The organism is Streptomyces caniscabiei, assembly GCF_014930365.1.
GTDB lineage: Bacteria > Actinomycetota > Actinomycetes > Streptomycetales > Streptomycetaceae > Streptomyces > Streptomyces caniscabiei.
The window spans coordinates 402,562-517,904 of record NZ_JABXWI010000002.1 but is presented as its reverse complement, the minus strand read 5'-3'; the positions used below and the strand labels follow the sequence as shown (position 1 = coordinate 517,904).

The 115,343-nt window shown below is 71.9% G+C and carries 99 protein-coding genes, 1 tRNA gene and 1 riboswitch (2 of these 101 only partly in view); of the genes, 66 read left to right on the top strand and 34 right to left on the bottom strand.

Annotated elements, in window-relative coordinates:
* The 3 genes from ddaH to ssgD all read right to left on the bottom strand — a co-directional run.
* A protein-coding gene (gene ddaH / locus HW837_RS06795) for a dimethylargininase (protein ID WP_045556784.1) crosses the window boundary here: on the bottom strand, positions 1-662 show its 5' portion. Its footprint begins 115 nt before the window's first position; only the first 662 of its 777 coding nucleotides appear in the window; the start codon lies at positions 660-662; its stop codon lies beyond the left edge, outside the window.
* A gap of 171 nt (positions 663-833) precedes the next feature.
* Positions 834-2,465: an ABC-F family ATP-binding cassette domain-containing protein gene (locus HW837_RS06790; protein WP_045556785.1), complete on the bottom strand. Its 1,632-nt coding sequence runs from the start codon at positions 2,463-2,465 to the stop codon at positions 834-836.
* 325 nt (positions 2,466-2,790) lie between these two features.
* Positions 2,791-3,207 carry a spore wall synthesis regulator SsgD gene (ssgD, locus tag HW837_RS06785; RefSeq protein WP_045556786.1) on the bottom strand — a complete coding sequence of 139 codons (417 nt, stop codon included), beginning with the start codon at positions 3,205-3,207 and terminating at the stop codon, positions 2,791-2,793.
* A gap of 295 nt (positions 3,208-3,502) precedes the next feature.
* Between ssgD and HW837_RS06780 the strand changes: the two genes are divergently transcribed.
* The 4 genes from HW837_RS06780 to mmpA all read left to right on the top strand — a co-directional run bounded on the left by HW837_RS06780 (position 3,503) and on the right by mmpA (position 5,977).
* Positions 3,503-4,549, top strand: coding sequence for a WD40/YVTN/BNR-like repeat-containing protein (locus HW837_RS06780; protein ID WP_045556787.1), 1,047 nt, complete (start codon positions 3,503-3,505; stop codon positions 4,547-4,549).
* A gap of 109 nt (positions 4,550-4,658) precedes the next feature.
* Positions 4,659-4,985: a plasmid stabilization protein gene (locus HW837_RS06775; RefSeq protein ID WP_093788736.1), complete on the top strand. Its 327-nt coding sequence runs from the start codon at positions 4,659-4,661 to the stop codon at positions 4,983-4,985.
* A gap of 47 nt (positions 4,986-5,032) precedes the next feature.
* Positions 5,033-5,722 carry an endonuclease V gene (locus HW837_RS06770; protein ID WP_177261705.1) on the top strand — a complete coding sequence of 230 codons (690 nt, stop codon included), beginning with the start codon at positions 5,033-5,035 and terminating at the stop codon, positions 5,720-5,722.
* 108 nt (positions 5,723-5,830) lie between these two features.
* Positions 5,831-5,977 (top strand): morphogenic membrane protein MmpA, encoded by a 147-nt coding sequence (mmpA, locus tag HW837_RS06765; protein ID WP_177261690.1) that lies wholly within the window; start codon positions 5,831-5,833, stop codon positions 5,975-5,977.
* 21 nt (positions 5,978-5,998) lie between these two features.
* On the opposite strand, the gene HW837_RS06760 is transcribed toward mmpA, so the two are convergent.
* The gene (locus HW837_RS06760) at positions 5,999-7,180 is read right to left on the bottom strand and encodes a saccharopine dehydrogenase family protein (RefSeq protein ID WP_045556790.1); all 1,182 of its coding nucleotides are present in this window, start codon (positions 7,178-7,180) and stop codon (positions 5,999-6,001) included.
* A gap of 103 nt (positions 7,181-7,283) precedes the next feature.
* On the opposite strand from HW837_RS06760, the gene HW837_RS06755 reads away from it, so the two are divergent.
* From HW837_RS06755 to HW837_RS06735, 5 genes are all read left to right on the top strand, one after another.
* Positions 7,284-7,664: an MmcQ/YjbR family DNA-binding protein gene (locus tag HW837_RS06755; protein ID WP_086805182.1), complete on the top strand. Its 381-nt coding sequence runs from the start codon at positions 7,284-7,286 to the stop codon at positions 7,662-7,664.
* 147 nt (positions 7,665-7,811) lie between these two features.
* Positions 7,812-8,993: a CaiB/BaiF CoA transferase family protein gene (locus HW837_RS06750; protein WP_177261704.1), complete on the top strand. Its 1,182-nt coding sequence runs from the start codon at positions 7,812-7,814 to the stop codon at positions 8,991-8,993.
* Between the two features lie 47 nt (positions 8,994-9,040).
* Positions 9,041-10,255, top strand: a complete 1,215-nt coding sequence (locus tag HW837_RS06745) for an acetyl-CoA C-acetyltransferase (protein WP_045556792.1) — start codon at positions 9,041-9,043, stop codon at positions 10,253-10,255.
* Between the two features lie 41 nt (positions 10,256-10,296).
* Positions 10,297-12,471, top strand: coding sequence for a 3-hydroxyacyl-CoA dehydrogenase NAD-binding domain-containing protein (locus tag HW837_RS06740; protein WP_193379934.1), 2,175 nt, complete (start codon positions 10,297-10,299; stop codon positions 12,469-12,471).
* Between the two features lie 224 nt (positions 12,472-12,695).
* Complete coding sequence (locus HW837_RS06735; protein WP_196789230.1) at positions 12,696-13,457, top strand: DUF5995 family protein; 762 nt, start codon at positions 12,696-12,698, stop codon at positions 13,455-13,457.
* A 36-nt stretch (positions 13,458-13,493) separates the two neighbouring features.
* Here HW837_RS06735 and HW837_RS06730 read toward each other — a convergent pair whose 3' ends face one another.
* On the bottom strand, positions 13,494-14,243 hold the full coding sequence (locus tag HW837_RS06730) for a MerR family transcriptional regulator (RefSeq protein WP_193379935.1): 750 nt from the start codon (positions 14,241-14,243) through the stop codon (positions 13,494-13,496).
* Between the two features lie 81 nt (positions 14,244-14,324).
* Between HW837_RS06730 and HW837_RS06725 the strand changes: the two genes are divergently transcribed.
* The 5 genes from HW837_RS06725 (at position 14,325) to HW837_RS06705 (ending at position 20,637) form a co-directional block, all read left to right on the top strand.
* A complete protein-coding gene (locus HW837_RS06725; RefSeq protein ID WP_093788726.1) occupies positions 14,325-14,804 on the top strand; it encodes a macro domain-containing protein in 480 nt (159 codons plus the stop codon).
* Between the two features lie 51 nt (positions 14,805-14,855).
* Positions 14,856-15,332, top strand: a complete 477-nt coding sequence (locus tag HW837_RS06720; protein WP_093788724.1) for a F0F1 ATP synthase subunit B family protein — start codon at positions 14,856-14,858, stop codon at positions 15,330-15,332.
* 257 nt (positions 15,333-15,589) lie between these two features.
* Positions 15,590-17,554, top strand: coding sequence for a Xaa-Pro dipeptidyl-peptidase (locus HW837_RS06715; RefSeq protein ID WP_193379936.1), 1,965 nt, complete (start codon positions 15,590-15,592; stop codon positions 17,552-17,554).
* A complete protein-coding gene (locus HW837_RS06710) occupies positions 17,551-18,828 on the top strand; it encodes a M14 family metallopeptidase (RefSeq protein WP_045556798.1) in 1,278 nt (425 codons plus the stop codon). The genes HW837_RS06715 and HW837_RS06710 overlap by 4 nt, the downstream gene beginning before the upstream one ends.
* Before the next feature lie 84 nt (positions 18,829-18,912).
* Positions 18,913-20,637, top strand: coding sequence for a BCCT family transporter (locus tag HW837_RS06705; RefSeq protein WP_045556799.1), 1,725 nt, complete (start codon positions 18,913-18,915; stop codon positions 20,635-20,637).
* A 178-nt stretch (positions 20,638-20,815) separates the two neighbouring features.
* Here the strand turns inward: HW837_RS06705 and HW837_RS06700 are convergent, their stop codons facing one another.
* Positions 20,816-21,766 carry an FAD-dependent oxidoreductase gene (locus HW837_RS06700; protein WP_193379937.1) on the bottom strand — a complete coding sequence of 317 codons (951 nt, stop codon included), beginning with the start codon at positions 21,764-21,766 and terminating at the stop codon, positions 20,816-20,818.
* Positions 21,767-21,832: 66 nt separating this feature from the next.
* Here HW837_RS06700 and HW837_RS06695 point away from each other — a divergent pair, with 66 nt between their 5' ends.
* Together HW837_RS06695 and HW837_RS06690 are read left to right on the top strand one after the other, a co-directional pair.
* Positions 21,833-22,861, top strand: coding sequence for a hypothetical protein (locus HW837_RS06695; RefSeq protein ID WP_045556801.1), 1,029 nt, complete (start codon positions 21,833-21,835; stop codon positions 22,859-22,861).
* Between the two features lie 59 nt (positions 22,862-22,920).
* Entirely contained in the window at positions 22,921-24,561 is a 1,641-nt protein-coding gene (locus tag HW837_RS06690; RefSeq protein WP_193379938.1) for an ABC-F family ATP-binding cassette domain-containing protein, read from the top strand.
* 199 nt (positions 24,562-24,760) lie between these two features.
* On the opposite strand, the gene HW837_RS06685 is transcribed toward HW837_RS06690, so the two are convergent.
* The 3 genes from HW837_RS06685 to HW837_RS06675 all read right to left on the bottom strand — a co-directional run bounded on the left by HW837_RS06685 (position 24,761) and on the right by HW837_RS06675 (position 28,406).
* On the bottom strand, positions 24,761-27,151 hold the full coding sequence (locus HW837_RS06685) for a Tex family protein (protein WP_193379939.1): 2,391 nt from the start codon (positions 27,149-27,151) through the stop codon (positions 24,761-24,763).
* Positions 27,152-27,307: 156 nt separating this feature from the next.
* Complete coding sequence (locus tag HW837_RS06680) at positions 27,308-27,451, bottom strand: LPFR motif small protein (RefSeq protein ID WP_169797823.1); 144 nt, start codon at positions 27,449-27,451, stop codon at positions 27,308-27,310.
* 88 nt (positions 27,452-27,539) lie between these two features.
* Positions 27,540-28,406, bottom strand: a complete 867-nt coding sequence (locus HW837_RS06675; protein WP_193379940.1) for an SCO6745 family protein — start codon at positions 28,404-28,406, stop codon at positions 27,540-27,542.
* 124 nt (positions 28,407-28,530) lie between these two features.
* On the opposite strand from HW837_RS06675, the gene HW837_RS06670 reads away from it, so the two are divergent.
* On the top strand, positions 28,531-29,490 hold the full coding sequence (locus tag HW837_RS06670) for a GlxA family transcriptional regulator (protein ID WP_193379941.1): 960 nt from the start codon (positions 28,531-28,533) through the stop codon (positions 29,488-29,490).
* Positions 29,491-29,501: 11 nt separating this feature from the next.
* The gene (locus HW837_RS06665; protein ID WP_045556806.1) at positions 29,502-30,137 is read left to right on the top strand and encodes a DJ-1/PfpI family protein; all 636 of its coding nucleotides are present in this window, start codon (positions 29,502-29,504) and stop codon (positions 30,135-30,137) included.
* A gap of 17 nt (positions 30,138-30,154) precedes the next feature.
* Here HW837_RS06665 and HW837_RS06660 read toward each other — a convergent pair whose 3' ends face one another.
* Positions 30,155-30,898: an enoyl-CoA hydratase/isomerase family protein gene (locus tag HW837_RS06660; protein WP_045556807.1), complete on the bottom strand. Its 744-nt coding sequence runs from the start codon at positions 30,896-30,898 to the stop codon at positions 30,155-30,157.
* Positions 30,899-31,174: 276 nt separating this feature from the next.
* Between HW837_RS06660 and HW837_RS06655 the strand changes: the two genes are divergently transcribed.
* Positions 31,175-31,690 (top strand): ATP-binding protein, encoded by a 516-nt coding sequence (locus HW837_RS06655; RefSeq protein ID WP_045556922.1) that lies wholly within the window; start codon positions 31,175-31,177, stop codon positions 31,688-31,690.
* Positions 31,691-31,720: 30 nt separating this feature from the next.
* Here HW837_RS06655 and idi read toward each other — a convergent pair whose 3' ends face one another.
* From idi to galE, 4 genes are all read right to left on the bottom strand, one after another.
* Positions 31,721-32,314: an isopentenyl-diphosphate Delta-isomerase gene (idi, locus tag HW837_RS06650; RefSeq protein WP_045556923.1), complete on the bottom strand. Its 594-nt coding sequence runs from the start codon at positions 32,312-32,314 to the stop codon at positions 31,721-31,723.
* A gap of 123 nt (positions 32,315-32,437) precedes the next feature.
* Positions 32,438-32,956, bottom strand: coding sequence for a GNAT family N-acetyltransferase (locus HW837_RS06645; protein ID WP_045556808.1), 519 nt, complete (start codon positions 32,954-32,956; stop codon positions 32,438-32,440).
* Positions 32,947-33,885 carry a cation diffusion facilitator family transporter gene (locus tag HW837_RS06640; protein ID WP_045556809.1) on the bottom strand — a complete coding sequence of 313 codons (939 nt, stop codon included), beginning with the start codon at positions 33,883-33,885 and terminating at the stop codon, positions 32,947-32,949. The genes HW837_RS06645 and HW837_RS06640 overlap by 10 nt, the downstream gene beginning before the upstream one ends.
* Before the next feature lie 179 nt (positions 33,886-34,064).
* Positions 34,065-35,036 (bottom strand): UDP-glucose 4-epimerase GalE, encoded by a 972-nt coding sequence (galE, locus tag HW837_RS06635; protein WP_093788712.1) that lies wholly within the window; start codon positions 35,034-35,036, stop codon positions 34,065-34,067.
* Between the two features lie 402 nt (positions 35,037-35,438).
* Between galE and HW837_RS06630 the strand changes: the two genes are divergently transcribed.
* The 20 genes from HW837_RS06630 (at position 35,439) to HW837_RS06540 (ending at position 56,790) form a co-directional block, all read left to right on the top strand.
* Positions 35,439-37,244 carry a DUF5941 domain-containing protein gene (locus HW837_RS06630; RefSeq protein ID WP_093788710.1) on the top strand — a complete coding sequence of 602 codons (1,806 nt, stop codon included), beginning with the start codon at positions 35,439-35,441 and terminating at the stop codon, positions 37,242-37,244.
* Complete coding sequence (locus HW837_RS06625; protein WP_045556812.1) at positions 37,241-38,005, top strand: phosphocholine cytidylyltransferase family protein; 765 nt, start codon at positions 37,241-37,243, stop codon at positions 38,003-38,005. The genes HW837_RS06630 and HW837_RS06625 overlap by 4 nt, the downstream gene beginning before the upstream one ends.
* The gene (locus HW837_RS06620) at positions 37,993-39,057 is read left to right on the top strand and encodes an iron-containing alcohol dehydrogenase family protein (RefSeq protein WP_193379943.1); all 1,065 of its coding nucleotides are present in this window, start codon (positions 37,993-37,995) and stop codon (positions 39,055-39,057) included. The genes HW837_RS06625 and HW837_RS06620 overlap by 13 nt, the downstream gene beginning before the upstream one ends.
* A 28-nt stretch (positions 39,058-39,085) precedes the next feature.
* Positions 39,086-39,814 carry a CDP-alcohol phosphatidyltransferase family protein gene (locus tag HW837_RS06615; RefSeq protein ID WP_045556814.1) on the top strand — a complete coding sequence of 243 codons (729 nt, stop codon included), beginning with the start codon at positions 39,086-39,088 and terminating at the stop codon, positions 39,812-39,814.
* An 8-nt stretch (positions 39,815-39,822) separates the two neighbouring features.
* Positions 39,823-40,695, top strand: a complete 873-nt coding sequence (locus tag HW837_RS06610) for a glycosyltransferase family 2 protein (protein WP_196789246.1) — start codon at positions 39,823-39,825, stop codon at positions 40,693-40,695.
* A gap of 95 nt (positions 40,696-40,790) precedes the next feature.
* Positions 40,791-41,720 (top strand): ABC transporter permease, encoded by a 930-nt coding sequence (locus HW837_RS06605; protein WP_045556816.1) that lies wholly within the window; start codon positions 40,791-40,793, stop codon positions 41,718-41,720.
* Entirely contained in the window at positions 41,713-42,480 is a 768-nt protein-coding gene (locus HW837_RS06600; RefSeq protein WP_045556817.1) for an ABC transporter ATP-binding protein, read from the top strand. The genes HW837_RS06605 and HW837_RS06600 overlap by 8 nt, the downstream gene beginning before the upstream one ends.
* 430 nt (positions 42,481-42,910) lie before the next feature.
* Complete coding sequence (gene hpnC, locus HW837_RS06595) at positions 42,911-43,813, top strand: squalene synthase HpnC (protein ID WP_193379944.1); 903 nt, start codon at positions 42,911-42,913, stop codon at positions 43,811-43,813.
* Entirely contained in the window at positions 43,810-44,760 is a 951-nt protein-coding gene (hpnD, locus tag HW837_RS06590) for a presqualene diphosphate synthase HpnD (protein WP_045556819.1), read from the top strand. The genes hpnC and hpnD overlap by 4 nt, the downstream gene beginning before the upstream one ends.
* Complete coding sequence (locus HW837_RS50290; RefSeq protein WP_390623590.1) at positions 44,760-44,900, top strand: DUF6380 family protein; 141 nt, start codon at positions 44,760-44,762, stop codon at positions 44,898-44,900. The genes hpnD and HW837_RS50290 overlap by 1 nt, the downstream gene beginning before the upstream one ends.
* On the top strand, positions 44,897-46,324 hold the full coding sequence (gene hpnE, locus HW837_RS06585) for a hydroxysqualene dehydroxylase HpnE (protein WP_045556820.1): 1,428 nt from the start codon (positions 44,897-44,899) through the stop codon (positions 46,322-46,324). The genes HW837_RS50290 and hpnE overlap by 4 nt, the downstream gene beginning before the upstream one ends.
* On the top strand, positions 46,321-47,466 hold the full coding sequence (locus tag HW837_RS06580) for a polyprenyl synthetase family protein (protein ID WP_093788708.1): 1,146 nt from the start codon (positions 46,321-46,323) through the stop codon (positions 47,464-47,466). Before hpnE ends, HW837_RS06580 begins: the two co-directional genes overlap by 4 nt.
* 137 nt (positions 47,467-47,603) lie before the next feature.
* Positions 47,604-49,598 carry a squalene--hopene cyclase gene (shc, locus tag HW837_RS06575; RefSeq protein WP_045556822.1) on the top strand — a complete coding sequence of 665 codons (1,995 nt, stop codon included), beginning with the start codon at positions 47,604-47,606 and terminating at the stop codon, positions 49,596-49,598.
* On the top strand, positions 49,598-50,242 hold the full coding sequence (locus HW837_RS06570; RefSeq protein WP_045556823.1) for a phosphorylase family protein: 645 nt from the start codon (positions 49,598-49,600) through the stop codon (positions 50,240-50,242). The genes shc and HW837_RS06570 overlap by 1 nt, the downstream gene beginning before the upstream one ends.
* Before the next feature lie 5 nt (positions 50,243-50,247).
* On the top strand, positions 50,248-51,306 hold the full coding sequence (gene hpnH / locus HW837_RS06565) for an adenosyl-hopene transferase HpnH (RefSeq protein WP_045556824.1): 1,059 nt from the start codon (positions 50,248-50,250) through the stop codon (positions 51,304-51,306).
* A 4-nt stretch (positions 51,307-51,310) separates the two neighbouring features.
* Positions 51,311-52,468, top strand: a complete 1,158-nt coding sequence (ispG, locus tag HW837_RS06560; RefSeq protein WP_045556924.1) for a flavodoxin-dependent (E)-4-hydroxy-3-methylbut-2-enyl-diphosphate synthase — start codon at positions 51,311-51,313, stop codon at positions 52,466-52,468.
* Between the two features lie 40 nt (positions 52,469-52,508).
* Complete coding sequence (gene dxs / locus HW837_RS06555; RefSeq protein WP_045556825.1) at positions 52,509-54,491, top strand: 1-deoxy-D-xylulose-5-phosphate synthase; 1,983 nt, start codon at positions 52,509-52,511, stop codon at positions 54,489-54,491.
* Complete coding sequence (locus tag HW837_RS06550; protein ID WP_045556826.1) at positions 54,488-55,897, top strand: aspartate aminotransferase family protein; 1,410 nt, start codon at positions 54,488-54,490, stop codon at positions 55,895-55,897. Before dxs ends, HW837_RS06550 begins: the two co-directional genes overlap by 4 nt.
* Positions 55,898-56,038: 141 nt before the next feature.
* Complete coding sequence (locus tag HW837_RS06545; protein WP_045556925.1) at positions 56,039-56,671, top strand: helix-turn-helix domain-containing protein; 633 nt, start codon at positions 56,039-56,041, stop codon at positions 56,669-56,671.
* Positions 56,668-56,790 (top strand): DUF6126 family protein, encoded by a 123-nt coding sequence (locus HW837_RS06540; RefSeq protein ID WP_045556827.1) that lies wholly within the window; start codon positions 56,668-56,670, stop codon positions 56,788-56,790. The genes HW837_RS06545 and HW837_RS06540 overlap by 4 nt, the downstream gene beginning before the upstream one ends.
* Before the next feature lie 39 nt (positions 56,791-56,829).
* Here HW837_RS06540 and HW837_RS06535 read toward each other — a convergent pair whose 3' ends face one another.
* Positions 56,830-57,627, bottom strand: a complete 798-nt coding sequence (locus HW837_RS06535) for a tyrosine-protein phosphatase (protein WP_045556828.1) — start codon at positions 57,625-57,627, stop codon at positions 56,830-56,832.
* 256 nt (positions 57,628-57,883) lie between these two features.
* On the opposite strand from HW837_RS06535, the gene HW837_RS06530 reads away from it, so the two are divergent.
* The 5 genes from HW837_RS06530 to HW837_RS06510 all read left to right on the top strand — a co-directional run bounded on the left by HW837_RS06530 (position 57,884) and on the right by HW837_RS06510 (position 65,278).
* Positions 57,884-59,959 (top strand): alpha-galactosidase, encoded by a 2,076-nt coding sequence (locus HW837_RS06530; protein WP_045556926.1) that lies wholly within the window; start codon positions 57,884-57,886, stop codon positions 59,957-59,959.
* Positions 59,960-60,261: 302 nt separating this feature from the next.
* A riboswitch (cyclic di-AMP (ydaO/yuaA leader) is annotated at positions 60,262-60,420 on the top strand.
* A gap of 4 nt (positions 60,421-60,424) precedes the next feature.
* The gene (locus HW837_RS06525) at positions 60,425-61,432 is read left to right on the top strand and encodes a M23 family metallopeptidase (protein ID WP_045556829.1); all 1,008 of its coding nucleotides are present in this window, start codon (positions 60,425-60,427) and stop codon (positions 61,430-61,432) included.
* Between the two features lie 296 nt (positions 61,433-61,728).
* Positions 61,729-63,594: a rhamnogalacturonan lyase family protein gene (locus tag HW837_RS06520; RefSeq protein ID WP_313895596.1), complete on the top strand. Its 1,866-nt coding sequence runs from the start codon at positions 61,729-61,731 to the stop codon at positions 63,592-63,594.
* 47 nt (positions 63,595-63,641) lie between these two features.
* On the top strand, positions 63,642-64,349 hold the full coding sequence (locus tag HW837_RS06515; protein WP_045556831.1) for a DUF6250 domain-containing protein: 708 nt from the start codon (positions 63,642-63,644) through the stop codon (positions 64,347-64,349).
* A gap of 143 nt (positions 64,350-64,492) precedes the next feature.
* Positions 64,493-65,278 carry an SGNH/GDSL hydrolase family protein gene (locus HW837_RS06510; protein WP_045556832.1) on the top strand — a complete coding sequence of 262 codons (786 nt, stop codon included), beginning with the start codon at positions 64,493-64,495 and terminating at the stop codon, positions 65,276-65,278.
* Between the two features lie 117 nt (positions 65,279-65,395).
* Here the strand turns inward: HW837_RS06510 and HW837_RS06505 are convergent, their stop codons facing one another.
* Both HW837_RS06505 and HW837_RS06500 read right to left on the bottom strand, forming a co-directional pair.
* The gene (locus HW837_RS06505) at positions 65,396-66,016 is read right to left on the bottom strand and encodes a TetR/AcrR family transcriptional regulator (RefSeq protein WP_177261701.1); all 621 of its coding nucleotides are present in this window, start codon (positions 66,014-66,016) and stop codon (positions 65,396-65,398) included.
* A 68-nt stretch (positions 66,017-66,084) separates the two neighbouring features.
* A complete protein-coding gene (locus HW837_RS06500; protein ID WP_045556834.1) occupies positions 66,085-67,266 on the bottom strand; it encodes a Glu/Leu/Phe/Val dehydrogenase dimerization domain-containing protein in 1,182 nt (393 codons plus the stop codon).
* 131 nt (positions 67,267-67,397) lie between these two features.
* Between HW837_RS06500 and HW837_RS06495 the strand changes: the two genes are divergently transcribed.
* From HW837_RS06495 to HW837_RS06450, 10 genes are all read left to right on the top strand, one after another.
* Positions 67,398-68,576, top strand: a complete 1,179-nt coding sequence (locus tag HW837_RS06495; RefSeq protein ID WP_193379946.1) for an MBL fold metallo-hydrolase — start codon at positions 67,398-67,400, stop codon at positions 68,574-68,576.
* 387 nt (positions 68,577-68,963) lie between these two features.
* The gene (locus HW837_RS06490) at positions 68,964-71,165 is read left to right on the top strand and encodes a sensor histidine kinase (RefSeq protein ID WP_177261699.1); all 2,202 of its coding nucleotides are present in this window, start codon (positions 68,964-68,966) and stop codon (positions 71,163-71,165) included.
* 80 nt (positions 71,166-71,245) lie between these two features.
* Positions 71,246-71,677 (top strand): roadblock/LC7 domain-containing protein, encoded by a 432-nt coding sequence (locus tag HW837_RS06485; protein WP_045556836.1) that lies wholly within the window; start codon positions 71,246-71,248, stop codon positions 71,675-71,677.
* Positions 71,678-71,679: 2 nt separating this feature from the next.
* Positions 71,680-72,051, top strand: coding sequence for a DUF742 domain-containing protein (locus tag HW837_RS06480; protein ID WP_045556837.1), 372 nt, complete (start codon positions 71,680-71,682; stop codon positions 72,049-72,051).
* Entirely contained in the window at positions 72,029-72,628 is a 600-nt protein-coding gene (locus tag HW837_RS06475) for a GTP-binding protein (protein WP_045556838.1), read from the top strand. Before HW837_RS06480 ends, HW837_RS06475 begins: the two co-directional genes overlap by 23 nt.
* Positions 72,625-73,182, top strand: coding sequence for a GAF domain-containing protein (locus tag HW837_RS06470; protein WP_045556839.1), 558 nt, complete (start codon positions 72,625-72,627; stop codon positions 73,180-73,182). Before HW837_RS06475 ends, HW837_RS06470 begins: the two co-directional genes overlap by 4 nt.
* 238 nt (positions 73,183-73,420) lie before the next feature.
* Entirely contained in the window at positions 73,421-74,449 is a 1,029-nt protein-coding gene (tdh, locus tag HW837_RS06465; protein ID WP_060882615.1) for an L-threonine 3-dehydrogenase, read from the top strand.
* 51 nt (positions 74,450-74,500) lie between these two features.
* A complete protein-coding gene (locus tag HW837_RS06460) occupies positions 74,501-75,700 on the top strand; it encodes a glycine C-acetyltransferase (RefSeq protein WP_193379947.1) in 1,200 nt (399 codons plus the stop codon).
* Positions 75,701-75,784: 84 nt separating this feature from the next.
* Positions 75,785-76,684, top strand: a complete 900-nt coding sequence (locus HW837_RS06455; RefSeq protein WP_045556842.1) for a LysR family transcriptional regulator — start codon at positions 75,785-75,787, stop codon at positions 76,682-76,684.
* A 154-nt stretch (positions 76,685-76,838) separates the two neighbouring features.
* Positions 76,839-77,198, top strand: a complete 360-nt coding sequence (locus HW837_RS06450; protein WP_045556928.1) for an MmcQ/YjbR family DNA-binding protein — start codon at positions 76,839-76,841, stop codon at positions 77,196-77,198.
* Between the two features lie 23 nt (positions 77,199-77,221).
* Here HW837_RS06450 and HW837_RS06445 read toward each other — a convergent pair whose 3' ends face one another.
* Together HW837_RS06445 and HW837_RS06440 are read right to left on the bottom strand one after the other, a co-directional pair.
* The gene (locus HW837_RS06445) at positions 77,222-78,127 is read right to left on the bottom strand and encodes a transketolase family protein (RefSeq protein WP_045556843.1); all 906 of its coding nucleotides are present in this window, start codon (positions 78,125-78,127) and stop codon (positions 77,222-77,224) included.
* Between the two features lie 44 nt (positions 78,128-78,171).
* A complete protein-coding gene (locus HW837_RS06440; RefSeq protein ID WP_193379948.1) occupies positions 78,172-78,864 on the bottom strand; it encodes a thiamine pyrophosphate-dependent enzyme in 693 nt (230 codons plus the stop codon).
* Between the two features lie 160 nt (positions 78,865-79,024).
* On the opposite strand from HW837_RS06440, the gene HW837_RS06435 reads away from it, so the two are divergent.
* From HW837_RS06435 to HW837_RS06415, 5 genes are all read left to right on the top strand, one after another.
* Positions 79,025-79,098 (top strand) — tRNA-Pro (locus HW837_RS06435).
* 307 nt (positions 79,099-79,405) lie between these two features.
* Complete coding sequence (locus HW837_RS06430) at positions 79,406-80,659, top strand: ABC transporter substrate-binding protein (protein WP_234442482.1); 1,254 nt, start codon at positions 79,406-79,408, stop codon at positions 80,657-80,659.
* A gap of 70 nt (positions 80,660-80,729) precedes the next feature.
* On the top strand, positions 80,730-81,689 hold the full coding sequence (locus HW837_RS06425) for a carbohydrate ABC transporter permease (RefSeq protein WP_193379949.1): 960 nt from the start codon (positions 80,730-80,732) through the stop codon (positions 81,687-81,689).
* Positions 81,689-82,522, top strand: a complete 834-nt coding sequence (locus HW837_RS06420; RefSeq protein ID WP_045556846.1) for a carbohydrate ABC transporter permease — start codon at positions 81,689-81,691, stop codon at positions 82,520-82,522. Before HW837_RS06425 ends, HW837_RS06420 begins: the two co-directional genes overlap by 1 nt.
* Before the next feature lie 26 nt (positions 82,523-82,548).
* The gene (locus HW837_RS06415; protein ID WP_045556847.1) at positions 82,549-83,736 is read left to right on the top strand and encodes an ABC transporter ATP-binding protein; all 1,188 of its coding nucleotides are present in this window, start codon (positions 82,549-82,551) and stop codon (positions 83,734-83,736) included.
* 105 nt (positions 83,737-83,841) lie between these two features.
* Here the strand turns inward: HW837_RS06415 and HW837_RS06410 are convergent, their stop codons facing one another.
* Positions 83,842-84,942 (bottom strand): endonuclease/exonuclease/phosphatase family protein, encoded by a 1,101-nt coding sequence (locus HW837_RS06410; protein WP_237270026.1) that lies wholly within the window; start codon positions 84,940-84,942, stop codon positions 83,842-83,844.
* A gap of 146 nt (positions 84,943-85,088) precedes the next feature.
* Here HW837_RS06410 and HW837_RS06405 point away from each other — a divergent pair, with 146 nt between their 5' ends.
* The gene (locus tag HW837_RS06405) at positions 85,089-85,784 is read left to right on the top strand and encodes a response regulator transcription factor (protein ID WP_193379950.1); all 696 of its coding nucleotides are present in this window, start codon (positions 85,089-85,091) and stop codon (positions 85,782-85,784) included.
* A complete protein-coding gene (locus HW837_RS06400) occupies positions 85,777-86,901 on the top strand; it encodes a sensor histidine kinase (protein WP_193379951.1) in 1,125 nt (374 codons plus the stop codon). The genes HW837_RS06405 and HW837_RS06400 overlap by 8 nt, the downstream gene beginning before the upstream one ends.
* Positions 86,902-86,962: 61 nt before the next feature.
* Here the strand turns inward: HW837_RS06400 and HW837_RS06395 are convergent, their stop codons facing one another.
* The 5 genes from HW837_RS06395 to HW837_RS06375 all read right to left on the bottom strand — a co-directional run bounded on the left by HW837_RS06395 (position 86,963) and on the right by HW837_RS06375 (position 102,108).
* Positions 86,963-88,021, bottom strand: coding sequence for an MDR family NADP-dependent oxidoreductase (locus HW837_RS06395; RefSeq protein ID WP_193379952.1), 1,059 nt, complete (start codon positions 88,019-88,021; stop codon positions 86,963-86,965).
* Positions 88,018-89,685 carry a phytoene desaturase family protein gene (locus HW837_RS06390; protein WP_193379974.1) on the bottom strand — a complete coding sequence of 556 codons (1,668 nt, stop codon included), beginning with the start codon at positions 89,683-89,685 and terminating at the stop codon, positions 88,018-88,020. The genes HW837_RS06395 and HW837_RS06390 overlap by 4 nt, the downstream gene beginning before the upstream one ends.
* 86 nt (positions 89,686-89,771) lie before the next feature.
* Positions 89,772-90,959, bottom strand: a complete 1,188-nt coding sequence (locus HW837_RS06385) for a cytochrome P450 (RefSeq protein WP_193379953.1) — start codon at positions 90,957-90,959, stop codon at positions 89,772-89,774.
* Positions 90,949-100,794: a non-ribosomal peptide synthetase/type I polyketide synthase gene (locus HW837_RS06380; RefSeq protein WP_237270025.1), complete on the bottom strand. Its 9,846-nt coding sequence runs from the start codon at positions 100,792-100,794 to the stop codon at positions 90,949-90,951. Before HW837_RS06380 ends, HW837_RS06385 begins: the two co-directional genes overlap by 11 nt.
* 420 nt (positions 100,795-101,214) lie before the next feature.
* Positions 101,215-102,108: a LysR family transcriptional regulator gene (locus HW837_RS06375; RefSeq protein WP_193379954.1), complete on the bottom strand. Its 894-nt coding sequence runs from the start codon at positions 102,106-102,108 to the stop codon at positions 101,215-101,217.
* A 213-nt stretch (positions 102,109-102,321) separates the two neighbouring features.
* Here HW837_RS06375 and HW837_RS06370 point away from each other — a divergent pair, with 213 nt between their 5' ends.
* Both HW837_RS06370 and HW837_RS06365 read left to right on the top strand, forming a co-directional pair.
* The gene (locus HW837_RS06370) at positions 102,322-103,221 is read left to right on the top strand and encodes an MBL fold metallo-hydrolase (RefSeq protein WP_045556855.1); all 900 of its coding nucleotides are present in this window, start codon (positions 102,322-102,324) and stop codon (positions 103,219-103,221) included.
* A 344-nt stretch (positions 103,222-103,565) separates the two neighbouring features.
* Entirely contained in the window at positions 103,566-105,026 is a 1,461-nt protein-coding gene (locus tag HW837_RS06365) for a tetratricopeptide repeat protein (RefSeq protein ID WP_193379955.1), read from the top strand.
* A gap of 57 nt (positions 105,027-105,083) precedes the next feature.
* Here HW837_RS06365 and HW837_RS06360 read toward each other — a convergent pair whose 3' ends face one another.
* From HW837_RS06360 to HW837_RS06330, 7 genes are all read right to left on the bottom strand, one after another.
* Entirely contained in the window at positions 105,084-105,611 is a 528-nt protein-coding gene (locus HW837_RS06360; RefSeq protein ID WP_045556857.1) for an NUDIX hydrolase family protein, read from the bottom strand.
* Positions 105,612-105,720: 109 nt separating this feature from the next.
* Complete coding sequence (locus tag HW837_RS06355) at positions 105,721-106,449, bottom strand: GntR family transcriptional regulator (protein ID WP_093788688.1); 729 nt, start codon at positions 106,447-106,449, stop codon at positions 105,721-105,723.
* 83 nt (positions 106,450-106,532) lie between these two features.
* Positions 106,533-107,534: a proline racemase family protein gene (locus HW837_RS06350; RefSeq protein WP_193379956.1), complete on the bottom strand. Its 1,002-nt coding sequence runs from the start codon at positions 107,532-107,534 to the stop codon at positions 106,533-106,535.
* A gap of 26 nt (positions 107,535-107,560) precedes the next feature.
* Positions 107,561-108,457, bottom strand: coding sequence for a dihydrodipicolinate synthase family protein (locus HW837_RS06345; protein WP_093788684.1), 897 nt, complete (start codon positions 108,455-108,457; stop codon positions 107,561-107,563).
* Between the two features lie 90 nt (positions 108,458-108,547).
* Positions 108,548-110,044, bottom strand: a complete 1,497-nt coding sequence (locus tag HW837_RS06340; protein ID WP_193379957.1) for an FAD/NAD(P)-dependent oxidoreductase — start codon at positions 110,042-110,044, stop codon at positions 108,548-108,550.
* Positions 110,034-110,333 carry a (2Fe-2S)-binding protein gene (locus tag HW837_RS06335; protein WP_045556861.1) on the bottom strand — a complete coding sequence of 100 codons (300 nt, stop codon included), beginning with the start codon at positions 110,331-110,333 and terminating at the stop codon, positions 110,034-110,036. The genes HW837_RS06340 and HW837_RS06335 overlap by 11 nt, the downstream gene beginning before the upstream one ends.
* Positions 110,330-111,496: an NAD(P)/FAD-dependent oxidoreductase gene (locus HW837_RS06330; protein WP_193379958.1), complete on the bottom strand. Its 1,167-nt coding sequence runs from the start codon at positions 111,494-111,496 to the stop codon at positions 110,330-110,332. The genes HW837_RS06335 and HW837_RS06330 overlap by 4 nt, the downstream gene beginning before the upstream one ends.
* A gap of 278 nt (positions 111,497-111,774) precedes the next feature.
* Here HW837_RS06330 and HW837_RS06325 point away from each other — a divergent pair, with 278 nt between their 5' ends.
* Positions 111,775-111,966, top strand: a complete 192-nt coding sequence (locus HW837_RS06325) for a hypothetical protein (RefSeq protein ID WP_045556863.1) — start codon at positions 111,775-111,777, stop codon at positions 111,964-111,966.
* Between the two features lie 175 nt (positions 111,967-112,141).
* On the opposite strand, the gene HW837_RS06320 is transcribed toward HW837_RS06325, so the two are convergent.
* Positions 112,142-112,579: an MFS transporter gene (locus tag HW837_RS06320; protein ID WP_193379976.1), complete on the bottom strand. Its 438-nt coding sequence runs from the start codon at positions 112,577-112,579 to the stop codon at positions 112,142-112,144.
* A 91-nt stretch (positions 112,580-112,670) separates the two neighbouring features.
* Complete coding sequence (locus HW837_RS06315; RefSeq protein WP_193379959.1) at positions 112,671-113,474, bottom strand: IclR family transcriptional regulator; 804 nt, start codon at positions 113,472-113,474, stop codon at positions 112,671-112,673.
* Between the two features lie 219 nt (positions 113,475-113,693).
* Here HW837_RS06315 and HW837_RS06310 point away from each other — a divergent pair, with 219 nt between their 5' ends.
* On the top strand, positions 113,694-114,779 hold the full coding sequence (locus tag HW837_RS06310) for a maleylacetate reductase (protein WP_196790399.1): 1,086 nt from the start codon (positions 113,694-113,696) through the stop codon (positions 114,777-114,779).
* On the top strand, positions 114,776-115,343 hold the 5' portion of the coding sequence (locus HW837_RS06305) for an intradiol ring-cleavage dioxygenase (protein ID WP_093788678.1). It continues 365 nt past the right edge of the window; only the first 568 of its 933 coding nucleotides appear in the window; its start codon is at positions 114,776-114,778; its stop codon lies off the right edge, out of view. The genes HW837_RS06310 and HW837_RS06305 overlap by 4 nt, the downstream gene beginning before the upstream one ends.

Sequence of the window (115,343 nt, the reverse complement as noted above, 5' to 3'; positions counted from 1 at the left end):
GCCGTCTTCGGCGCGCTCGCCGCCATCAGCAGCTTGTCGCCGCCGAGGAGCACCACATGTGCCCCGGCCTCCTCCGGCACCGGCAGGAAGCGCCCGAACAGCGACGGGGTGTCCATCTTCGGGATGTGCCCGACGACCGTGCCGTCGGGCAGCGCCGTCACCGCCGACTTCAGATGGAGCACCTTGCTCACCGGCGCGGAGACCACCCGCGCCCCGAGCGGCTCGAACGCGGCCCGCAGCTGCTGGACCCCGGCCGCGTTGGTGCGCCCGCCCCGGCCCACGAACACGGTGTCGCCGACCTTCAGGACGTCGCCGCCCTCCAGCGTGCCCGGGTCCCAGACCCAGTTCACCGAGCAGCCGAGCGCGGCCACGGCCTCCTCGATCCCCTCGGTCTCGTCCCGCCGGGACTCGGCGCCGGGGCGCGCGATCAGCGCCACGTTCTTGTACATGACCACGGTGTCCTCGACGAAGACCGAGTCCGGGCAGTCGTCGGCCGGCTCCACCTCGATCGTCTCCCAGCCGTGGTCGCGCAGGGCCTCGCCGTAGGCCTCCCACTGCTCGACCGCCAGGTCGACGTCCACCTCCGTGCGTTCGACGTGCGTGACGAGGCCTTCGGCCAGGCGGGGGCTGGGGCGGCGGACGAGGGCCTTCTTGCTGGGCACGTGGGTGACTCCGAATCGAACGACGGTTTTCCGGCGCCCGTGAAGCGACGCCGGTCCGCCATCATGCAGTCCCGGCCCACCAGGACAAAACCCCCGGGAGCAGGCTGTGGCCCTCCTGAGATACTCGGCGGTAGCCACGTGCCCGGCCACCGCCCCCGCCGACCGCCCGGGTCACTCGGCCGCCGCGATCTCCTCCGGGGTGGTCGCCCGCAGTTCTCCCTCCTCCATCAGCAGCCACCGGGTGATCCCGATCGACTCCAGGAACGGCAGGTCGTGGCCGGCCACGATCAGCGCGCCCTCGTACCCCTCCAGCGCGGTCGTCAGCTGCCGCACGCTCGCCATGTCGAGGTTGTTCGTCGGCTCGTCCAGCATCAGCAGCTGCGGGGCGGGCTCGGCGAGCATCAGGGCGGCGAGGGCGGCCCGGAAGCGTTCCCCGCCGGAGAGCGTGGCCGCCTGCTGGTCGGCCCGGGCGCCCCGGAACAGGAAGCGGGCGAGGCGCGCCCGGATCCGGTTGTTGGTGGCGTCGGGCGCGAACCGGGCCACGTTCTCGGCGACCGTCAGCTCGTCGTCGAGGACGTCGAGACGCTGCGGCAGGAACCGCATCGGCACATGCGTCCGCGTCTCACCGGCCACCGGCTCCAGCTCACCGGCGATCGTCCGCAGCAGCGTGGTCTTGCCCGAGCCGTTGCGCCCGATCAGCGCGATCCGCTCCGGCCCGCGCAGATCCAGTCCGCCCTTCACCCGGGCGCCGTACCTGAGTTCCAGGTCCAGCAGGGTGAGGACGGTGCGGCCCGGCGGTACGGCCGTGTACGGCAGCTCGACGCGGATCTCGTCCTCGTCCCGTACGGCCTCCACCGCCTCGTCCAGGCGCTCCTTCGCCCCGGCGAGCCGCTCCTCGTGCAGGATGCGGTGTTTGCCGGCGGACTCCTGGGCGGCCCGCTTGCGTGCGTGCGCGATGATCTTCGGCACCCGCTTCTGGTCCTGCATCTTCTGCCCGAACCGCTTGCGCCGGGCCAACTTGACCTGGGCGTCGACGAGTTCGCGCTTCTGTTTCTTCAGATCGGACTCGGCGACCCGCACCATCCGTTCGGCAGCCTCCTGTTCGGTGGCGAGCGCCTCCTCGTACGCGGTGAAGTTGCCGCCGTACCAGGTGACCTCGCCGGAGTGCAGATCGGCGATCTGGTCGACCAGGTCCAGGAGTTCACGGTCGTGGCTGACCACGACCATCACTCCGGACCATGCCTCCACCGCGTCGTACAGCCGGCGTCGCGCGTAGAGGTCGAGGTTGTTGGTCGGCTCGTCCAGGAGGAGCACGTCCGGGCGGCGCAGCAGCAGCGCCGCCAGCCGCAGCAGCACGGACTCGCCGCCCGAGACCTCGCCGATGGTGCGGTCCAGGTCGATGTGGCCCAGGCCGAGTTGGCCGAGGGTCGCGAGGGCGCGCTCCTCGACGTCCCAGTCGTCGCCGACCGCCGCGAAGTGCTCCTCGGCCACGTCGCCCGCCTCGATGGCGTGCAGGGCGGCGCGGGCGGTGGCGATACCGAGTGCCTCGTCGACCCGCAGGCGGGTGTCGAGCGTGACGTTCTGCGGGAGGTAGCCGACCTCGCCCGCCACCCGGACGGTGCCCTCGGACGCGGTGAGTTCACCCGCGATCAGCTTCAACAGGGTTGATTTCCCTGAGCCGTTGACGCCGACGAGTCCGGTCCGGCCGGGGCCGAACGCGATCTGGAGATCGTCGAAGACGGGGGTGCCGTCGGGCCAGGCGAAGGACAGGGAGGTGCAGGTGAGGGAAAGGGGAGTAGACATGAGGAACCTCGCGGGTGCGGGAAGCGGCCAGGGGCGACGCGTTCGAAACACCGCGAGGGCGACACACGAAGGGGCAAGGAAGAAGCCCGCTGCCGAAAGGGACGGCTCGTACGCCGAGGTCGCACGCTACGCACACAGGGGCGCCGGATACGGCGGGGTGTGTGACGCGGTGTCTCAGGACCTCAGACGAGCAACGTCCTTCTCCAATCGACGGCAACAGGACCGTGTAACAACGTACGGAGGGGCCGGAAGGGTGTCAACGCAATTAACGGCCGCACCCGCACCCGCACCGGCACCCGGACGCGCACTCTGGAAGCGGGGGGCCTCAGCAGGCGTCGCGCATCAGCTCCGCCAGGTCGTGGTCCAGGTCGACCTGGTGGTGCTCCAGACCGAGCGGCACCAGATCCATCGAGCGCTCGAGGAAGCGGCGCACCTCGTCGGCGTGGACGTGCACCACGGCCGTGCCCTCGGGGGCGTGGAACTCCAGGACCAGCCGGTCGTAGCCGTAGGGGCGGACCCGTACGTCCCCGTAGCCGACCGAGTCCTCCATGCCGGTGACGAGCAGCTCGCGGGCGAAGGTCCAGCAGACCTCCACACCCTCCAGCGTGGCCGGGGCGGGGAAGGTCATACGGACGGCGAAGGGATCGCGGCGGTCGTAGTGGAGCGTTGCGGGAATGCTCGGCATCCGCGGCGCGGCGGCGACGAGACGGGCCTCTACGGGCTGCTCGATGACGGTGGACAACGCCTTGCTCCCTTGTGACGGGTGGACGGATTCCGGTTGACTGCGGCCGGGCATTTGCAAAGACGCCGGATCGGGCCGATCCGTGCACATGAGGGTCGAGTGACCTCTGTCACCGGGCCCAATCACTGTGGTGATCCATTTCTCATCCCGCGTTCCGGGATATGGGAGAGGACACCGGACGACGCCCGGTGGTTCCCGGCCGAGGCCATCTGGACGACACCTCGGCGGTGCACTAGCTTCGCCCGCCATGAGGGGCTTGGGGCAGTCGAGACGGATGAGTCGGACGAGTCGGACGATGACGACGGGCCTGGCCGCGGCGGCGCTCGCCGCCGCCCTGGCGGTGCCCGCACAGGCACACGGGGAGGGCCGTCCCCCGCACTGGGAACTGAAGGAAACCGGTACTGACGTGCGCTTTCGCGGTCTGGCGGCGGTCAGCCGGAACAGCGCGTGGCTGGCGGGTTCCGCCGGTACGGTGCTCCGCACCGGCGACGGGGGCAGGACGTGGCGCAATGTCTCACCGCCCGGCGCACAGGATCTGCAGTTCCGGGACATCGAGGCATTCGACGCACGCAGGGCGGTCGTCCTGGCCATCGGCGAGGGCGAGGCCTCCCGCGTGTACCGCACGGACGACGGCGGCGCGACGTGGTCCGAGTCCTTCCGCAACACCGATCCGCGCGCCTTCTACGACTGCCTCACCTTCTTCGACACCCGCCGCGGTCTCGCCATGAGCGACCCGGTGGACGGGAGATTCCGCATCCTGTCCACCGAGGACGGCGGCCGCTCCTGGAACGTCCTGCCGAACGAGGGCATGCCCCCGGCGCTGGAGGGCGAGGCGGGCTTCGCGGCGAGCGGGCAGTGCCTGGTCGCCTCGGGGCCGCGCGACGTGTGGCTCGCGACCGGCGGGGCGGCCCGCGCGCGGGTGCTGCACTCCGCCGACCGGGGCCGCACCTGGAAGGCCGCCGACACGCCCGTGCCGGCCGGCGACCCGGCCCGGGGCGTCTTCGCGCTGGCCTTCCGCGACCGGGCGCACGGCATCGCCGTCGGCGGCGACTACCGCGCCGACCAGCCGTCCCCGCGGGCCGCGGCCACCACCGGCGACGGGGGACGCGCCTGGACGACGGCCGCGCAGCCGCCGCCCGCCTACCGGTCGGGCGTCGCCTGGCTCCCGTACGGGCGCGACGCCGCCCTCGCCGTCGGCCCCACCGGCACCGATCTGACCACCGACGGCGGCCGCACCTGGCGCACGGTCGACACCGGGTCCTACGACACGGTCGACTGCACACCGGACCGGGGCTGCTGGGCGGCGGGGGAGCGCGGGCGGGTGGCCCGGCTGGAGAGCTGACCAGGACGGCGGCGTTCCGGTGGGCGGGCGGGTGCGGGTTGTTCCGGCCGAGAGGGGTACTTGTGGCGTGTTCGAATCACGATTCGAATCACGAGAGGAGTGATCGGCCATGCCACGCGGTTCGAGCCCGAAGAGGGAACGCCAGTACGAGCACATCAAGGAGAGCGCCGAGGACCGCGGTGAGAGCGAGTCGCGGGCCAAGGAGATCGCCGCCAGGACCGTCAACAAGGAACGCGCCCGCTCCGGCGAGTCGAGGACCGCGAGCCGCAGCTCCACCCAGGACATGTCGTCCAGCAAGCGCGGTGGGCAGCGTTCGCACTCGGGATCCGAGGGGCCCACGTACGACCAGCTCTACGCCGAGGCCAAGCGACGCAACATCCAGGGCCGTTCGGACATGAACAAGAGCCAGCTCAAGCGCGCCCTCGGCGACAAGTAGCCCGGGGCCGCGCGCCCGTCGAGGGATTGCGTACGCTCGTCGGCACCATGACGACCGTACGCATCCCGGCGGGCTGGCCCGCCACCGAAGAGCAGGCCCTCGCCGTGCAGGACGAGTTGCGGGGCCGGGTGATCCTCGACGAGAGCGGACCGCCGCCGGGCACCGGACACGTCACCGGCGTGGACGTGGCGTACGACGACGAACGGGACGTGGTCGTGGCGGCGGCCGTGGTGCTGGACGCGGCGACCCTCGACACGGTGGCGGAGGCCACGGCGGTCGGGCAGGTCTCCTTCCCCTACGTCCCCGGCCTGCTCGCGTTCCGGGAGATCCCGACGGTGCTGGCCGCGCTCGACGCGCTGCCGTGCGACCCCGGACTCGTCGTCTGCGACGGCTACGGCCTCGCGCATCCGCGCCGCTTCGGGCTCGCCGCGCACCTCGGTGTCCTCACCGGACTGCCCACGATCGGCGTCGCCAAGAACCCCTTCACGTTCACCTACGACGACCCCGGCACCGCGCGCGGCGACACGTCCCCGCTCCTCGCCGGCACCGAGGAGGTGGGCCGCGCCCTGCGCACCCGCGACGGCGTGAAGCCGGTGTTCGTCTCCGTCGGCCACCGCGTCGACCTGGACACCGCCTGCGCCCACACCCTCGCCCTCACCCCGGCCTACCGCCTCCCGGAGACCACCCGCAGGGCCGACACCCTGTGCCGCCGGGCCCTGCGCACCACGACCGCCTGACGCCGGCCCGGCCGGGGCGCGCGCGGGGCGGGTGCCTGAGTCACCTGAGTACGGACTGAGTATCCGTACGGATACCGGCGCGGCGTCATGATCGGCAGGCTGTGCCGTATGACGACGCACCGAGCTCCGAAGCCCGCCGCCGCCCCCACCCAGTCCGTCGAGCGTGCCGTGACGACCGGCCTGATCCTCGCCCTGCTCGCCGGACTGGCCTGGATCGCCGGGATGGTCTACACGCTGACCGGGTGGGCGCAGTAGGACGGGCGCCGCCTCACCGGGTCAGCGGGTCGCCGCCACCCGGAACGTGATCCCCGCCGCGCGCAGCCGCTCGATCAGCGCGTCGCCCATCGCGACGGCCGTCGTGACCTGCCCCGCCGTGGCCGGGAGGTCGTCGAGGGCCAGGCACAGGGCCGACTCGGCGAACATCTTCGCCGTCTCGCCGTAGCCGGGGTCGCCGCCCGCGACCTCCGTGAAGACGCGGCGTCCACCGCCCTCGCCGACGAACCGCACCGAGAACCAGCTCTTCGCCCGCTTCTCCGCACTCGGACCCTCGCCCGGCTTGAGCCGGTCGCCCAGCCAGCGCCGTACCGGCGGCACCTGGGCGGCGGCGACGAGCGCGCCGACGAACGCGACCCCGCCCACCGCGAAGGGCAGCGTGCGGACGGCCGCGTAGTGGCGGTAGCGGAAGTCCGGGCCGTAGCGCCCGAGGGCGCGCGCCGAGCGCTGCACCACCTGCGCGTCGATGGTCGGCAGCGGCAGCGCCCACGCCCCGACCTCCTTGGCGAACCGGGGCGCGCTCACCGGCGCGTACGCCCGGCGGCCCACGAGGCGCGGTTCGTGCCGCTTGCGGTCCTGCGCGGCGGCCATCGTCTCCCGGCCGCGGGAGAACCCGGTGAGCGCGGAGTTGAACGTGCCGCCCGAGAACATGCCCTCGGCGCGCACGAAACCGTCCACGGTGATCGGCACGTCCTCGGGGAGCTGGCGCACCGTGAAGTACGCGCCGAGGTCGTGCGGGATCGAGTCGAAGCCGGCCGCGTGCACGAGGCGGGCGCCGGTCTCCCGCGCGCGGGCGTCGTGCCGGACGAACGTCAGGTCGACGAACTCGGGTTCACCGGTGAGGTCCAGATAGTCGGTGCCCTCGTCCGCGCAGGCGGCCACCAACTCCTCGCCGTGGGTGATGTACGGGCCGACGGTCGTGGCCACCACCCGTGCCTGGCGGGCGAGTTCGCGCACGGCGTCCGGATCGGACCCGTCCGCGCGGAGCACCCCGATGTCCGCGCCGCCGGGCAGCCGCTCGCGCAGCGCGGCGAGTTTCTCCGCGTTGCGCCCGGCGATCGCCCAGCGCAGTCCGTCGGGCGCGTTCTCGGCGAGATACTCCGCGGTCAGCTCCCCGACGAACCCCGTGGCCCCGTAGAGCACGATGTCGTACGTCCGCTCCGCCCTGCCCTGCCCGTTGCTCATGGAACCCCTCAGCGCTCGCCCACGGCCCGCCCACGCGCCGTTGTCGGTGGCTGAGGCTAGCGTGAGGGACGAGCAGCCGAGTGCGCGGGATCCGGAGGTGGCCGTGACCGTACCGAAGAACGCCCTGAAAAAATGGGAGAAGGTGCGCGAGTTCGCCCTCGGGATGCCCGGCGCGGTCGAGGAGTTCCCCTGGGGCGAGAGCGTCGCGAAGGTCAACAAGAAGGTGTTCGTGTTCCTCGGGACGGACGACGGCAGCTATCCGCTGGGCGTCACCGTGAAGCTCAGGGACGACGAGACGCACGCCCACGCCCTCACCTGCCCCGGAGCCGAACCCGCGGGATACGGCCTGGGCAGGTCCGGCTGGGTGCGGGTCCCGCTGGAGGAGAAGGGCGCCCCGGGCGCGGAGCTGCTCTGCGACTGGGTGGAGGAGAGCTACCGCGTGATCGCCCCGAAGCGGCTGATAGCGGAGCTGGAGGCCCGCTGAGCGCGGACCCGGCGGGGGCGGGCTGACACCTGGCGCGACTGCGGGCACAATGACTAAGCGTTTGCTCATTCAGGGCTTGTGCGGAGTGGAACGCGTTCCTAGCATCACTGGTGTTACATCGTTTGTGTCACAGAGCTGGGGGCCAAGATGTCAGTGGCGAAGACGCCCGGGCACGGTCCGCTCGCCGGTGTGCGCGTGGTCGAACTCGCGGGCATCGGCCCGGGACCGTTCGCCGCCATGCTCCTCGGCGACCTCGGCGCCGACGTCGTCCGCGTCGACCGACCCGGCGGCGCGGGCCTCGCGGTGAACCCGCTGTACGACGTCACCAACCGCAACAAGCGGTCGGTGATCGTCGACCTGAAGTCCCCCGACGGCCCGGACACCGTCCTCGACCTGGCCGAACGCGCCGACATCCTGATCGAGGGCTACCGCCCCGGCGTCGCCGAACGCCTCGGCGTCGGCCCCGAGACCTGCCACGCCCGCAACGCCCGGCTGGTCTACGGCCGGATGACCGGCTGGGGCCAGCAGGGCCCGCTCGCACAGCGCGCCGGCCACGACATCGCGTACATCGCCCTGACCGGCACCCTCGGCATGACCGGAGCCCCGGACACCCCGCCCGTCGCCCCCGCCAACCTCCTCGGCGACTACGCGGGCGGCTCCCTCTACCTCGTCGTCGGCGTCCTCGCCGCCCTCCACCACGCCCGCGCCACCGGCACCGGACAGGTCGTGGACGCGGCCATCGTCGACGGCACCTCGCACCTGTCCGCCATGCTCCACGGCATGCTCGCCGCCGGCGGCTGGCAGGACCGCCGCGCCGCCAACCTCCTCGACGGCGGCTGCCCTTTCTACGGCACCTACGAGACCGCCGACGGCCGGTACGTCGCCGTGGGCGCCCTCGAGCAGCAGTTCTACGAGGAGTTCGTCGACCTCCTGGGCATCGGGGACCGGGCCCCGGCCCGCAAGGACACGGCTGCCTGGGGCGAGCTGCGCGAGACGGTCGCGGCCCGCTTCAGGACCCGTACGCGGGACGAGTGGACGGCCGTCTTCGAGGGCTCCGACGCCTGTGTGGCCCCCGTGCTGTCGCTGCGCGAGGCCCCGCACCACCCGCATCTCGCGGCCCGGGGCACCTTCACCGACTTCGGCGGCATCACCCAGCCCGCCCCCGCGCCCCGCTTCTCCGCCACCCACACCTCGGTCCGCACCGGACCCGCCCAGCCGGGCGCCGACACGGCGGACGTGGCCCACGACTGGGGCATAGCCGGCCTCCTGCCCGACGCACGGGCCGAGGACGTCCCCGCCGAGGGCGCCGCCCTGAAGGACAGCGACTGACACCGGCCCCCGGGCCGCACCCTCCCGCCACTGGAAAGGCCAGACTCGTGAGCACCGAAGCGTATGTGTACGACGCGATCCGCACCCCGCGCGGTCGCGGCAAGGCGAACGGCTCCCTGCACGGCACCAAGCCCATCGACCTCGTCGTCGGACTGATCCACGAGGTCCAGGGCCGCCTCCCCGGCCTCGACCCGGCCGCCGTCGACGACGTCGTGCTCGGTGTCGTGGGCCCGGTCGGCGACCAGGGTTCCGACATCGCCCGGACCGCCGCGATCGCCGCCGGACTGCCCGACACCGTGGCCGGCGTCCAGGAGAACCGCTTCTGTGCCTCGGGCCTGGAGGCCGTCAATATGGCCGCCGCGAAGATCCGGTCGGGCTGGGAGGACCTGGTGCTCGCGGGCGGGGTCGAGTCGATGTCCCGGGTGCCGATGGCGTCGGACGGCGGCGCCTGGTTCAACGACCCGATGACCAACCTGGAGGTCAACTTCGTACCGCAGGGCATCGGCGCCGACCTCATCGCCACGATCGAGGGATTCTCCCGGCGCGATGTCGACGAGTACGCGGCACTGTCCCAGGAGCGGGCGGCCGCCGCCTGGAAGGACGGCCGGTTCGACCGGTCCGTCGTCCCCGTCAAGGACCGCTCCGGACTCGTCGTCCTCGACCACGACGAGTATCTGCGCCCCGGCACCACCGCCGACTCGCTCGCCAAGCTGAAGCCGTCCTTCGCGGACATCGGCGAGCTGGGCGGTTTCGACGCGGTGGCGCTCCAGGAGTACCACTGGGTCGAGGAGATCGACCACGTCCACCACGCGGGCAACTCCTCCGGCATCGTGGACGGCGCGGCCCTCGTCGCCATCGGCACCCGGGAGATCGGCGAGCGGTACGGGCTGCGCCCGCGCGCCCGTATCGTCTCCGCCGCCGTCTCCGGCTCCGAGCCCACCATCATGCTCACCGGCCCCGCGCCCGCGACCCGCAAGGCCCTCGCCCGCGCCGGGCTGACCATCGACGACATCGACCTCGTCGAGATCAACGAGGCGTTCGCCGCCGTCGTCCTCCGCTTCGTCAAGGACATGGGCCTCTCGCTCGACAAGGTCAACGTCAACGGCGGCGCGATCGCGCTCGGCCACCCGCTCGGCGCGACGGGGGCGATGATCCTCGGCACGCTCGTCGACGAACTGGAGCGCCAGGACAAGCGGTACGGGCTGGCCACGCTCTGCGTGGGCGGCGGCATGGGCATCGCGACGATCGTCGAACGCGTCTGACACCCCGGCGGAACCAAGAGACTTCAACGGAGACCCCCGCTATGACCGAGAGCACCACCATCCGCTGGGAACAGGACCGCACGGGCCTCGTCACCCTCGTCATCGACGACCCCGACCAGTCCGCCAACACCATGAACCAGGCGTTCCGCGACTCCCTCGCGGTGATCACCGACCGCCTGGAGGCCGAGAAGGACACGATCCGCGGCGTCATCATCACCTCCGCCAAGAAGACCTTCTTCGCCGGCGGCGACCTCCGCGACCTCATCAAGGTCACCCCCGACACCGCACAGCAGCTCTTCGACGGCGGCATGGAGATCAAGCGCCATCTGCGCCGCATCGAGACCCTCGGCAAGCCGGTCGTCGCGGCGATCAACGGCGCCGCCCTCGGCGGCGGTTACGAGCTGGCCCTCGCCTGCCACCACCGCGTCGCCCTCGACGCCCCCGGCTCCAAGATCGGCTGCCCCGAGGTCACGCTCGGCCTGCTCCCCGGGGGCGGCGGAGTCGTCCGCACCGTCCGGCTGCTCGGCATCACCGACGCCCTGCTGAAGGTGCTCCTCCAGGGCACCCAGTACTCCCCGCAGCGCGCCCTGGAGAACGGCCTGATCCATGAAGTGGCCGCCACCCCGGGCGAGTTGATGGACAAGGCCCGCGCGTTCATCGACGCCAACCCCGAGTCGCAGCAGCCCTGGGACAAGCCCGGCCACCGCATCCCCGGCGGCACGCCCGCCCACCCGAAGTTCGCCGCGAACCTGCCCGCCTTCCCCGCCACCCTGCGCAAGCAGACCAACGGCGCGCCCTACCCGGCGCCGCGCCGCATCCTCGCCGCCGCCGTCGAGGGAGCCCAGGTCGACTTCGAGACCGCCCAGGTCATCGAGGCCCGCTACTTCGTGGAGCTGGCCGCCGGGCAGACCTCGAAGAACATGATCCAGGCCTTCTTCTTCGACCTCCAGGCCGTCAACTCCGGCGCCAACCGCCCCCGGGGCATCGAGCCCCGCCAGGTCCGCCGGGTCGCCGTCCTCGGCGCCGGGATGATGGGCGCCGGCATCGCGTACTCCTGCGCCCGCGCGGGCATCGAGGTCGTCCTGAAGGACGTGACGCCCGAAGCGGCCGCGAAGGGCAAGGGGTACTCGGAGAAGCTCTGCGCCAAGGCGGTCGCCAAGGGCCGCACCACCCAGGAGAAGGCCGACGCCCTCCTCGCCCGGATCACCCCCACCGCCGACCCGGCCGACCTCGCGGCCTGCGACGCCGTCATCGAGGCCGTGTTCGAGAACACCGAGCTCAAGCACAAGGTGTTCGAGGAGATCGAGGGGGTCGTGGCACCGGACGCGCTGCTCTGCTCCAACACCTCGACGCTCCCCATCACCGAGCTGGCCGAGGGCGTCGTCCGCCGGTCCGACTTCATCGGGCTGCACTTCTTCTCGCCCGTCGACAAGATGCCGCTCGTCGAGATCATCAAGGGCGAGCAGACCGGTGACGAGGCCCTCGCCCGCGCCTTCGACCTGGTCCGTCAGATCAAGAAGACCCCGATCGTCGTCAACGACTCCCGCGGCTTCTTCACCTCCCGGGTCATCGGCCACTTCATCGACGAGGGCGTCGCGATGGTCGGCGAGGGCATCGAGCCCGCCTCCGTCGAACAGGCGGCCGCCCAGGCGGGCTATCCCGCCAAGGTCCTCTCCCTGATGGACGAGCTGACCCTCACCCTGCCCCGCAAGATCCGCGCGGAGTCCCGGCGGGCCGTGGAGGAGGCGGGCGGGACGTGGACCGTCCATCCCGCCGAGGCCGTGATCGACCGCATGGTCGACGAGTTCGACCGCCCCGGCCGCAGCGGTGGGGCCGGGTTCTACGACTACGGCCCCGACGGCCGCCGCGCCAAGCTCTGGCCCGGGCTGCGCGAGCACTTCACGAAGCCGGGGTACCGGATCCCGTTCCGGGACATGCAGGAGCGGATGCTCTTCTCGGAGGCGCTGGACACCGTGCGGCTGCTGGAGGAGGGCGTGCTCACGTCCGTCGCCGACGCCAACATCGGGTCGATCTTCGGGATCGGGTTCCCGGGGTGGACCGGTGGGGTATTGCAGTACATCAACGGGTACGAGGGTGGGCTCCCGGGGTTCGTGGCGCGAGCGCGGGAGTTGGCCGGGCTCTACGGGGAGCGGTTCGAGCCGCCGGCGCTGTTGGTGGAGAAGGCGGAGATGGGGGAGCGGTTCGGGGACGTGTGAGGTTGCGTGGGGCGGCTCGGGGTTTTCTCGCCCCCCGCCGCCCCTACCCGTCCCTCCCCCACTCTCGGCTTCGCTCGAGCGGGAGGTGCCCCCATCCAGGGGCTGCGCCCCTTCGACCCCCATTTCCCGGTGCGTTCTTTGTCTGCGGGCGGGTGGGGCTTCTCGCGCAGTTCCCCGCGCCCCTGACGGGGCGCGGGTTCGTAGGCCAGGGGAGGGAGTCGGGCATGGTGGTGGCCGGGAACATCGACGAGGTGGTGGACGGGCTCGCCGGGGTCGTGCGGGAGGCGCGGCGTGGCGGTGACCGGGTGGGGTATTTCGCGGCGCTGTACCGACAGGTGACCGTCGAGGTCCGCAGGGCCATCCACGAGGGGCTGTTCGACGACGGCGCCCGGATGGACCGCTTCGACACCCTCTTCGGCAACCGCTACTTCGAGGCGTATGACGCCTGGCGCCGGGACCGGAGCGGGCCGCGCTGCTGGCGCGAGACGTTCGGGCTGCTCGACGACACCGGCACCGTCATCGTCCAGCACCTGCTGCTCGGCGTGAACGCGCACATCAACCTGGACCTGGCCGTCGCCGCCGCGCGGACGTGCCCCGGCGAGGACATCCACGCCCTGCGGCGCGACTTCCTGTTGATCAACGACATCCTCGGTCGGGTCGTGCTCTCCGTGCAGGACTCGCTCGGCGCCCTGTCGCCCCTGATGTCACTGCTGGACCAGGTGGGGGCCCGCACCGACGAGCGGATCCTCGACTTCAGCGTCCGGCGGTCGAGGGAGGAGGCCTGGTTCAACGCGGTGCTGCTCGCCGGCCAGAGCGAGGGGGAACGCGCGGCCACCGTCGAGCGCCTCGACATCCGGGCCGCTGTCCTCGCCCGGCTGATCGCCCGCCCCGGCGGCCTCGTCCGCCCGGCCCTCCAGCTGATCCGGAGCACCGAGAGCGACGACGTGCCCGCCGTCATCGCCCACCTGGACCGCGCCGTGCGGTGACGCAGGTCCGTCCGCCGCGCCGACGGGAGGCGTGGTTCAGGACTCGGCCGCCCACCGGCTCAACTCGTCCTTCAACGACCGCTGAAAGGTCGTCAGCAGCGCCTGCACGACCAGCGGTTGCATATGCGCCGACAGAGACTTCACGGCCTGCGGATCGCGTTCCGCCACCGCGTCGCGGAACAGCCGCGACAACGCCTGGGCCGCCGCGCGCGAGTGCTCGATCAGTACGGCCCGCGCCGCGCGGATCGACTCCTCCGACAGGGGTACGTCGAGCAGCTCCACGCCCAGCCGCAGCAGCCCGGGGTCCACCCGGAGACCGTCACCGTCACCGTCGCCGACCCGTTCGACGACGCCCATCGCCACGAGCCGTTCCACGTCCTCCTCGCCCAGGGACCGCCCGGCCCGCCGGTCCAGCTCCTCCCGCGTGACCGTCGCCACCGCGTCCGGCGCCCAGGAGGCCACCACCGCGCGCTGGAGCGCGAGGTCGCGCGGGGTGAGGCCCGGCGGCAGCCGGCGCAGGTACCCCTCGATGGCCGCCAGGGTCATGCCCTGCCGCTGCAACTCCTCGATCAGCGCGAGCCGAGCGAGATGGTCCCGCCCGTAGTGCCCGACCCGGCGGGGCCCGATCTCCGGCGGCGGCAACAGGCCCCGGGTGCCGTAGAAGCGGACCGTACGCACCGTGACACCCGCCCGCGCGGCCAGCTCGTCCACGGTGAGAACGATCTCCTCGGAGCCGGAGCCGGAGCCGGAGCCGGAGCCGGAGCTCTCCCCGATGTCGGTCGTCATGCACAGCAGTATCGCTGTCCCACCACTGCTGTGACACCTCGGCCGACACCGACTGTCAGTACCGCCCCGTACGGTGGCGTCATGTCGGGGATCACATACGTCCGGGGCGACGCGACCGTGCCGCTGGGCAAGGGCGTCAAGGTCATCGCCCATGTCTGCAACGACCTGGGCGGCTGGGGCAAGGGCTTCGTCCTCGCCGTGTCCCGCCGCTGGCCGGAGCCGGAGGCCGCCTACCGGGCCTGGCACCGCGACCGCGCGACCAACGACTTCGGACTCGGCGCCGCTCAGTTCGTCCAGGTCGGCCCCTACACCTGGGTCGCCAACCTGATAGGCCAGCGCGGCATCCGCACCGGAAGCAAGGGGGTGCCCGTGCGGTACGAGGCCATCGACACGGCCCTCGGGCTGCTCGCCGACAAGGCCCTGGAGCTGGACGCGTCGGTCCACATGCCCCGCATCGGCTGCGGACTGGCGGGCGGCAAGTGGTCCCGGGTCGAGCCCCTGATCGTCGACCGGCTGGTCCGGCGCGGGACAGCGGTGACGGTGTACGACCACGGGGACTGATCCCGGGACGCGGTGCGGTACCGCACGCGGGCGAACGGGTAGGGCACCGGTATGGATCTCCTCCCGATGGACATCGGCCCGTTGAACCCCGCCGTCGCGGAACTCGTCGTCGCGGCGGTCCTGTTCGCGCTCGTGTTCCTCTTCTTCGTCCGGTTCGTGCCCCGGATCCAGCGCGCCCTGGACGCACGGGAGGCCGCGACGAAGGGCACCGAGGCGGAGGCCGAAGCCCTGCGGGAGCAGGCCCGCATCAAGCGGGAGGAGGTGGCGGCGGCCCTCGCCGACGCCCGGCACGAGGCCGCGCGCATCCGACAGCGTGCCCACGAGGAGGGCGCGGCCCTGATCGCCGAGGCCCGCGCCGACGGCCGACGCGAGTACACCGCCCTCCTCGCCACCGGCCACACCCGCCTGACCGAGGACCGCGCCACGGCCGAGGCCGAACTCCGCGCCCACGTGGCGGAATTGGCCTCGGACCTGGCGAGCAGAATCATCGGGGAACAGATCGAGGCAAAGGTCCACCCGCGCCCCTGAAGAGGGGGCGAAGCCCACCCTCCAGGGGCGCGGGGAACTGCGCGACAAGCCACGACGAACCCGCAGCCAAGCCCCGTCCGCACCCCCCGAGCTCTTAGTTGCCCGTGCCCATGCCCGCGCCCATGCCCATGCCCATGCTCCCGCTCACCACCGCCTCAGCGGCCCCACGCTCCTTTCCGGCCACACCATGGCCGAAGTCCCGCGCGTCCCCGAAAGTCCCTCTGTCGCACGGGAGTTGACCGCAGTACCGTCCGCGCATGCCGATACCTGTGCGACGCACACGCCTCACGACCTGGAGAACGCTCGCGACGACAGCCGCGGCCGCCGCCCTCACGGCCACGTTCCTCACCCCGGCCGCCGCCGGCACCCCCACGCCCCGCAAGAGCCAGCCGGTCTACTCGTACGACGACGCCGTCCGCGAATCCGTCTGGGTGGACACCGGGCTCGACGGCGACCGCGACGGGAAGCCGGACCGGGTGGCCGTCGACATCGTCCGCCCGAGTGAACCCGCCGCGCGGGGCCGCGAAGTCCCGGTGATCATGGACGCCAGCCCGTACTACTCCTGCTGTGGTCGCGGCAACGAGAGCCAGCGCAAGACGTACGACGCGAACGGGAACGTCGTCCAGATGCCGCTGTTCTACGACAACTACTTCGTGCCCCGCGGCTACGCGTTCGTCGCCGTCGACCTCGCGGGAACCAACCGCTCCGACGGCTGTGTGGACGTCGGCGGGCGCTCCGACATCCAGTCCGCCAAGGCCGTCGTCGACTGGCTCAACGGCCGGGGCCGGGCCTACACCACCCGCACGGGCACCACGAAGGCCCGGGCCGGCTGGACCAACGGCAGGACCGGCATGATCGGCAAGAGCTACGACGGCACGATCGCCAACGGCGTGGCCGCCACCGGAGTCGAGGGCCTGGAGACCATCGTCCCGATCGGCGCGATCTCCTCCTGGTACGACTACTACTTCGCCGAGGGCGCCCCCCTCTACAACTCGGGCCCCGAATGGCTGTCCGACTACGTCGAGAGCCCCGACGCCCGCGCCAAGTGCGGCCACGTCCAGCGGGAACTCGTCGACGGCGCCCCGCGCACCGGGGACTGGACACCCCTGTGGACGCAGCGCGACTACGTCAAGGACGTGCGGAAGATCGACGCCAGCGTCTTCGTCGTCCACGGTCAGCAGGACCTCAACGTCCGCGCCAAGCACTTCGGCCAGTGGTGGGACGCGCTCGCGAAGCACGGCGTCCAGCGCAAGATCTGGCTCTCCGAGGTCGGCCACGTCGACCCCTTCGACTTCCGCCGCGCCGCCTGGGTCGACACCCTGCACCGCTGGTTCGACCACGAACTCCTCGGCTACGACAACGGCATCGACGACGAGCCGATGGCCGACATCGAACGCCACCCGGACCAGTGGGAGACGTCGACGGTCTGGCCGCCGCGCGGCACCAGGGTCACGACTCTCCGACCGGCCGAGGGCGACGCGCCCGGCGTCGGCGCCCTCGGTCTGCGCAAGCGGTCCGGCACCGAGACCTTCACCGACGACCCCGCGCTGAACGAGACCGACTGGGCCGCCCACGTCGACCGGTCCACCCCGGAGAAGGCGGGCTTCGTCACCGCGCCCCTCACCAGGGACGTGCGCCTGTCCGGCTCCTCCCGGGTGACCGTCACGGCCACGCCCACCACCTCCACCGCCCATCTCTCGGCGGTCATCGTGGACCTCGGCCCGGACACCATCCGCGACTACGCCGCCGCCGGCGAGGGCATCACCACCCTCACCGAGCGCACCTGCTGGGGCCCGAGCACCACCGGTGACAGTTCCTGCTTCCGTGAGACGAAGGCCAGGACCGCCGACGTCGACTACACGATCTTCAGCCGCGGCTGGGCCGACCTCGGCAACCACTCCTCCGCCACGGGAACCCCGCTCACCCCCGGCACCCCGTACACGATCACCCTCGACCTGCACGCGAGCGATCACGTCGTCCCGGCGGGACACCGCCTCGCGCTGATCATCGCGGGCACCGACGAGGACCTCATCGACCCGCCGTCGAGCACGCCCACCCTGACCATCGACCTCGGGCGCACCTCCGCCCAGGTCCCGCTGGTGGGCGGGCGCACGGCCTTCGAGAACGCCACCTCGGGCGCCACCGCCAGGCCTGAGGGCGCGGTCCTCGACGGCGTACGCGACCCGAGCCGGGCCGCCCGCGTCCCGGGCGGTGGCGCATGAGGGCCCGCATCGCGGCGCTGATCGCCACGGCGCTCACCGTGCCCCTGCTGTCGACGCCCGCGCACGCCACGGACACCGCCCCGCCGCGCACGGGCTTCGAACGGTCGGGCGGCGCCCGCTGGACCGGCCAGCCAGAGGAGCAGGCGTTCCTGGCCGCCGTCGACCGGGGGAGCGACCGGGTGTCGACGACCCGGATCGGCACCACCGCGCAGGGCCGCCCGCTCCAGCTCGTCCGGATCGGCACCCGGCCCACCTCGCGCACGGTCCTGCTCATCTGCAGTCAGCACGGCGACGAGCCCTCCGGTCGCGAGGCCTGCCTCACCACCCTGCGCGACCTCGCCTTCGCCAGGGACGCTCGGACCGAACGGCTGCTGCGATCCACCACCGTGCTCGTCGTCCCCACCGCCAACCCCGACGGACGGGCCGCCGACACCCGGGGCAACGGCGACGGCGTCGACATCAACCGCGACCACCTCGCCCTGCGGACCGCCGAGGCCCGGGCCCTCGCCGCCGTCCTGCGTGACCGCAAGCCCGACATCGTCTACGACCTGCACGAATACGGTGCCACCCCGCAGTACTACGACAAGGACCTCTTCGACCTCTGGCCGCGCAACCTCAACACCGACCCGGCCGTCCACGACGAGGCGCGCAAGCTCTCCCTCGACCACGTCCGCCCCGCCGCCGGGGCCGCCGGCCACTCCACCGGCACCTACGGCATCTGGACCGACCCGGTCACCGGCGACCCGATCCGCCAGGTCGCCGGCGACGGTCAGGAACGCATCCTGCGCAACATGTCCGGCATCAAGCACTCCGTCGGGCTGCTGATCGAGAGCCGGGTGGAACCCCTGACGGCCGACACCCCGGAGACGGTCAACAACCTGCGCCGGGTGAACTCCCAACTCGCCGCGCTCAAAGGCCTGTTCGGCTTCGCCGTCGAACGCGGCCGGCAGGTCGACCGGGTGACCGGCGCGGCGCGCCTCGCCGGCCTGCGCGACACAGGGCCGGTGTACGTCGGCGGCGCCGACAACGACCCCGCCGAACCCGCCGAGGTGATCCAGGACCCGCCCTGCGGCTACCGGCTCACCGCACAGCAGTACGCGGAGTCGGCGGACGAGCTGGCGCTGCACGGCGTCCGGGTCCGGCCGGAAAGCGACGGTGACGGCGACGGCGTCCTCGTACCGCTGCGTCAGCCGCTGCGCGCGCTGGTCCCGCTGCTGCTGGACGAGCGGGCGCCGTACCGCCTGACAGCGGGGGTGCCCGACACCGCCTGTTGAACGAGAAAGGATCGAGGTCACATGTGGTAGGGGTTCCTGGGCAGGAGAAGGTCAGTTCCAGCCACTCGCGGAAAGGTTCCACCTGTGACGCACGATCATCGCACCACCCACCACGGGGGAGGCGCGCTTCCAGGTTCGGAGGCGGGTCTCCCCGGCGGCGGGCGGCCCCGGACGGACCGCGTCGTGTTCGGTGTGACGGCGGCGCTCACCCTGGCCTTCGTGCTCTGGGGCGCCATCTGGACCGACGCGCTCGAAACCGTCTCCGGCAAGATGCTGAACGGCCTGATCCACAACGGTGGCTGGGCGTTCATGCTGGCCGCCTCCTGCTTCGTCGTCTTCGCCCTGTGGCTCGCGGTCAGCCGCTACGGCCGCATCCACCTCGGTGTCGAGGGCGAGAAACCCGAGTTCCGCACGGTCTCCTGGGTCGCCATGATGTTCAGCGCCGGCATGGGCATCGGCCTGATGTTCTACGGCGTCAGTGAGCCCCTCGCCCACTACTCCGCGCCCCCGCCGGGCACGAGTCCCACGGGCTCCGGGGAACGCATGGAGACGGCGATGGCGACCACCCTCTTCCACTGGACGCTGCACCCCTGGGCGATCTACGCGGTGGTCGGCCTCGGCATCGCCTACAGCACCTTCCGCAAGCAGCGCCGCCAGACCATCAGCGCCGTCTTCACCCCGCTGATCGGCGAGAAGCACGCGAACGGCACCGCCGGCCGGGCCATCGACATCCTGGCGATCATCGCCACGATCTTCGGCTCGGCGGCCTCCCTCGGCCTCGGCGCCCTCCAGATCGGTTCCGGCTTCCGCGAACTGGGCTGGATGAACAAGGTGAGCACGGGGCTGCTCGTCGCCATCATCGCCGTTCTGACCCTGGCCTTCGTCGCCTCCGCCGTCTCCGGAGTGGAGAAGGGCATCCAGTGGCTGTCCAACACCAACATGGTGCTGGCCCTGGTGCTCGCGATCTTCGTGTTCGTCGTGGGCCCGACGATCCTCGTCCTCGACCTCCTGCCCACCTCGGTCTTCGCCTACCTCGGCGACCTGCCCCAGCTCGCGGGCCGCACCGAGGCCTCCGGCGGCGAGGGCGTCGCCGACTGGCTCGGCAGCTGGACCGTCTTCTACTGGGCGTGGTGGATCTCCTGGACGCCCTTCGTCGGCATGTTCATCGCCCGGATCAGCCGGGGTCGCACCATCCGCCAGTTCGTCGGCGGTGTCATCCTCGTGCCCAGCACGGTCAGCCTCATCTGGTTCGCGGTCTTCGGCGGCACGGCGATGAAGCTCCAGGAGCAGGGCCGGCTCGGTGACGAGGCCACGCCCGAGGGCCAGCTCTTCGCCGTCCTGCACGAGTTCCCCCTCGCCACGGTCTCCAGCCTGCTCGTGATGATCCTCGTCGGCATCTTCTTCGTCTCCGGCGCCGACGCCGCGTCCATCGTCATGGGCACGCTCTCCCAGCGGGGCGCCCTCGAACCCGGCCGCTTCGTCGTCGTGTTCTGGGGCATCGTCACCGGGGCCGTCGCCGCGATCATGCTCCTCGTCGGCAGCGGTCAGGGCGACGCCCTGACCGGCCTGCAGAACCTCACGATCCTGGCCGCCGCGCCGTTCGTCCTGGTGATGATCGGCATGTGTGTCGCGATGATGCGCGACCTGCGCCGGGACCCCGTGATGGTCCGAGAGGAGATGGCCTCCGAGGCGGTCGAACTCGCCGTCATCGAGGGCCACAAGCGCTACGACGGCGAGTTCGAGATCCGGGTCGGACCCGGCCAGGGCACAGAGATCGAGGGGGACCCGATCGGCCACCGCACGGAGTAGGCACGCGCCGGGGCCGGCGTGCCGGGCGCCCTTCAGGGGCGCGCGGGGAACTGCGCGACCGGCCCCACGACCCGCGCCCGACCGCCCGACCGCCCGACCGCCCGTCCTGCCCGGAGCCGCGCCCGGACGGCGGTCGGCCTGGAACCGAGCCCGGACGGCGGTCGGCCCGCAGCCGCGCTCACACGGCGGTGAGCCGAGCGGCCTCCCGCGCGCATCCCCACGCCACCGTGACCCCCGCCCCGCCGTGCCCGTAGTTGTGCACCAACGCCCTACCGCCCGGCAGGAGTTCCCGCTCCAGGCGGACCGCCGGGCGCGCGGGCCGCAGCCCGACCCGGTGCCCGATGATCCGGGCCCCCGCGATCTCCGGCCGGAGCGCCGCGCACCGCGCCACGATCTCGTCCGCGACCACCGGGTCCGGCGTCAGGGACCAGGCGTCCTCCTCCGCCGTACCGCCCAGGATCAGCCCGCCCGGCTGCGGCATGAAGTACGTGCTCTTGGCCCCTTCCTGGTCCACCGACGTGAGCCAGGTGTCGATCCCCGGGTTCTCCACCACGACCAACTGCCCCCGCACCGGCCGTACGGAGGGATCCGGCACCAGCTCCCGGGCGCCCAGCCCCGTGCAGTTGACGACCACGGGCGCGTCGACGGCCGCGAGGTCGGTCACCGTGCGCTCCTCCACCGCACCGCCCGCCGCGACGAACCGCTCGCGCAGCCACCGCAGCTGGACCGGCATGTCGATCAGCGGCAGCCGCGCCCACAGCCCGGCACCCGGGTACTCCCCGGCCGTCGCCGCCCGCAGCCCGGCCACGCGCGAGGCCCACGCACCGAGCCCGTCCAGCGACGTCCCGCCATGTACGCCCTCGACCATACGTACGCCCGTCTCGTCCGGCCGGGCCGCCAACTCCTCGTACACGGCGAGGCTGTCGAGCGCCCACGCGCCGACCCGCTCCTCCGGTTCGATCCGATACGGCCACCACAGTCCACCCGCGACGCCGGACGTCGCACGCTCCCCGGGCTCCCGCGCCCACACCCGAACCCGGCTGCCGCTCTCCGCCAGCACGACGGCGGTCGTAAGACCGACGACTCCGCCACCGACCACGATCACATCACTGTTCGATTCACTGGTCACCCAGGGACGTTAACGGAATATGACATGCAGTGCTCACAAGTCTGCCTTTGTGGGGATACTCACACCATGTCTGCCGAGTACGCGACCTTCGGCCTGGCACCGGCGATGCGAGCCGGTGGCGTCCTCGCCGACGGTGGTTACCAAGTGCACCGGGACTTCGTGGACTTCATCGTCGACGGACGCCCGCTGCTGTTCCAGCTCTCCGACCTCGACGCCGTCTCCCCCCTCGCCTCCGACGTCCCGCCCTCGATCTTCACCGCCCAGGTGCGCAGTCTGCTCCTGGAGGCCGAAGCACCCCTGACCAGCGGCCGTTACGTCATCTACGGCTGCCCCGAATGCGCCGACCTCGCCTGCGGGGCGGTGACCGCGGTGATAGAGCGGGACGGCGACGACTTCGTCTGGCGGGACTTCGCCTGGCAGACGGAGGAGGAGGCCGACCTCAAGCTCAACGGCTACACCGGCATCGGCCCCTTCCGCTTCCACGGCTCCGAGTACCGCGACGCCCTGCAGTCCCTGTTGCGCGAGTCGGACGCCGAGCCGTCGGCCCGGCGCCGGGTCCTCCTCATCGGCGCCCGCGTCTCCGTGCTCGCCCGACTCGCCGCCGCCCTGCGCGCCATCGGGATCGGCGCCGACATAGCGCAGGACGCCACCGGCGTGCCACCGGAGGAACTGCGCGGCTACGGCGCCGTGGCCTTCGGACGGGCCGTCGGCGCGGCGGACCGCGACGCCGTGCGGCGGACCTTCGACCGCGCGGGCGTCCAGGTCGCCTACGTCGACGGGCTCGCCCCGATCATCCCGCTCCTCGTCGCCCAGATCGAGCACGCCCTCGACCGCAGCCCGGCCGAACAGCGCCGCCTCACCCGTCTCGTCGCCGCCGACGGGCAGGCCGGCATCGAGATCACCTCCACCTGCCGGGTGGAGCTGACCGCCTACCGCCTCGACCGTCTCTACCGCCCCCACACCTACCGCTTCTTCGACGGCATCCTCCCGGCGGGCCGGCACCGCATCGGCCTGGACCCCAAGGCGGTGAAGGGAGAATCGTTCATCGTGGCGCGCACCTCGGGGACGGTGCTGGTGGAACCGATGGGCCGCTGAGCGCGCTCCGCCCGGTGCGACGCGCCCCGGGCGCCGCCCTGTCGTTAGGATCGCCCCCTGTGACCGCCACCCTCGTCGTCAAGAACCTCGCCGCCGGACACGGCGACCGCTCGCTCTTCACCGGACTGGACCTCGTCGTCGCCCCCGGTGATGTGATCGGGCTGGTCGGCGCAAACGGCGCCGGCAAATCCACGCTGCTGCGCCTGCTCGCCGGTCTGCTCCCACCGGAGGAGGGCGAGCTGCGGCTGTCCCCGCCGACCGCGACCGTCGGGCACCTGCCGCAGGAACCGGAGCGGCGGGAGGGCGAGACCGTACGGGAGTTCCTGGCCCGGCGCACGGGGGTCGCCGAGGCCCAGCGGGTGATGGACGAGGCGACCCAGGCGCTGGTGGAGGGCGCGCCGGGCTCCGACGACGCGTACTCGGTGAGCCTGGAGCGCTGGCTCGACCTCGGCGGCGCCGACCTCGACGAGCGGGCGGAGGAGGTCGCCGACTCCCTCGGCCTCGGCGTCGACCTGGACCAGCCGATGACCGGCCTCTCCGGCGGCCAGGCCGCCCGCGCCGGGCTCGCCTCCCTGCTGCTGTCCCGCTACGACGTCTTCCTCCTCGACGAACCCACCAACGACCTCGACCTGGACGGCCTGGAACGGCTCGAACGCTTCGTCTCCGGCCTGCGCGCGGGCACGGTCGTCGTCAGCCACGACCGCGAGTTCCTCACCCGCACGGTCACCAAGGTCCTCGAACTCGACCTCGCCCAGAACCAGATCAACCTCTACGGCGGCGGGTACGAGGCCTACCTGGAGGAGCGCGAGACCGCCCGCCGGCACGCCCGCGACGACTACGAGGAGTACGCCGACAAGAAGTCCGCCCTCCAGGACCGCGCCCAGATGCAGCGTTCCTGGATGGACAAGGGCGTCAAGAACGCGCGGCGCAAGGCGAACAACGACAACGACAAGATCGGCCGCAAGTTCCGCAGCGAGGCGAGCGAGAAGCAGGCCGCGAAGGCCCGGCAGACCCAGCGCATGATCGAACGGCTGGACGTGGTGGAGGAGCCGCGCAAGGAGTGGGAGCTGCGCATGGAGATCGCGGCGAGCCCGCGCTCCGGCGCCGTGGTCGCCACGATGCGTGACGCGGAGGTGCGGCGCGGCGACTTCGCCTTCGGCCCGGTCTCGCTGCAGATCGACTGGGCGGACCGCGTCGCCATCACCGGCGCGAACGGGGCCGGCAAGTCCACGCTCCTGGGCGCACTTCTCGGCCGGGTCCCGCTGGACTCGGGCCACGCCGCCCTGGGCTCCGGTGTCCTGGTCGGCGAGGTCGACCAGGCCCGCGCCCTCTTCCACGGCCCCGAGGCCCTCCTCGACGCCTTCGCCAAGGCCGTCCCCGACACCGAGCCCGCCGAGGTCCGCACCCTGCTCGCCAAGTTCGGCCTCAAGGCGGCCCACGTCCTACGGCCGGCGGTGACCCTCTCCCCGGGCGAACGCACCCGCGCGGCGCTGGCGCTGCTCCAGGGCCGAGGGGTCAACCTCCTGATCCTCGACGAGCCCACCAACCACCTGGACCTCCCGGCCATCGAGCAACTCGAATCCGCCCTCGACACGTACGAGGGCACGCTGCTCCTGGTGACCCACGACCGCCGCATGCTGGACGCGGTGAGGGTGACGAGACGCTTCGCGGTGGAGGCGGGCAAGGTGACGGAGAGCTGAGGGCGCGTCCCCGGCTGCGGCTGAGTGGGGCTTCTCGCGCAGTTCCCCGCGCCCCTGAGAGACCAGGCCCCCGTGGCCCTGAAAGGCGACCGGCGACGGGCCTGAAAAGCACGGGGCGCAGCCCCTGCTTTTCAGGGGCGCGGGGAACTGCGCGACCAGCCCCCACCGGGCCCGCACTCACCCACCCACCCCGAACCACTCACCCCCGCTTCTTGTTCACCAACCCCGCCCGCCGCAACGCATCAGCCATCGCACTGTTCGCCGGCGGCGGCGCCGCCGCACCACCCTGCCGCGAACCCCCACGCCCCTGCTGCCGAGGCGGCTGCCCCCCACGCGCCCCGCGCTGAGACCGAGCCCCTCCACCGGCCTGCCCGGCGGCGGCCCCCTTCGGCGCCGCCTCGTCGTCCAACCGCAGCGTCAGCGAGATCCGCTTCCGCGGAATGTCGACGTCGAGCACCTTCACCTTCACGATGTCCCCGGGCTTGACCACGTCACGCGGATCCTTGACGAACGTCCGGGACAGCGCGGAGACGTGCGCCAGCCCGTCCTGGTGGACACCGACGTCGATGAACGCCCCGAAGGCCGCGACGTTCGTCACGACGCCCTCCAGGACCATCCCGGCCTCCAGGTCGGAGATCTTCTCGACGCCCTCCTTGAAGGTGGCCGTCTTGAAGGCCGGCCGGGGGTCCCGCCCCGGCTTCTCCAGCTCCTTCAGGATGTCCGTCACCGTCGGCAGACCGAACGTCTCGTCCACGAAGTCGCGGGGCTTCAGCGACCGCAGCACACTCGTGTTGCCGATCAGCGCCGCGACCTCGCTGCCCGCCGTCTTCACCATCCGCCGCACCACCGGGTACGCCTCCGGGTGCACGCTGGACGCGTCCAGCGGGTCGGCGCCGCCCCGGATCCGCAGGAAGCCCGCGCACTGCTCGTACGCCTTGGGGCCGAGCCGCGCCACGCCCTTCAGCTCGGCACGCGAGGTGAAGGGGCCGTTGGTGTCGCGGTGGGCCACGATGTTCTCGGCGAGCCCGGAGGAGATGCCGGAGACCCGGGCGAGCAGCGGCGCGGAGGCGGTGTTGACGTCGACGCCCACACCGTTCACACAGTCCTCGACCACCGCGTCCAGGGAACGCGACAGCTTCACCTCGGACAGGTCGTGCTGGTACTGACCGACACCGATCGACCTGGGGTCGATCTTGACCAGCTCGGCGAGCGGGTCCTGGAGGCGGCGCGCGATGGAGACGGCGCCCCGCAGCGAGACGTCCATCCCGGGCAGCTCCTGCGAGGCGAACGCCGACGCCGAGTACACGGACGCGCCCGCCTCGGACACCATCACCTTGGTGAGCTGCAACTCCGGGTGCCGGGTGATCAGTTCACCGGCGAGCTTGTCGGTCTCGCGGGACGCCGTGCCGTTGCCGATGGCGATCAGTTCGACCGCGTGCTCCTTGGCCAGCCGCGCCAGCTTGGCGATGGCCTCGTCCCACTTGTTGGCCGGGACGTGCGGGTAGATGACGTCGGTGGCGACGACCTTGCCGGTGGCGTCCACCACGGCGACCTTCACCCCCGTACGGAAACCGGGGTCCAGGCCCAGCGTCGCCCGGGTCCCGGCGGGGGCGGCGAGGAGCAGGTCGCGCAGGTTCGCCGCGAACACGTTCACCGCCTCGTCCTCGGCGGCCGTCCGCAGCCGCAGCCGCAGATCGATGCCGAGGTGGACGAGGATCCGGGTCCGCCAGGCCCAGCGGACGGTGTCCGTCAGCCATTTGTCGCCGGGGCGCCCCCGGTCGGCGATCTGGAAGCGATGGGCGACGATTCCCTCGTACGACGAGGGGCCGGGCTGCTCGGAGGGCTCCTCCGGCTCCAGGACGAGATCGAGGACGTCCTCCTTCTCGCCGCGCAGCATCGCCAGGATGCGGTGCGAGGGCAGGTCGGTGAACGGCTCGGCGAAGTCGAAGTAGTCGGCGAACTTGGCGCCCGCCTCCTCCTTGCCCTCCTTCACCTTGGCGGCGAGGCGGCCCCGTACCCACATGCGCTCGCGCAGCTCGCCGATCAGGTCGGCGTCCTCCGAGAACCGCTCGGTGAGGATCGCCCGCGCGCCGTCGAGGGCGGCCTGCGGGTCCGCGACGCCCTTGTCGGCGTCCACGAACGCCGCGGCGGCGGCCAGCGGCTCGACGGTCGGGTCGCCGAGCAGGCCCTCGGCCAGCGGTTCGAGGCCGGCCTCGCGGGCGATCTGCGCCTTGGTGCGCCGCTTCGGCTTGAAGGGGAGGTAGATGTCCTCCAGGCGGGCCTTGGTCTCGGCGCCGCGGATCCGCTCCTCGACCTCGGGCGTCAACTTGCCCTGCTCGCGCACCGATTCGAGGATCGCGGCGCGCCGCTCCTCCAGCTCCCGCAGGTAGCGCAGCCGCTCCTCGAGCGTGCGCAGCTGCGCGTCGTCGAGCATCTCGGTCGCTTCCTTGCGGTACCGGGCGATGAAGGGCACGGTCGAACCGCCGTCGAGCAGCTCCACCGCGGCCCTGACCTGCCGCTCCCGTACGCCGAGCTCCTCGGCGATCCTGCCTTCGATGGACCGTACTTCGATGGACCCGGGTGTCGTCACGTTCCCGTACCGCCTTCTCCACTGAGGTTGCGCGGCAATTGTGGCAGGTGGCACCGACAGCGGGGGCTCAGGGAGGGAAACGCGCGGGTCCCGGACAGCGCGGGAGCCGGACGCGACCACGCGTCCGGCTCCCATGACTCACGGCCTGGAGCGTCCTCAGGCCCGGCGGGCCCGCCCGGTGCGGCGCGTCGAACTCGACGCGCCCCCGAAGAGCCGGGCCACGGCCCGGAACGGCAGCGTGACCACCGTCGCGATGGCCCCACCGATCTGCCGCAACACGTCTGCGATCGCACGGAACACGTACTTCCCCTTTCGTCTCCCGGCTGGCTGGGCCAGGAACGACCGGGTACCGCGTCCGGCTCCGTTCATGCCTGTGTCGTCCGAGCTCTCAGCCCTTGCCGATCATCCCCGCCGGGAACGCCCCCGCGCCGAGCATCGTCGTCACCAGGCCGGTCATCAGCTCGGTGAGCCGTTCCACCCCGGCCGCGCCCAGGCGCTCGTACGGGGCCAGGTCCAGGCGGTCCGTCGCGTCCTCGATGTCCCTGCGGAGAGCCGTGCCCGCCTGCGTCAGCCCGCCCTCGGCGTCGAGAAGCCCGCGCTCGCGGAGCCGGGCGCACGCCGCGTCCCAGTCGTCCCGCGTCCAGCCGCGCGTGGCGGTGGCCCACTTCGGCGACATGCCCTTCCCGGTCGCGGCATGGCTGGCCAGGGCCTCCACCGGGTCGAGACCGGCGTGCAGGAGCACCGCGAGATGTCCGTCGCCCCGGTGCTCCCGCAGCAGGGTGGCCGCGTGCCAGAGCGCGAGATGAGGGCGCTCGGGTACGGGGAGATCGGCGTGCGCGGCGTACAGGGGGCGCGCGGTCCGCGTGCACGCCTCCGTGGCGCGCAGCGCCAGCTCCGCCGCCTCGGCGATCTCCCCGGAGGCGATCAGCTCCTCGCCGAGGAGTCGGCGCAGCGTGGCGTCGACGGCACGCTCACGGGCGCCCAGCACGACAGTCGGCGACGCCGTCCCCCACACGGCGGGCACGTGCTCCGCCACCAGCTCGTGACGGAAGTTGAAGAACGTCGCCGTCACGGCGCCCGCGCCGACGGCGCCCAGGGCGGCGGCCCGTACGGCGAAGTACGCCGCCCTCGGGTCCTCGACCCCCACGGCGGCCAGCTCCCGCCCGAGGTCCGGCGAGAAGTAGTGCGCGGAGTGGAACGGATTGAGGAGGCTGTGGCAGCGCCGCCCGGCGCGCTCCGGCAGAGAAGAGGTCATGCCGGGCAGGTTACCGACTGGTTGGTACGTCGTCGGGGGCGCCCCCGCCCCGCCTCCGGCCATGGCAGGAAAGGTGGGGTGCTCGTCATTGCGGTCATGCTCCGGCGGCCCAAGAATCGAAGGCATGCGAACTGTCCTGGTCGTCCTCTTCGACGGCGTGCAGAGCCTCGACGTCACCGGCCCGCTGGAGGTCTTCGCCGGCGCGGAACAGCACACACCGGGGACCTACCGCATCCACACGGCCTCCCTGGACGGCGTACCCGTACGCACATCCAGCGGCCTCACCCTCGTCCCGGACCACACCCTCGACGCCGCCCCCGCCCCGCACACCCTGCTCGTCCCGGGCGGCCAGGGCACACGGAACCCGGCCGCCGGCGTCGTCGAGTGGCTGCGCGAGCACGGCTCGCGCGCGGAACGCCTGGTCTCGGTCTGCACCGGGGCCATCCTGCTCGCCGAGGCGGGCTTCCTGGACGGCCGCCGGGCGACCACCCACTGGGCGTACTGCGACACCCTGGCCCGCCGGCACCCGGCGGTCGAGGTCGACCCCGACCCCATCTTCGTCCGCGACGGGCACATCGCCACCTCCGCCGGCGTCACCGCCGGCATCGACCTCGCCCTCGCGCTCGTCGAGGAGGACATCGGCCGCGAGGCCGCCCTCGCCATCGCCCGTCATCTCGTCGTCTTTCTGCGCCGCCCGGGCAATCAGGCCCAGTTCAGCGCCCAGCTCGCCGCCCAGACCGCGCGACGGGAACCGCTGCGCGAGGTCCAGCGGTGGATCACCGAGCACCCCGGCGACGACCTGAGCGTCGAACACCTGGCCGCCCGAGCCCGGCTCTCGCCCCGCCACTTCGCCCGCGCCTTCCGCACCGAGACGGGCATGACCCCCGGCCGGTACGTCGACCGGGTCCGCCTCGAACACGCCCGCCGCCTCCTGGAGGACACCTCCGACGGAGTGGAGGAGGTCTCCCGCGCCTGCGGCTACGGCACCGCCGAGGCGATGCGCCGCGCCTTCGTCAAGGCGCTCGCCATCTCCCCGGCCGAGTACCGCCGCCGCTTCCGCCCGGCCGCCTCGCCCGCCCACTGAAAGGGAACCCCATGCAGATCGCCATCGTCCTCTTCGACCGCTTCACCGCCCTCGACGCCGTGGGCCCCTACGAGACGCTCGGCCGTCTCCCCGACGCCGAGCTCGTCTTCGTCGCCGAGGAGGCGGGCCCGGTCCGCTCCGACACCGGCGCACTCGCGCTCGTCGCCGACAGGACGCTCGCCGACGTCCCGAGTCCCGATGTCGTCGTGGTGCCGGGCGGCCCCGGCCAGTTCGAGCAGATGGAGAACGAGACCCTCTTCGACTGGCTGCGCACGGCCGACCGCACGAGCACCTGGACGACCTCCGTGTGCACCGGCTCCCTGATCCTGGCCGGCGCCGGGCTCCTCGAAGGCCGCCGGGCCACCTCGCACTGGCTGGCGCTGGACTTCCTGAAGCAGTACGGCGCCGAGCCGACGGGCGAGCGGGTCGTCCTCGACGGCAAGTACGTCACCGCGGCCGGGGTGTCCTCCGGCATCGACATGGGCCTGACCCTGGTGGGCCGGATCGCGGGCGACGACCACGCCATGGCCGTACAGCTGATGACCGAGTACGACCCGCAGCCGCCCTACGACGCCGGCGCCCCGCACAAGGCCCCCGCCCATCTGGTGGAGGAGTTCCGCACCAACAGCCGCTTCGCCCTCATGTGACCGGTGCCGGCCGCCCCTCACACCGTCCAGGTGAACCGGGGCTGCCGGCGCTCCAGGAACGCGGCGACGCCCTCCGCGGTGTCGCCGCTGCCGCGCGCCTGCTCGGACCAGTGGGCGTCACGGTCGGTGCGGCCGTTCGCGAACTCCTTGGCCGCCGCCTGCGTCAGCCGTGAGCGCGAGACCAGGGTCCGGGTGAACTCCGCGACCCGGCCCATGAGTTCGTCCTCGCGCAGCACCTCGTCCACCAGCCCCGTGCGCAGCGCCCGCTCCGTGTCGATCAGCTCGCCCGAGAACAGCAGGTACTTGGCCGTGCTCGGCCCGACCAGCGACACCAGCCTGCGGGTGGAGGAGGCGGGATAGACGAGCCCCAGTTTCGCCGGGGTGATCCCGAACAGCGCTCCCTCCTGCGCGAACCGCAGATCGCAGGCCGCCGCCAGCTGCGCCCCGCCGCCCACGCAGTGCCCCCGGATCGCCGCGAGGGTCGGCTTCGGGAAGGCGGCGAGGGCCTCCTCGGCGAGGCCGGCCAGCCCCTGGGCCTCGTCCGGTGACCCCCGCAGCGTGGAGATGTCGGCCCCCGCGCAGAACGTCCCGCCCTCCCCGGTGAGCACCAGGGCCCGTACCTCCGCGTCGTCGGCCAGGCGGTCGAGCAGTGGTGGCAGTGCCCGCCACATCCCGGCTGTCATGGCGTTGCGCTTGGCGGGGTGGTGGATCACGACGGTCGCGATCCCGTCGGCGACGGTGTCGCGCAGCTGAGGCTCCATGTCCCGGATGCTAGCCAGTCGCCCTCCGGGCGATCGGAGGCGGTGGGTGGGGTCGGGGGAGGAAGCGGGCGAGACCGGCGTCAAACGCGTACAACCCGAATAGTTCCGAAAGCGACGCATATCGAAACGGTGCTGTCATGTGCCCGACCGACTCGCTCACGAGTGATCCGAAAGTCGCCGATACACGCTGACTTCTGTTCAGTTCTCCGTGTGCGGTGCCGAGTTGCGAACACTCGACATGTGGTGACAATCGAGCGCAAGGGTGGCGACCGGACCATGGACGACCAAGGGCGCGGGAGCGACCCACGCCCTGACGGCGGCGGGCACGGACCCGACGACCGGAGGCCACCGGAGCCACTGCCTTACGAAGGGGTCTGGCGGTTCACCGCTGCCGCCGTCGACGCCTCGGTGCCGCAGGCGCGGCGCGCCGTCCGGGAACTGCTGGCCCGCCAGGGCGTGCCGATCTCGGACGACCTCGTCCAGGGGCTCCTGCTGATCGTCTCCGAGCTGGTGACCAACGCCGTGAAACACGCGGCGCTCCTGTCGCCCACGCTCGCCGTCGAGGTCGCCGTCGGAGCCGAGTGGGTGCGGGTCTCGGTGGAGGACAACCACCCCTACCGCCCGACCGCCCTGGAGACCGACCACGGCCGGCTGGGCGGCCGTGGACTGCTCCTGGTGCGGGAGATCACGCTGGAGGCGGGCGGGGCCTGCGACGTGGAGCACACCGCGAGCGGCGGCAAGGTGATCTGGGTCGCCCTGCCGCTCGAACCCGCACATCTGATCCAGGGGTGAGGCCGCCGGCCCCGGGCCGGCGGCCGCCGGTCACCAGCCCGCGGCCGGCCCCGTCAGCTCCCTGACCGCCGGACGCGCCGCGTCCAGGACCGTCATGAACCACGCCGAGAACGGGTCCTTGGCATGCCGCTCCGCCAGCTCCGCCGGGGTGACGAACGCGGTGTCCCCGACCTCCTCCGGGTCCGGCCGGAGCGGGGACTGGAGCAGCCCGACGAAGAGATGGTTGTACTCCTGCTCCACCAGACCCGAGTCCGGGTCCGGGTGGTTGTAGCGGACTGTGCCCGCCTCGCCGAGCAGCGCGGGGGAGACCCCCAGCTCCTCGTGGGTACGCCGCGCGGCCGCCGCGAAGGGGGACTCGCCCGGGTAGGGGTGACCGCAGCAGGTGTTCGACCAGACACCGGGGGAGTGGTACTTGCCGAGGGCCCGCTGCTGGAGCAGCAGCCGCCCGCGCTCGTCGAAGAGGAAGACGGAGAACGCCCGGTGCAGTTGACCGGGCGGCTGATGAGCGGCCAGCTTCTCCGCGGTGCCGATCGTGGTGCCGTCCTCGTCGACCAGCTCCAGCAGGATCGCTTCCGTGGTGCCGCTCTCGGGACTGTGCATCGCGGTGGCAGGTGTGATCGGCATGCCCATCCTTCGCCTCGTTCTTCGAGCCTCAAGTCTGCCGCACGCAACCGGTGCTTCCGGCACTTCGCGGTCGACCCGCATGTCCTACCCGCACACCCCGGGCGGAGACACATGGGCCGTGGATCAGACCCCGAAAGCGGCCGCGTACCTGATGGTGCCGGGTGCCACCGCGGCGGATCCGTCCAGGACCAGCGCCATCATCGCCTCGTCCGGCACCTCGAACCCGGGCCGGACGCCGTACTCGGACGCCCGTACGAAGCCGAAGCGCGGGTAGTACGCGGGATGCCCCAGGACGAGGACGAGCCGCTCCCCACGCGCGCGTGCCGCCTCCAGCACCGCGCGTACGACGGCCGCGCCCGCCCCCTGCCGCTGGTGCTCCGGCAGCACCGCGACGGGGGCCAGCGCCAGCGCGGGCACCTCGTCGACATGGCAGCGGGTGATCAGCGCGTACGCCGCGACCGTGCCGTCCGGGGCCTCGGCGACGTAGGACAGGTCGGGCAGCCACGCGCCGGGATCCTCGCGCAGCGCGTCGACCAGCCGCGCCTCCGCGTCGGTCTCGAAGGCGGCGGCATTGACGCCGTACACCCCCGCGCGGTCGGCGGACGTCTCCGGTCGCGTGGTCCAGCCGGTGGTCAGTGGCACAGCTTCGCCTCGTGTTCCGCGTGGCCGCCCGGCTCCAGCTGGAAGGTGCAGTGCTCGACGTCGAAGTGGTCGCCGATGCAGCCCTGGAGGTCGTGCAGCATCTTCTCGTGGCCGATGGAGTCCAGCGTGTCCGAGCTGACCACCACATGGGCGGAGAGCACCGGCATGCCGGAGGTGATGGTCCAGGCGTGCAGATCGTGGACGTCCTCCACGCCGGGCAGCGCCAGGATATGGGCCCGCACCTCGGCCATGTCGACGTTCTTCGGCGCCGCTTCCAGCAGGACGTCGAGGGTCTCGCGCAGCAGCTTCACCGTTCGCGGGATGATCATCACACCGATGGCGAGCGAGGCGATCGGGTCGGCGGCCTGCCAGCCGGTGAGCAGGATGACCGTCGCGGAGATGATCACTGCCAATGAACCGAGCGCGTCCGCGGCCACCTCCAGGAAGGCGCCCCGGACGTTGAGGCTCTCCTTCTGGCCCCGCATCAGCAGCGACAGCGAGATCATGTTCGCCACCAGACCGATCGCGCCGAAGACGACGGTCAGCCCGCCCTGGGTCCCGACCGGGGTGATGAACCGCTGGATCGCCTCGTACAGCACATAGCCGCCGACGCCGAGCAGCAGCAGACAGTTGGCGAGCGCCGCGAGTATCTCGGCGCGGGCGTAGCCGAAGGTGCGGTTGCCGCTCGGCGGACGGTTCGCGAAGTGGATCGCGAGGAGCGCCATGCCGAGGCCCACCGCGTCCGTCGCCATGTGCGCCGCGTCGGCGATGAGCGCCAGTGAATCGGCGAGCACGCCGCCGACGATCTCGACCACCATGACGGTGAGCGTGATCGACAGCGCGATCCGCAGCCGCCCGCGGTAGGCCGCTGCCGCCGTACCGCTGGTCGGCGCGTGCTGCGCGTGCCCGTGATCGTGACCGGCCCCCATGGGATCCGCCTCTCTCATGCGTCCGTGTGTTCGGCTCCGGATCACAGTCAACTACGGGTGGGGGGTATCCGGCAACGCGGCACTGAACACCGTTGTCATGTGCCCTGACCTGCGGAAACGAGTACGCAGGTCAGAGCGCCGCATGATCGGGGACGGTGGTCGGGAACGGCCGGAAAAGGTCAGAGACCGCGGTGCAGCCGCCACCCCGCCCACGCCGACTCGACCATCTCGCGCACCCCTCGCCGGGCCGTCCAGCCGAGCTCGCGCCGCGCCCGCTCGGCCGAGGCGACCGCGCGCGGCGCGTCACCGGGGCGGCGGGGCTCGACGAGCGCGGGACGGCGGTCCCCGGTCACCTCGCCGATGAGGTCGACGAGTTCGCGGACCGAAACGCCTTCGCCCCGGCCGATGTTCACGGTCAGGTCGCCCGAGACGTCCCCGGCGGTCAGGCGCCGGGCCGCCGCGAGGTGCGCGTCGGCGAGATCGGCGACATGGATGTAGTCCCGGATGCAGGTGCCGTCCGGGGTCGGGTAGTCGTCGCCGAAGATCCGCGGGGCCTCGTCACGGGTGAGGCGGTCGAAGACCATCGGGATGACGTTGAAGATGCCGGTGTCGGCCAGGGCGGGCTCCGCGGCGCCGGCCACGTTGAAGTAGCGCAGACACACGGTCGCGATGCCGTGGGCCCGCCCCGCCGCCCGGACCAGCCACTCCCCGGCCAGCTTGGTCTCGCCGTACGGGCTCATCGGGGCGCACGGCGTGTCCTCCGTGATGAGGTCCGCGTCCGGGTTGCCGTAGACGGCCGCGGAGGAGGAGAAGAGGAAGCGCTCGACCCCGGCGGCGGCCGACGCCTCCAGGAGCGTGGCGAGGCCGCCGACGTTCTCCTGGTAGTAACGGGTGGGCTGGGCGACCGACTCGCCCACCTGCTTGCGCGCCGCGAGGTGGACCACACCGGTCACGGCGTGCTCGGTGAGCACCCGCTTGAGCAGGTCGCCGTCGAGGGCGGAGCCGTGGATCAGGGGGATGTCCTCGGGGAGGCGGCCGCGGACCCCCGCGGAGAGGTCGTCGAGGGCGACGACGCGTTCACCGGCCCCGGTCATGACCTTCGCCACGTGTGCGCCGATGTAGCCCGCCCCGCCTGTGATCAGCCATGTCATGCGGTCACTTTATGCGGGGGGTGTGGTGTGCCTATTCGCCGTAGGGGGTGTGGAGGAGTGGCGGGTGCCCGTGCGGTCGTGGCTGGTCGCGCAGTTCCCCGCGCCCCTTCAAGGGCGCGGAACCCGGCCTCTCGTGGAGGAGCGAGCCCGTTCTTTCGTCCCCTATTTCCCGATATCCGCACCGGAGTTTGTGGCGCAACCCCCACATCCCCGATGATGATCGCGGCGGAGGGCCGACGGCTTGAGCAGGCCGAACTGATCCGGCCGTGAACGGGCGGTGAACGCCTCCTTCTCTTCATCCGATAACCTCTGCCGACACGCCGCCGGGTCGCAGCGGGCCGGGGCGCCTCCACCACGTACATGTCCGGCGCGGTCGCGTCGGCACCCAGGGAGTGAGTTCGTCTGTCGACCGCCATCCTCACCGGTCAGCCGGTCCCCGGATCGTCGCTGGAGGGCGATCTGCGGTCGCTCGGCTTCGACGTACGGACCGCCTCCGACGCCGGTGACGCCGAGACGCTCCTGGCGACGGTGCCCGCGGACCAGCGGGTCGCGATCGTCGACGCCCGTTTCGTGGGCCATGTGCACGCCCTGCGCCTGGGACTCACCGACCCCCGCTTCGAGGCCGCCGCCCTCCCGGGCGCCGTGACCGTGCGGCCCGCCGCCCGTCAGGCGCTCACCCGGGCGCTGGCCCGCGAGAGCTCGGACGCGGGCGGCACCACGGCCGTCGCCGTGGACAGCGTCGCCGACCGGGTCGTCGCCGCCCTCGACGCCGACGGCGTCGGTCTGTACCGCCCGGAGCTGGGCACCCTGGTCGCCGCCGTCCCCGCCGACCCGCAGGCCCGCAACGAGGCCCGCCAGGCGGTCACCGCCGTCGACGACGAGGCCGTACGGCTGCGTACGGCGGTGAAGTCCCGCGACGGCTTCTTCACCACGTACTTCATCAGCCCGTACTCCCGCTACATCGCCCGCTGGTGCGCCCGCCGGGGCCTGACCCCGAACCAGGTCACGACGGCCTCGCTGATCACCGCGCTGATCGCGGCCGGCTGCGCGGCCACCGGCACCCGCGGCGGCTTCGTCGCGGCCGGTCTCCTGCTGATCTTCTCCTTCGTCCTCGACTGCACCGACGGCCAGCTGGCCCGCTACTCGTTGCAGTACTCGACCCTCGGCGCCTGGCTCGACGCCACCTTCGACCGCGCCAAGGAGTACGCCTACTACGCGGGCCTCGCCCTCGGCGCCGCGCGTGGCGGTGACGACGTATGGGCCCTGGCCCTCGGCGCGATGGTCCTGCAGACCTGCCGCCACGTCGTCGACTTCTCCTTCAACGAGGCGAACCACGACGCCACCGCCAACACCAGCCCCACCGCCGCCCTCTCCGGCAAACTCGACAGCGTCGGCTGGACGGTGTGGGTACGGCGCATGATCGTGCTGCCGATCGGCGAACGCTGGGCCATGATCGCCGTCCTCACGGCTCTCACCACGCCGCGCATCACCTTCTACGCGCTGCTCATCGGGTGCGCCTTCGCCGCGACGTACACCACGGCGGGCCGTGTGCTGCGCTCGCTGACCCGCAAGGCGCAGCGCACGGACCGGGCGGCCCAGGCGCTCGCGGACCTCGCGGACACCGGCCCGCTCGCCGAAGCGCTGGCGCGGTTCCTGCCGGGCCCGCCGCGCAAGACGGCACTCCTCAGCGCGGCCTTCGGAGCCGTGGCCGTGGTGACCGCCGCCTGGCTCTGGGGCCCTGCCTGGCAGCTCGTCGCCCTGGCCGCCCTGTACGTCGGGCTGTCGGCCGAAGCCGTCGAGCGCTCCCTCAAGGGCCCTCTCGACTGGCTGATCCCGCCCCTCTTCCGCGCCGCCGAATACGGCACCATCCTGCTGCTGGCGGCCAAGGCCGAGGTGAACGGCGCCCTCCCCGCGGCTTTCGGGCTGGTGGCGGCCGTCGCCTACCATCACTACGACACGGTGTACCGCATCCGCGGCGACGCAGGCGCGCCGCCGCGGTGGCTGGTGCGGGCGATCGGCGGTCACGACGGCAGGACCCTGCTGGTCACCGTCCTGGCCGCGCTGCTCGCGCCCACAGAGTTCACAGTCGCGCTCACGGCTCTCGCCGTGGCCGTGGCCCTGCTGGTGCTCCTCGAGAGCATCCGCTTCTGGGTGATCGCCCACAAGACCGGCGCACCCGCCGTACACGATGAAGGAGAACCCGCATGATCGGCCTCGTGCTGGCGGCCGGCGCCGGACGGCGTCTGCGCCCCTACACCGACACCCTCCCCAAGGCACTCGTGCCGGTCGGGCCCGAAGGGTCCGTGGAGGGAGACGCGGAGCACCTCACGGTTCTCGACCTCACCCTCGGCAACTTCGCCGAGATCGGCCTGACCGAGGTCGCGATCATCGTCGGGTACCGCAAGGAGGCCGTCTACGAGCGCCGCGAGGCGCTGGAGCAGAAGTACGGCGTCAAGATCACCCTGATCGACAACGACAAGGCCGAGGAGTGGAACAACGCCTACTCCCTGTGGTGCGGCCGTGACGCCATCAAGCACTCGGTGATCCTCGCCAACGGCGACACCGTGCACCCGGTCTCCGTCGAGAAGACCCTGCTCGCCGCCCGCGGCGACGGCAAGAAGATCATCCTCGCCCTCGACACGGTGAAGTCCCTCGCCGACGAGGAGATGAAGGTCGTCGTCGGCCCCGAGGGCGGCATGACCAAGATCACCAAGCTGATGGACCCGGCCGAGGCGACCGGCGAGTACATCGGCGTCACCCTCATCGAGGGCGAGGCCGCCGACGAGCTGGCCGACGCCCTGAAGACGGTCTTCGAGACGGACCCGCAGCAGTTCTACGAGCACGGCTACCAGGAGCTCGTGAACCGGGGCTTCCGTATCGACGTCGCGCCCATCGGTGACGTCAAGTGGGTCGAGATCGACAACCACGACGACCTCGCCAAGGGACGTGAGATCGCGTGCCAGTACTGACGAGGCTCATCCCCTCGCCGGTCGTCGTGGACATCCGTCCCGGCGCGCTCGATGATCTGGCGACGATCCTGTCGGACCAGCGCATCGCGCCGTCGGGCCGGCTGGCCTTCGCGATCAGCTCGCGCTCCGGCGCCGCGCTGCGCGACCGGTTCGCCCCGGCCCTGCCGGAGGCGGACTGGTTCAGCGACGCCGACGGCACCATCGACGGAGCGGTACGGCTGGCCGACTCGATCAAGAAGGGCGGTCACTACGACGCCGTGGTCGGGCTCGGCGGCGGCAAGGTCATCGACTGCGCCAAGTACGCGGCCGCCCGGGTGGGCCTGCCGCTGGTCGCCGTCGCCACCAACCTCGCCAACGACGGTCTGTGCTCCCCGGTGGCGACCCTCGACAACGACGCGGGCCGCGGCTCCTACGGGGTGCCGAACCCGATCGGCATCGTCATCGACCTCGACGTCATCCGCGAGGCCCCGGTGCGCTTCGTGCGGGCCGGCATCGGCGACGTGATCTGCAAGATCTCCGCCGTGGCCGACTGGGAGCTGTCCAGCCGGGAGACCGGCGAGAAGGTCGACGGACTGGCCGCCGCCATGGCCCGCCAGGCCGCCGAGGCCGTGCTGCGCCACCCCGGCGGGGTCGGCGACGACGAGTTCCTGACCACGCTCTCCGAGTCCCTCGTGCTGTGCGGGATCTCCATGTCCGTGGCCGGCGACAGCCGTCCCGCCTCGGGCGCCTGCCACGAGATCAGCCACGCGTTCGACCTGACCTTCCCCAAGCGCAACGCCCTGCACGGCGAACAGTGCGGTCTCGGGGGCGCGTTCGCCACGTTCCTGCGGGGCAACCACGAGGTCGCGGGCCAGATGGTCGAGGTCCTGCGCCACCACGGCCTGCCCGTCCTCCCGGACGAGATCGGCTTCACCGTGGACGAGTTCGTCCAGGTCGTGGAGTTCGCCCCGCAGACCCGGCCGGGCCGCTACACCATCCTGGAACACCTCGAACTGAGCACCGAACAGATCAAGGACGCCTACGCCGACTATGCCAAAGCCATCAGTAGCTGAGCTGCGCCCGGTCGTTCACCCCCCGGGTGTGAAGGACCGCCGCAGCGGTGAGCACTGGGCCGGCCGGCTCTACATGCGCGAGATCTCGCTGCGGATAGACCGGCACCTGGTGAACACCCGGGTCACGCCCAACCAGCTGACCTACCTGATGACCGTCTTCGGCGTCCTCGCCGCCCCGGCCCTGCTCGTGCCGGGCATCCCGGGCGCCGTCCTCGGTGTGCTGATGGTCCAGCTGTACCTGCTGTTCGACTGCGTCGACGGCGAGCTCGCCCGCTGGCGCAAGCAGTACTCGATGACCGGCGTCTACGTCGACCGGGTCGGTGCCTACCTGTGCGACGCGGCCGTCCTCGTCGGCTTCGGCCTGCGCGCGGCCGACCTGTGGGGCACCGGCCGGATCGACTGGCTGTGGGCCTTCCTCGGCACGCTCGCCGCGCTCGGCGCCATCCTGATCAAGGCCGAGACGGACCTCGTCGGGGTCGCCCGGCACCAGACCGGCAAGCCGCCGGTCCAGGAGTCGGCCGCCGAGCCGCGCTCCTCCGGCATGGCGCTGGCCCGCAGGGCCGCCGCCGCCCTGAAGTTCCACCGGCTGATCCTCGGCGTCGAGGCCTCCCTGCTGATCCTGGCCCTCGCGGTCGTGGACCAGATCCGGGGCGACCTCTTCTTCTCCCGGGTGGGCGTCGCCGTCCTGGCCGGCATCGCGCTGCTCCAGACCCTGCTGCACCTGGTGTCGATCCTCGTCTCCAGCAGGCTGAAGTGAGCGGCGGCATGAAGGTCGGCGCGGTGATCATCACCATGGGCAACCGCCCGGACGAACTCCGCGCCCTCCTCGACTCGGTCGCCAAGCAGGAGGGCGACCGGGTCGAGGCGGTCGTCGTCGGCAACGGCTCGCCCGTCCCGGACGTCCCCGAGGGCGTCCGGACGGTCGAGCTGCCCGAGAACCTCGGCATCCCCGGCGGGCGCAACATCGGCATAGAGGCGTTCGGCCCCAGCGGCCGCGACGTCGACGTGCTGCTCTTCCTCGACGACGACGGCCTGCTCGCCCACCACGACACCGCCGAACTCTGCCGCCGGGCCTTCGAGGCCGACCCGAGGCTCGGCATCGTCAGCTTCCGGATCGCCGACCCGGAGACCGGCGAGACCCAGCGGCGCCATGTGCCCCGGCTGCGGGCGGCCGACCCGATGCGCTCCTCCCGGGTCACCACCTTCCTCGGCGGCGCCAACGCCGTACGCACCCAGGTGTTCGCCGAAGTCGGCGGCCTCCCGGACGAATTCTTCTACGCGCACGAGGAAACCGACCTGGCATGGCGGGCCCTCGACGCGGGCTGGATGATCGACTACCGGTCCGACATGGTGCTGTACCACCCCACGACCGCGCCCTCCCGGCACGCGGTCTACCACCGCATGGTCGCGCGCAACCGCGTCTGGCTCGCCCGCCGTAACCTCCCGGCCCCGCTCGTCCCGGTCTACCTGGGCGTCTGGCTGCTGCTGACCCTGCTCCGCAAGCCCTCCGGACCGGCCCTGAAGGCCTGGTTCGGCGGCTTCAAGGAGGGCTGGAGCAGCCCCTGCGGTCCCCGCCGGCCCATGAAGTGGCGTACGGTGTGGCGGCTGACCCGGCTGGGACGCCCTCCCGTCATCTGACACGCTCGAAATCTGAGAGCATGCGGCCGTACCCGGTCCAGGTTTCCGCCTCGGCCCGACCAGGCCGCGCACTTTGAGGACGAAAGTTTCCATTTGTGAGTGAGACAACGCATGACGGCAGGGTTGTGGTGAGCGACCGTCCGTCGCCCGACGACGGGCTCTCCGCGACGGAACTGGCCGCCAAGTACGGGCTCGCCGTGAGCGGCGCCCGGCCCGGACTCGTGGAGTACGTCCGCCAGATGTGGGGGCGGCGCCATTTCATCCTGGCCTTCTCGCAGGCGAAGCTCACCGCGCAGTACAGCCAGGCCAAGCTCGGTCAGCTGTGGCAGGTGGCCACCCCGCTGCTCAACGCGCTGGTGTACTTCCTGATCTTCGGCCTGATCCTCGGCGCGGACCGCGGCATGCCCCGCGAGGTCTACATCCCGTTCCTGGTCACGGGTGTGTTCGTGTTCACCTTCACGCAGAGCTCGGTGATGGCGGGCGTCCGCGCGATCTCCGGCAACCTGGGCCTCGTGCGCGCGCTGCACTTCCCGCGCGCCTCGCTGCCGATCTCCTTCGCGCTCCAGCAGCTCCAGCAACTGCTGTTCTCGATGATCGTGCTGTTCTGCGTGGCGGTCGGCTTCGGCAGCTATCCGAAGCCGTCCTGGCTGCTGATCCTCCCCGTGCTCGCGCTGCAGTTCCTCTTCAACACCGGCCTCGCGCTGATCATGGCCCGCATGGGGTCCAAGACCCCGGACCTCGCGCAGCTGATGCCGTTCGTGATGCGGACCTGGATGTACGCCTCCGGCGTCATGTTCTCCATCCCGGTGATGCTGGAGGACCACCCGAAGTGGATCGCCGACGTCCTCCAGTGGAACCCGGCGGCGATCTACATGGACCTGATGCGCTTCGCGCTGATCGACGGCTACGGCTCCGAGAACCTGCCCCCGCACGTGTGGGCGGTCGCCGGCGGCTGGGCCGTGCTGATCGCGCTCGGCGGTTTCGTGTACTTCTGGAAGGCGGAGGAGAGGTACGGCCGTGGCTGAGTCACTCATCCCCACCGTCATCGCGGACGAGCTGCACATCGTCTACCGCGTCAACGGCGCCAAGACCGGCAAGGGCAGCGCCACCGCCGCCCTCAGCCGCATCCTCAAGCGCGGCGAGGAGCGGGGCGTGCGCAAGGTGCATGCCGTCAAGGGCGTCTCCTTCGTCGCCTACCGGGGCGAGGCCATCGGTCTCATCGGCTCCAACGGCTCGGGCAAGTCGACCCTGCTGCGGGCCATCGCCGGTCTGCTCCCGGCGGAGAAGGGCAAGGTCTACACCGACGGCCAGCCCTCGCTGCTCGGTGTCAACGCCGCCCTGATGAACGACCTCACGGGCGAGCGCAACGTCATATTGGGCGGCCTGGCGATGGGCATGTCCCGCGACCAGATCAAGGAGCGCTACCAGGGCATCGTCGACTTCTCCGGCATCAACGAGAAGGGCGACTTCATCACCCTGCCGATGCGCACCTACTCCTCCGGCATGGCGGCCCGCCTGCGTTTCTCCATCGCGGCCGCCAAGGACCACGACGTGCTGATGATCGACGAGGCCCTCGCCACCGGTGACCGCGCCTTCCAGAAGCGCTCCGAGGCCCGCATCCGCGAGCTGCGCAAGGAGGCCGGCACGGTCTTCCTGGTCAGCCACAACAACAAGTCCATCCGCGACACCTGCGACCGCGTCCTGTGGCTGGAGCGCGGGGAGCTGCGCATGGACGGCCCGACCGACGAGGTGCTCAAGGAGTACGAGAAGTTCACGGGCAAGTAGTCCCGCACGACCCGGGCCCCGCCGGAACTGCTCCGGCGGGGCCCGGCGTCTGCAAGGGACACAGGGGCGGGGCGCTCGTCCGGCCGACCGGGGACGGCATCCGCAAAGGAATCGCCAACTTCGGCAAGGATGTGTCAACTCCGGCCGCTCATAGGAATCTTGGGGGCAATCGGTGCGTTCTTGTGATGCGCCGGACACCCCTACGGAGCATGGTGCGTTGTACAACGTAAGCTGTACCGGTGCCGAATCGCGGCAAGTGGGTCCATAATGCGCGACACCCGGCATCAGCCGCAGACGCCGCCCACTGGGCGGCGTGTCCGAAATAGTGCGTATTGGGTCGGCAGTGTAGAACGGGAGATGTGACGGCCATGGCTATGGAGACTCCCCAGCGCAACCACGCTTCTGCCGTTCCCGCGCCGGGTGACGAGCGGTGACCGAAACCGGGACGGCGCGCGCCGCGGACCCGGAGCGCGACACCCTCGACAAGGCCCGGGCCGAGAACTTTCCCGTCGCCCCGTTCTTCCTGCCCAGGGCCTGGCGAGACGACCTCATGGCCGTCTACGGTTTCGCCCGCCTCGTCGACGACATCGGTGACGGCGACCTCGCCCCCGGCGGCGCCGACGCCCGCCTCCTGGGCCTCGCCCCGCAGGACGCAGACGACCGGCTGCTCCTGCTGGACGCCTTCGAGGCCGACCTCGGCAAGGTCTTCGACGGCACCCCCAGTCACCCCCTGCTGCGCAGGCTCCGGCACACCGTCCGCCGGCGATCCCTCACCCCCGAGCCGTTCCTCGCGCTGATCGCCGCCAACCGCCAGGACCAGCTGGTCAAGCGGTACGAGACCTACGACGACCTGCTCGCCTACTGCGCGCTGTCCGCCAACCCGGTCGGTCACCTGGTCCTCGCCGTCACCGGCGCCACCACCCCCGAGCGGGTCCGGCACTCGGACGCGATCTGCACCGCACTGCAGATCGTCGAACACCTCCAGGACGTCGCGGAGGACCTGCGCCGCGACCGGATCTACCTCCCCGCCGCGGACCTGAAGCGCTTCCACGTCCCCGAAGCGGACCTCGCCGCGCCCTCAGCGGGCGCGTCGGTGCGCGCCCTCGTCGCCTGCCAGGCCGAGCGCGCCCGCGACCTCCTGGACGAGGGCGCCCCCCTCGTGGACAGCGTCCACGGCAGGCTGAGGCTGCTCCTCGCGGGGTTCGTGGCGGGGGGCAGGGCGGCCGTCCGCGCCATCGCCGCCGCCGAGTTCGACGTACTTCCCGGCCCGCCCAAGCCCGGCAAGCTCCGGCTGCTGCGCGAGGTGGGCGCGACCCTGCGAGGAGAGGGGTGATCCGGACCGTGGAGTCGGAACCACACGTGTCCGCGCCGGTACTCGCCGCCTACAGCTACTGCGAGGCCGTCACCGGACAGCAGGCCCGCAACTTCGCCTACGGCATCAGGCTGCTGCCGACCCCCAAGCGCCGCGCGATGTCCGCGCTGTACGCGTTCTCCCGGCGGGTCGACGACATCGGTGACGGCGCCCTCGCGATCGAGGCCAAGGCGACCCGGCTGGAGGAGACCAGAGCGCTGCTGACCCGGGTCAGGGCCGGCGCGGTCGACGACGACGACACCGATCCCGTCGTGGTCGCCCTCGCCCACGCGGCGGCCGCCTTCCCGATCCCGCTGGACGCCCTCGACGAACTCATCGACGGCGTCCTCATGGACGTGCGCGGCGAGCACTACGAGACCTGGGACGACCTGAAGGTCTACTGCCGCTGCGTCGCCGGCGCCATCGGCCGGCTCTCGCTCGGTGTCTTCGGCACGGAACCCGGCGCGCGCGGTGCGGAACGCGCCCCGGAGTACGCCGACACCCTCGGACTCGCACTCCAACTCACCAACATCCTCAGGGACGTTCGCGAGGACGCGGAGGGCGGACGCACCTATCTGCCCGCCGACGACCTCGCGAAGTTCGGCTGCTCGGCGGGGTTCGCCGGGCCTCTGCCACCCGCCGACTCCGACTTCGCGGGTCTGGTGCACTTCGAGGTGCGCCGGGCCCGCGCCCTGTTCGCCGAGGGGTACCGGCTGCTGCCGATGCTCGACCGCCGCAGCGGCGCCTGCGTCGCCGCCATGGCCGGCATCTACCGCAGGCTGCTCGACCGCATCGAGCGCGAGCCGGAGGCCGTGCTGCGTGGACGCGTCTCGCTGCCCGGCCGGGAGAAGGCCTACGTCGCCGTGCGCGGCCTCTCGGGTCTGGACGCCCGCCATGTCTCACGCCGTACCGTCAGGAGGCGCGTCTGATGGACAATCCGGTCCAAGGCGAACCCATCGGCGAAAAGTGGTACGCAACCCTCCGCACCCATGACGCGTCCCAGACTGCGACGGTCCGCCGCGAACCGCTCCGGCACCCCGGCGGACCGGCAGGGGAGGGTGCACGATGACCGACGGAGCACAGTCGGAGGCACTGCTTGACGCGGATCGCGAGGGCCGGCGCCCGCGCACGGCCGTGGTGGTCGGCGGCGGGCTGGCGGGCATCACCGCCGCGCTCTCGCTCGCGGACGCGGGCGTCCGGGTCACCCTGCTGGAAGGACGGCCCCGCCTCGGCGGACTCGCCTTCTCCTTCCAGCGCGGCGACCTCACCGTCGACAACGGACAGCATGTGTACCTGCGGTGCTGCACCGCCTACCGCTGGTTCCTCGACCGGGTCGACGCCGCCGCGCTCGCCCCCTTGCAGGATCGTCTCGACGTGCCGGTTCTCGACGCCGAGGGCCGGCCCGGCAGACGGCTCGGCAGGCTGCGGCGCGACGCGCTGCCGGTACCGCTGCACCTGGGGCGCAGCCTCGCCACGTACACCCATCTCTCGCTCGCCGAGCGCGCCCGGGTGGGGCGGGCCGCGCTGGCGCTCAAGGCGCTCGACCTCGACGATCCCGTGCTGGACGAGCGGGACTTCGGTAGCTGGCTGGCCGCCCAGGGACAGTCGGCGCGGGCCGTCGAGGCACTGTGGGACCTCGTCGGGGTCGCCACCCTCAACGCGGTGGCCGGCGACGCCTCCCTCGCGCTCGCCGCGATGGTGTTCAAGACGGGCCTGCTCTCCGAGCCGGGCGCCGCCGACATCGGCTGGGCCCACGTCCCGCTCGGCGAACTGCACGACCGGCGGGCCCGCAAGGCGCTCGACTCGGCGGGCGTCCGTACCGTGCTCCGCGCCCGAGCCGGCTCCGTCTCCCGTGCGGAGAACGGGAGTTGGCGGGTCGAGGTGCCCGGCGAGACCCTCGACGCGGACGCGGTCGTGCTCGCCGTACCCCAGCGCGAGACGCACGACCTGCTGCCCGGGGGCGCCCTCGACGAGCCCGGACGGCTGCTGGAGATCGGCACCGCGCCGATCCTCAACGTCCATGTGGTGTACGACCGCAAGGTGCTCAGCAGGCCCTTCTTCGCGGCGCTCGGCTCACCCGTCCAGTGGGTCTTCGACCGGACCGAGGCCTCGGGCCTGCGCGACGGCCAGTACCTGGCGCTGTCGCAGTCGGCGGCGCGGAGCGAGATCGACGCACCGGTCTCCGTCCTGCGCGAGCGGTATCTGCCCGAGCTGGAGCGGCTGTTGCCCGGCGCGCGCGGCGCCGGGGTGAAGGACTTCTTCGTGACCCGGGAGCGCACCGCGACCTTCGCTCCCACCCCCGGCGTCGGACGGCTCAGGCCCGGCGCCCGCACCAAGGCACCCGGCCTGTACCTGGCCGGAGCGTGGACCGCCACCGGGTGGCCCGCGACCATGGAGAGCGCGGTCCGCAGCGGCATCGCGGCGGCGGACGCCGCCCTCGCCGCCGCGGGCCGGCCCCGGAACCGCCTCGTCGACCACGAGGAGGCGGCATGACGCCGCAGGCGCACCGGACCGGCTCCCGCACTCCCGGTACCGCGAACACATCGACATCTGGAGAGACTGTGCCCACTGTGCCCCCGGCCGTGACGGCCGCCGCGAGGACCGCGGTGGACGTGACCGCGCTCCTGGAGCGCGGGCGGACCCTGGCCACACCCGTGCTGCGGGCGGCCGTCGACCGGCTGGCGCCCCCGATGGACACCGTCGCCGCCTACCACTTCGGCTGGATCGACGCCCACGGCAACCCGGCGGACGGCGACGGCGGCAAGGCCGTACGCCCCGCGCTCGCCGTCATGTCCGCCGAGGTCACCGGCGCCGCGCCCGAGACCGGCATCCCCGGCGCGGTCGCCGTGGAGCTGGTGCACAACTTCTCGCTGCTGCACGACGACCTGATGGACGGCGACGAACAGCGCCGCCACCGCGACACCGTGTGGAAGGTGCACGGCCCCGCCCAGGCCATCCTCGTCGGCGACGCCCTGATGGTCCTCGCCAACGAGATCCTCCTCGAACTCGGCACCGCCGAGGCGGCGCGCGCCACCCGCCGCGTCACCACGGCGACCCGTGCCCTCATCGACGGACAGGCCCAGGACATCTCCTACGAGCACCGCGAGCGGGTCACCGTCGAGGAGTGCCTGGAGATGGAGGGCAACAAGACCGGCGCCCTGCTCGCCTGCGCCTGCTCCATCGGTGCGGTCCTCGGCGGCGCCGACGACCGCACCGCCGACACGCTGGAGACGTACGGCTACCACCTCGGCCTCGCCTTCCAGGCCGTGGACGACCTGCTGGGCATCTGGGGCGACCCGGTCTCCACCGGCAAGCAGACCTGGAGCGACCTGCGCCAGCGCAAGAAGTCCCTGCCCGTCGTGGCCGCCCTCGCGGCCGGCGGCCCGGCCTCCGAGCAACTGGGCGAACTCCTCGCCGCCGACGCCAAGGCGAGCGACTTCGAGAACTTCTCCGAGGCGGAGTTCGCCGCGCGCGCCGCCCTCATCGAGGAGGCGGGCGGCCGCGAATGGGCCGTCGAGGAGGCGCGCCGCCAGCACCGGATCGCCATCGACGCGCTGGACTCGATCCGGATGCCCGAGCGGGTCCGGGAGGAGTTCGCGGCGCTCGCGGACTTCGTCGTCGTACGGAAGAGATGAGCACCATCCCCCAGGAGCCGACCGTCATCGGTCGAATAGCCCTCGCGTAGTCGCCGGCCGGTGCCCGTCACCGGACACGCACCGGCCGACGGCTGACCCACCGCAGAGAGATCCGTCCACTGCACGAAGGGGAAGCCATGACAGCGACGACCGACGGAAGCACCGGGGCACTGCCGCCCCGCGCCCCCTCGGCCAGCGACACCGACCACGACACCCCGCAGGCGGCCGGGGTCCAGGACGCCGCCGCGCGCGCCGTACGGCGCTCCACCGACTTCCTCCTCTCCCGGCAGGACGACCAGGGCTGGTGGAAGGGCGACCTGGAGACCAACGTCACCATGGACGCCGAGGACCTGCTGCTCCGTCAGTTCCTCGGCATCCGCGACGAGGGGACCACCCGGGCCGCCGCTCTGTTCATCAGGGGCGAGCAGCGCCCTGACGGCACCTGGGCCACCTTCTACGGCGGCCCGCCCGACCTCTCCGCCACGGTCGAGGCGTACGTCGCGCTGCGACTGGCCGGGGACGAACCCGACGCCCCGCACATGGCGCGGGCGTCCGCGTGGATCCGGGAGCGGGGCGGGATCGCCGCCGCCCGGGTCTTCACCCGGATCTGGCTGGCCCTGTTCGGCTGGTGGAAGTGGGACGACCTGCCGGAGATGCCGCCGGAGATCATCTGGTTCCCGAAGTGGATGCCGCTCAACATCTACGACTTCGGATGCTGGGCCCGGCAGACGATCGTGCCGCTGACGGTGGTCTCGGCGAAGCGTCCGGTGCGGCCCGCCCCGTTCCCGCTGGACGAGCTGCACACCGACCCGGGGCGGCCGAACCCGCCCAGACCCCTTGATCCGCCGGTCAGTTGGGAGGGCGCCTTCCAGCGGCTCGACAAGGTCCTGCACGGCTACCACAAGGTCGCGCTGAAGCGGCTGCGCAAGGCCGCGATGAACAGCGCCGCCCGCTGGATCGTCGAGCGCCAGGAGAACGACGGCTGCTGGGGCGGCATCCAGCCGCCGGCCGTGTACTCGCTCATCGCGTTGCATCTGCTCGGCTACGACCTCCAGCACCCCGTGATGCGGGCCGGGCTGGAGTCTCTCGACCGGTTCGCCGTGTGGCGCGAGGACGGGGCCCGGATGATCGAGGCCTGCCAGTCGCCGGTGTGGGACACCTGCCTCGCCACCATCGCGCTCGCCGACGCGGGCTTGCCCGCCGACCACCCCCAACTCGTCAAGGCCGCCGACTGGATGCTCGGCGAGGAGATCGTCCGCCCCGGCGACTGGGCGGTGAAGCGGCCCCAACTCCCGCCCGGCGGCTGGGCCTTCGAGTTCCACAACGACAACTACCCCGACATCGACGACACTGCCGAGGTCGTCCTCGCGCTGCGCCGGGTGGCCCACCACGACCCGGAGCGCGTGGAGCGGGCCGTCCGGCGAGGGGTGCGCTGGACCGTCGGCATGCAGTCGAGGAACGGGGCGTGGGCCGCCTTCGACGTCGACAACACCAGCCCCTTCCCCAACCGGCTGCCGTTCTGCGACTTCGGCGAGGTCATCGACCCGCCGTCCGCCGATGTCACCGCGCACGTGGTGGAGATGCTCGCGGTCGAGGGCCTGTCCCACGATCCGCGCACCCGGCGCGGCATCGAGTGGCTGCTCGCCGAACAGGAGCCCAGCGGCGCGTGGTTCGGGCGCTGGGGCGTCAACTACGTGTACGGCACCGGCTCGGTGCTCCCCGCGCTGGTGGCCGCCGGGCTGCCCGCCTCGCACCCCGCGATCCGCCGGGCCGTGGCCTGGCTGGAGACCGTGCAGAACGACGACGGCGGCTGGGGCGAGGACCTGCGTTCCTACCCTGACCCCGCCGAGTGGGGCGGCAAGGGCGCCTCCACCGCCTCCCAGACCGCGTGGGCGCTGCTCGCCCTGCTGGCGGCGGGGGAGCGGGACACCAAGGCCACCGAACGCGGTGTCGAGTGGCTGGCCCGGACCCAGCGGGAGGACGGCTCCTGGGACGAGCCGTACTTCACCGGCACCGGGTTCCCCTGGGACTTCTCGATCAACTACCACCTCTACCGGCAGGTCTTCCCGCTCACCGCGCTCGGCCGGTACGTCCACGGCGAACCGGCCGTCCTGACAGCCCAGGGGCGCTGATGAACACGCCCGCCGCCCCGGCCCCGCTGCTGATCGCCTGCGCGCTCGGCATCGAGCAGCTCGCCCTGCGCAGCGGCGACCGGGGCGGCGCCGGGGGCCCGGTCACCGTCGTGCGCACCGGCATGGGCCCCCGGGCCGCCGAGCGGTCCGTCGCCCGGCTGCTCGCGGGCCCGGAGCTGCGCGACGCGGCGGTCCTGGCCACCGGGTTCTGCGCCGGACTCGCCCCGGGCATGCACCCCGGCGACCTCGTCGTCGCCGAGGAGACCCGGGGCCCCGACGGCGCCGTCACGCCCTGTGTGGGCGCCGAACTGCTGGTCAAGGAGCTGGCGAAGGCCGTACCGGGGCGCACGATCCACACGGGCCCGCTCACCGGATCGGACCACGTCGTACGCGGTCACGAGCGGGCGGATCTGTTCGCGACCGGCGCGATCGCGGTCGACATGGAGTCCGCGGTCACGCTCCACCGCGCCGTGCGATCGGGCGCACGCCCCGTTGCGGCCGTCCGGGTGGTCGTGGACGCTCCAGAACATGAACTGGTCCGGATCGGCACGGTACGCGGTGGAATATCAGCCTTCCGCGTCCTTCGTGCCGTCCTTCCCGCTTACTACGAATGGCACCGTTCCCTGCTGCTCCCCCGGAGGTGAGCCAGATGGCCATGCCGCTCCGCCAGTCCATCAAGGTGGCGACGTATCTCGCCGAACAGAAGCTCCGCAAGCGGGACAAGTTCCCGCTGATCGTCGAGCTGGAGCCGCTCTACGCCTGCAATCTGAAGTGCGAGGGCTGCGGCAAGATCCAGCATCCGGCGGGCGTGCTGAAGCAGCGCATGCCGGTGGCGCAGGCCGTGGGCGCCGTCCTGGAGTCCGGAGCGCCGATGGTCTCCATCGCCGGCGGCGAGCCCCTGATGCACCCGCAGATCGACGAGATCGTGAGGCAGCTGGTGGCCAGGAGGAAGTACGTCTTCCTGTGCACCAACGCCCTGCTGCTGCGCAAGAAGATGGAGAAGTTCAAGCCCTCGCCGTACTTCGCGTTCGCGGTGCACATCGACGGGCTGCGGGAGCGGCACGACGAGTCCGTGGCCAAGGAAGGGGTGTTCGACGAGGCCGTGGCCGCCATCAAGGAGGCCAAGCGGCGCGGCTTCCGGGTGACCACCAACTCGACGTTCTTCAACACCGACACCCCGCAGACCATCATCGAGGTCCTCAACTTCCTCAACGACGACCTCCAGGTCGACGAGATGATGATCTCGCCCGCCTACGCCTACGAGAAGGCGCCCGACCAGGAGCACTTCCTCGGCGTCGAGCAGACCCGCGAACTGTTCAAGAAGGCGTTCTCCGGCGGCAACCGCCGGCGCTGGCGGCTCAACCACTCGCCCCTCTTCCTCGACTTCCTGGAGGGGAAGGTCGACTTCCCGTGCACGGCGTGGGCGATCCCCAACTACTCGCTCTTCGGCTGGCAGAAGCCCTGCTACCTGATGAGCGACGGGTACGTCACCACGTACCGGGAGCTGATCGAGGACACCGACTGGGACGCGTACGGCCGGGGCAAGGACCCGCGCTGCGCCAACTGCATGGCGCACTGCGGCTACGAACCGACCGCCGTCCTCGCCACCATGGGCTCGCTCAAGGAGTCCCTGCGCGCCCTGCGCGAGACCGTCTCCGGGAACCAGGCGAACCACGGAAGCCAGGCGAACCACGGGAACCAGGGGTGATGTGATGACCGCCGTGTCGCTGGGCGTCCCCGAGCTGCCCGCCCGACCGATCGCGGAGCGCCGCCCTTCGCGGCGGATCCAGGTCGGGCCGGTGGCCGTGGGGGGCGGGGCCCCGGTGTCGGTGCAGTCGATGACGACGACCCGTACGTCGGACGTCGGCGCCACCCTCCAGCAGATCGCGGAACTCACCGCGTCCGGCTGCCAGATCGTCCGGGTCGCCTGTCCCACGCAGGACGACGCGGACGCCCTCGCCACCATCGCCCGCAAGTCGCAGATCCCCGTGATCGCGGACATCCACTTCCAGCCGAAGTACGTCTTCGCGGCGATCGAGGCCGGCTGCGCGGCGGTACGGGTCAACCCCGGCAACATCAAGCAGTTCGACGACAAGGTCAAGGAGATCGCGCGGGCGGCGAAGGACCACGACACCCCCATCCGGATCGGGGTCAACGCCGGCTCGCTCGACCGGCGGCTGCTGCAGAAGTACGGGAAAGCGACGCCCGAGGCGCTGGTGGAGTCCGCGCTGTGGGAGGCGTCGCTGTTCGAGGAGCACGACTTCCGGGACATCAAGATCTCGGTCAAGCACAACGACCCCGTCGTGATGATCGAGGCGTACCGGCAGTTGGCGGCCCAGTGCGACTACCCGTTGCATCTGGGGGTGACCGAGGCCGGTCCGGCGTTCCAGGGCACGATCAAGTCCGCCGTCGCCTTCGGGGCGCTGCTCAGCGAGGGGATCGGCGACACGATCCGGGTCTCGCTGAGCGCCCCGCCGGTCGAGGAGATCAAGGTCGGCATCCAGATCCTCGAGTCGCTGAACCTGCGGCAGCGGCGGCTGGAGATCGTCTCGTGTCCCTCGTGCGGGCGGGCACAGGTCGACGTGTACCGGCTGGCGGACGAGGTCACCGCCGGTCTGGAGGGCATGGAGGTCCCGTTGCGGGTCGCGGTCATGGGCTGCGTCGTCAACGGGCCCGGGGAGGCGCGGGAGGCGGACCTGGGGGTCGCCTCCGGCAACGGCAAGGGGCAGATCTTCGTGAAGGGCGAGGTCATCAGGACCGTGCCCGAGTCGAAGATCGTGGAGACCCTCATCGACGAGGCGATGAAGATCGCCGAGCAGATGGAGAAGGACGGCGTCGCGTCGGGGGAACCGGCGGTCACCGTGAGCTGACGACACGGGCTGAAGAGCACGGATCGAGAGGGGGCCCGACGTGACGATTCTGGAGAACATCCGGCAACCGCGCGACCTGAAGGCGCTGACCGAGGCGGAACTCGGTGAACTGGCCGAGGAGATCCGGGAGTTCCTGGTGCACGCGGTCGCCAGGACCGGCGGTCACCTGGGGCCCAATCTGGGGGTGGTGGAACTCACCGTCGCCCTCCACCGGGTCTTCGAGTCACCCGTCGACCGCATCGTCTGGGACACCGGACACCAGAGCTATGTGCACAAGCTGCTGACGGGACGTCAGGACTTCTCCAAGCTGCGCGGCAAGGGCGGACTGTCCGGCTATCCCTCGCGCGAGGAGTCCGCGCACGACATCGTCGAGAACAGTCACGCCTCCACGGCCCTCGGCTGGGCGGACGGCCTCGCCAAGGCGCGCCAGGTGCTGGGGGAGCGGGGCCACGTGGTCGCGGTCATCGGCGACGGCGCGCTGACCGGCGGCATGGCCTGGGAGGCGCTCAACAACATCGCCGCCGCCAAGGACCGGCCGCTGATCATCGTCGTCAACGACAACGAACGCTCCTACTCGCCGACCATCGGCGGCCTCGCCAACCACCTCGCGACCCTGCGGACCACCGACGGCTACGAGCAGTTCCTCGCCTGGGGCAAGGACGTCCTGCTGCGCACCCCGATCGTCGGCAAGGAGGTCTACGAGGCCCTGCACGGCGCGAAGAAGGGCTTCAAGGACGCCTTCGCCCCGCAGGGCATGTTCGAGGACCTGGGCCTGAAGTACGTCGGACCGATCGACGGCCACGACACCAAGGCCGTCGAGTCGGCGCTGCGGCGCGCCAAGCGCTTCCACGGCCCCGTCCTCGTGCACTGCCTGACCCAGAAGGGCCGCGGCTACGAGCCCGCCCTCGCCGACGAGGAGGACCACTTCCACACCGTCGGCGTGATGGACCCGCTGACCTGCGAGCCGCTCACCCCCGCCGGCGGCCCCTCCTGGACGTCGGTCTTCGGCGACGAGATCGTGCGGATCGGCGACGAACGCGAGGACGTCGTCGCGATCACTGCCGCGATGCTGCACCCGGTGGGACTCGGCAGATTCGCGGAGAAGTTCCCCGACCGGGTGTGGGACGTCGGGATCGCCGAGCAGCACGCCGCCGTCTCCGCCGCAGGACTGGCCACCGGCGGACTCCATCCGGTCGTCGCGGTCTACGCGACCTTCCTCAACCGGGCCTTCGACCAACTGCTGATGGACGTGGCCCTGCACCGGTGCGGCGTCACCTTCGTCCTGGACCGGGCCGGCGTGACGGGCGTCGACGGCCCCTCGCACAACGGCATGTGGGACCTGTCCGTCCTCCAGGTCGTACCGGGGCTGCGGATCGCCGCGCCCCGCGACGCCGAACAGCTGCGCACGCAGCTGCGGGAAGCGGTCGCCGTGGACGACGCCCCCACCCTGATCCGGTTCCCGAAGGAGTCGGTGGGGCCGGAGATCCCGTCGCTGGAGCGGGTCGGCGGCATGGACGTGCTGTACCGCTCCCCGTCCGCGGGGACCACGGCGTCCTCGGACCGCCCGCCCGGGGAGACCATGGCGTCCTCGGACCGCCCGCAGGTGCTGCTCGTCGCCGTCGGCGTGATGGCGTCGGTGTGCCTCCAGACCGCCGAACTGCTCGGCACCCGGGGCATCGGCTGCACCGTCGTCGACCCGCGCTGGGTCAAGCCGGTCGATCCGGCGCTGCCGTGGCTCGCCGACGAACACCGGCTGGTGGCCGTCGTGGAGGACAACAGCCGGGCCGCCGGGGTCGGTTCGGCCGTCTGCCTGGCCCTGGCGGACGCCGAGGTCGACGTACCCGTACGGCGGTTCGGCATCCCGGAGCAGTTCCTCGCGCACGCCAAACGCGCGGAGGTGCTGGCCGACATAGGGCTGACACCGGTCGAGATCGCCGGGCGGATCGCCGCGTCGCTGGCCGCCCGGGACGAGGCCGAGCAGAACCCGACGAAGGCCGAGCCCGCCGAGGAGAAACAGCGATGACCACCCTGGAACCAGCGGCCGGCACCGAGGAGTTCGACCTCGGCGGACTCCTCGCCGAGCGCGGTGCCGAGCGCTACGAACTCCACGCCCGCTACCTCAACCACCAACTCCCGCGCATGCTGCACACCATCGGCTTCGACAAGGTCTACGAGCGGGCCGAGGGCGCGTACTTCTGGGACGCGGACGGTGCCGACCACCTGGACATGCTCGCCGGGTTCGGGGTGATGGGACTCGGCCGCCACCACCCCGTGGTCCGCAAGGCCCTGCACGACGTGCTCGACGCGCAGCTCGCCGACCTCACCCGCTTCGACTGCCAGCCGCTGCCCGGGCTGCTCGCCGAGAAACTGCTCAGCCACAGCCCGCACCTGGACCGGGTGTTCTTCGGCAACAGCGGCACGGAGGCCGTCGAGACCGCGCTGAAGTTCGCCCGGTACGCCACCGGCAGACCCCGCGTCCTCTACTGCGACCACGCCTTCCACGGGCTCACCACCGGCTCGCTCTCCGTGAACGGCGAGGACGGCTTCCGGGACGGCTTCGCGCCGCTGCTCCCCGACACGGCCGTCCCGCTCGGCGATCTCGACGCGCTGGCCGCGGAGTTGCGCAAGGGGGACGTCGCCGCCCTCGTCGTCGAACCCATCCAGGGCAAGGGCGTGCACGAGGCCCCGCCCGGCTATCTGCTCGCCGCCCAGGAACTGCTGCACCGGCACAAGGCGCTGCTGATCGTCGACGAGGTGCAGACCGGGCTCGGCCGCACCGGGGACTTCTACGCCTACCAGCACGAGGACGGCGTCGAACCGGACCTGGTCTGTGTGGCCAAGGCGCTCTCCGGCGGCTATGTCCCGGTCGGCGCGACCCTCGGCAGGGACTGGATCTTCAAGAAGGTCTACTCGTCGATGGACCGGGTCCTCGTCCACTCGGCGAGCTTCGGCTCCAACGCCCAGGCCATGGCCGCCGGGCTCGCCGTCCTCTCCGTCATGGAGAACGAGCAGATCGTGGCCCATGCCCGGGCGACGGGCGAGCTGCTGAAGAACAGGCTCACGGCCCTTGTCGACAAGTACGAGCTGCTCAGCGACGTACGCGGCCGGGGCCTCATGATCGGCATCGAGTTCGGCAGGCCCAAGTCGCTTGGGCTGCGCAGCCGTTGGACCATGCTCCAGGCCGCCCGCAAGGGACTCTTCGCCCAGATGGTCGTCGTGCCGCTGCTGCGACGGCACCGCATCCTCACCCAGGTCTCGGGCGACCACCTCGAGGTGATCAAGCTGATCCCGCCGCTGATCATCGGGGAGCGCGAGGTGGACCGGTTCGTCGCCGCGTTCACGGAGGTGATGGACGACGCGCACGGCGGGGGCGGGCTGATGTGGGACTTCGGCAGGACGCTGATGAAGCAGGCGGTCGCCGGCCGCTAGCGAGGTCCGGCCGCTAGCTACGTCCGGCCAGTGGCGACGTTCGTCCGCTGGCGACGTCCGTCCGCCGGCGGTGTCCCGAGGGACTTTGCCTCTGAGGCAAGGAATTTGCCGCAGAGGCAAAGCTGCGGCTGAATGGAGGGCATGAGCCCCTCCGAGGGTACGCACCCTCCCGAGCCTCCGGTCGACACGGCACTGCCCGCCGTCGCCCCGCAACTGCGGGGCCTGCGCCGCCGGGCCGCCCTCACCCTGGAGGCCGCCGCCCGAGCCGCCGGCCTGTCGCCCGCCCATCTCTCCCGGCTGGAGACCGGACAGCGCCAGCCGTCGCTGCCGATGCTGCTCGCGCTGGCCCGCGTCTACGGTACGACCGTCTCCGAACTACTCGGCGAGACCGTCGTCGAACGGGACGCCGTGCTCCGGGCGCCCGACATGGAGCCCACCCGGGCCGGCGGCTGGACGTACTGGCAGGCGGGCGCGTCCGGGCGCGGGATGCAGGCGCTGCGCGTCCATGTGCCGCACGGCTCGCAGGGCGACATCGTGCGTGTGCACCCCGGCGAGGAGTGGCTGTACGTCCTCAAGGGGAGGCTGCGGCTGCGCCTCGGGGACACCACGCATCTGCTGGCCCCCGGGGACAGCGCGCACTTCGACTCGCTGACCCCGCACCGCATCGCCGCCGCCGACCACGACGGCGCCGACCTCCTGTTCGTCCACACCCTTCTGCAGAGCCCGACGGCCGCGCTGTGCCTCGGGCCGACCCCGTCCGGAGAGACGCCATGACCGACCTGGAAGACAAGTTCCCCCGCGCCCTGTGGGTGCGGCTCATCATCTACATCGCGGTCGGCCACGTCTTCGCGGCCTTCATCTATCTGCTGTTCGAGGTGGGCGCCAAGCAGTAGCGGCAGGTCCCGGTCGGGCGGGTCCCGGTTCGAGCAGGGCTAGTCGAGCAGACGCTCGCGCAGTCGCTCCCGGGTCTCCGGGGTGAGCTTCAGGCCCTGCTCCAGGTAGGTGTCCACGTCGCCCCAGGTCTCCTCGACGGTGTCGAAGGCGGCCTGGAGGTATTCGGCGCGGGCGTCGAAGAGAGGACTCAGGAGCTCCATGACCTCGGGGGAGTAGGCGTTCGCCGCGCTGCTGCTGCGGTGCACCTTGTACCGGCGGTGCTTGGCGTTCGACTCCAGGTAGTCGGCGACGATGGCCTCGCGCTCCACGCCCAGGGCGAGCAGGGTGATGGCGACGGAGAGGCCCGCGCGGTCCTTGCCCGCCGCGCAGTGCATCAGCGCGGGCACGCTGTCCTCGGCCAGCGCGTGCAGCACCCGGGAATGTTCCGCCGTGCGGTGCTTGATGATCGTCCGGTAGGAGGCGATCATCCGGCCGGCCCCCTTGCCGTCGTCCAGCAGGGCGCGCAGCTGGTCCAGGTCGCCGTCGCGGACCATCTTCCAGAACTCGGCGCCGTCCGCCGGGTCGCTCAGCGGCAGGTTCACATTGAGGACGCCGGGCAGCTCGACGTCCGGGCCCTCCAGCTTCTGGTCGGCCGCGTTGCGGAAGTCGAAGACCGTGTGCAGGCCCAGGGAGGCCAGGAACGCGGCGTCCTCGTCGGTCGCGTGCGCCAGGTGGCCGCTGCGGAACAGCACTCCGTGACGCACCCGGCGGCCGTCCACGGTCGGCAGACCGCCCACATCCCGGAAATTGCGCACTCCGGCCAGCTCGGGTTCGGTCGACGGGATCTGCTGCGTCACTGGGGCTCCCTCCCATCCGTCCGTCCGCGCCGGGCGCCGACGGGCGCCCACTCGACATCGAGGCGCGCACTCGACGATACGACATGGGTGCGTACGCCAATGAGTTGTCCACAGCCGGGTACGTGAGCCCGGAGCGGTTGTCCACAGGCCGCTCGGCGGACACGGCGGCGGTTGTCCACAGGCGCCGTCGACCGCCCACGGCGACCTGCGATGATGTTGAAGCCCGATCGCACCTGTTCGAATCTGTGGGGGCTTGATGTTGGAAATCGGCGCAGACGGCCGGACCTGGATTCTCACCGGGCCCAGGAGCAGCTATGCCCTGCGGCTCACCGAGAACGACGAGCTGCTGCATCTGCACTGGGGCCCCCGGATCGCCCTCGCGGACGCCGAGGAGCTGGCGGTGCGGCAGCAGCTGCCGTACTGGCCGTTCGAGGCCCCGGTCGACGGACACGAGGAGTACCCCGTCGAGGGCGGCCCCCGCTTCACCCGCCCAGCGCTCTCCGTGCGCACGGACGAGCGGCGCGGCACCGAGTGGACCTACCGGGAGTACGAGGCCGATGGCGACGAGCTGCGGCTGCGGTTCACCGACGACGGACTCGGGATCACCCTGCACTACCGGATGCGCGACGACGTGGTCGAGCGCTGGGTCACCCTGGTCAACGAGGGTCCGGCGGTGGAGCTGCTGCGGGCCGACTCGGCGACCTGGACCCTGCCGCGGCGCGAGGAGGAGCCCTGGCGCCTCTCCCAGCTGCACGGGCGGTGGGCGGCCGAGTCCCGCCTCGTGCGCGCCGACCTCACCTACGGCGAGAAGGTCATCGGCAGCCGCCGCGGGCACACCGGGCACCAGCACCTGCCCTGGGTCGCGCTCGACACCGACGCCACCGAGGAGCGCGGCGAGGTCTACGGCTGCGCCCTGGGCTGGTCGGGTTCCTGGCGGATCGCGGTGGCCCAACTCCCGGACGCGCGCGTGCAGATCACCGGCGGCGCCGGATACGACGAATCGGGACTGCTGCGGCTGGAGACGGGCGGGACCTTCACCACACCCGTCTTCGCCGGCCTGTGGAGCGACGCCGGCTTCGGCGGGGCGAGCCGCGCCTGGCACGCCTACCAGCGGGCGTACGTCATCCCGGACGCCGACCAGGACCGGCCGGTGCTCTTCAACTCCTGGGAGGCCACCGAGTTCGACATCTCCGAGGAGCAGCAGGGAGCCCTCGCGCGGCGGGCGGCGGCCATCGGGGTCGAGCTGTTCGTGGTGGACGACGGCTGGTTCGGGGCGCGGACCAGCGACCGGGCGGGCCTCGGCGACTGGACGCCCAATCCCGACCGCTTCCCGAAGGGGCTGCGGCCGCTCGCCGACTATGTGCACGCCCTCGGGATGCAGTTCGGCATCTGGGTCGAGCCGGAGATGGTCAATCCGGACAGCGAGCTGTACCGGGCGCACCCCGAATGGGCACAGTTCCAACCGGGTCGAAAGCGGACGGAACTGCGCAATCAGCTCGTCCTCAATCTCGCGCGTGAGGACGTGCGGGAATACCTGTGGGAACGGCTCGACACCCTTCTGTCCAGCGCGCCGATCGACTATGTGAAGTGGGATTTCAACCGCTGCTTCACCGACGCGGGCTGGCCGGGGGAGCCCTATCCGCAGAAGCTCTGGGTCGAGCACGTGCACGCCTTCTACGCCCTGCTGGACCGGCTGCGGGCCGCGCACCCGGGGGTCGCGTTCGAGTCGTGCTCGGGCGGCGGCGGCCGGATCGACCTCGGGGTCATGGCGCGGACGGACCAGGTGTGGACCTCCGACAACACCGACCCGCTCGACCGGCTCGCCGTCCAGCACGGCTTCAGCCAGATCCATCCGGCCCGGGCCATGGCCGCGTGGGTCACCGACAGCCCGAACAACCAGCTCAACGGGCGGGTCAGCTCGCTGCGGTTCCGGTTCGTCAGCGCCATGGCGGGTGTGCTCGGCGTGGGTGGCGACCTCACCGAGTGGAGCGAGGAGGAGCTGGCCGAGGCCCGGGAGTGGGTCGAGCTGTACAAGGAGATCCGGCCGGTCGTGCAGCGCGGTGACCTGTACCGGCTGCGGCCGCCGACGGGCGGGCTGAGCGCCGTGCAGTACGTCCACGGGGACGAGGTCGTCGTCCTCGCCTGGCTCCAGGCGCAGCACTACGGCGAGCCGCTCGCCCCGCTGCGGCTGCGCGGGCTGGACCCGACGCGGACGTACGAGTGCCGCGAATCGGGCGAAAGGTACCGGGGTGCCGTGCTGGCGCATCACGGATTGCCGACCGGGTTGCGCGGCGACTTCGATGCGACAGTTATCCGCCTCCGTCGCACTTGAGCCTTCTGTCCGAAATGATGCTGTAAATCCAACAAGACCTGGAATAAAGCCTACTGGGCCGTAGGTGAGTGAGCAGCGTCATATCCGTGACGTTCCGTTGCTGCCATGTCCACGTAATTCGGGCGGATTTCCAGGGAGGTTGGAATGGCCCCTAGATCGGTCTATTACGGAGCGTGATGGTGAATTGAAGTAAGGATCAGGGGCGAAGACGCACAGGAAGTCCCCACGGTTGTCTCTGTGGCCACAAGTCGCTTACGTTCGGCGTCAATCCGGACGGACGCCCAATCCTGCCGCCGACCGGAGCCGCGTACCGACCCGATCCACGGCAGGAGCGGGGGACCCACAGGAATCACCGCCTGTTCCGGTCTCCGGAACGGCTAGGGGTAAAGCCGTGCGCAAGCACGGCCGGACATCTCCAGTCCGCACCCGACAGCTCACCTCGCAGGCGCCGGAGAGGAATTCGCCATGCCCGCGAAGGGTAAGCACCGCCGTCCGAAGCCCCAGCGCTTCACCCGCTCGATCGCCGCCGCCGGGACCGGTGGCGCGGCGCTCGCGCTGCCGCTGATCGGAGCCGCCGGCGCCCACGCCGCGACCCCGTCCACCGTTGCCTCGGATGTTTCCGAGAAGCCGACCACGATCGCCGCCGAGAAGACCGCGGCCGAGGCGGGCGCACGGATCGAGCAGGCCGAGAAGGCCGCGCAGGCGGAGAAGGGCACCACCAAGAAGGCGGCGCCCAAGACCTATTCGGTAAAGGTCGGCGACTACCTCGCGAAGATCGCGGACGAGCAGAACGTCGAGGGTGGCTGGAAGCGGCTGTATTCGGACAACCGGGAGGCGGTCGGCTCCGACCCCTCGCTGATCCACCCGGGGCTGAAGCTGTCGATCGGTGAGCGGGCCGCGTCGAGCGAGACGTCGCGCTCGTCGTCGAAGCCGCAGCTGTCGCAGTCCTCGAAGCCCACCGAGCCCGCCAAGACGCCCAAGCCCTCCGCTCCCGCGAAGCAGGAGTCCAAGGACACCCAGGCGTCGACCTCCACGGCGAGCGGCCAGTCCTCCTCGTCCAACGCCTCCGGCTTCAGCAGGCCCATCACGGGCGCGACCGTCGGCACCGCGTACAAGACCGCCGGCAGCATGTGGTCCAGCGGCTACCACACGGGCGTCGACTTCGTGGCCCCGACCGGGACCAGCCTCAAGGCCGTGGGCGCGGGCACCGTCGTCTCCGCCGGCTGGGGCGGCGCGTACGGCAACCAGGTCGTGATCAGGCTCGCCGACGGCTACTACGCCCAGTACGCCCACCTGTCCTCGATCTCCGTCTCCGCGGGTCAGGCGGTCAGCGGCGGTCAGCAGATCGGCCTCTCCGGTGCCACCGGCAACGTCACCGGGCCGCACCTGCACTTCGAGATCCGCACCTCCCCGAACTACGGCTCGGACATCGACCCGCTGGCCTACCTCCGCTCGAAGGGCGTCGGCGTCTGACGACACCGGTTCCCGGCGGCTGACGTCACTGCCACCAAAGGCGGCTGACGTCACCTCCACCCGGCGTCTGACGTCACCGCTCCCCAGCGGCTGACGTCACCTTCACTCGGCGGCTGATGTCGCCCCCCGGCGCCCACATGCCGAAGGCCGGTCCCTGTCATCAGGGGCCGGCCTTCGGCGTTTCATGATCACCGTGTTGCGGTCGTATGGCATGGCCGATCGAAGCCTCGACAGTGCCGCGAGGGGCGGGGACAGTGATCCGCGTAAGCGCTTTCTGTCTCTGTGAAGGAGTGTCGGTGCGTACTGCCCGACGTCGAAGAACCGTCTTCCTGACCGCGGCCGCCCTGTTCGCCGGTCTCTTCTCCGCACCCGGCGGCCATGCCGCGGAGAGACCTCGCCGGGTCGTGGAGAACCTGGACCGGGGCCTGGTCGCCGTACCGTCCGACGGCGGGACCTTCCTCAGCTGGCGGCTGCTCGGCACGGAGTACGCGCGCCACGGCGACGCGATCGGCTTCAACGTCTACAAGGGCCGCAAACGGCTGACCCGGGCGCCGATCACCCGCTCGACGACCTACCGCGACACCAGCCCCGGCACGGGCGCGTACAGCGTGCGGGCCGTCGTCGACGGGCGGGAGGGAAAGCCGGCTTCGGCGCTGGCGCTCGGTCAGGGGTACGCCGAGATCCCGCTCGCCGCGGCGGACGGCTACACCGTGCAGCACGCCTGGCCCGGCGACCTCGACGGGGACGGGCGGTACGAGCTGGTGGTGAGCAGGCTCGCGCAGACCAGGGACCGGCCCGACCTGCTGGAGGCGTACACGCTGACCGGCGAGCGGCTGTGGCGCGTCGACCTCGGACCCGGCTCGTACACCCAGGTCGGCGGGAACGGCGCCAACGACCCTGCGCCCGCCGCGATCAGCGGATCGACGCCGATCGGCGGGTACCGCAACGACGACAACGTGACCGTGTTCGACCTGGACGGCGACGGCCGGGCCGAGGTGCTGGCGCACACGGCCTCCGGCACGACCTTCGCGGACGGCACGCGGGTCACCGCCGACTCGCCCGCCCGGCAGTTCGTCTCCGTCGTCGACGGCGCGACCGGCACCGAGCGCGACCGGCAGCCCGTGCCGGACGACTTCGCCGCCGACGGCCCGTCCGGCGGCCACTTCGGCGTCGCCTACCTCGACGGGGTCCACCCGAGCCTCGTCACCAAGCTCGTCACCCGCGTCGGCGCCCGGCGCGGCGCCTTCCGCGTCCTCTTCCAGACCTGGGACTTCGACGGCACGGACCTGACCCTCCGCTGGAAGTACGTGGTGCCCGCAGACAGCGGCGCGACCAGCTTCCACCAGATCCGCACCGTCGACGTCGACCTCGACGGCAAGGACGAGATCGCCGACGGCAACTACGTGGTGAACGGCGACGGCACCCTCCGGTACGTCGTCGACGGTGCCGGACACGGCGACCGCTTCCACATCGCCGACCTCGACCCCGGCCGCCCCGGCCTGGAGGGATTCGCCATCCAGCAGGCGGAGCTCGGCGTCGTCCCGAACTTCCCCTGGTACTACTACGACACCGGCGAGCGCCTGGTGACCGGGCAGCACCCGGCCGACTGGGAGAACGACACCGACATCGACGTCGGCCGGGGCAGCACCGGCGACATCGACCCGGGCCATCGCGGCTACGAGTACTGGACGTCCACCGCCGACGTCACGGCGCCCGGGGCCGGCGTCCGCAACGTCCGGGACGGCAAGGTCTCCGCGACCACGCCCAGCGTCAACTTCCGTATCTGGTGGGACGGCGACAAGGGCTCGGAGCTGCTGGACTTCACCCATGTCTCCGACTGGGACCCGGCGACCGAGACCAGTACGAGGATCTTCGACCCGGCCGGGGTCGTCTCCGGAGCGCGCAACGCGACCCCCTACTACGGCGACATCCTCGGCGACTGGCGCGAGGAGATCCTCACCGAGACCGCCGACCACACCGCCCTCCGCCTCCACACCACGACGGAGCCGACCGGAACCCGTCTCTACACGCTCGCCCACAACCCCGCGTACCGGCTGGGATGGACCGTCCGGGGCTACCTCCAGTCGACGTACACGGACTACTACCTCGGCACCGAGACCCGCCGGGTGCCGAGGCCCGCGATCTCGGTCCGGTCCCGTTGAACATCCCGGAACGTCACCCATCGAGCGAAGGACAGAAGGAGCGTCGTATGACCACCCGTAGAGCTTTCGGAGCGCTCGCCGCCGGTGCCGCCCTCGCGGCCGTCGCCCCGGCGGCCACCGCCTCCGCCCGCACCTCCCGGCGCCGCGGCAGGCTGATCGCCGCCGACGACTTCCGGCACGGACTGGGGCGCTGGGCCGTGGAGTTGGAGCGCGGCGGCACGGTCACGGCCTCGCGCGGTGTGCTGGAGGTCGACGTACCGGCCGGGGCCACGCTCTGGTTCAAGCGGAAGCTGGAGGGGCCGTACGTCGTCTCGTACACGGCCACGCCGGTCTCCGCGGGCGGGGTCAACGACCGGGTGTCCGACCTGAACAACTTCTGGAACGCCGTCGACGCGCGCTCGCCCGACGATCTCTTCGCCACCCCGCGCGGGGGCGCGCTCGCCGAGTACGACCACCTGAAGACGTACTACGTCGGGTACGGGGCCAACACCAATACGACGACACGGATGCGGCGCTACGTCGGTGAGGCGGGGGTGCGGCCGCTGCTCTACGACTACACCGAGCCGCTGCTCGTCGCGAACGCGCCGCACCGGGTGCTGATCGTCTCGGACGGGTCGAAGGTCCAGTGGTGGAACAACGGACGGCTCGTGTTCGACCACCGCGACCCCGAGCCGTACACGCGCGGGCATTTCGCCTTCCGGACCACCTGGAGCCACTTCCGGATCGAGGACTTCCGGGTGTGGGGACTCCACTGACACGACGGGTGTATTCCGGGTTGACCAACACTTGACACGTGGTCTATCTCACCGCCCGTCAACCCCTTATTACGGTCGCGTAGGCCACATCCGAAGGGGAATCATGGCCCGACGTGACAGACGATTCGAATGGCAGCAGAGCAATGATCGGGTCGTACGTGGCGCTGGGGGACAGCTTCACCGAGGGTGTCGGCGACCCCGGGCCCGACGGGCGGTTCGTCGGCTGGGCCGACCGGTTCGCGGTGCTTCTCGCGGACCGGTTGCCCGAGGGCGACTTCGATTACACCAACCTGGCCGTGCGGGGGAAGCTCCTCGACCAGATCGTGGAGGACCAGGTGCCGAGGGCGCTGGAACTGGCCCCCGATCTGATCTCCTTCTGCGCGGGCGGCAACGACATCATCCGGCCGGGCACCGACCCCGACGAGGTCGCCGAGCGGTTCGAGCGGGCGGTCGTCAGGCTCACCTCGGCCGTCGGCACGGTCATGGTGACCACCGGGTTCGACACGCGTGACGTGCCGGTGCTGAAGCACCTACGGGGCAAGATCGCCACGTACAACCTGCATGTGCGGGCCATCGCCGACCGGTACGGGTGCCCCGTGCTGGACCTGTGGTCGCTGAAGACCGTGCAGGACCGGCGGGCCTGGGACCTGGACCGGCTGCACCTGTCACCGGAGGGGCACACCCGGGTCGCCCTGCGGGCCGGGCAGGTGCTGGGGGTGGACGTCCCGGCCGACCCCGACCAGCCGTGGCCGCCGCTGCCGCCGCGCGGGACGCTGGAGATGCGGCGCGACAACATCCAGTGGGCGCGGGAGTACCTGGTGCCGTGGATCGGGCGGCGGCTGCGGGGGGAGTCCTCCGGGGACCATGTGTCGGCGAAGGGGCAGCTGTCGCCGGACGACATCAGGTTGCGGATCGAGTCCGTGGCCTGAGATTCGAGAAGGGGCGCCACCTCGCAGTGGGAACGCCGCTCCGTGGGCGGCGTTCCGTCCGTCGTGGTCGCCCGCGCAGTTCCCCGCACCCCTGTCGGGGCGCGGGTCTCGTCTCGGTCAGCGGGTCGACGCCGTCAACGAAGCCGGGTCCAGGCCCAGTTCATGGGCCAGGGCCCGGTCGGCCCACTCCTGGGCACGGGTGCGGGAGACGGCTCCGTCGTAGGCCGTGAGCTGCACGGCCAGGCCGTCCAGGAGGGCGGTGAGGCGCAGGGCCGTCGCCGCGGGGTCCGGGCAGTGGAACTCGTCGGCGGCCACGCCCGCTTCGATGACCTCGGTGAGGGCGGCCTTCCACTGGCGGTCCAGATCGCGTGTGACATCGCGCAGGGCCGGATCGCGCAGGGACGCGGCCCAGCCCTCGATCCACAGGCGCCAGCCCTTGGCCTGGCCGGTGGGGGCGTACCAACGCACGGCCGCCCGGAGCCGGCGCAGGGCCGTGGTGCGGCGGCCCAGGAGTTTGCGCAGATGGGCCAGGTCGTCCTCGGCGGCATGGCGGAACGCCTCGGCCACCAGTCGCTCCTTGGTGGAGAAGTGGTAGAGCACCAGGGCGTTGCTCACCCCGAGGACAGCGGCCACGTCGGCGATCCGTACCGCCGCGACGCCCCGCTCCTCGATCTGCTCGATGGCGGCCCGCAGCAGCTCCGCACGCCGCTCGGCCACGCTCAACCGCACCCTGCCCACACGGCAACCCTACCCAGGCCCCCGCGCGGTGCCGCAGGCTTCGAGCCACCGCGACGAGGACCGGGCCGTCAGCGGTGCCAGCCGAAGCGGTCCGTGATCTCCGGGAGGCGGTCGGCGGCGATGGCGTGCGCGGCGGCGCGGGGCGTGCTGCCGTCGGCCTCGGCCCGGGTGAGCATCAGGTCGACGAGGGCGCGCATGGAACGGCGCGTGTGGGTGAACGCCTCGTCGGCGGTGGGGCCGATGTCACCGAACAGGGTCCACCACCACCAGGCGTTCGTACCGGAGTTGACGACGACGTCCGGCAGGACGGTCACGCCCCGCGCGGTGAGCATCTCCTCGGCCTCCGGGAGGACCGGCATGTTGGCCGCCTCGACGATCAGCCGGGCGGTGACGAGGTGGTGGTTGGTGGTGTCGATCGCGTAGGAGACGGCCGCGGGGACCAGCACCTCGGCCCCGGTGGCCAGCCAGGCGTCGGCAGGACGTTCCTGGTCGGTGGGCCGGAGCGCCGAGCGGTCGATCGTGCCGTGCGCGTCGCGCGCGGCGAGCAGGGCCTCCACGTCCAGGCCCGCGGGGTTGGCGACGGTGCCCTTGATGTCGGCGACGGCGACGACCGTGAGCCCGGCGCGGGCGAGGAAGCGGGCGGTGGCGCCGCCCATGGTACCCAGGCCCTGTACGGCGACCCGGGTCCCGGCGTACGGCGTGCCCGTCCGGTCCAGGGCGGTGAGCACGGACTCGGCGACACCACAGCCGCCGACCAGTTCGTCGAGACCGATGCCGTCCACCTGGACGGCGAAGGCGTCCGCGAGGCGTCGGCGGGCCGCGGCCTCGTCGTCCAGGAGGGGGTACACCGCCTGGATCGTCGAGACCAGGCCCGCCTCGGCGGCCGCGCGGTCCACCAGGTCCTGGGCGAGCCCGAGGTCCTCGCCGGTGGTCCAGAAGCTCTCGATGTACGGGCGCATCGCGCGCAGGTAGCGCACCAGGACGCCGTAGGCCTCCGGGTGCCGGGGGTCGCAGTCGATGCCGCCCTTGGCGCCGCCGAGCGGGACGTACCGGCCCTCGGGGGCGTAGTGCAGCGCCTCCTTCATGGTCATGCCGCGCGCGAGTCCGGCGACCTCGTCCGGCGTGCAGCCGGGACGCATCCGCAGGCCGCCGCTGCAGACCCCGCGCACCAGCCGGTCCACGACGAGAAAGCCCCGGCGGCCCGTGACGTGGTCGGTCCAGGTGAGCGACATGAAAGGGGTGAAGGTCATAGGGCTCCCCGGGAACAAAAGGATCTACTGAATAGTTGGTCAGTATTGCATCGTGCGGGGACAGTCGGACCCGGCGCTGTCGGAGGGGCGGCCCATAATGGGATGCCTGAGCGAATCCACCTGGAGGTGCCGTGTCCGGTTCCGGATCCCGTTCTCTGAGCTCGGCGCTGCGCGCAGCGCGGCCCGCCGCCTTCGGCGCGGATCCGAGCGGTGCCCGATTGGAGCGGATCCGCAGATCCCCGCATTTCGCGAACGGGGTCTTCGTGAACCCCGAGGCCGCCCAGGTCCGCCCCTCCGGGGGCGCCGCCGTGGAGATGGCGAAGAGCTACTTCCGCAAGGACGAGCGGGTCCGGCGGGCCCCGGCGGGCCTGATCCCCGTGCACTCCACGACCCTCGCCGACCTGGCCCGGCCCCCGGCGAGCGGGCTGCGCACCACCTGGATGGGACACTCCAGCGTGCTCGCCGAGATCGACGGCCACCGGGTGCTCTTCGACCCGGTCTGGGGGGAGCGCTGCTCCCCGTTCGCCTTCGCCGGACCCAAGCGGCTGCACCCCGTGCCGGTGCCCCTCGCCGCGCTCGGCCCGGTCGACGTCGTCGTCATCTCCCACGACCACTACGACCACCTCGACATGCCCTCGATCAAGGAGCTGGCGGGCACGGACACCCTCTTCGCCGTGCCCCTCGGCGTGGGTGCCCATCTGGAGCACTGGGGCGTCTCCGCGGACCGGATCCGTGAGCTGGACTGGCACGAGGCCACGAAGGTCGGCGGCCTCACCCTGACCGCGACCCCCGCCCGGCACTTCTGTGGCCGGGGCCTGCGCAACACCCAGCACACGCTCTGGGCCTCCTGGGTCGTCGCCGGTGACGAGCACCGGATCTACCACAGCGGCGACACCGGGTACTTCGAGGGCTTCAAGGACATCGGCGCGGCGCACGGCCCGTTCGACCTCACCATGATCCAGGTGGGTGCCTATTCGGAGTACTGGCCCGACATCCACATGACGCCCGACGAGGGGCTGCGGACCCATCTCGATCTGCAGGGCGGCGAGCCCGGCGGGGTGATGATGCCGATCCACTGGGCGACGTTCAACCTGGCGATGCACGCCTGGGCGGAGCCGGGCGAGCGCATGATGTGGGCCACCCACGGCGCGGGGGTCACGATGGCCGCGCCGCTGCCGGGAGAGCCGTTCGAGCCGGAGAACACCCCGCCGGTGCGTCCGTGGTGGCGCGCGGTCTCCCAGCAGCCGGTCGGCGGCTGGACCGCCTGGCCCCCGGTGGGGGAGCGGCTGGACCTGGTGGCGGAGAGCTGAGAAACAGGTAGGGAATTCTCCCGACAGGGTGATTTTTCGATGGACGGCGAGGGCCGGGGAGCCATGTGCTCCCCGGCCCTCGCCGTCTATTGGTGACCTTTTCTGAACAACTCTGATCGAAATTCGGGCGCAAAGAGAATGCGGCAGGAACAAGCGTCCGAGGAATTATCGGACTGTCGCACGAAGCCTCATACCAGAGCGGGACGCATTACGGCGGTCTTTGTCAACTGCGCACCGCACATGACGCGTTGGCGACTACTGTGAGTTGCCGTCGGACGACGCTGTGCCGAATTCTTCGACTCTCGCGACCGACACGCGAGGGCGTATGCCCAAGTCGCCCGGACGCGGCACCCCCCACACGCCAGACGGACCAGTACGAGGACGCTGATGTCTCACCTTCGCGCACCGGCCGCCCGCGCAGACCGCCGTGAGGGCGGGCGGCACGGGCGGTCGGCCACCCGCGCCGCCGTCCCCTCGCTGCCCGAGATCCACATACGGCCACAGCTGGTGCGCCTCGCGGTCCTGCCACCCACCGCGGTCGCCCTCAGCGCCTGCGCCGCCGTCCTGTTCACCTTCCGCGCCGGCGGCGCCCGACCCAGCCTCACCCTGTGGGCGGTCCTCGCCGGAGCCGCCGCCGTGGCCCTCGCCGGCATCGCGATCGGCGTCGTGGCCGCCGGGCGCACCGCCAGGTCCGTCCGCGAACGGCTGAGCACCCTGCGCCAGGTCAGCAGCAGGAGCGAGGACGACCTGCGCTCCCTGGTCGACGCGCTGCGCCGCGGCGACCAGCCGCCCGCGCGCGGACCCCGCCTCAGGACCACCGCCGGCGCCGACGACTTCGAGCCGCTCGCCGCCGACCTCGCCCGCGCCCACGACAGCGCCGTCACCGCCGTCGTCCAGGCCTCCCAGCTCTCCAGCCACGCCGGCAGCGAACAGAAGCTCGAAGTCTTCGTGAACCTGGCCCGCCGGCTCCAGTCCCTCGTCCAGCGCGAGATCTCCATCCTCGACGACCTGGAGAACGAGATCGAGGACCCGGACCTGCTCAAGGGCCTCTTCCACGTCGACCACCTCGCCACCCGCATCCGCCGCCACGCCGAGAACCTCGCCGTCCTCGGCGGGGCCGTCTCCCGCCGTCAGTGGAGCAACCCCGTCTCCATGACCGAGGTGCTGCGCTCCGCGATCGCCGAGGTCGAGCAGTACTCCCGGGTCAAACTGGTGCCCCCGGTCGACGGCACCCTGCGCGGACACGCCGTCGCCGACGTCATCCACCTCCTCGCCGAACTCGTCGAGAACGCCACGGTGTTCTCCGCCCCGCACACCCAGGTCCTGCTCCGCGCCAACCTCGTCACCTCCGGGCTCGCCGTCGAGGTCGAGGACCGCGGCCTCGGCATGCCCGTCACCGAGCAGAACAAGATGAACGCCCTGCTCGCCGACCCCGACCAGGTCAACGTCGCCAGCCTCCTCCAGGACGGGCGCATCGGCCTCTTCGTCGTCTCCCAGCTCGCCCGCCGCCACGGCATCCAGGTCCGCCTCCAGAGCAACATCTACGGCGGGGTCCAGGCCGCGTTCGTCGTCCCCCAGGGCCTCCTCGGCGGCGAGCCCGGCGACCTGCCGCAGACCCTGCCGCACACCCACGCCGTCCCCGAGCAGAACACCGGCACCCGCCGTCCCGCCGGGCCGCACCAGGCACCGGCCGCCCCGCCCCAGCGGGCGTCCGCACCCGGCTCCGCCGACCGCCCCACGACCGGCGGACCCGCCCGTGCCGCGAACGCGAACGACCGGTCCGGCCGTCCGGCTCCCGGGCAGCCCGCGCGCCCCGAGCCCGGCCCCCGCGGCGTCCCGAGTCCCGCGCGCGCCACCGTCCCGCGGCAACAGGGACCCGGCCGGGGCAGCGGCCAGCAGAGCCCCGGCCGAGGCGGCACCGGCCCGACGCCGCTGCCGGTGCGCGGCGCCCGGGACGAGCGGCCCAACCCGGCCGAGGCCGTGCCCGGCGTCCGCCCCGACGACCGGCGGACCGTCGCGGAGAACGCCGGGACACCCCCGACCCCCCGGGTCGGCGGCACCGTCCGCGGCACCATGGGCAAGCCCCAGCTGCCCCGCCGCCGCGCCCAGCAGCACATCGTGCCCCAGCTCCGCGGCGGCCCCGCGCCCACGCCCCGCCAGGACCCCGACCACTACATCGGCCACGACCCCGGACTCATGGCCGCCTTCCAGCGCGGGATCGGACTCGCCGAGGCACGCCAGCTGGAGAGCTCCGACTGGGACACCTCCGCCCTGGACACCGTCTCGGCCGACTTCACCTCCCGCGACGACTTCGCGCCCCCCGCCCCCGACGCCGCCTCCCGCATCGACACGGGACAGCCGCGCACCGGCCCGACCACGGGACTGCCGACCCCGCCACCCCACGGCGGCGCGGGCGGCACCGACGCACTCCACATGGAGCTGGCCCACATGGACGCACCCCACAAGGACGCCGCGCAGCCCCTGGGCGGACACCCCAGGGGAGGCACCCCCATAGCCGTACCCCCGTCGGCCCTCGACGCGGCCCACGACCTCACGCCCCGGCAGGACGGGAGCACACCGGCCGGATGACCACCCCCCTCACCACCCCCACCACGGGCCCCACCCCCTGCGCTCCCGCAGACCAACGCACCCCAAGGAGTCGATCCACCATGGCGAGCGAAGCGCCGACCGGCCATGTATCCGACCTCGACTGGCTGATGAGCGGCCTCGTCCAGCGCGTCCCGCACACCACGAGCGCGGTCCTGCTCTCCTGCGACGGGCTGGTCAAGTCGGTCCACGGCCTCGACCCGGACAGCGCCGACCACATGGCGGCCCTGGCCTCCGGCCTGTACTCCCTCGGACGCAGCGCGGGCGTCCGCTTCGGCGACGGCGGCGAGGTCCGTCAGGTCGTCGTCGAACTCGACTCGACCCTGCTGTTCGTCTCCACCGCCGGCTCCGGCACCTGCCTCGCCGTGCTCGCCGGACGGGAGGCCGACGCCGCCGTCCTCGGCTACGAGATGGCGATGCTGGTCAAGAGCGTCCGCCCGTACCTGGTCACCCAGCCCCGGCAAGCCGTCGAACCCTCCGCGATGAGGCCTTGACCGTGCCCGCGGCCGGCGACGGACCCCTGTACGACGACGCCGCCGGGCGTCTGGTGCGCCCCTACACCGTCATCAACGGCCGGACCCGGCCGACCACCGCGCTCGATCTCCTCTCACAGGTGATGGCCACCGGGGCGACCCCCCTCGGCTATCTGGGCCCCGAGCACGCGACCGCACTCGACCTGTGCCGGGCACCCGTCTCGGTCGCCGAGATCGCCGCACACCTCACGTTGCCGGCGACGGTGACCAAGGTGCTGCTGTCCGACCTCGTCGACTGCGGGGCCCTCACCACCAAGCCCCCGGTTTTCCACCACAACCCGACAGACCGGTCTCTTCTGGAGGCAGTGCTCGATGGACTACGACGACAGCTCTGACCCCTTCCCCACCGCACTCAAGATCCTGGTGGCGGGAGGGTTCGGGGTCGGCAAGACGACCTTCGTCGGCGCGGTGAGCGAGATCGCGCCGCTGAGCACGGAGGAACTGCTCACCACAGTGAGCGCCGCCACCGACAATCTCGACGGCATCGAGAACAAGGTCGAGACGACCGTCGCGATGGACTTCGGCCGCATCACCCTGGACCCGCGCCATGTGCTCTATCTGTTCGGCACCCCCGGACAGCAACGGTTCTGGTTCATGTGGGACGAACTCTCCGAGGGCGCCCTCGGCGCGGTCATCCTCGCCGACACACGCCGCCTGGAGGACTGCTTCGCCGCCGTCGACTTCTTCGAGCAGCGCGGCCTCGGCTTCATCGTCGCCATCAACGAGTTCGACGGCTCCTACCGCTACGACGCCGACGAGGTGCGCGCGGCCCTCGACCTCGACCCGGAGATCCCCGTCGTCTGCTGCGACGCCCGTATCTCCAGCTCGGGCGTCCAGACCCTGCTCACCCTCGTCCGGCACCTCCTCGCCCACACCCCGGCGCAGCTGCCGAGCCACGGAGCCCACACGTGACGTACGACCCGCCGCGTCCGGTCGGCCGGCTGCTGCTCACCCCCGAGGACCCGGACGCCCCCGAGCGCGTGGCGCGGCTGCGGCTGCTCGGGCTCGGCGAGTACGCCGAACCGGCCTTCGACGCCTTCGCGGACCGGCTCGCGCAGGTCGCCTCCGTGCCGTACGCGACGGTCAACTTCATCGACGAGGAACGGCAGTTCTTCGCCGGCCTGCATGTGTCGGCACAGCCCACGGCCGACACCACACTGCTCGGGGTCGATCGTCGCCTCGCCCGTGACCACGGGTTCTGCCCGTACGTGGTGGTCCGCCGCAAAGGGCTCGTCCTCGAAGACGTGCGCGAATACCCGAAGTTCGCCGGCAACCCCGTCGTCGACGACCACGGCATCCGCTCCTACCTCGGCGCGCCCCTCCTCGACCGTACGGGCATCGCCCTCGGCACGGTCTGCGTCATGGACGTCCAGCCGCGACCCTGGGGCCGGGCGGGCCTGGAGACCATCAAGGCGATGGCCGCGGAACTCGCCGCCCGGATCGAGGGACGTGAGGCGTTCCCGTGACGCCCGTGGGAGGGCACTTCATGGCGGATCGCCGAGGAGCGGCCACTCGTCGGCGATCCACGTCGCGCCGCGCGGGCGCGGCGGGGGTGTGAAGGAAAGCTGCGGCGGAGGTTAAGAAAACCTCGATGGACCCGGGCCGTCGGTGTGCGGCAGATTGATCGGCGATCCCACCCCTCTCCCCGGTACGGGCCTGTTCGTCATGCCCTGAGCCGGGGGCGCACCCCACTGGAGCCGTAGCGTGAAGGCGCTGGTCAAGGAGAAGGCGGAGCCCGGACTGTGGCTCGTCGACGTCCCGGAGCCCGAGATCGGCCCCGGTGACGTACTGATCAAGGTCCTGCGGACCGGGATCTGCGGAACCGACCTGCACATCCGGGCCTGGGACGGCTGGGCCCGGCAGACCATCCGCACCCCGCTCGTGGCCGGCCACGAGTTCGTCGGCGAGGTCGTGGACATCGGCCGTGCCGTCACCGAGGTCCAGGTCGGCGACCGGGTCAGCGGCGAGGGCCACCTCGTGTGCGGCAAGTGCCGCAACTGCCTCGCCGGCCGGCGCCACCTGTGCCGCGCCACCGTCGGCCTCGGCGTCGGCCGCGACGGCGCCTTCGCCGAGTACGTGGCCCTGCCGGCGACCAACGTGTGGGTGCACCGCGTCCCCGTCGACCTCGACGTGGCCGCGATCTTCGACCCGTTCGGCAACGCCGTGCACACCGCGCTCTCCTTCCCCCTGGTCGGAGAGGACGTCCTGATCACCGGGGCGGGCCCCATCGGCCTGATGGCCGCCGCCGTCGCCCGGCACGCCGGCGCCCGGCACGTCGTGGTCACCGACGTCAGCGAGGACCGGCTGGAACTCGCCCGCAAGATCGGCGTCAGCCTCGCGCTCGACGTACGGGAGTCGACCGTCGCCGACGGGCAGCGGGCCCTCGGCCTGCGGGAGGGCTTCGACATAGGCCTGGAGATGTCCGGCAACCCCGCCGCGATGCGCGACATGATCGCCAACATGACCCACGGCGGCCGGATCGCCATGCTCGGACTGCCGTCCGAGGAGTTCGCCGTCGACTGGGCCCGCGTCGTCACGTCCATGATCACCATCAAGGGGATCTACGGCCGCGAGATGTTCGAGACCTGGTACGCGATGACGGTGCTCCTGGAGGGCGGCCTCGACCTCGCCCCCGTCATCACCGGCCGCTACGGCTACCGCGACCACGAGGCGGCGTTCGCGGACGCGGCGAGCGGCGCGGGCGGGAAGGTCATCCTCGACTGGACTGCGTGAGTCAGCCGCGTCCGGACCGTGTAAGTCACCCGCTTCTCCTAGGAGTTCACGATGTTCGACTCCGTGCGCGACGACCTGCGCACCACCCTCGACGAGATCCGCGCCGCCGGGCTGCACAAGCCCGAGCGGGTCATCGGCAGCCCGCAGTCGGCGACCGTCGCGGTCACCGCCGGCGGCCGTCCCGGCGAGGTCCTCAACTTCTGCGCCAACAACTACCTCGGCCTCGCCGACCACCCCGAGGTGATCGCCGCCGCCCACGACGCCCTGGACCGCTGGGGCTACGGCATGGCCTCCGTCCGCTTCATCTGCGGCACCCAGGAGGTCCACAAGGAACTGGAGGCACGGCTCTCGGCGTTCCTCGGCCAGGAGGACACGATCCTCTACTCCTCCTGCTTCGACGCCAACGGCGGCGTCTTCGAGACCCTGCTCGGCCCCGAGGACGCGGTGATCTCCGACGCCCTCAACCACGCCTCGATCATCGACGGCATCCGGCTCTCCAAGGCCCGCCGCTTCCGCTACGCCAACCGTGATCTCGTCGACCTGGAACGGCAGTTGAAGGAGGCGACCGAAGCCGGCGCCCGCCGGAAGCTGATCGTCACCGACGGCGTCTTCTCCATGGACGGCTATGTGGCCCCCCTCCGCGAGATCTGCGACCTCGCCGACCGCCACGACGCCATGGTCATGGTCGACGACTCCCACGCCGTCGGCTTCACCGGCCCCGGCGGCCGCGGCACCCCCGAGCTGCACGGCGTCATGGACCGCGTCGACATCATCACCGGCACCCTCGGCAAGGCCCTCGGCGGCGCCTCCGGCGGCTACGTCGCCGCCCGCGCCGAGATCGTCGCCCTGCTGCGCCAGCGCTCCCGGCCGTACCTCTTCTCCAACACCCTCGCGCCGGTGATCGCGGCGGCCTCCCTGAAGGTGCTGGACCTCCTGGAGTCGGCCGACGACCTGCGGGTCCGCCTCGCCGAGAACACGGCGCTGTTCCGGAGCCGCATGACCGAGGAGGGCTTCGACATCCTCCCCGGCGACCACCCCATCGCCCCAGTCATGATCGGCGACGCGGCGAAGGCGGGCCGCCTGGCCGAGCTGCTCCTGGACCGCGGCGTCTATGTGATCGGGTTCTCCTACCCGGTCGTTCCGCAGGGCCAGGCCCGTATCCGCGTCCAGCTCTCCGCCGCGCACTCCACGGCGGACGTGCACCGCGCGGTGGACGCGTTCGTGGCGGCATGGGCCGAGCTGGAGGGCTGAGCCGGAGGGCCGAGTCGGAGCCCGGGCAGGTGGTCCGGGCGGAGCGGTTCAGGGGGAAAGCGCGCATTTGAGAGAATCGGTCTCATGATCGAAGCGCGGCGGCTCCACATCCTTCGTGCGGTGGCCGACCACCGCACGGTGACGGCGGCAGCCGCCGCGCTGTACCTCACCCCGTCCGCCGTCTCCCAGCAGCTCACCGCCCTGGAACAGGAGACGGGACACCGCCTGGTCGAGCGGGGCGCGAAGGGCGTACGGCTGACCCCGGCCGGCGAGATCCTGCTCGGCCACACCCACGCGGTCCTCGCCCAGCTGGAGCAGGCGGCGGCGGAACTGGCCGCGTACAGCTCGGGCGAGGCCGGCACCGTCACGGTCGCCTCCTTCGCCACCGGTATCGCCCAGGTCGTGGCACCCGCGCTGGCCCGCCTCGCCCGGTCCGCGCCCGGCATCCGGCTCCGCGTCCAGGACGCCGAGGGCGACGCGAGCCTGCCGATGGTCCTGGACCGGCAGGTCGACATCGCCGTGGCCGTCGAGTACCGGGGCGCGCCGGCCGCCGACGACCCCCGGCTGACCCATGTCGCGCTGTACGCCGAGCCCTTCGACGCGGTCGTGCCCGTCAGCCACCGCCTCGCCGACGCGGCGGAGGTGCCGCTCGCCGAACTGGCCAAGGACCCCTGGATCGGCCCCTATCCAGGGAACCCCTGCCATGACGTCGTCGTCCTGGCCTGCGAGAACGCCGGCTTCCAGCCCCGCCTCGAACACTCCTCCGACGACTTCCGCGCCGTGGTCGCCCTCGCCTCCGCCGACGCGGGCGTGGCCCTCGTCCCCCGCTCGGCGCTGCGCGGCACGGACCTCACGGGCGTGGTCGTACGCCCCGTGGACGGAGTGGCCCCCACGCGCCGCGTCTTCGCCGCCGTACGCCGGGGCGCGGAGGGCCACCCGCTGATCCGGCCGGTGCTGGAGGCGCTGGGGGAGGCGGCGGGGTGAGGAGGCCGACCGAGGAGGCCGACCGAGGAGGCCGGGCGAGATGGCCGGCTGAAGTGACCGATTGAGGTGGCGGGGCATGCTCGGCCGTTGTTTCGCCGTTTCCGGTGCCACCTCCCGGCGGTGATTGTCAGTGCTCACCGCTACCGTGCGTTCCATGCCCGATGCAGAAGACGTACGACGTGTCGCCCTCTCCCTGCCCGACAGTACGGAGAAGGTCGCCTGGAGCATGCCCACCTTCCGGGTGGCGGGGAAGATGTTCGCGACGCTGCCGGAGGACGAGACATCCATGGCCGTGCGGTGCCCCAAGGTGGAGCGGGACGAGCTGGTCCTCGCCGAGCCCGGCAAGTTCTGGATCGCCGAGCACGAGGCGGGGTTCGCCTGGGTGCGGGTGCGGCTCTCCGCCCTGGAGGACGACGCCGAGCTGCGCGACGTCCTCGCCGATTCCTGGCGCCAGGCCGCACCGACCAAACTCCTCGACGCCTACCCGGAGTTGGGGCTCCCCGCCGTCGACTGAGCCGCCCCCGTCCCTGCGTGCCGCTACCGCAGGAACCCCGTGATCCGCTCCCGCAACGTGGCCGCGTCCAACCCGTGCGCGGCCACGTGCTCCTCCGACTGCCCGTAGCGCCGCAGCTCCCGCCGCCCCACGCCCAGCCCGAGCACCCGGTGCGGCACATCGGCGAGCGCGTCGTTGGCGGCGGCCGTCGACGTGCCCGCCAGGTAGGGCTCGACGAGGACCACGTCCCCGCCGGCCGAGTCGGTGGCCCGGCGCAACGCGGCCGAGTCGAACGGGCGCACGGTCGAGGCGTACAGCACGGTCACATCGAGCCCCTCCGTGGCCGCGAGGACCGCGTCGAGCAGGGGCCCGACGGCGACGACGACCCCGCGGCGCCCCTCCCGCACGGTGAGGAACCGCTGCCCGTCCACCGCGAGCGCCTGCTCGTTGGACTGCGCGGACAGCCGTACGTAGACCTTGTCGTCCTTGCCCTCGCCCGCGCCGACCGCGTGCCGGAGCAGTGTCTCGGCCTCGTCGGGATGCCCGGGCACATGCACGGTCCACCCGTCGAGCGTGTCCAGGACGGCGATGTCGCCGGGTGACATGTGGGTGAAGCCGCCGGCCGGCCAGTCGTAGGACGCGGCGGCGCTGACCAGCACCGCGCCGACGTCCTGGTGCCCCAGATCCAGCTTCACCTGCTCGAAGGGCCGTTCCACGAGGAAGCTCGCGAAGGTGTGCAGCACGGGCCGCATCCCGGCCAGTGCCAGGCCCGCGCCCGCGCCGATCAGCAGTTGCTCCCGGATCCCGACGTTGATCACCCGGTCCGGGTGGCGGTGCGTCGCCTCCACGAAGCCGTCCCGGCCGATCTCGGCGAGGACCACCGCGACCCGGGGATCCTCGTCGAGCATGCCGGAGACGACGGGAGCGAAGCGGTCACGCATGGTGTCCATGAGGTCGTTCGTCCTTTCGGGGTGGTTACGGAGATCTCGGGGGTTCAGGCGTTCTTCGGCTCGACGCGGGCCACGACGACCCGCGGCCGTCCCGGGTGCGGCGCGGTGAAGGCCGCGTGCAGGGCGTCGTGGTCGCGACCGTCCACGGTCTCGGCGGACCAGCCCGCCACCTCGAACCGCGCGGCGATCCCGCCCGGCCGCGCATGGCTGGCGGAGGAGTTGTCGATCACGACGGTGTGCAGCCGGTCGAGCCCGGCGGGACCGGCGTAGGCGATCGCCTCGTGGTTGCTGCCCTCGTCCAGCTCCGCGTCGCCGACCAGCACCCACACCGCCGGGTCCATCCGCCCCTGGGCCCGCAGCCCGAGCGCCGTCCCGACCGCGATGGGCAGGCCGTGCCCGAGCGAGCCGCTGCCGATCTCCGCGCCCGGCACCAGCAGCCGGTCCGGGTGGTGGCCGAGCGGCGAGTCGTACGAGCCGAAGCCGGGCAGCCACGCGGCCGGCAGGAAGCCCTTCGCCGCGAGGACCGCGTAGTACGCCATCGGCCCGTGTCCCTTCGACAGCAGGAACCGGTCCCGCTCCGGGTCCTCCAGCCGCTCCGGGCCCACCCGCAGCACCCGGTCGTAGAGCACCCACAGCACGTCCAGGGTGGACGTGGCCGCCGGACCGTGCTTCTCCGCGCCCGTCATCAGCCCCATCAGCTCGGGCAGCTCCGTGAATCCGTACGGTGTCGTCGTCATACGGAAGAGCCTGCGACCTCAACCAAGCTTCAGGTCAAGCGGTGTCGACGGAGGGCCTCCCGCCTCCTCGCGCCGATAAACGCGTGCGCGACCACCGGCCCGAGTGCGGTATTGTTTCCGTGCGCGTTCAGCCAGGGGAAATCCCAGGTCAGACGGGCATCGGGACGTGGCGCAGCTTGGTAGCGCACTTGACTGGGGGTCAAGGGGTCGCAGGTTCAAATCCTGTCGTCCCGACTGGAGACAGTCGCAGATCAAGGGCCGGTTTCGGAGAAATCCGAAACCGGCCCTTGATCGTTTTTCGGCGTCCGGTCAGGGCGGGATCGAGGCCGGGCATCACTGAGTGGGCCATTGGGCGATTCAGTGAGTTATCCGCCGACCCTGGACTTATGTTCTTGGTCATCCCATATGTGGACTTTAGTGTTCGCCGGGAGCAAGAGCTGCGGGATCGAGTCCTGCCACCGTCCGGAGACGAGGTGTGGAGCGTGTGCACGCGAGGTGCGGCTGCCGGCCGGTTTCAGGTCAGAGGGGACGTCGCGGAGGGATGAGATGGCTGCGGGCGTTCGCCGTGATGCCGTTGCTGGCGTCGGTCCTCGCCGCTTGCGGCAGTGACGAGGGCTCCGGCAGGCCCACCCTCAACTGGTACAACTTCCCGGACGACTCAGGGGCGCTGCAGAAGGCGGCCGACCGGTGCAGCCAGGCGTCGGGCGGTCGCTACTCGATCAGCTACAACAAGCTCCCGCGCGCCGCGGACGGACAGCGCCAGCAACTCGTCCGAAGGCTCGCCGCCGAGGACGACTCGCTCGACATCCTGGGCCTGGACGTCACCTGGGCCGCGGAGTTCGCCGAGGCGCGCTGGATCCGGGAATGGACGGGGGCCGCGAAGCAGCAGGCCGTCGAGGGCACCCTGCGCGTACCGCTGCGGACCTCGACCTGGAAGGGCAAGCTCTACGCCGTCCCGTACAACACCAACACCCAGCTCCTGTGGTACCGCAAGGACCTGGTGCCCACCCCGCCCAGGACCTGGGCCGAGATGCTGGACATGGCCGGCGCCCTCGCCCGGCAGGGCAAGCCGCACTTCGTGGAGATCCAGGGCGCCCAGTACGAGGGCCTGACCGTCTGGTTCAACACGCTGATCAACAGTGCCGGCGGTTCCATCCTCAACGCGACCGCGACCGCGCCCTCTCTCGGCCGGCCCGCGGTGCGGGCCGCCGGCATCATGCGCGATCTGGCCAGGTCCCCGGCCGCCGACCCCTCCCTGCCCAATCAGATGGAGGACCAGAACCGGCTCGCCATGGAGTCGGGGACGGCGGCGTTCGAGCTCAACTACCCGTTCGTCTATCCGTCGATGAAGGCGAACAACCCCGAGCTGTTCAAGAACTTCCGCTGGGCGCCGTACCCCCGGGTCGATCCGAACCGCCCGGCACGGCCCACCATCGGCGGCATCGATCTGGCGGTGAGCGCCTACTCGCGCCACCCCGACCTGGCCTTCGAGGCGGCACTGTGCCTGCGCAACCGGGAGAACCAGCTCAGCGCCGCGCTGGAGGGCGGTCTGCCGCCCACCCTGCGCGCCCTCTACGACGAGCCCGCGTTCATGAAGGAGTACCCGTTCTCCAAGGACGTCCTGGCCGCCCTGGAGTCGGCGAGCGTGCGCCCGATCACTCCGGTCTATCAGAACGTGTCGATCGCGGTCTCCCACACGCTGTCCCCGCCGTCCGGGATCGAACCGGAGAGCTCCGTCGACACCATCGGCGAGCAGATCGACGATGCCCTGCGATCCGAGGGTGTGATCCCGTGAAGCACGACCTCTCCCGCCACTCCGTCGCCCCGCGCCGCGGCGCGCGGGCCTCGTCCCCGGGCGGCCCGCGATGAGCACGCGGGCGCGACACGCCGGAACCCCACCGCCACCCGAGGCGCGGACGGAGCAGGCGGGGCCGGACCGGGCGGCACTCTCGGCGGGCGCCCGGCAGGAGCGGCGGCTCGGCTGGCTGCTCTGCGCGCCCGCCGTCGTCGTCATGACCGCCGTGACCGCCTACCCCATCGGGTACGCCGTCTATCTGTCCCTCCAGCGCTACGACCTGCGCTTTCCCGGACGGGCGGAGTTCGTGGGCCTGAGCAACTACGGCGCGGTGCTGTCCTCTCCGTTCTGGTGGGACGCCTTCTGGGTCACCCTGTTCATCACCGCGGTGTCGGTGGCGATCGAACTCGTTCTCGGAATGGGGCTCGCCCTGGTGATGCACCGCACGATCTTCTGGCGCGGCGTCGTCCGCACCTCGGTGCTGATTCCGTACGGGATCGTCACCGTGGTCGCCGCCTTCTCCTGGCAGTACGCCTGGACCCCGGAACTCGGCTACCTCGCCGAGCTGCTGCCCAGCGGGGAGGCCCCGCTGACCGAGCAGTGGCCCGCCCTCTGGCTGATCATCCTCGCCGAGGTGTGGAAGACGACGCCGTTCATGGCCCTCCTGCTGCTCGCGGGCCTCGCGCTGGTCCCAGAGGAGACCCTGAAGGCAGCCATGGTGGACGGCGCCACCGCCTGGCAGCGCTTCACCAAGGTCATGCTGCCGCTGATGAAACCGGCCGTCCTGGTGGCACTGATCTTCCGCACCCTGGACGCGTTCCGGATCTTCGACAACATCTACATCCTGACAGCGGGCGCCCAGGGGACCGGCTCTGTGTCGATCCTCGGGTACGACAACCTGTTCACCGCGCTGAACCTGGGCATCGGGTCGGCGATCTCGGTCCTGATCTTCATCTGCGTCGGGATCATCGCCTTCACCTTCGTCAAACTGTTCGGTACCGCGGCGCCGGGTGCGGAGGTGGGGCGCTGATGGCCGCGGTGGGAAAGACGCACGCCACCCGATGGGGCGTCCTGAACGTGGTGGTCGTGCTGTACGCCCTGTTCCCGGTGTGGTGGATCGCCGCGCTGTCGTTCAAGGACCCCAGCACCCTGACGGACGGGAACTACATCCCCACGGACTGGACCTGGGAGAACTACCGAGGAATCTTCGAGACCGCCGAGTTCACCCGGGCACTGATCAACTCGATCGGCATCGCGCTGATCGCCACGGTGATCGCCGTGGCACTGGGCACCATGGCCGCGTACGCGGTGGCCCGGCTGCGGTTCCCCGGCAAGCGGGTCCTCATCGGCATGTCACTGCTGATCGCCATGTTCCCGCCGATCTCGCTGGTGTCACCGCTGTTCGACATCGAGCGGATCATCGGCATCTTCGACACCTGGATCGGGCTGATCATCCCGTACATGACCTTCTCCCTGCCGCTCGCGATCTACACCCTGTCGGCGTTCTTCCGGGAGATCCCCTGGGACCTGGAGAAGGCCGCCAAGGTCGACGGGGCGACGCCCGCGCAGGCCTTCCGGCTGGTCATCGTGCCGCTGGCCGCACCGGGCGTGTTCACCACGGCCATTCTCGTGTTCATCTTCTGCTGGAACGACTTCCTGTTCGCGATCTCGCTGACGTCCACCGAGTCCGCGCGCACCGTGCCCGCGGCGATCGCGTTCTTCACCGGCAGCTCCCAGTTCCAGCAGCCCACAGGGTCGATCGCCGCCGCCGCCGTGGTGATCACCATCCCGATCATCGTTTTCGTCCTGCTCTTCCAGCGGCGGATCGTCGCCGGACTGACCTCCGGGGCAGTCAAGGGCTGAACGGGGAAGGCAAGGAGGCACCATCCATGGCCGAGATCATCCTTGAGGGAGTCACCAAGCGCTTTCCCGACGGGGCGCTCGCCGTGAAGGACGTGGACCTCGCCATCGCCGACGGCGAGTTCGTGATCCTGGTCGGCCCGTCGGGATGCGGCAAGTCCACCACGCTGAACATGATCGCCGGACTGGAGGACATCACCGAGGGCACCCTGCGCATCGGTGGCCGGGTCGTCAACGACCTGGCTCCCAAGGAGCGCGACGTCGCCATGGTGTTCCAGAGTTACGCCCTGTACCCGCACATGAGCGTCCGGGAGAACATGGGCTTCCCGCTGCGCCTGGCCAAGGTGGACAAGGCCACCATCGACGCCAAGGTGACGGACGCCGCCCGGATCCTCGACCTCACCGAGCACCTGGACCGCAAGCCCGCCAACCTCTCGGGCGGTCAGCGCCAGCGGGTTGCCATGGGGCGGGCGATCGTCCGTGATCCCAAGGCGTTCCTGATGGACGAGCCGCTGTCCAACCTGGACGCCAAACTCCGGGTACAGATGCGCACGCAGATCTCCCGGCTGCAGCGGCGCCTCGACACGACCACCGTGTACGTCACCCACGACCAGACCGAGGCGATGACGCTGGGCGACCGCGTCGTGGTCATGAGACAGGGCCTGGTCCAGCAGATCGGCACCCCGGCCGAGCTGTACGACCTGCCGCGCAACCTCTTCGTCGCGGGCTTCATCGGCTCCCCGGCGATGAACTTTCTGAACGCCACCCTGGAGGCCGGCGCCCTGCGCTCGTCCCTCGGGGACCTGACCCTCGACGACCGTACGAGGCAGGCGCTGGAACGCCGGAACGCGCCCCGCGAGGTCATCGTCGGGCTGCGGCCGGAGGCGTTCGAGGACGCGGCCCTGTCACCCGAGGGGGCCCGGACGGGCCCGGTCCTCACCGTCACCGTGGAGGTACTGGAGTCGCTGGGCTCCGACGCGTACGTCTACTTCGCCGCGGAGGGAGGGCCCGCGACGACCACCGAACTGGAGGAGCTCGCCAAGGACTCGGGCCTGCGCGACACCGGCACCGACACCCAGCACATCGTGGCCCGGCTGAACGCCGCCACCCGGGCCCGCGAGGGCGAACCGGTCGAACTGCGGGTCGACATGGCCAAGGCCCACGTGTTCGACCCGGGGACCGGAGCGAACCTCACGCATCCGGTGAGAGCGGACTGACGACGCACCGCACGGGGCGCGATCCGCGATCCCCGTGCCGGAGATCCGACACGACCCCTTCGCGGGCCGTTCGCCGGTCGGGTTTCCCACGGCCGTCTCCCTCCTTCACCAGCTGATCCGGGCTGCCACCGGCAGGTGGTCGCTGCCGGTGGCCGGGAGGACCCACGCGCTGTGCGGCCGCACACCGCGGACCAGGATCTGGTCGATCCGCGCCACCGGGAACCCGGCCGGCCAGCTGAAACCGAACCCGTCCCCGGCCTCGGTCTGCGCCGAGCGCAGCCGCGCGGTGAGGGCGTCGAAGGCGCGGTCGTCGGTCGTGCCGTTCAGGTCGCCGAGGAGCACCACCCGTTCGTCGCGCTCGGCGGCCACGGCCTCGGCGAGCGCCCGCGCGTTCCTGTCCCGCGACTCCGTCCAGAAGCCCGTCCGGGGGTTCAGCCGTACCGACCCCAGGTGGGCGACGTACACCGTGAGCGGCCCCCGGTCCGTGGCCACCGTGCCGCGCAGCGCCCGGTTGTAGGCCAACTTCTCGTCGACCGGCTTGGTGGCCGCCAGCGGCCCGACATCCTGCGCGATGTCGACCGGCCGGGTGTCCGACAGCGGCAGTTTGCTCCACAGCCCGACCGTCCCCAGCACGGCGTGGTGCGGATACGCCTTCGCCAGCTCCCTCTCGTACGTGCCCCGGGCCTGCGGGGTCAGCTCCTCCAGGGCCAGCACCTGTGCGCCGGAGGCGGCCAGGGCACGGGCGGTGCCGACCGGGTCGGCGTTGTCGGCGCCGACGTTGTGACCGACCACGGTGAGGTCGCCGCCCGGGAGGGACCTGTCACCGAGCAGCCCGCCGAACAGGTGCAGCCACACCGTGACCGCCAGCAGCAGCGCGGCCACCGCGGAGGCCGAGCGGCGCCGGAGCGACACGGCCAGCAGCACCGGGACGAAGAGACCGAACCACGGCAGAAGGCTCTCCACCAGACTGCCGACGTTGCCGATACGGTTCGGGATCTCCGCGTGGAACAGCATGACCAGGCCCAGCAGCAGCGCCAGCGCCGTGAGGACCGGGCCGCGCTTCCAGTGCTCTCGCCGGGAGCCGAAGCGCAGCGCCCGCCGGATGCCGGTGCGCCGGGCACCGGTGGCGGAGTCCGGGCGGTCGGCGTCACCCTCCGCGGTCTCCGGCGTGCCTGTCCCCGCCGTGCCCATCCCCGGCGTGCGCATTCCCGCCGTCGTAGGGCCTCGACCACGGCCTCGTCCACGGCCGGTCACTGTTCGCGTCATGGGGCCAGTCAAGGCGGCGCGGTGTTGCCGGCGCGTATGCGGTTCTCGATACGCCGACGATATGCGCCGCCTCGTAGCCTCGGAGCATGCGTGTCTTGGTGGTGGAGGACGAACCGTACCTGGCGGAGGCCATCCGCGACGGCCTGCGCCTGGAGGCGATCGCGGCCGACATCGCCGGTGACGGCGACACCGCGCTGGAACTGCTCAGCGTCCACACCTACGACATCGCCGTCCTCGACCGCGACATCCCCGGACCGTCCGGCGACGAGATCGCCGCGCACGTCGTCGCCTCCGGCAGCGGGATGCCCATCCTCATGCTCACCGCGGCCGACCGGCTCGACGACAAGGTCTCCGGGTTCGCGCTCGGCGCCGACGACTACCTCACGAAGCCGTTCGAACTCCAGGAACTCGCGCTCCGCCTCAGAGCACTCGACCGCAGGCGCGCCCACAGCAGGCCACCCGTGCGGGAGATCGCGGGCCTGCGCCTGGACGCGTTCCGCAGGGAGGTCTACCGGGACGGCCGCCATGTCGCGCTGACCCGGAAGCAGTTCGCCGTCCTCGACGTCCTGGTGGCCGCCGAGGGCGGTGTGGTCGGCGCCGAGGAACTCCTGGAACGCGCGTGGGACGAGAACGCCGACCCGTTCACCAACGCCGTGCGGATCACCGTCTCGGCCCTGCGCAAGCGGCTCGGAGAACCCTGGATCATCGCCACCGTGCCGGGCGTCGGCTACCGCATCGACACCCGGCCGGAGGCCGGACACCAGGGAGACGGCCGTGGATAGGGCACCCGGGCTGAGCGTCCGTGTCCGGCTCACCCTCAGCTACGCCGGGTTCCTCATGCTGGCCGGCCTCCTGCTGCTCGCGGCGGTGTGGGTGTTCCTGCTGCGGTACGTCCCCGACCGGGCCATGCTCATCACCCCCGACGACAAGCCCGGGAACGGCGTCTTTCCCGTCCGCTCCGCCCTCCTGGACGTCTTCGCGCCGAAGGCGGCCGCCGTCCTGCTGCTCCTGCTGGTCTTCGGGCTCCTGGGCGGCTGGGTCCTCGCCGGCCGTATGCTCGCCCCGCTGACCCGCATCACCCACGCCACCCGCATGGCCACCGACGGATCGCTCTCCCACCGGATCCGGCTGCCGGGCCGCAACGACGAGTTCCGCGAACTCGCCGACGCCTTCGACACGATGCTCGCCGGGCTCGAAGCGCACGTCGCCGAGCACCAGAGGTTCGCGGCCAACGCCTCGCACGAGTTGCGCACGCCCCTGGCGATCTCCAAGGCGCTCCTCGACGTGGCCCGCGCCGATCCGCACCACGACACCGGCGCGCTCGTCGAACGCCTGCACACGGTCAACGCCCGGGCGATCGACCTCACCGAGGCACTGCTCCTGGTCAGCCGCGCCGAAGGGCGGTCCTTCACCCGAGAACCCGTCGACCTGTCCCTGATGGCGGAAGAAGCGACCGAGACCCTCCTCCCCCTCGCGGAGAAGCACGGTGTCACCGTCGAGACCGAAGGTGACATCGCGCCCACGAGCGGATCACCCGCGCTCCTGCTCCAGCTGACCACGAACCTCGTGCACAACGCGATCGTCCACAACCTGCCCGAACGGGGCGCGGTGCGGGTGAACACCGCCGTGCGGGCCGGCGCCCACCCGAGGACCGTGGTGCTCACGGTGGAGAACACCGGCGAGCACCTGACCGCCCAGCTTGCCTCGACCCTCGCCGAACCGTTCCGGCGCGGCACCGAACGCGTCCACACCGACCACGCGGGCGTGGGCCTCGGCCTCGCCATCGTCGAGACCATCGCCCACGCGCACGACGGCACCCTCACCGTCACACCGCGCCCGGAGGGCGGGATCCGCGTCACCGTGGAACTGCCCGCGACCTCCCCGCACGCCGGTCGATGAACGCGCACCAGCGACGACACGCGCTCCCGGACCCGCCTCCCCGACCCCCGGTGCCGGTCCGTCAGAGTTCGACGAGGACCTTGCCCCGGGTCCTCTCCCGGTCGCGGTAGAGGGTCCGGTACGCGTGCGGGACGGCGTCGAAGCCGTGGTGGACGGTCTGGTGGTACCGGACCTCGCCCGCGCGGACCAGGCCGCCCAGCTCCTGGTGCATCCGTGACAACAGCGGTTCCGTGAACCACTCCTGGGCGAAGATCCCCCGGATCGTGGTGCGCGGGAACATGATGTACGGCAGCAGCCGCGGGCCGGTCGTCTCGCCGTTCACCGTGGTGGCCCACTGCCAGCAGACGGCCACCCGGCTGTCCACGTTGAGCATGGTGAACACCGCGTCGGTGACCGTCCCGCCGAGGTTGTCGAAGTAGCGGTCGACCCCGTCGGGGGCGGCGAGCAGCAGCGCCTGCCGAACCTTCTCCGCGTCGTCGGCGCGGTCGTAGCACACCACCTCGTCGAAGCCCAGCTCGCGCAGATACCCGGCCTTGCCGGGCGAGGAGGTCGTACCCACCACCCGCCCGGCGCCCGCCCGCGCCGCCAGCTGGCCCACCAGGGAGCCGACCGAGCCGGACGCCCCGCTGATCACCACGGTGTCGCCGGGGCGCACGGCCAGGAACCTGGTGAACGTGCCCCAGGCGGTCATCCCGGGCGCGCCCATGATGCCGAGCGCGGTGGACAGGGGCAGCCGCTCGTCGTACGCGTCCGGGTCGAGCCGGCGATAGGCGGGCAGGACCATCGGGAAGGCACCGGTCCGCCACACCTCCTCGGCCCCGTTGTGGACGACATGGCTGCGCCAGCCGCCGAAACCCTGCACGAGGTCGCCGACCCGGAAACGGGCCTCCGGGCCCGTCTCCAGCACCTCCATGATCGAGTCGCCGCCCATGTGGTGGCCGAGCGGAGTCTCCAGCGCCAGCCCGTTCTGGTACGGGTCGACCGAGACGTACCGGGTGCGCAGGAGCATCTCGTCGGGGCGGAGGACGATCTCGACGTCCTCGGCCAGCTTCTCGTAGATCCGGTCGACGTCCGGCACCCCGCCCAGATGCTCACGGACGACCCACTGCTCGATCCTCATGCCAGGGCTCCCCTCTCGCTGTCCGCGTCGCCGCCCACCGGAACGACCAGGTGGGTCGGTGCCGGCGCGCTCCGGTCGATCTCGGCGGTGAAGTCCAGTCCGTCGTCCCGGCAGACGAACTGCGTGACGTGCCGCCCGGCCGCCGCCGCGCGGATCAGGCCGCCGATCGTCGCCCAGACCCCGGAGAGGTAGAAGTTCGACAGCCCCGGCAGTACCGGGCCGCTCCGCCTGATCTCGTCCTCCAGGGTCTCCGCGCCCTCCACGAACGGGTTCCAGCCCGGGAAGGTCCCGTCGTAGACGCCCGTGTAGCGGACCTGGGTGAGCGGGGTCGAGACGTCGGCGACGGCCACCGCGTCCCCGAAGCCGGGGAACCGCTCGTCCAGGAAGGAGACGATGCCGGACCGCACCCGGCGTTTGGCGGTCAGATACTCCTTGCCGTGCCTGACCGGCAGCGTGTGCAGCTCCTGCCCGCGCCGCACCCGGGAGGACTGCTCCGGACCCTGGTGCAGCGCCCGCCAGGGGGCGATGTCCGAGAAGTACGTCGCGAAGACCACGGTGGACCCGCGCGGCGCCAGCTCCGGATAGTGCCGGGTGCGGAACTGCACGTTCATGGACGGGCAGCGGATCCCGGTCAGCTCGCTCGCCTGCCGCTCCGTGAGCAGGTACGTGGTGCAGGGGTCGCCCTCCGGGAAGGGCCTGCGCAACCCCAGGAACAGGGAGACGTATCCGGGGGAGAGCTGGCCGGGCTGGTCGATGAGCGAGGTGTAGAGCCTGCGGTAGGTGTCGTTCAGGTAGTGGCCCTTGAGCAGCTTCATCACCGTGGTGTGGCCGTCGGCCGCCGAGACCACGATGTCCGCGCGGTGCTCCCGGCCGTCGCTGAGGCGTACGCCGACCGCGCGGTCCCGCTCGACCAGGACCTCCTCGACCTTGGCGTTGTAGGTGATCTCGCCGCCGAGTCCGCGGTAGCGCTGCTCCACCGACCGGGCCAGGCCCAGCGAACCGCCCTCGGGCACCCCGGCCGCGCGGTTGGCGTGCGAGGCCAGCTGGAAGTAGAACGGCAGCACCGGGAAGGCCGGATGCTTCTCGTAGAGGATGAAGTTGAACGCCTCGCGCAGCAGCGGATCGTGGAACCGCTGCGCGTAGTCGGTCATCAGGACGGTGATCGACCTGCGGATGGTGGCGAAGTACGGGGCGAACGACGCCATCATCCGCCATCGCTCCCTCCTGCCCATCAGCCCGACGGGTTTGAGGAACGGGTAGACCGCGAGCGCCTTGCGGAAGGTACGGACGCCGGCGCAGAACTCCCGGATCGGCGCGGAGTCCATCGGCGAGAGGGAGAGGAGATGGGCCTCCAGCCGGTCGGGATCGGAGTAGAAGCGGACCGCCCGGCCGTCCCGGCCCCGGACGATGTTGAACACGTCGAAGTGCCGCATCTCCTTGCCCTGGAGGGCGCCCAGTTCCAGCCAGATCTGGTACATCTCGTTGCCCGGCCCGTTGCCGAGGAGCCAGCTGACGCACCAGTCGAAGGTGAAGTCGCCGCGGTCCCAGCCGGTGCACGAGCCGCCGGGAATCTCGTGCATCTCGAAGATCCGGGTCCGGTAGCCGTTCATCCGGGCGTAGCACCCGGTGGACAGGCCGCCGAGACCGCCGCCGATGATGATCATGGTTTCGCGTCGGCGTGCCAATCGCCTCGCCCTTCCCGTCTCTCGTGGTCCGTGCCTGTCGTACGGGTGGTGGTGCGGGCGCCCGCTCACCAGGCGACCGGAAGTGCCTGGAGGCCGTTCACCATCGCGTCCTGCTTCCAGCGCAGCTCGTGCTCGGGGACGGCCGGCCGCAGTCCGGGGAGCCGGGCCAGGACCCGTTCGATCGCCACCCGCAGCTCCAGCCGGGCCAGGTGGGCGCCGACGCAGTAGTGCACGCCGTGACCGAAGCCGATGTGGGGATTGGCCGGGCGGTCCAGCACGAGGCGCTCCGGCTCCGGGAAGACCCGAGGATCACGGTTGGCCGCCGCCGTGGCGATCATCACCGCCTCGCCGGCCCGGACGGTGACCCCGCCCAGCTCGACGTCGGCGGTCGCGTACCGGGGGAGGCTGAAGCCGGTGAGCAGCGGCACGTACCGCATCAGCTCCTCCACCGCCCGGGGGATCAGCTCCGGCCGCTCCCGCAGGCGGGTCAACTCCGCTGTGTTGTACAGCAGTTGGTGGAAGAAGTTGCCGATCTGGTTGGTCGTGGAGACGAAGCCGGCGATCAAGAGGTCGCAGGCGATCGAGAGCAGCTCCTCCTCGCCGATCAGCTTCTGCTCCCGGCAGGCCCGCACCAGCGTGGTCAGCAGGTCCTCGCCGGGCTCGCGGCCCCGCAGCTCCAGCACGCGCGCCATGTAGTCCATGAAGGCCTGGCCCTCGGTGGCGAGCACCTCGCCGGGGGTGACGGCGGAGAGCACCGTCTCCGCCCAGGCCCAGAGCATCCGGTGGTCCTCGGCGGGCAGGCCGAGCACCTCACAGATGATGGTGGTCGGCATGGGGATCGAGAAGTCCTCGACCAGATCGGCGGGTTGGCCCGCCTCGACGATCCGGTCGAGCAGTTCGTCGGCCAGTTCCACGGCCCGGGCACGCAGCCGCTCGACTCGGCGGGCCCCGAACTCCCGCGCCACCAGCGAGCGGAGCCGGGTGTGCTCGGGCGGCTCGGTGGAGAACAGTCCGGCGCCGGTACGGGCCACCGGCCGCATCCGGGGCTGGTCGCGGCCCATCGCCGCGGCCAGGCTGAACCGCGGGTCGGCCAGCACCGCCCGTACGTCCTCGTACCGGGTGACCAGCCAGGCGCCGTCGCCGTACGGCATCCGGATCCGGGCCAGCGGCTGTTCGCGCAACTCGGCGTAGGCGGGGTGGAGTTCGAGCCCCCGGGGGGCGAAGGGATAGGGCAGGGCCGGCTCAGGGCGCATCGGTTGCTCCCGCGTCGAGGATCGACCGGGCGAGCCCGGCGTTGTGGGCGACGAACTCGTGGTCGAGCATCTCGGCGTGGCGGCCGAAGCCCGGGACGACGGTCGTCCGGGTGGTCGAGCTGCCGTGCCAGGCGCCGTCGTGCCCGGCCTGGTACAGCGCGGCCTTCTCGGCGTCGGAGATCACGCCGATCGCGGCGGTGACCACCCCGAGGTTGGGCGTCCGGCCGCAGAACCGCAGATAGTCACGGGCGTGGGCGCGGGTCTCCTCGGCGACCACGGCCGAACCGGTGTGCCGCCGCAGATGGTCGGCCAGTTCGCGCTCGAACACCTCGACGTGCTCGTCGGAGAGGTCGAAGGGCTCCGCGATCCGGTGCGAGTCGACGATCACCACATGGGCCACCGTCCGCCCACGCCGCTCCAGCTCCCCGGCCACCTCGAAGGCGAGATTGCCGCCCAGGGAGTACCCGAGGAGGGCGCAGGGCCCCTCCGGCTGGAGCGACTCCACCAGGTCCGCGTACCGGTCGACCTTGTCGTCCCCCGTCACATAGTTGAAGGCGACCAGCCGGTACTCCGGCAGGTGTGCCGCGAACTGCCGGTACACCAGACCGTGGCCACCGGCCGGCGGAAAGCAGAAGAGCGTGCTCGACCGCTCCTTGTTGAACCAGAGGTAGGGCCGACCTCCCGCGATCCGGCCCGTGATGATGTCCTCCACGGTCCGCGCCATCCCGTGCAGGGTGGTGACCTCGAACAGCCGACTGACCGGGACGGCGATGTTGAACTCGGCCTGCAGACCGTGGATCAGCTCGATCAGCTTGATCGAGGAGCCGCCCGACTCGAAGAAGTCGTGCTGGAGACCGGGCCTCTCGATGCCCAGCAGGGACCGCCAGTGCTCGGCCATCCGGATCTCGTAGAGGGTGGTGGGCGGCTCGGCGTCCCGGTCCTCCGCCCGGGCGTCCGGGGCTGGCAGCGCGGCCAGGTCCACCTTGCCGTTGGCGGTGAGGGGCAGCGCGGGCAGTTCGGTGAGATGGGCCGGGATCATGAAGGTCGGCAGAGTGGCGGTCAGCCGGCGGCGGAGCGCGCGCCGGTCGACGGTCCGGCCGGGGGCCGGCACGCAGTAGGCGCAGAGCACCTTCTCGCCCGTGCGGTCGGCGCGGACGGTCACCACCGCACGGTCCACGTCGGGCCACTCGGCGAGCCGGCTCTCGATCTCGCCCGGCTCGATCCGGTGTCCGCGCACCTTGACCTGCGTGTCGGCCCTGCCGAGCAGATGCAGCACGCCGGCGGTGTCCCAGCGGGCCAGGTCGCCCGTGCGGTACAGCCGGACCGGCTCGGTGCCGTCGGCGCCGCCCAGCGGCAGGGTGGTGAACCGGCGGGCCGTCCGCTCCTCGTCGCCCGCGTAGCCGAGCGCGACCCCGGAGCCGCCGATCCACAGTTCGCCGGTGACACCGGGCGGCACCGGACGGCCGTGCCGATCGAGCAGATAGCAGGCGCTGTTGGGGAACGGCCGCCCGATGGGGACGGTCCGGCCGGGCTCCAGCCCCGCCACCGGCCCCTCGAAGTACGTGCTGTCGACGGTGGCCTCGGTGAGGCCGTAGGAGTTGACGAGCCGGGTTCCCGGCCCGCACAGGGCGCGCAGCCGCTCGTACTCCTCGGCCTTCCAGAGGTCCGAGCCGACCACCAGCAGCCGCATGAAGTCCAGCCGCAGGCCGGAGCGTTCGCAGTGCCCGACCAGGAGGCGGACCACCGCCGGGACGAACTCGGCCGCGTCCACCCGCGCGGCGCGCATCACCTCGTACAGCCGGGCCGTGTCGAACAGGACCTCCCGGCCGACCAGCACCAGGGAGCCGCCCGAGCAGAGGGCGCGAACGACGTCACCGGTGAAGACGTCGAAGGAGGGGCCGGCCATCTGCAGATGGACCCTCGCCTCGCTGTCCAGCCGGTACTCCGCCCGCCAGGCCTGGTACGCCGAGGCCAGGTTGCCGTGGGAGACCCGCACGGCCTTGGGCCGGCCGGAGGACCCGGAGGTGTGGATGACGTACGCCGGGTCGTCCGGGCCCACCCGGACGTCGGCGAACTCGTCCTCCTCCGTGTCCGTGGGGGAGGGGGACGCATGGAGTTCGCCCACGGTCACCCACCGGGCGGGCAGGGCTTCGAGCCGGTCCCGGTCGTCGCCGACGACGAGTGTGGCTCCGGCGTTGCGGACCAGGTGGGACAGCCGGTCGTCCGGGTCCGCCGGGTCGAGCGGCAGATAGGCGGCGCCGGCGCGGAGCACGGCGAGCAGCGCGACGATCAGCTCCGGCGACTTCCCCGCGCAGAGCGCCACCACGGTGCCGGGCCCGGCACCCAAGGTCCGCAGCCGGGCGGCGGCCCGCGCCGAGCGCTCGGCCAGTTCGCCGTAGGCGAGGCGGACGGTCCCACCTGAGCCGTCCGGCATCACCACCGCGAGCGCCTCGGGATCGGCCGCCGCCGCGCGCAGGATCAGCTCGTGCACCGGAGCCCCGTACGGCACCCGGCGGTCCGCGCCGCTCCAGCTCCCGAGGACCAGTGCCCGTTCCTCGCGGCCGAGCAGTTCCAGCCCGGTCGCCGCGCGCTCCGGGACGGCCGTGGTCAGCCCCTCCAGCAGGTTGACGTAGTGCCCGGCCAGCCGGGCCATGGTCGCCGGCTCGAACAGATCGGTGTTGTACTTCAGCACGCAGTGGAAGCGGTGTTCCGCCTCGTCCTCGTACGCGGACAGGGTGAGGTCGAACTGCCCCTCCTCCTCGGGGAGTTCGATGTACTCCAGGCGGTAGCCGTACTTCTCGGTGGCGACCTTGTGGTGGAGCAGGATGAACATCGCCTGGAACACGGCCGAGCGGCTCGGGTCGTGCTGGAGGCCGAGCTTCTCCACCAGCAGCACGAACGGGTACTCCTGGTGGTCCAGCCCGCCCAGCACGGTGGTCCGCACCCGGTCCAGCAGCTCGGCCACGCTCGGCTCACCGGCCAGCGACACGTGCAGCGGCAGCGGGTTGACGAAGTAGCCGTACACCCCGGCGAACCTTTCGTCGGTGCGGCCGGTCACCGGACTGCCGACGACGATGTCGTCCTGCCCCGAGTAGGCGTGCAGCAGCAGGTAGTAGGCGCTGAGCAGCACCATGAAGACGGTGACGTTGTGCTCGCGGGCCACGGCGTGGACCCGGGCGCTGAGCTCCTCGTCCAGGACGAAGAACTCCGAGGCGCCGTTGTGGGTCTGCACCGCCGGGCGCGGCTTGTCGACGGGCAGATTAAGGGTCGGGACCTCGGCCGGCAGGTGCGAGCGCCAGTAGTCGAGCATCCTCGACGCCTCGCGCCCGGCCAGGAACTCGGTCTGGTGGTTGAGGAAGTCCAGGTAGCGCGCGGCGACCGGCGGCAGCTCGGGCGCGGCGTCCCGGCGCAACCCCTCGTAGACGGCGAGCAGTTCCTCGATGAAGGTGAAGGTGGAGAGGGCGTCCGAGACGATGTGGTGGACCGCCTTCATGATGATCCACCGGGCCGGGCCGCGCCGGAACAGCCGGAACCGCACCAGCGGGTCGCGCTCCAGGTCGTACGGCCTGCGGTACTCGCGGACGATCAACGCGTGGATCTCGTCCCAGTCCAGGTGCTCGACGTCGTGCACCCCGAAGTCCGGCTCCACCGAGGGGGAGATCCGCTGCACCGCCCGGCCGCCGTCGAGCACGAAGTTCGCCCGGAGGCCCGGGTGCCGCTCGACCATGGTCCGGAACGCGGCGGCCATCAGCTCGGGTTCCAGCTCCACCCGGACCTCGACCGCACCGCCGATGTTGTAGGCGAAGCCGTCCGGGTCGAGCTGCTTGAGGAACCAGAGCGCCTTCTGGTTCTGCGTCAGCGGATACGCCGTCTCGTCCTCGTACCGCTCGACGGCGGCCCGGTCCGTGCCGGGCCGCTCCTTGTCGAGCAACTCGACCAGCGACGCGTGCAGTTGGGTGACCAGCTCGGCCACGGGGGCGTCGCTGAGCAGGGCCACCAGCGGGAGGGTGGTGCCGAGTTCGGTGGTGAGGCGGGCCCGTAGCTCCATCGCGAGGAGGGAGTCCAGGCCGAGCCCGCCGAGTCCGCTGTCCGCCGCGATCTGCTCGGCGGGCACCCGGAGCACGCCGGCGACCAGTGTCGTGAACCAGGCGGTGAGCAGCGCGGGGCGCTCCGCCTCGCCGGCCGCGCGCAGCGCCTCCAGCGGGCCGGTCCGCTCGGTCGCCCGTGCGGACTGCCGGGTGGTGGCCGCCAGGTCGGCGACCAGCTGGGGCGGGGCCGGGTACCAGGCGAGGAAGACCTGCCAGTCCACCACGGTGGCGATCAGCAGCTGGGCGCGGTCCTGCCCGAGCACACGCTCCAGTACGGCCATCCCGGTCCGCGGGGCCAGCGAGCTCATGCCCCGGCTGTCGCGGTAGTGGTCGATCAGACCGAGTTCCTCGATCATGCCGGTGGCCCAGGGGCCCCAGTCCAGGCTCAGCGCGGGCAGCCCGAGCGCCCGGCGGTGGTGGGCGAGCGCGTCCAGGAAGGCGTTCCCCGCGGCGTAGTTGGTCTGTCCGGCGGTGGTCAGCAGCGAGGCGATCGAGGCGAACAGCACGAAGTGGTCGAGCGGTTCGCCTGCCAGTTGCCGGTGCAGGGCGAGGGCGCCGAGCACCTTGGGGTCGTACACCGCGTCGAACGTCTCCCGGTCGAGGTCACCCACCAGGGTGTCGCGGACCTGGCCGGCCAGATGGAACACGCCCCGGATCGGCGGGCGCTCCAGGCGCCGGTGGTCGGCCAGCCAGGCGGCCAGCGCGGACTCGTCGGTGATGTCCAGCGTCACCGGGACCGGTTCGGCGCCGAGCGCCTCCAGCTCGCGCAGGAAGGCGGCGCGCCCTCCCTGCGGCCCGTCCGGGGCGAGGTCGCGCCACCGCTCGCGCGGCGGCAGGGTGCCTCGGCCGACCAGGATCAGCCGACGGGCGCCGCGCCGCACGAGGGTGCGGCAGAGCAGTCTGCCGAGCGCGCCGAAGGCACCGGTCACCAGATACGCGGCGTCCGGGCGGAGGCTCGGCGGCAGCGGCAGGCTCAGCCCCTCGGCGGGGCGCAGCCGGCAGGTGAGCCTCCGGCCGGGGCGCAGCGCGATCTCGGTCTCGTCGGCGACCGCGAACTCACGCAACAGCGCGGTCGCCTCGGCCCCGGCCTCCCCGCCCGGCCCGAGGTCGACCAGCTTCCCGGGGTGCCCCGGCAGCTCCTGGTGCCGCAGCACCCGACCGATGCCCCACGCGGGGGCGCCCAGCGGCTCGACCCGCTCACCGGCGGTCGTGGCCTGCGCGGACCGGGTGACGATGTGCAGCCGACAGCCGGGCAGTTCGGCCGACAGGAGGGCGGCGAGGGGGACGAGGCTGTAGGCGACGGTGCTGGTGGGTGGGTCGGCGGGGTGGGTTGGGGGGTGGGCGTCTGCCGTCGGTGTCGGGGTCTGCCCGTCGGTCGTGGTGCCGGGGTGGGCCGGGGGCGTCAGGGTCGGGTGGTCGAGGTTCCAGAGGTGGACGACCGTGGTGGGGTCGGGGAGGCCGGAGGCGCGGCGGTCGGCCAGGAGGCGGGCGAGGTCGGAGGCGGAGCCGGGCTCCACCGTGGCCGGACCGCCGCCCTCGGCAGGCCGAAAACCGCTGCCGGGCAGGACCAGCGAACAACCGCCCCCGCGCGCGCCGATCCGCTCGGCCAGTGCCGCGCCGACCCCCCGGCGGTCGGCGAAGACCAGCCAGTGCTCCCGCTCCCCGGCCCTCGACTCGGCGTCGTCAGCACTCTCGGGGACCTCGGGAAGGTCCGTCCAGACCGGCTCGGCGAGCCAGCCGTCGATGGTCGCCGGTCCGACGGCGGTGGCGGCCTGCTCGACGTCGGCGGCCCGGAAGCCGGTGACCCCGCCGAGCGAGGCACCCTCCTCGTCGTACACCGCGAGATCGCCCAGCAGTTCGGTGCCGGTGTCCCGCACGACGGTCGCGTGCACCCAGAGGGTCCGGTCGCCGACCGCGTCCAGCCGGACCTCCTCGACGGCGACCGGCAGCCGGATGCCCGCGCCTCCGTGCCGCGCCGTCGACAGCTGGGGGGTCAGCAGGGTCTGGAAGAAGGCGTCCATCATCACCGGGTGCACCTGATGGTCCACGCCCCGGCCCGCGACCGCCGCCGTCGGACGGATCCGGGCCAGCGCCTCGCCGGGGCCGACCCAGACCTCCTCGATGCCCTGGAACGCGGGGCCGTAGTGATAGCCGAGCGCGGCCAGTTCGGCGTAGCACTCGGGCCCCGTCAGGCGGCGCGCGGCCCGCCCACGGATCGCCGTCGCGTCCAACGCCCGTACGGCACAACGGCGTTGACCAGGCCGAACGGTGCCCACGGCATGCACGGTCCGCTCGGTCCCGTCCCCGGCGGGGGTGGCCACGGTGAAGCCGCCCTGCTCGGTGGAGAGGGTGAGGTGGACGGCGCGGCTCTCGCCGTCGGGCAGGAAGAGCGCCTTGCGCAGCTCGATGCCCGCGAGCGCGGCGTCGGTGCCGCCGGTCAGCGTACGCACCGCCTGAACGGCCATCTCCAGGAAACCGGCGGCGGGGAAGACCACGGTGCCCTGGATCCGGTGGTCCTCCAGATACGGCAGTGCCTCGGTGTCCAGCCGGGCCTCCCAGGCCGGTTCGGCGCCGGGCAGGCGGCGACCGAGCAGGGGGTGGTCGATCCGGCCCCGCCTGATCTGGGCGACGGGCCGGGGTTCGACCCAGTGCCGGTCCCGCCGGAACGGGTGGCGCGGCAGGGGGACCACACGTCCGGCGGGCTGGAGCACCGACCAGTCGATCTCGACCCCGAGGTTGTGCAGAGCGGCCAACGACGTGGTGAACGTGCGCTGTTCGTCCTCCTGACGCCGGATCGAGGGCAGGGTGCGGACCTCGGACGTACCCGCGTCCGCGGAGCGGGTGTCACCGGTCGGGTCGGCGGAGCGGGTGTCATCGGTCGGGCGGGTGGCTCCGGGGTCGGGGGTCTGGCGGGTGGTTCGGGCCTGGACCGTCTCGACGATCGACCGGCCGAGCACCGGGTGCGGGCCGATCTCCACGAAGAGGCGGTATCCGTCGTCGGTGAGCCGTTCCACCGCCTGGCGGAAGCGGACGGTGTCCCGGACGTTGTGCCACCAGTACCCGGCGTCCAGCTCGGTGCCGTGGGCGGTGCCCTCGCGCCCCGTGAGATACAGCGGGACCACGGCGGGACGGGCCTTGAGATCGGCGAGGGACTCCAGCAGCTCGCCCTTGATCAGCTCCATCCTGGCGCTGTGGTACGGCACTTCCACGGACAGCGGGCGGGAGAAGACCTGCTCGGCGGTGAGTGCGTCGGCCAGCTCGGCGAGTGCCACCGCGTCCCCGGCGAGCGTGAGCGAGCCGGGGCTGTTGACCGCGGCCACCGAGACCGCGTCGCCGCAGGGCCGGAGCCGCCGGACGGCCTCGGCCTCGGTGAGTGCGACGGCCAGCATGCCGCCGGTGCCGGCCAGCCGGTGCTGGAGCCGGCTGCGGTGGACGACCACCTTGACCGCGTCGGCCAGGTCGTAGACACCGGCCTCGTGGAACGCGGCCACCTCACCGGTGGAGTGGCCGACGACGGCGTCCGGGCGCACCCCGCGACTGCGCCAGAGCGCGGCCAGCCCGACCTGGACGGCGAAGTTGGCGGGCTGGGCGAGCCAGGTCTCGCTCATCCGCGAGTGCGCCTCGGCGGCGGCGAGTTCCTCGGTCAGCGACCACCCGGTCAGCTCGCCGATGTGTTCGGCGCAGCGCTCGACGGCCTCCCGGTAGACGGGCTCGGTGGCGTAGAGCCGGCGGCCCATCGCCCACCACTGCGGGCCCATGCCGGTGAAGACCCAGCAGAGCCGGCGGTGCCGGGGGTCGAGGCGGTGACCGCTCAGCACCCGGGGGTGCGCTTCGCCCCGCAGGTACGCCGAGAACGCCTCGTCCAGCGAGGCGCGGGCGGCGGCGTCGCGGGAGTCGTAGACGACCGAGAGTCGGGCGTCGTGGTGCTGGCGGCGATGGGCCAGGGTGTGGCCGAGGTCGGCCGGCCGGGCCGGGGAACCGCCCCGCACCCCGGCCAGCTCGGCCTGGATACCGGCGACCACCTGGGGCAGGGCGGCGTCCTCCCGCGTGCTGAGCGGAAGCACGGTCCAGAGGGGCTCCCCCTGGGGCTCCCCTTCAGCACCCCCGGCCGACACGGCACCCCCGGCCGACACGGTGACGGCACCCTCCGCTTCAGGCCGTGCTTCCCGTGCTTCTCGCGCTTCTGGCGCTTCTTGCGTTTCTCGCGCTGCCTGCGACTCCGGCTTCGGCTCCGGCCCGAACTCCCGCTCCGGTGCCGCCTCCAGCAGGACGTGCGCGTTGGTGCCGCCGAAGCCGAAGGAGTTGACTCCGGCCCTGGCCGGGCCCTGGTGCGCGGGCCACGGAGTGGGTTCGGTGGGGATCTCGTACGGGAGCGTGGCCGCGTCTATCGCGGGGTTGAGCCGCTCCAGGTTGATGTGTGGCGGGATCAGCCGGTGTTTCAGCGCCAGTGCCGACTTGATCAGCCCGGCCAGGCCCGCCGCCGCCTCCGTGTGCCCGATGTTGGTCTTGACCGAGCCGACGTAACACGTGTCACCGGGCCGCCGTCCGACCGCCAGCGCACGGGCCAGCGCGTTCGCCTCGATCGGGTCGCCGACCGGGGTGGAGGTGCCGTGCGCCTCGACGTACTGGAGGCTGCCGGGGACGATCCCGGCCCGGGCGCAGACCCGTTCGATCAGCGTGACCTGGGCGTCCGGGTTGGGCACGGTGATGCCGTTGGTGCGGCCGTCCTGGTTGACGCCGCTGCCGATGACGACGGCGTGGACGGGGTCACCGTCGCGGAGGGCGTCGGAGAGCCGTTTGAGGGCGACGACCGCGACGCCCTCGGCCCGTACATAGCCGTCGGCGGCCGCGTCGAAGGTGCGGGAGCGCCCCTGTGGGGAGAGGAAACCGCCCTTGGTCTCGGCGATCGTGTACTGCGGCGCGATGTGCAGCAGGGTGCCGCCGGCCAGCGCGAGGTCGGTCTCGCCGCGCAGCAGGCTCTGCGCGGCCAGATGGACGGCGACCAGGGAGGAGGAGCAGGCGGTGTCGACGGAGACGCTGGGGCCGCGGAAGTCGAAGCAGTGCGAGATGCGGTTCGACACCATCGTCATCATGGTGCCGGTGGCGGTGTGCGGGGCCAGGGTCTCGAAGGACAGGTCGGAGAACTGGACGATCTTGTAGTCCAGGGTGAACGCGCCGATGTAGACGCCGACTTCACGGCCCGCCAGCTCGGCCGGCTTCTGTCCGCCGTCCTCCAGTGCCTCCCAGGTCACTTCCAGCAGTTTCCGCTGCTGGGGGTCCATGTGATCGGCCTCGCGACCGCTGATGCCGAAGAAGGCCGGGTCGAACTCGTCGAAGCCGTCGATGTACCCGCCCCGGCCGCCGACCAGCCGGCCGGGCTTGGCCCGGTCCCGGCTGCCGAGGCTGGCCACGTCGTAACGGCTGGGCGGGGTCGCGGTGATGCAGTCCTTGCCCTCGACCAGGTTCTGCCAGAACGAGCGGTGGTCGGACGCCCCGCCGGGCAGTCGGCAGCCGATCCCGATGATCGCGATCTTCTCGCGCGCGGTCTCGGTGGCGTCGGTGAGTGGCGGGCCGACGGGTGCGGAGACGGAGCAACCGTCGGCGTGGGCAAGGCTGTTGGACGGTGCCGGATGCGGCGGGCCCGTGGGCGTGGAGGTCGGGTGCGGTGGGCGGGAGCGGGGGAGAGGGGGGTGTGCGGGGTCGGAGGGGTCGGAGGGGTCGGAGGTACCGATGCATGAGTCCGTCATGGTCTAGTCCTTGTGACGCTGGGTCGCGCGTGCGGCTCGGATGGCGCTCGGTCGCACGGGCCTGGGGGCGATGGCCGCGCTCCCGGATCCGTGCGGGACGGAGAGCCGGGGCGGCCGAAGTGGTGGAGCACAGTGGTCCGGGTCGGTGGGGAACTGTCGGAGCGTGAGCGGCCGTGCGCCAGGGCTGGAAGTGAGGTGCGGTCACGGCGGGTCCGGCGTCCTCGATCGCTGCCCGCGCATGACGCCCTGTGCCCGCCACCGGATAGTCACCGACAGTGTCCGTTCAGATACTAAGGGTGTTCATCGCTCGACGCGAGGGGTTCTCGGAAGGAATCGGAAAGGGGCGAAGTCATCCGATAAGCATCAGTCGAAATCCCGCCGGAGAGTGAACGGATTCGGCCACCGGGCTCGATGGTGCGATCACCCGTTGATGTCATGAGGGTGCGTTCCGGTGCCGGTCCGCGTCGCGTAGCCCGCCGTGGCGATCCGGACGAAGGAGCGGACCAGGGGATCGGTGCCGGCGTGGTTCCAGGCGACCACCAGACGGCTGGGCGGCATGTCGCGCAGGGGGACGCAGGTGAGGCCCTCCGGGAGGGTTTCGGCCAACGGGGCCACACCGACGGTGCCGTTCCACAGGACGGCCTGGACGCATTCGTGGACGGTGCGTACCACGGGGCCGTCGCGCAGGGTGGCGGCGGGCGCCGGCGCCGTCCAGAAGGCCTGCCACGCGGGATCGGTGCCGTCGGGCAGACGGAACCAGCGCCGGTCGGCGAGGTCCCGGGGATGCAGGGACGCATGACCGGCGAGGGGGTCGTCGGCGCGCAGTACCACACCGACCGGATCGGAGCGCAGGACGCGGCTGCCGATCCCGGTGTCGTCGAAGGGCGCCCGGGTCAGCGCCACGTCGACCAGGCCCGCGCGCAGGCCGGTGGTGGGATCGGTCAGGTCGGCCTCCCGCACGCGGACGTGGACGTCGGGATGGCGTGCACGGAAGGCGGCGATCAGTCGCGTACCGGCCTGTTCGGCGAGGGTGCCGAGGGTGAGCGTCGCCGTGCGGGCGGCGGCGGCGACCCGCGCGCGGGCCTGCTCGGCCTGCCCCAGCAGCGCGCGGGCTTCGTCGTACAGCGCCCGGCCCGCCGAGGTGAGCGTGACGCCGGTGGAGGAGCGGTGCAGCAGCAGGGCGCCGAGATCGTTCTCCAGCTGTTTGACGGTCCGGCTCAACGGCGGCTGGGTCATGTGCAGTCGGGCGGCGGCACGGCCGAAGTGCCGTTCCTCCGCGACGGCGACGAAGTAGCGCAGCGATCGTAAGTCCATGACCGGCGACGATACCCGCGCGGTATCGGGCGTACGGAACGGGTGTTGGACGGTGCGCGGGTGCCCGCACTGGACTGGAGCGCGAGCGCGTCACGGACCGTGCGGCGGACCGATCGATCCCCGCGCGGATCCGCTCCGCGCCCCTTTTCCGCCACAGCCCCTGATCGATCCCTGACTCCCTTGCCACACCCACCAGTTCGAGGAGCCACCGGTATGACCGAGAGCACGCTGTCCGACCCCGTCGTCCGGACCGGCCAGGTGCGGGAGGTGGCCCGCGATGTGCTGGTGATCCCTGACGGCGGAGTGCGACTGGTGCCCAACATAGGGATCATCGGCGGCACCCACTCCGTTCTCGTGGTCGAGACGGGGCTGGGCCCCGACAACGCCGAGGCCGTGCTCGCGTTCGCGGCCGAGCACGCCAGGGGGCGCAGACTCTTTCTGACCACCACGCACTTCCATCCCGAACACGCCTTCGGCGCCCAGGTCTTCGCAGGCGAGGCGACCTACCTGCTCAACCGGGCCCAGGCCGAGGACCTGGCCGGCAAGGGCCCCGGCTACCTCTCGATGTTCCGGGGGCTGGGCGAACCGATCGCCCGGCGGCTGGCGGGGGTGGAGCCGGTCGTGCCGGACACGGTCTACGACGACGCCTTCGATCTGGACCTGGGCGGCCGGGTGGTGCGTCTGCGGGCCACCGGCCGGGCACACAGCAGGGGCGACCAGGTGGTGAGCGTGCCCGACGCCGGGGTGATGTTCACCGGCGACCTCGTCGAGGCGGGGCAGTTCGCCATCTTCCCGTGGTTCCCGCCGTACGACACCGATGTGTCCGGCATCCGCTGGATCGAGGTGCTGAAACGGCTGTCGGCGCAGCATCCGCGCGTGGTCGTGCCCGGCCACGGCGGGATCGGGGGTACGGGGCTGCTGGCCGACGTCCGCACGTATCTGGAACTGCTGCGCGACGAGACATGGCGTCGCCGGGACTCCGCGATGAGCGAGGCGACGATCGCCGAGGAGGTGAGGCAGATGATGGTCGAGCGCCATCCGGAGTGGGTGGGTGAGGAATGGATCGAGCGGGGCGTGGGGTGCTTGTGCGCCGAACACGAGGTGAGCGGGTAGCGCCCGACGTGCCCCGAGCGCCGTGCCTCATGCGACCCATGCGACCCATGCGCCCTGGGTGCCCCGCGCGCCGGAGTGCTCTGCGGGGGAGCGGGCGGTGGGCGGCGCGCAACTGATCTCGTCGCGGCGCATGGCCGGGCTCGGCACGGCGCGTGGCCGGTCTCCTCGCGGCGCGCGGTGGTGATCCGGGGCGTGTCGGGGGTGAGGCGGGGCGTGTCGGGGGTGCTCGGTGGACTTGGTGGTGGGGCGGTCGGTTGGATGGGGGATCGGGCCCGTCCGCGGTGTCGCGGTCGACGACCGCGGGCCGCCCGCCGACACTCGACACGCGCCGGAGATGAGCTGCGATGGTGACCGACCGGTACGGCAACCGTCTGTACGAGTGCACCGCCGAGGGAGCGGCGCACCTGGACCGGGCCGTGGAGGGACTGTTGTTCTTCCGGCCCGAGTTCCCGACCGCCGTCGCGGACGCCGTGGCCGCCTGCCCGGAGTCGCCGATGGCCCAGGCGTTCGCGGCCTATCTGGGGGTGCTGGGGACCGAGTCGCGGGACGCCGAGGAGGCGGGACGTGGGTTCCTGGCCTTCAGCGCCGGGCTGGACCGTACGGCGCTGCCCCTGCGGGAACGGATGCACATGGCCGCGGCGGGGGCCTGGCTCGGCGGTGATCTCGGGCGGGCCGGTCGGATCCTGGAGGACCTGGTCGTGGAGTGCCCTCGCGATCCGCTCGCCCTGGCGGTGGGACACCAGCTCGACTTCTTCACCGGGGACGCCACACGGCTGCGGGACCGGATCGGCGGGGCCCTCCCGGCATGGGACCGGGACGACCCCCACCGCGGGCCGCTGCTGGGCATGTACGCGTTCGGCCTGGAGGAGTCGGGCCACTACGACCGGGCCCAGGAGGTGGCCCGCGCCGCCGTCGAGCGCAACCCCCGGGACATCTGGGCCATTCACGCCGTCGTCCATGTGCACGAGATGCAGGGCCGGTTCGCCGAGGGGCTCGGCTTCCTCGACGCGCGCCTCGACGACTGGGCGAGCGGCAGCCTGCTGACGGTGCACAGCTGGTGGCACTACGCGCTGTACGCCCTGGAGGCGGGCGACACCGCCACGGCCCTGCGGATCTACGACGCCGTCCTGCACCACGAGGAGTCGTCCGGGTTCGTCATGGAACTCCTCGACGCCGCCTCGCTGTTGTGGCGGTTCCTCCTGGACGGCTCGGAGCAGGAAGCCCGTTGGCGGGCCCTGGCCGACGCGTGGGCCGCGCGCGAGGACCCGCCGTTCTACGCCTTCAACGACGCGCACGCCGTCATGGCCTTCGCGGGAGCGGGGCGGCTGGACACGGCGGACGAGTTCGTCGCCGACCGGCGGCGCTGGCTGCGGGCGGCCCGGGAGGACGAGCGGCCGCAGACCAACCGCGTGATGACCGCCGAGGTCGGGCTGCCCGTCTGTGAGGCGCTGGTGGCGTTCGTCCGTGAGGACTACGCGACGGCGGTGGACCTGCTGTGGCCGATCCGCCGCCGGCTGCACACCTTCGGCGGCAGCCACGCCCAGCGGGACGCGGTCCAGCGGACCCTGCTGGAGGCGGCCCTCCGCGCACGTCGGGACGGGCAGGCCCGGCTCCTGCTGGGTGAACGCGCCGGTCTGAGCCCCCACAGTCCCTACAACTGGCTCGGCCGGGCCCGCCTCGCCGACGCCCTCGGGGAAGCGGGCCGCGCCGCCGTCGCCCGCGCCACGGCGACCGAACTGGCGGCCCCCGCCGCGGCGAGGCTCAGCGGGAACGCGCACGACACGTACCTCGGCCGGCAAGCCTGACCCCCGGCCGCTCCCCTCGGTCCCGGCCGGCCCACGGCTCCGTCCCGGCCGGCCCCGCTACAACAGGCAGCCCACGTGCGCCAGGGCCTGCTTCAGCAGGACTCCCTGGCCGCCCGGCATCTCGTTCTGGACGGAGGCCGACGCCGCTTCCTGGGGGCTGAACCACACCAGGTCCAGCGCGTCCTGCCGGGGCCGGCAGTCGCCGGCCACCGGGACGATGTAGGCGAGCGAGACCGCGTGCTGACGCGGGTCGTGGAACGGGGTGATGCCCTGCGTCGGGAAGTACTCGGCGACGGTGAAGGGCTGGAGGGCGGACGGGACACGGGGCAGCGCCACCGGCCCGAGGTCCTTCTCCAGATGGCGCAGCAGTGCGTCCCGCACCCGCTCGTGGTGCATCACGCGGCCGGAGACCAGATTGCGGCTGACCGTCCCGTCCGGGCCGATGCGCAGCAGCAGGCCGACGCTGGTCACTTCGCCGCTGTCGTCGACGCGCACGGGCACGGCCTCGACGTACAGGATCGGCATCCGGGCGCGCGCCGACTCGAGCTCGTCGGACGGCAGCCAGCCGGGCGTGGTTTCGGTCATGTCAGACATTGGCCGATCATACTTTCAACGTCAGTCGGAACGCGCGTCGCTCCGATCACACCTGTCAGAGATGCCCCCGCCGCTCCGCCCGCATGCGCGGCGAAGCGGATCAGTCGTGCGCGGCCCACATTCCGCGCACATGACCGAGGTGGCGGGTCAGCACCGCGCGCACGGCCTCCTCGTCGCGGGCGAGCAGCGCGTCCAGGAGTTCCAGGTGCTCCTGCGCCGACGACAGCAGCCGGCCCGACTCGGCGAGCGCGGTCAGACCGTAGAGTCGGGCACGTTTGCGCAGGTCACCGACCACCTCGACGAGGTGCGCGTTGCCCGCGAGGGCGAGCAGACCGAGGTGGAAACGGGTGTCGGCCTCGACGTACGCGATGAGGTCACCGGCGGCCGCGGCGGCGACGATCTCCCGGGCGGCGGGCCGCAGCGCCTCCAGGGAGACCGGGTCGGCGGTCCGGGCCAGCCCGGCCGTGGTCGGGATCTCGATGAGCGCACGGACCTGGGTGTACTCGTCGAGCTGCCGCTCGGTGACGGCGGTGACCCGGAACCCCTTGTTGGGCACGGTGTCGACGAGCCCCTCCTTGGCCAGATCCAGCATGGCCTCGCGCACCGGCGTCGCCGAGACACCGAAGCGGCCGGCGAGCGCGGGCGCGGAGTACACCTCGCCCGGCCGTAGCTCCCCGGCGATCAGCGCGGCCCGCAACGCGTCGGCGACCCGCTCGCGGTAGCTGCTCTTCTTGCCGCCGAGCACCGGCAGGGCGGGGGCCGGGGGAGCGGCGGCGGCAGCGGTGGAGACGGACGGTACGCCGCCGCGCCGCGACTCCGTGGGGGGCATGCGGTCTCTCCTGTACTCATGAAGCGCCGGGTTCCGGGTTCCGGGCTCCGGCTCCGGGCTCCGAAGTCCGGAGCTCCGGAATCCTAGAGGACGAAGCCGGACGGGAACGGGTCGGACGGGTCGAGCAGATACTGGGCGGTGCCGGTGACCCATGCGCGGCCGGTGAAACTCGGCAGCACCGCCGGGAGACCGGCGACCTCGGTCTCGCCGAGCAGCCTGCCGGTGAAGTGGGTGCCGATGAAGGACTCGTTCACGAACTCGGTGTGCAGGGGGAGTTCACCGCGCGCGTGGAGCTGGGCCATGCGCGCGCTGGTGCCCGTGCCGCAGGGGGAGCGGTCGAACCAGCCGGGATGGATGGCCATCGCGTGCCGCGAGTGCCGGGCGGTGGCGCCGGGGGCGTAGAGGTGGACGTGGTGGACGCCGTGGATCGACGGGTCCTCCGGATGCACGGGTCCCCCTTCGGCGTTGATCGCCTCCATCAGGTCGAGGCCCGCCCGCAGGATCTCGTCCTTGCGGTCGCGGTCGAAGGGCAGACCGAACTGCTCCAGCGGCAGAATGGCGTAGAAGTTGCCGCCGTACGCGAGGTCGTAGGTCACCGTGCGGCCGTCGGCGAGCGTGGTCTTGCGGTCGAGGCCGACGGAGAACGACGGCACGTTGCGCAGGGTGACGGCCTTCGCCGCGCCGTCCTCCACCGCCACCTCGGCCACGACGAGGCCCGCCGGGGTGTCGAGACGGATGGTGGTGACCGGTTCGACCACCTCGACCATGCCCGTCTCCACCAGCACGGTCGCCACACCGATCGTGCCGTGGCCGCACATCGGCAGATAGCCGGAGACCTCGATGTAGACCACGCCGTAGTCGCAGTCGGGGCGCGTCGGCGGCTGGAGGATCGCGCCGCTCATCGCCGCGTGCCCGCGCGGCTCGTTCATCAGCAACTGCTTGATGTCATCGCGGTGTTCACGGAACCACAGCCGGCGTTCGTTCATGGTCGCGCCGGGGATCGTGCCGATCCCGCCGGTGATCACCCGGGTGGGCATGCCCTCGGTGTGCGAGTCGACGGCGTGCAGGACGAGTTTGCTGCGCATGACCGGCCCTCCTTTTCCGCTGTGGGTTACGCGAGCCCCGCCGCGACGGCCTTCTCGGTGGCCGCCCGGATCACGGTCTCCTGCTCCGGCAGCAGTTCCACGCGCGGCGGCCGGCAGCGTCCCCCGGGCCGGCCCACGATGTCCATCGACAACTTGATGGCCTGCACGAACTCGACCTTGGAGTCCCAGCGCAGCAGCGGGTGCAACTGCTCGTAGAGCCTCTTCGCCGTGGCGAGGTCGCCGTCCACCGCCGCGTGGTACAGCTCGACGGTCGCGGCGGGCAGCGCGTTCGGGTAGCCCGCCACCCAGCCCTTGGCACCGGCCAGCGCCAGCTCCAGCAGTACGTCGTCCGCGCCGATCAACAGGTCCAGTTCCGGGGCGAGTTCGGCGAGCTGGTAGGCCCGGCGGACATCGCCGGAGAACTCCTTCACGGCCCGGATGTACCCCTCGCCGTGCAGCTTGGCGAGCAGTTCGGGGACGAGGTCGACCTTGGTGTCGATCGGGTTGTTGTACGCCACGACCGGGACGCCCGCCTTCGCGACCTCGGCGTAGTGCGCGAGCACGGACCGCTCGTCGGCGCGGTACGCGTTCGGCGGCAGCAGCATCACCGCCGCACAGCCCGCGTCCCGCGCCTGCTCGGCCCAGCGCCGGGACTCGGCGGACCCGTACGCGGCGACGCCCGGCATCACCCGGGTGCCACCGATCGCGGCGACGGCCGTCTCCACGACCGCGGCGCGCTCCTCGGGCGTCAATACCTGGTACTCGCCGAGCGAGCCGTTCGGCACGACGCCGTCACAGCCGTTCTCGACGAGCCAGACGCAGTGCTCGGCGTACGCGTCGTGGTCGACGGAGAGGTCGTCGCGCAGGGGGAGCGCGGTGGCGACGAGGACGCCGCGCCAGGGACGGTTCTCGGTGGTGGCCATATGGGGGACGCCCTCCATGAGGTGTGACATATCACTGTGGGTGTGGGTGTGGGTGTGGGTGTGGGTGTGGGTGTGGGTGTGTGCGGGGGCTCAGGGCGGGGCGTCGGCATCGACAGCGGATGCGGAGCCGGGGCCGGAGCGGGAGTCGGATGCGGCGTCGGAGCCGGCGTCCTCCCCGGTTTCGCCCGCCCGTGCCAGCACGCCGAGGGGGACCGGCTGGGCGAATGGTCGCCGGGCCACGCCCTGTTCGCACCCGGCGACGCCCGCGACCGCCGGCCCGCACATGCGCCCCTGGCACCAGCCCATCCCCGCACGGGTGAGGAGCTTCACGGTCCGGACGTCCCCCGCGCCCAGCTCCCCGACGGCCTCACGGACGGCTCCGGCGGTGACCTCCTCGCACCGGCAGACCACCGTCTCGTCGGTGACCTGCTCGGTCCAGTGGGCCGGCGGGACGTACACGGCGTCGAGGACTTCGAAGAACTCCCGCAGTGCGCGACGGGACTTGGCCGCCCGCGCCCATTCGTCCGGGTCCGGCACCCGACCCCGCAGGCGGGCGGCGGCCGACCGGCCGGCGATATGGCCCTCGGCGAGGGACAGGGCCGCCCCGCCGATCCCGGTGGTCTCGCCCGCGGCCCAGACGCCCGGCACATCGGTGCGCTGCTCCTCGTCGACCCACACGCGCGGTCCGGCGGACTCCACACGGCAGCCGAGCGCCTCGGCGAGATCGGTGTGCGGCAGCAGGCCGTGCCCGACGGCGAGCGTGTCGCAGGGGACGCGTCGCCCGGTCCCGCGCCGGACCCGGCCCTCGTCGTCGAGCGCGGCGACGGTCACGGCCTCCAACCGGTCGTCGCCATGGGCCTCGACGACGGTGTGGCGTACGAGGGTCCGTACCCGGCGGCGCAGCAACTCCGCCGCGTACCAGGCCCCTTCGGCGAGCTTGTCCGCGCGGCGCGCCAACGCCCCGGTCCGCAGCACCAGGGCCCCGGGGCCTGCGGACTCGACCAGCGCGGCGACCGTGACGCCCGCCGCCGCGAGCCCGGTCGCCACCGGCAGCAGCAGCGGGCCGGTCCCCGCGACGACCGCCGTACGGCCCGACACCGCGAGCGCGCCCTTCAGCATCGCCTGCGCGCCCCCGGCGGAGACGACGCCCGGCAGGGTCCAGCCGGGGAAGGGCAGCACCTTCTCGTAGCCACCGGTCGCGAGCAGGACGGCGTCCGTGCGCACCTCGACGGGCCGCTCCTGCTCGGGCCCCAGCAGCGCGTGCACGGTGAAGCGCGCGGGGCCCTCCTCATGCCGCTCCACGCACCAGACATGGTGGTCCGGGAGGTGGACGACGCGCCCGGCGGCGACCTCGCGTGCGAGGCCGTCGCGCAGCCGCTGCCAGGTGCGCCACTGGTGGTGCAGGGCCTGCGGGCGCCGGGCGCCGAGTCCGGCCGAGGGCTGCCGGTAGAACTGGCCCCCGGCGGCCCGGGCTGCGTCGACCAGAGTGACCCGTACGCCGCGTCCGGCCGCCGCCAGGGCCGCCGCGAGCCCCGCCGGGCCGGCGCCGACGATCGTCAGACGGGGCGCCCCGGGTTCACTGCTCATGTCCCGTGCCCTCCTGGGTGCGGATCGCGTCGCCCGGTCGGAGCGGCACCAGGCAAGCCCGTTGACCAGGGCGTTCGTTGACGGTGACCAGGCAGTCGAAGCAGACACCGATGCCGCAGAAGATCCCTCGCGGCCGGCCCGCGCCCCGGGTGCCGCGCCAGGACGTCACCCCGGCGGCCCAGAGCGCGGCCGCGACCGTCTGGCCCGGCAGCGCCTCCAGTTCACGTCCGTCGAGGGTGACGGTGAAGGCGGGCCCGGGCTCGGCCCGCGCCAGCTCAAGCGGGTTCATGCCGCGTCCCCCTCGTCCTCCGCGAACCGGTCCGGACGGAACGGCGTGAGATCCAGATCGGGTGTCCCGCCCCCGAGCGCCTGGGCGATCAGATGTCCGGTGCCGGTGGCGAGCCCGATCCCGGCGCCCTCGTGCCCGCAGGCGTGGAACAGACCCGGCACCCTCGGGTCCGGCCCGATCGCGGGCAGATGGTCCGGCATGTACGGCCGGAAGCCGACGTACGTCCGCATCGCGCGCACCTCCTCCAGGAACGGGAACAGCCGGGTCGCGCCCGCCGCCAGTGCCCGTACGACGGGCAGGGAGAACGACCGGTCGAAGCCGACCCGTTCGCGGCTCGCACCGATCAGCACGGGTCCGGCGGCCGTGCCCTCGACCACCGGGGAGGTCTGGAGCGCCGCCGAGTCGCTGGCCACGTCGGCCACGTAGTCGGCGGCGTACACCTTGTGCCGCACCATCGGCGGCAGCGGTTCGGTGACGAGCACGAAGCCGCGCCGGGGGAGGACCGGCAGGCCGGCACCGGCGAGCGCGGCCAGTTCACCGCCCCAGGTCCCGGCGGCGTTCACCACCGCCGGGGCGTGGATGTCGCCCCGGTCGGTCCGTACGCCGCGCACCGCACCGGCCCGTGTGCGCAGCACCTCGGTCACGGTCCGGCCGGTGAACAGCCGGGCCCCTGAGGCCCGTACGAGATGCGCGGCGGCGAGGGTGGGCATGACCTGGGCGTCCTGGGGATAGTGGATGCCGCCCGCGAGGCCCGGCGCCAAGTGCGGTTCCAGTTGCCGGAGTTGTCGCGGGGTGACGGTGAACGCCTCTACTCCGGCGGCGCGTTGTCCGGCGGCGAACTGCTCCAGCGCGGCGAGACCCTCCGGTGCGGACGCCACGACGACCCCGCCCTTGGGCTCGTACTCGAACGCCGTTCCCAGGCCCGGCTCGGCGGCCAGCTCGGCCCACAGGCGCTGGGACAGCAGGGCGAGTGTGAGCTCGGGACCGGGCTCCTTGTCGGAGACCAGGACATTGCCCTCCCCGGCGCCGGTCGTGCCGCCGGCCACCGGGCCGCGGTCCACCACGACGACGCCCAGACCCGCCCGGGCCGCGTACAGGGCGCAGGCCGCGCCCACCATTCCCGCTCCGACAACCACGACGTCGCAGGTCAGTCGCTCGGTCACGCCGGTACTATGTCACATGGCGCTGTCTCGTGAAAGAGCCCCACGGTGCGGCGGGGACCGGAGGACCGGAGGGTGAGCGCGGCACCTCAAAATGTTAGTGACGTAGGTCACTCACAGGGGGTGGGCGCATGCTGCCGCGGCGATTACGGCACGGTGGACAGAACGCATCTGTCGGTTTTCGAGGGTGGGCCGCTGCGCGTGGCGGCCGTGCTCTCCGCGAGCAAGGCGCACTGGCCGTCGGCGGCCACACACCGCCCGGAAAACCGCGGCCGGGAACATTGCCCGGCAGAGTCGAGCAGTGGGAACGGGACCTGCACGGGCACTCCTCCGACCGCATCACCGTCGAACATGCCCTTGCCGATCACAAACGCTGGAAGCAACTGATCCGCTGGACACACCGGCGAGATGTCCTGCCCGACACCTACCGCGCCATCGCCGGCCTCGTCTCCGACCGCACCGCCAACGCCTGAAACCCGGCCACGGCCAGCCCGAACACGCCTCACCCGCTATCACGCACCAACTCGTAGGCCTGGCCTCAATGCCGGTACACGTGCCGCCGCGCGGCGGGGCCGTCGCGAAGGGGGAACCGGCTGGGCACCAGGAACAGGGTGCCCAGTCGGTGTCAGGACTGACCTGGCGTGCGGATCAAGTCGGTTCCGGCAGGGAACGCACGGTCTCCTCTGCACGCGACCGTCCCACCGGGGCCTTTTCTCCGGGAGTCCTGGGAACCAGTCCGATCAGTGCGGCACCGAGGATGCCGGGTACGGCGAGGGCGTAGAAGTTCCACTGGAGCGCCAGCCCGGCTCCGATGATGAGGCCGAGCAGCGGCGGGGCGAGCATGGAGCCGAAGCGGCCGAAGCCCAGCGTCCAGCCCAGCGCTGTGGCGCCCATCCGTACCGGGTAGTACTTGGAGACATAGGCCAGGATGAATGTCTGCGACCCCATCGCCCCGACACCTCCGAGCGCGACGGCCGCGTACAGCACCGCCGTTGGCAGCCGCAGGCTGAGCAGGATCACGGCCGCGCTGGCCAGCAGGTATGTCGTGAAGATGATCGGCTTCGAGCCGAGTCGGTCGGCGGCCAGGGAGGTGCGGCACGACTTGCGAGTCCGGGGGCGGGCGTCGGGCTATGTCAAATTCAGCAGGGTTGTGTGTATGCACATTGAGGTCGGCACGTTACGGAAGGACCCGCGCGCCGAGACCCCGGGAGATGCCGCGACCGGCCAGCACGACAGCAGGGACCAGCAGATGGGTTCGGGCGTCGGCGCATACGACGGACAGGGCCGCGACCACGCGTCCCTTTGAGTCGGAGACGGGGACCGCCACCGAGTGGGCGTCCGGGCTCATCTCCTCGTGCACGACGGCGACGCCGGTTCTCCGGCATTCCGCCAGCGTCAGGCGCAGTGCGGTCGGGTCGGTGATGGTCCTGGCCGTGAGAGGGGCCAGGCCACCCCCTACGACCGCGGTGAACTGTTCCTCGCCTGCGTGCGCCAGCAGTACCTGGCCGACGGCGGACGCGTGCAGGGGCAGCCGACCCCCGACGTTGGACACCACCGGAACCGCTCCCGTCGCGGAGATCCGCTCGACGACGAGGGCTTCGGTGCCGTCGAGGACTGCCAGTTGGACGTGCTGCCGCGTGGCGGCGTGCAGGTCCTCCATCACGGGCATCGCCCGGACGCGCAGGGGCAGGCCTCGCGGGTTGAGCGTGCCCAGCTCCCACAGGCGCAAGCCGATGACGTAGGTGCCGCCGGGGAGGCGTTCCAGCGCTCCCCAGGCCGTCAGTTCGCCGACCAGCCGATGCGCCGTCGCGTGGCGGAGGCCGGTGAGGCGGCAGATCTGGGCGAGGGTCAGCTCCGGGCGGCCGGGTGTGAACGCGTCCAGGATCGCCAGGGCCCGGGAGGTGACCGTGCGGCCACGGTCGCTGCTGTTGGCCGTGTCGGGTCCTTTCGCCGTGCCGGCGGGCCGTCCCCCCCGAGCCATTCTCGACTCGGCAGCCCCCGAGGACAGGAAGATGTCCGTTCAGTGGACATCGTACTGACCCTCTCGGGCTCGGCCATGGACTCTCTCCCCAGTCCTCAAGCCGAAGGGAGTCCAGGCATGCGCATGACCGAGACGTCGCGGGGCGGCGGCGGCCATGGCGCCGAGTCGCAGACCGAGTCATCAGTGGAGTCGCGAGCCGCGTCGCAGAACGGGGCGTCGTTGCGTTTCGAGCACGAGAACCTGACTCAGCGGGTCCGTTTCGCCTCGGGTGAGGCGGCGGTGCTGGTGCGGGCCGAGGTGGAGCGGCTCGGAGCCTCGCGGGTGATGGTGATCGCGGCAGCCGCCGAGGCGGAGCTCGCGCGGACGGTCACGGCCGGTCTGCCCGTCGTGGTGAGGTGGGACGAGGTGGTGATGCACGTTCCCGTCGAGGTGGCCGAGCGGGCCCGTGCCGCGGCCGCCGTCCACCAGGTCGATCTGCTGCTCAGCGTAGGTGGCGGTTCCACCACCGGCTTGGCGAAGGCGATCGCGCTGAGCAGCGGGCTGCCGATCGTCACCGTTCCCACCACGTACGCGGGCTCGGAGGCCACCAACGTGTGGGGTCTGACCGAGCGGGCACGCAAAACCACCGGGGTGGACGCTCGGGTGCTGCCGCGTGCCGTCGTGTACGACGCGGCGCTGACGGTGTCCTTGCCGGTGCCGATGAGCGTCGCGTCGGGCCTGAACGCGCTGGCGCACTGCGTCGACGCGATGTGGGGCCCCCGCGTGGACCCGATCGACCAGGCGCTGGCGGGGGAGGGGATCCGTGCGCTGGCGGCAGGCCTGCCCGCCGTGGTCACCGACCCGGCCGGCCTTCCGGGCCGCGAGCAGACGCTGTACGGGACGTACCTGTCCGCGGTTGCGTTCTCGTCGGCGGGGTCGGGGCTGCACCACAAGATCTGCCATGTGCTGGGCGGTATGTACGACCTGCCGCACGCCCAGACCCACGCGGTGGTGCTGCCTCATGTCCTGGCGTTCAACGCCCCCGCCGCCGCGGAGGTCGAGAAGCGGATCGCGGCCGCGTTCTGCGCGGGTTCGGCGATCGACGGGCTGGAGCGGCTCCGGCGTGACGTGGACGCGCCGAAAGCGCTGCGTGACTACGGGTTGAAGGAGACCGAGGTCGACGACGCCGTGCAGGCGGTCCTGGACGTGGTGCCGGACGGCAATCCGCGGCCGGTGACGGCCGAAGACATCCGGTGCCTGCTGCGTGGGGCGTGGCGGGGCGCGGACCCGCGGCTGATGATCAACGAGAAGGAGAGCCGACGGTGAACGAGCAGAACAAGACGGCCGCCGAGCAGCGGGCACGCGAGCAGGCCCTGGTGGACAGGGTCGTGGCCTCGTTCGAGACCGCCGAGGACCCGCGGCTGAAGCAGCTGATGCAGGCCCTGACCCGGCACCTGCACGCCTTCCTGCGCGAAGTACGCCTGACTGAGGCGGAGTGGGACGCCGGGATCGAGTTCCTCACCGCGGCCGGGCACATCACCGACGACAAGCGGCAGGAGTTCATCCTGCTGTCGGACGTGCTCGGCGCGTCCATGCAGACGATCGCGATCAACAACGAGGCCCACGCGAACGCGACGGAGGCGACGGTGCTCGGCCCCTTCTTCGTCGAGGGCTCACCCGAGATCCCGCTGGGCGGGGACATGTCCTTCGGCGCCGCCGGGCAACCCTGCTGGGTCGAGGGCACGGTCACCGACACCGACGGCAAGCCGGTGCCGGGGGCCCGCATGGAGGTGTGGGAAGCCGACGAGGACGGCTTCTACGACGTGCAGTACGACGACGACCGCACCGCGGCACGAGGCCACCTCTTCAGCGACGGAACGGGCACCTACC

Coding starts and splice junctions, on each gene's coding strand:
- HW837_RS06790 (WP_045556785.1), bottom strand. CDS start 2,465: ATGTCTACTCCCCTTTCCCTCACCTGCACCTCCCTGTCCTTCGCCTGG.
- HW837_RS06780 (WP_045556787.1), top strand. CDS start 3,503: ATGACGACGGGCCTGGCCGCGGCGGCGCTCGCCGCCGCCCTGGCGGTG.
- HW837_RS06775 (WP_093788736.1), top strand. CDS start 4,659: ATGCCACGCGGTTCGAGCCCGAAGAGGGAACGCCAGTACGAGCACATC.
- HW837_RS06770 (WP_177261705.1), top strand. CDS start 5,033: ATGACGACCGTACGCATCCCGGCGGGCTGGCCCGCCACCGAAGAGCAG.
- mmpA (WP_177261690.1), top strand. CDS start 5,831: ATGACGACGCACCGAGCTCCGAAGCCCGCCGCCGCCCCCACCCAGTCC.
- HW837_RS06760 (WP_045556790.1), bottom strand. CDS start 7,180: ATGAGCAACGGGCAGGGCAGGGCGGAGCGGACGTACGACATCGTGCTC.
- HW837_RS06750 (WP_177261704.1), top strand. CDS start 7,812: ATGTCAGTGGCGAAGACGCCCGGGCACGGTCCGCTCGCCGGTGTGCGC.
- HW837_RS06740 (WP_193379934.1), top strand. CDS start 10,297: ATGACCGAGAGCACCACCATCCGCTGGGAACAGGACCGCACGGGCCTC.
- HW837_RS06735 (WP_196789230.1), top strand. CDS start 12,696: ATGGTGGTGGCCGGGAACATCGACGAGGTGGTGGACGGGCTCGCCGGG.
- HW837_RS06730 (WP_193379935.1), bottom strand. CDS start 14,243: ATGACGACCGACATCGGGGAGAGCTCCGGCTCCGGCTCCGGCTCCGGC.
- HW837_RS06725 (WP_093788726.1), top strand. CDS start 14,325: ATGTCGGGGATCACATACGTCCGGGGCGACGCGACCGTGCCGCTGGGC.
- HW837_RS06720 (WP_093788724.1), top strand. CDS start 14,856: ATGGATCTCCTCCCGATGGACATCGGCCCGTTGAACCCCGCCGTCGCG.
- HW837_RS06715 (WP_193379936.1), top strand. CDS start 15,590: ATGCCGATACCTGTGCGACGCACACGCCTCACGACCTGGAGAACGCTC.
- HW837_RS06710 (WP_045556798.1), top strand. CDS start 17,551: ATGAGGGCCCGCATCGCGGCGCTGATCGCCACGGCGCTCACCGTGCCC.
- HW837_RS06695 (WP_045556801.1), top strand. CDS start 21,833: ATGTCTGCCGAGTACGCGACCTTCGGCCTGGCACCGGCGATGCGAGCC.
- HW837_RS06675 (WP_193379940.1), bottom strand. CDS start 28,406: ATGACCTCTTCTCTGCCGGAGCGCGCCGGGCGGCGCTGCCACAGCCTC.
- HW837_RS06670 (WP_193379941.1), top strand. CDS start 28,531: ATGCGAACTGTCCTGGTCGTCCTCTTCGACGGCGTGCAGAGCCTCGAC.
- HW837_RS06665 (WP_045556806.1), top strand. CDS start 29,502: ATGCAGATCGCCATCGTCCTCTTCGACCGCTTCACCGCCCTCGACGCC.
- HW837_RS06660 (WP_045556807.1), bottom strand. CDS start 30,898: ATGGAGCCTCAGCTGCGCGACACCGTCGCCGACGGGATCGCGACCGTC.
- HW837_RS06655 (WP_045556922.1), top strand. CDS start 31,175: ATGGACGACCAAGGGCGCGGGAGCGACCCACGCCCTGACGGCGGCGGG.
- idi (WP_045556923.1), bottom strand. CDS start 32,314: ATGCCGATCACACCTGCCACCGCGATGCACAGTCCCGAGAGCGGCACC.
- HW837_RS06640 (WP_045556809.1), bottom strand. CDS start 33,885: ATGGGGGCCGGTCACGATCACGGGCACGCGCAGCACGCGCCGACCAGC.
- galE (WP_093788712.1), bottom strand. CDS start 35,036: ATGACATGGCTGATCACAGGCGGGGCGGGCTACATCGGCGCACACGTG.
- HW837_RS06625 (WP_045556812.1), top strand. CDS start 37,241: ATGATCGGCCTCGTGCTGGCGGCCGGCGCCGGACGGCGTCTGCGCCCC.
- HW837_RS06610 (WP_196789246.1), top strand. CDS start 39,823: ATGAAGGTCGGCGCGGTGATCATCACCATGGGCAACCGCCCGGACGAA.
- HW837_RS50290 (WP_390623590.1), top strand. CDS start 44,760: ATGGACAATCCGGTCCAAGGCGAACCCATCGGCGAAAAGTGGTACGCA.
- hpnE (WP_045556820.1), top strand. CDS start 44,897: ATGACCGACGGAGCACAGTCGGAGGCACTGCTTGACGCGGATCGCGAG.
- HW837_RS06580 (WP_093788708.1), top strand. CDS start 46,321: ATGACGCCGCAGGCGCACCGGACCGGCTCCCGCACTCCCGGTACCGCG.
- shc (WP_045556822.1), top strand. CDS start 47,604: ATGACAGCGACGACCGACGGAAGCACCGGGGCACTGCCGCCCCGCGCC.
- HW837_RS06570 (WP_045556823.1), top strand. CDS start 49,598: ATGAACACGCCCGCCGCCCCGGCCCCGCTGCTGATCGCCTGCGCGCTC.
- hpnH (WP_045556824.1), top strand. CDS start 50,248: ATGGCCATGCCGCTCCGCCAGTCCATCAAGGTGGCGACGTATCTCGCC.
- ispG (WP_045556924.1), top strand. CDS start 51,311: ATGACCGCCGTGTCGCTGGGCGTCCCCGAGCTGCCCGCCCGACCGATC.
- HW837_RS06550 (WP_045556826.1), top strand. CDS start 54,488: ATGACCACCCTGGAACCAGCGGCCGGCACCGAGGAGTTCGACCTCGGC.
- HW837_RS06545 (WP_045556925.1), top strand. CDS start 56,039: ATGAGCCCCTCCGAGGGTACGCACCCTCCCGAGCCTCCGGTCGACACG.
- HW837_RS06540 (WP_045556827.1), top strand. CDS start 56,668: ATGACCGACCTGGAAGACAAGTTCCCCCGCGCCCTGTGGGTGCGGCTC.
- HW837_RS06530 (WP_045556926.1), top strand. CDS start 57,884: ATGTTGGAAATCGGCGCAGACGGCCGGACCTGGATTCTCACCGGGCCC.
- HW837_RS06525 (WP_045556829.1), top strand. CDS start 60,425: ATGCCCGCGAAGGGTAAGCACCGCCGTCCGAAGCCCCAGCGCTTCACC.
- HW837_RS06515 (WP_045556831.1), top strand. CDS start 63,642: ATGACCACCCGTAGAGCTTTCGGAGCGCTCGCCGCCGGTGCCGCCCTC.
- HW837_RS06510 (WP_045556832.1), top strand. CDS start 64,493: ATGATCGGGTCGTACGTGGCGCTGGGGGACAGCTTCACCGAGGGTGTC.
- HW837_RS06500 (WP_045556834.1), bottom strand. CDS start 67,266: ATGACCTTCACCCCTTTCATGTCGCTCACCTGGACCGACCACGTCACG.
- HW837_RS06490 (WP_177261699.1), top strand. CDS start 68,964: ATGTCTCACCTTCGCGCACCGGCCGCCCGCGCAGACCGCCGTGAGGGC.
- HW837_RS06485 (WP_045556836.1), top strand. CDS start 71,246: ATGGCGAGCGAAGCGCCGACCGGCCATGTATCCGACCTCGACTGGCTG.
- HW837_RS06475 (WP_045556838.1), top strand. CDS start 72,029: ATGGACTACGACGACAGCTCTGACCCCTTCCCCACCGCACTCAAGATC.
- HW837_RS06460 (WP_193379947.1), top strand. CDS start 74,501: ATGTTCGACTCCGTGCGCGACGACCTGCGCACCACCCTCGACGAGATC.
- HW837_RS06455 (WP_045556842.1), top strand. CDS start 75,785: ATGATCGAAGCGCGGCGGCTCCACATCCTTCGTGCGGTGGCCGACCAC.
- HW837_RS06450 (WP_045556928.1), top strand. CDS start 76,839: ATGCCCGATGCAGAAGACGTACGACGTGTCGCCCTCTCCCTGCCCGAC.
- HW837_RS06445 (WP_045556843.1), bottom strand. CDS start 78,127: ATGGACACCATGCGTGACCGCTTCGCTCCCGTCGTCTCCGGCATGCTC.
- HW837_RS06440 (WP_193379948.1), bottom strand. CDS start 78,864: ATGACGACGACACCGTACGGATTCACGGAGCTGCCCGAGCTGATGGGG.
- HW837_RS06430 (WP_234442482.1), top strand. CDS start 79,406: ATGAGATGGCTGCGGGCGTTCGCCGTGATGCCGTTGCTGGCGTCGGTC.
- HW837_RS06425 (WP_193379949.1), top strand. CDS start 80,730: ATGAGCACGCGGGCGCGACACGCCGGAACCCCACCGCCACCCGAGGCG.
- HW837_RS06420 (WP_045556846.1), top strand. CDS start 81,689: ATGGCCGCGGTGGGAAAGACGCACGCCACCCGATGGGGCGTCCTGAAC.
- HW837_RS06415 (WP_045556847.1), top strand. CDS start 82,549: ATGGCCGAGATCATCCTTGAGGGAGTCACCAAGCGCTTTCCCGACGGG.
- HW837_RS06410 (WP_237270026.1), bottom strand. CDS start 84,942: ATGCGCACGCCGGGGATGGGCACGGCGGGGACAGGCACGCCGGAGACC.
- HW837_RS06405 (WP_193379950.1), top strand. CDS start 85,089: ATGCGTGTCTTGGTGGTGGAGGACGAACCGTACCTGGCGGAGGCCATC.
- HW837_RS06395 (WP_193379952.1), bottom strand. CDS start 88,021: ATGAGGATCGAGCAGTGGGTCGTCCGTGAGCATCTGGGCGGGGTGCCG.
- HW837_RS06390 (WP_193379974.1), bottom strand. CDS start 89,685: ATGATCATCATCGGCGGCGGTCTCGGCGGCCTGTCCACCGGGTGCTAC.
- HW837_RS06385 (WP_193379953.1), bottom strand. CDS start 90,959: ATGCGCCCTGAGCCGGCCCTGCCCTATCCCTTCGCCCCCCGGGGGCTC.
- HW837_RS06380 (WP_237270025.1), bottom strand. CDS start 100,794: ATGACGGACTCATGCATCGGTACCTCCGACCCCTCCGACCCCTCCGAC.
- HW837_RS06375 (WP_193379954.1), bottom strand. CDS start 102,108: ATGGACTTACGATCGCTGCGCTACTTCGTCGCCGTCGCGGAGGAACGG.
- HW837_RS06370 (WP_045556855.1), top strand. CDS start 102,322: ATGACCGAGAGCACGCTGTCCGACCCCGTCGTCCGGACCGGCCAGGTG.
- HW837_RS06365 (WP_193379955.1), top strand. CDS start 103,566: ATGGTGACCGACCGGTACGGCAACCGTCTGTACGAGTGCACCGCCGAG.
- HW837_RS06360 (WP_045556857.1), bottom strand. CDS start 105,611: ATGACCGAAACCACGCCCGGCTGGCTGCCGTCCGACGAGCTCGAGTCG.
- HW837_RS06355 (WP_093788688.1), bottom strand. CDS start 106,449: ATGCCCCCCACGGAGTCGCGGCGCGGCGGCGTACCGTCCGTCTCCACC.
- HW837_RS06350 (WP_193379956.1), bottom strand. CDS start 107,534: ATGCGCAGCAAACTCGTCCTGCACGCCGTCGACTCGCACACCGAGGGC.
- HW837_RS06345 (WP_093788684.1), bottom strand. CDS start 108,457: ATGGCCACCACCGAGAACCGTCCCTGGCGCGGCGTCCTCGTCGCCACC.
- HW837_RS06340 (WP_193379957.1), bottom strand. CDS start 110,044: ATGAGCAGTGAACCCGGGGCGCCCCGTCTGACGATCGTCGGCGCCGGC.
- HW837_RS06335 (WP_045556861.1), bottom strand. CDS start 110,333: ATGAACCCGCTTGAGCTGGCGCGGGCCGAGCCCGGGCCCGCCTTCACC.
- HW837_RS06315 (WP_193379959.1), bottom strand. CDS start 113,474: ATGGCTCGGGGGGGACGGCCCGCCGGCACGGCGAAAGGACCCGACACG.